Source organism: Haemophilus sp. C1 (genome assembly GCF_001276515.1).
Taxonomy (GTDB): domain Bacteria; phylum Pseudomonadota; class Gammaproteobacteria; order Enterobacterales; family Pasteurellaceae; genus Haemophilus.
Genome location: NZ_LDVZ01000005.1, coordinates 1 through 106,096 on the forward strand (window position 1 = coordinate 1; position 106,096 = coordinate 106,096).

At 37.8% G+C, this 106,096-nt stretch carries 111 protein-coding genes, 1 tRNA gene, 1 other RNA gene and 4 pseudogenes; 64 read left to right on the forward strand and 53 right to left on the reverse strand.

Annotation, left to right across the window (positions count from 1 at the left end):
• Positions 1-208: 208 nt before the first annotated feature.
• The 4 genes from pgi to pyk form a co-directional block, all read right to left on the reverse strand.
• Entirely contained in the window at positions 209-1,858 is a 1,650-nt protein-coding gene (gene pgi / locus ABW51_RS02905; protein WP_053465497.1) for a glucose-6-phosphate isomerase, read from the reverse strand.
• A 96-nt stretch (positions 1,859-1,954) separates the two neighbouring features.
• Complete coding sequence (gene alr, locus ABW51_RS02910; RefSeq protein WP_053465498.1) at positions 1,955-3,037, reverse strand: alanine racemase; 1,083 nt, start codon at positions 3,035-3,037, stop codon at positions 1,955-1,957.
• A gap of 9 nt (positions 3,038-3,046) precedes the next feature.
• A complete protein-coding gene (locus ABW51_RS02915; RefSeq protein WP_269432142.1) occupies positions 3,047-4,462 on the reverse strand; it encodes a replicative DNA helicase in 1,416 nt (471 codons plus the stop codon).
• Between the two features lie 131 nt (positions 4,463-4,593).
• On the reverse strand, positions 4,594-6,030 hold the full coding sequence (pyk, locus tag ABW51_RS02920; RefSeq protein WP_053465500.1) for a pyruvate kinase: 1,437 nt from the start codon (positions 6,028-6,030) through the stop codon (positions 4,594-4,596).
• 229 nt (positions 6,031-6,259) lie between these two features.
• Here pyk and ABW51_RS02925 point away from each other — a divergent pair.
• Positions 6,260-6,336 (forward strand) — tRNA-Val (locus ABW51_RS02925).
• 134 nt (positions 6,337-6,470) lie between these two features.
• Here the strand turns inward: ABW51_RS02925 and ABW51_RS02930 are convergent.
• Positions 6,471-6,875, reverse strand: a complete 405-nt coding sequence (locus tag ABW51_RS02930; RefSeq protein WP_053465501.1) for a YhcB family protein — start codon at positions 6,873-6,875, stop codon at positions 6,471-6,473.
• 29 nt (positions 6,876-6,904) lie between these two features.
• The gene (locus ABW51_RS02935; RefSeq protein WP_005629055.1) at positions 6,905-7,255 is read right to left on the reverse strand and encodes a RidA family protein; all 351 of its coding nucleotides are present in this window, start codon (positions 7,253-7,255) and stop codon (positions 6,905-6,907) included.
• 111 nt (positions 7,256-7,366) lie between these two features.
• On the opposite strand from ABW51_RS02935, the gene ABW51_RS02940 reads away from it, so the two are divergent.
• Complete coding sequence (locus tag ABW51_RS02940) at positions 7,367-8,083, forward strand: YwiC-like family protein (RefSeq protein WP_053465502.1); 717 nt, start codon at positions 7,367-7,369, stop codon at positions 8,081-8,083.
• Positions 8,084-8,626 carry a tetratricopeptide repeat protein gene (locus ABW51_RS02945; protein ID WP_053465503.1) on the forward strand — a complete coding sequence of 181 codons (543 nt, stop codon included), beginning with the start codon at positions 8,084-8,086 and terminating at the stop codon, positions 8,624-8,626.
• 13 nt (positions 8,627-8,639) lie between these two features.
• Here ABW51_RS02945 and ABW51_RS02950 read toward each other — a convergent pair whose 3' ends face one another.
• The gene (locus ABW51_RS02950) at positions 8,640-9,047 is read right to left on the reverse strand and encodes a Cd(II)/Pb(II)-responsive transcriptional regulator (protein WP_005633867.1); all 408 of its coding nucleotides are present in this window, start codon (positions 9,045-9,047) and stop codon (positions 8,640-8,642) included.
• Between the two features lie 95 nt (positions 9,048-9,142).
• Here ABW51_RS02950 and ABW51_RS02955 point away from each other — a divergent pair, with 95 nt between their 5' ends.
• From ABW51_RS02955 to hypE, 8 genes are all read left to right on the forward strand, one after another.
• Entirely contained in the window at positions 9,143-9,826 is a 684-nt protein-coding gene (locus ABW51_RS02955) for a DUF4198 domain-containing protein (RefSeq protein WP_046949690.1), read from the forward strand.
• Between the two features lie 12 nt (positions 9,827-9,838).
• The gene (locus tag ABW51_RS02960) at positions 9,839-10,324 is read left to right on the forward strand and encodes a hypothetical protein (protein ID WP_005632431.1); all 486 of its coding nucleotides are present in this window, start codon (positions 9,839-9,841) and stop codon (positions 10,322-10,324) included.
• Positions 10,324-10,944: a cobalt transporter CbiM gene (gene cbiM / locus ABW51_RS02965; protein WP_053465504.1), complete on the forward strand. Its 621-nt coding sequence runs from the start codon at positions 10,324-10,326 to the stop codon at positions 10,942-10,944. The genes ABW51_RS02960 and cbiM overlap by 1 nt, the downstream gene beginning before the upstream one ends.
• Entirely contained in the window at positions 10,944-11,576 is a 633-nt protein-coding gene (locus tag ABW51_RS02970; RefSeq protein WP_053465505.1) for an energy-coupling factor transporter transmembrane component T family protein, read from the forward strand. Before cbiM ends, ABW51_RS02970 begins: the two co-directional genes overlap by 1 nt.
• A 1-nt stretch (position 11,577) precedes the next feature.
• Complete coding sequence (locus tag ABW51_RS02975) at positions 11,578-12,195, forward strand: energy-coupling factor ABC transporter ATP-binding protein (protein ID WP_053465506.1); 618 nt, start codon at positions 11,578-11,580, stop codon at positions 12,193-12,195.
• A gap of 147 nt (positions 12,196-12,342) precedes the next feature.
• On the forward strand, positions 12,343-13,152 hold the full coding sequence (hypB, locus tag ABW51_RS02980; RefSeq protein WP_082318369.1) for a hydrogenase nickel incorporation protein HypB: 810 nt from the start codon (positions 12,343-12,345) through the stop codon (positions 13,150-13,152).
• 3 nt (positions 13,153-13,155) lie between these two features.
• Positions 13,156-14,268 carry a hydrogenase formation protein HypD gene (gene hypD, locus ABW51_RS02985; RefSeq protein WP_053465507.1) on the forward strand — a complete coding sequence of 371 codons (1,113 nt, stop codon included), beginning with the start codon at positions 13,156-13,158 and terminating at the stop codon, positions 14,266-14,268.
• 1 nt (position 14,269) lies between these two features.
• Entirely contained in the window at positions 14,270-15,283 is a 1,014-nt protein-coding gene (gene hypE / locus ABW51_RS02990; protein WP_053465508.1) for a hydrogenase expression/formation protein HypE, read from the forward strand.
• 50 nt (positions 15,284-15,333) lie between these two features.
• Here the strand turns inward: hypE and ssrA are convergent.
• Positions 15,334-15,698, reverse strand: a transfer-messenger RNA (tmRNA) gene (gene ssrA, locus ABW51_RS09725).
• A gap of 176 nt (positions 15,699-15,874) precedes the next feature.
• Here ssrA and dinB point away from each other — a divergent pair.
• From dinB to lolE, 13 genes are all read left to right on the forward strand, one after another.
• The gene (gene dinB, locus ABW51_RS02995) at positions 15,875-16,942 is read left to right on the forward strand and encodes a DNA polymerase IV (protein WP_053465509.1); all 1,068 of its coding nucleotides are present in this window, start codon (positions 15,875-15,877) and stop codon (positions 16,940-16,942) included.
• Positions 16,943-16,974: 32 nt separating this feature from the next.
• A complete protein-coding gene (locus ABW51_RS03000; RefSeq protein WP_053465510.1) occupies positions 16,975-17,511 on the forward strand; it encodes an elongation factor P hydroxylase in 537 nt (178 codons plus the stop codon).
• 200 nt (positions 17,512-17,711) lie between these two features.
• Entirely contained in the window at positions 17,712-18,803 is a 1,092-nt protein-coding gene (locus ABW51_RS10460) for an SEL1-like repeat protein (protein ID WP_053465511.1), read from the forward strand.
• Between the two features lie 20 nt (positions 18,804-18,823).
• Positions 18,824-19,117 carry a hypothetical protein gene (locus ABW51_RS03010; protein WP_053465512.1) on the forward strand — a complete coding sequence of 98 codons (294 nt, stop codon included), beginning with the start codon at positions 18,824-18,826 and terminating at the stop codon, positions 19,115-19,117.
• Positions 19,118-19,226: 109 nt separating this feature from the next.
• Complete coding sequence (prfA, locus tag ABW51_RS03015; protein ID WP_053465579.1) at positions 19,227-20,309, forward strand: peptide chain release factor 1; 1,083 nt, start codon at positions 19,227-19,229, stop codon at positions 20,307-20,309.
• Positions 20,310-20,361: 52 nt separating this feature from the next.
• Entirely contained in the window at positions 20,362-20,796 is a 435-nt protein-coding gene (locus ABW51_RS03020) for an RDD family protein (RefSeq protein WP_053465513.1), read from the forward strand.
• A complete protein-coding gene (gene prmC / locus ABW51_RS03025) occupies positions 20,793-21,671 on the forward strand; it encodes a peptide chain release factor N(5)-glutamine methyltransferase (protein WP_053465514.1) in 879 nt (292 codons plus the stop codon). Before ABW51_RS03020 ends, prmC begins: the two co-directional genes overlap by 4 nt.
• Positions 21,671-22,474, forward strand: coding sequence for a SirB1 family protein (locus ABW51_RS03030; protein WP_053465515.1), 804 nt, complete (start codon positions 21,671-21,673; stop codon positions 22,472-22,474). The genes prmC and ABW51_RS03030 overlap by 1 nt, the downstream gene beginning before the upstream one ends.
• 14 nt (positions 22,475-22,488) lie before the next feature.
• A complete protein-coding gene (gene kdsA, locus ABW51_RS03035) occupies positions 22,489-23,343 on the forward strand; it encodes a 3-deoxy-8-phosphooctulonate synthase (protein ID WP_005629022.1) in 855 nt (284 codons plus the stop codon).
• Between the two features lie 56 nt (positions 23,344-23,399).
• A complete protein-coding gene (locus tag ABW51_RS03040; protein WP_053465516.1) occupies positions 23,400-24,347 on the forward strand; it encodes a 2-hydroxyacid dehydrogenase in 948 nt (315 codons plus the stop codon).
• Complete coding sequence (locus tag ABW51_RS03045; protein WP_053465517.1) at positions 24,347-25,528, forward strand: lipoprotein-releasing ABC transporter permease subunit; 1,182 nt, start codon at positions 24,347-24,349, stop codon at positions 25,526-25,528. Before ABW51_RS03040 ends, ABW51_RS03045 begins: the two co-directional genes overlap by 1 nt.
• 50 nt (positions 25,529-25,578) lie before the next feature.
• On the forward strand, positions 25,579-26,262 hold the full coding sequence (gene lolD, locus ABW51_RS03050; RefSeq protein WP_053465518.1) for a lipoprotein-releasing ABC transporter ATP-binding protein LolD: 684 nt from the start codon (positions 25,579-25,581) through the stop codon (positions 26,260-26,262).
• Positions 26,262-27,512, forward strand: a complete 1,251-nt coding sequence (gene lolE, locus ABW51_RS03055; RefSeq protein ID WP_053465519.1) for a lipoprotein-releasing ABC transporter permease subunit LolE — start codon at positions 26,262-26,264, stop codon at positions 27,510-27,512. The genes lolD and lolE overlap by 1 nt, the downstream gene beginning before the upstream one ends.
• Before the next feature lie 139 nt (positions 27,513-27,651).
• Here the strand turns inward: lolE and ABW51_RS03060 are convergent.
• From ABW51_RS03060 to ABW51_RS03145, 19 genes and pseudogenes are all read right to left on the reverse strand, one after another.
• Positions 27,652-30,819: pseudogene (locus ABW51_RS03060) on the reverse strand (type I restriction endonuclease subunit R).
• A gap of 243 nt (positions 30,820-31,062) precedes the next feature.
• Positions 31,063-31,908: an FRG domain-containing protein gene (locus tag ABW51_RS03065; protein ID WP_053465520.1), complete on the reverse strand. Its 846-nt coding sequence runs from the start codon at positions 31,906-31,908 to the stop codon at positions 31,063-31,065.
• Positions 31,901-33,262, reverse strand: a complete 1,362-nt coding sequence (locus tag ABW51_RS03070; protein WP_053465521.1) for a restriction endonuclease subunit S — start codon at positions 33,260-33,262, stop codon at positions 31,901-31,903. The genes ABW51_RS03065 and ABW51_RS03070 overlap by 8 nt, the downstream gene beginning before the upstream one ends.
• Positions 33,252-33,413, reverse strand: a pseudogene (locus tag ABW51_RS10520) (DNA methyltransferase); the annotation flags it as partial. The pseudogene ABW51_RS10520 and the gene ABW51_RS03070, both read right to left, overlap by 11 nt.
• A 157-nt stretch (positions 33,414-33,570) precedes the next feature.
• A complete protein-coding gene (locus ABW51_RS03075; protein WP_012054909.1) occupies positions 33,571-33,861 on the reverse strand; it encodes a type II toxin-antitoxin system RelE family toxin in 291 nt (96 codons plus the stop codon).
• The gene (locus ABW51_RS03080; RefSeq protein ID WP_032823666.1) at positions 33,851-34,105 is read right to left on the reverse strand and encodes a type II toxin-antitoxin system Phd/YefM family antitoxin; all 255 of its coding nucleotides are present in this window, start codon (positions 34,103-34,105) and stop codon (positions 33,851-33,853) included. The genes ABW51_RS03075 and ABW51_RS03080 overlap by 11 nt, the downstream gene beginning before the upstream one ends.
• Before the next feature lie 505 nt (positions 34,106-34,610).
• A complete protein-coding gene (locus ABW51_RS10310; protein ID WP_231625697.1) occupies positions 34,611-35,141 on the reverse strand; it encodes a hypothetical protein in 531 nt (176 codons plus the stop codon).
• Positions 35,142-36,818, reverse strand: coding sequence for a DUF927 domain-containing protein (locus ABW51_RS03090; RefSeq protein ID WP_053465522.1), 1,677 nt, complete (start codon positions 36,816-36,818; stop codon positions 35,142-35,144). It lies immediately after the preceding gene.
• 8 nt (positions 36,819-36,826) lie between these two features.
• On the reverse strand, positions 36,827-37,105 hold the full coding sequence (locus ABW51_RS03095; RefSeq protein WP_053465523.1) for a hypothetical protein: 279 nt from the start codon (positions 37,103-37,105) through the stop codon (positions 36,827-36,829).
• A gap of 8 nt (positions 37,106-37,113) precedes the next feature.
• Positions 37,114-37,299, reverse strand: a complete 186-nt coding sequence (locus ABW51_RS03100) for a hypothetical protein (protein ID WP_053465524.1) — start codon at positions 37,297-37,299, stop codon at positions 37,114-37,116.
• Positions 37,286-37,543, reverse strand: coding sequence for a hypothetical protein (locus tag ABW51_RS03105; RefSeq protein ID WP_053465525.1), 258 nt, complete (start codon positions 37,541-37,543; stop codon positions 37,286-37,288). Before ABW51_RS03105 ends, ABW51_RS03100 begins: the two co-directional genes overlap by 14 nt.
• On the reverse strand, positions 37,536-38,129 hold the full coding sequence (locus ABW51_RS03110) for a host cell division inhibitor Icd-like protein (protein WP_082318372.1): 594 nt from the start codon (positions 38,127-38,129) through the stop codon (positions 37,536-37,538). The genes ABW51_RS03105 and ABW51_RS03110 overlap by 8 nt, the downstream gene beginning before the upstream one ends.
• Positions 38,130-38,188: 59 nt before the next feature.
• Positions 38,189-38,419 carry a hypothetical protein gene (locus tag ABW51_RS03115; RefSeq protein ID WP_053465526.1) on the reverse strand — a complete coding sequence of 77 codons (231 nt, stop codon included), beginning with the start codon at positions 38,417-38,419 and terminating at the stop codon, positions 38,189-38,191.
• Positions 38,400-38,615: a helix-turn-helix transcriptional regulator gene (locus ABW51_RS03120; RefSeq protein ID WP_053465527.1), complete on the reverse strand. Its 216-nt coding sequence runs from the start codon at positions 38,613-38,615 to the stop codon at positions 38,400-38,402. The genes ABW51_RS03115 and ABW51_RS03120 overlap by 20 nt, the downstream gene beginning before the upstream one ends.
• Positions 38,616-38,653: 38 nt before the next feature.
• The gene (locus ABW51_RS03125; protein WP_053465528.1) at positions 38,654-38,881 is read right to left on the reverse strand and encodes a hypothetical protein; all 228 of its coding nucleotides are present in this window, start codon (positions 38,879-38,881) and stop codon (positions 38,654-38,656) included.
• On the reverse strand, positions 38,874-39,872 hold the full coding sequence (locus tag ABW51_RS03130; protein WP_053465529.1) for a phage major capsid protein, P2 family: 999 nt from the start codon (positions 39,870-39,872) through the stop codon (positions 38,874-38,876). Before ABW51_RS03130 ends, ABW51_RS03125 begins: the two co-directional genes overlap by 8 nt.
• Positions 39,873-40,095: 223 nt before the next feature.
• A complete protein-coding gene (locus tag ABW51_RS03135; protein WP_156262541.1) occupies positions 40,096-41,040 on the reverse strand; it encodes a hypothetical protein in 945 nt (314 codons plus the stop codon).
• A gap of 165 nt (positions 41,041-41,205) precedes the next feature.
• Positions 41,206-41,907 carry a hypothetical protein gene (locus tag ABW51_RS03140; RefSeq protein WP_053465531.1) on the reverse strand — a complete coding sequence of 234 codons (702 nt, stop codon included), beginning with the start codon at positions 41,905-41,907 and terminating at the stop codon, positions 41,206-41,208.
• 1 nt (position 41,908) lies between these two features.
• Positions 41,909-42,124 (reverse strand): helix-turn-helix transcriptional regulator, encoded by a 216-nt coding sequence (locus ABW51_RS03145; RefSeq protein WP_012054921.1) that lies wholly within the window; start codon positions 42,122-42,124, stop codon positions 41,909-41,911.
• A gap of 474 nt (positions 42,125-42,598) precedes the next feature.
• Here ABW51_RS03145 and ABW51_RS03150 point away from each other — a divergent pair, with 474 nt between their 5' ends.
• Positions 42,599-42,844 carry an ogr/Delta-like zinc finger family protein gene (locus ABW51_RS03150; RefSeq protein ID WP_053465532.1) on the forward strand — a complete coding sequence of 82 codons (246 nt, stop codon included), beginning with the start codon at positions 42,599-42,601 and terminating at the stop codon, positions 42,842-42,844.
• On the opposite strand, the gene ABW51_RS03155 is transcribed toward ABW51_RS03150, so the two are convergent.
• From ABW51_RS03155 to ABW51_RS03160, 3 genes and pseudogenes are all read right to left on the reverse strand, one after another.
• Positions 42,833-43,723 carry a tyrosine-type recombinase/integrase gene (locus tag ABW51_RS03155; RefSeq protein ID WP_231625698.1) on the reverse strand — a complete coding sequence of 297 codons (891 nt, stop codon included), beginning with the start codon at positions 43,721-43,723 and terminating at the stop codon, positions 42,833-42,835. The genes ABW51_RS03150 and ABW51_RS03155 overlap by 12 nt on opposite strands.
• 64 nt (positions 43,724-43,787) lie before the next feature.
• Positions 43,788-44,036 (reverse strand): Arm DNA-binding domain-containing protein, encoded by a 249-nt coding sequence (locus ABW51_RS10315; protein ID WP_231625699.1) that lies wholly within the window; start codon positions 44,034-44,036, stop codon positions 43,788-43,790.
• Positions 44,037-44,245: 209 nt separating this feature from the next.
• Positions 44,246-45,820: pseudogene (locus ABW51_RS03160) on the reverse strand (type I restriction-modification system subunit M); the annotation flags it as partial.
• 442 nt (positions 45,821-46,262) lie between these two features.
• Between ABW51_RS03160 and aroG the strand changes: the two are divergent.
• Positions 46,263-47,351, forward strand: a complete 1,089-nt coding sequence (aroG, locus tag ABW51_RS03165) for a 3-deoxy-7-phosphoheptulonate synthase AroG (protein ID WP_053465533.1) — start codon at positions 46,263-46,265, stop codon at positions 47,349-47,351.
• Positions 47,352-47,429: 78 nt separating this feature from the next.
• Here aroG and ABW51_RS03170 read toward each other — a convergent pair whose 3' ends face one another.
• The gene (locus ABW51_RS03170; RefSeq protein WP_046950104.1) at positions 47,430-47,870 is read right to left on the reverse strand and encodes a LexA family protein; all 441 of its coding nucleotides are present in this window, start codon (positions 47,868-47,870) and stop codon (positions 47,430-47,432) included.
• A gap of 286 nt (positions 47,871-48,156) precedes the next feature.
• Here ABW51_RS03170 and sstT point away from each other — a divergent pair, with 286 nt between their 5' ends.
• The 3 genes from sstT (at position 48,157) to ABW51_RS03185 (ending at position 50,684) form a co-directional block, all read left to right on the forward strand.
• The gene (gene sstT / locus ABW51_RS03175) at positions 48,157-49,401 is read left to right on the forward strand and encodes a serine/threonine transporter SstT (RefSeq protein ID WP_053465534.1); all 1,245 of its coding nucleotides are present in this window, start codon (positions 48,157-48,159) and stop codon (positions 49,399-49,401) included.
• A 120-nt stretch (positions 49,402-49,521) separates the two neighbouring features.
• A complete protein-coding gene (locus ABW51_RS03180) occupies positions 49,522-50,130 on the forward strand; it encodes an NAD(P)H-dependent oxidoreductase (protein ID WP_053465535.1) in 609 nt (202 codons plus the stop codon).
• Positions 50,130-50,684, forward strand: a complete 555-nt coding sequence (locus tag ABW51_RS03185) for a TorD/DmsD family molecular chaperone (protein ID WP_053465536.1) — start codon at positions 50,130-50,132, stop codon at positions 50,682-50,684. The genes ABW51_RS03180 and ABW51_RS03185 overlap by 1 nt, the downstream gene beginning before the upstream one ends.
• Before the next feature lie 46 nt (positions 50,685-50,730).
• Here the strand turns inward: ABW51_RS03185 and ABW51_RS03190 are convergent, their stop codons facing one another.
• Positions 50,731-51,285, reverse strand: coding sequence for an NAD(P)H nitroreductase (locus ABW51_RS03190; RefSeq protein ID WP_053465537.1), 555 nt, complete (start codon positions 51,283-51,285; stop codon positions 50,731-50,733).
• Between the two features lie 98 nt (positions 51,286-51,383).
• Here ABW51_RS03190 and sppA point away from each other — a divergent pair, with 98 nt between their 5' ends.
• On the forward strand, positions 51,384-53,231 hold the full coding sequence (sppA, locus tag ABW51_RS03195; protein WP_053465538.1) for a signal peptide peptidase SppA: 1,848 nt from the start codon (positions 51,384-51,386) through the stop codon (positions 53,229-53,231).
• A gap of 36 nt (positions 53,232-53,267) precedes the next feature.
• On the opposite strand, the gene licD is transcribed toward sppA, so the two are convergent.
• The 5 genes from licD to mnmC form a co-directional block, all read right to left on the reverse strand.
• The gene (gene licD / locus ABW51_RS03200; RefSeq protein WP_053465539.1) at positions 53,268-54,065 is read right to left on the reverse strand and encodes a lipopolysaccharide cholinephosphotransferase LicD; all 798 of its coding nucleotides are present in this window, start codon (positions 54,063-54,065) and stop codon (positions 53,268-53,270) included.
• The gene (locus ABW51_RS03205) at positions 54,065-54,766 is read right to left on the reverse strand and encodes an NTP transferase domain-containing protein (protein ID WP_053465540.1); all 702 of its coding nucleotides are present in this window, start codon (positions 54,764-54,766) and stop codon (positions 54,065-54,067) included. Before ABW51_RS03205 ends, licD begins: the two co-directional genes overlap by 1 nt.
• Positions 54,763-55,641 (reverse strand): choline transport protein LicB, encoded by an 879-nt coding sequence (gene licB, locus ABW51_RS03210; protein WP_053465541.1) that lies wholly within the window; start codon positions 55,639-55,641, stop codon positions 54,763-54,765. The genes ABW51_RS03205 and licB overlap by 4 nt, the downstream gene beginning before the upstream one ends.
• Positions 55,641-56,600: a phosphorylcholine kinase LicA gene (licA, locus tag ABW51_RS03215; RefSeq protein ID WP_053465542.1), complete on the reverse strand. Its 960-nt coding sequence runs from the start codon at positions 56,598-56,600 to the stop codon at positions 55,641-55,643. Before licA ends, licB begins: the two co-directional genes overlap by 1 nt.
• 87 nt (positions 56,601-56,687) lie before the next feature.
• Complete coding sequence (gene mnmC / locus ABW51_RS03220; RefSeq protein ID WP_053465543.1) at positions 56,688-58,700, reverse strand: bifunctional tRNA (5-methylaminomethyl-2-thiouridine)(34)-methyltransferase MnmD/FAD-dependent 5-carboxymethylaminomethyl-2-thiouridine(34) oxidoreductase MnmC; 2,013 nt, start codon at positions 58,698-58,700, stop codon at positions 56,688-56,690.
• 144 nt (positions 58,701-58,844) lie between these two features.
• Here mnmC and fabB point away from each other — a divergent pair, with 144 nt between their 5' ends.
• Entirely contained in the window at positions 58,845-60,065 is a 1,221-nt protein-coding gene (fabB, locus tag ABW51_RS03225; RefSeq protein WP_005633515.1) for a beta-ketoacyl-ACP synthase I, read from the forward strand.
• A 66-nt stretch (positions 60,066-60,131) separates the two neighbouring features.
• Here the strand turns inward: fabB and ABW51_RS03230 are convergent, their stop codons facing one another.
• Complete coding sequence (locus ABW51_RS03230; RefSeq protein ID WP_005628952.1) at positions 60,132-60,395, reverse strand: GrxA family glutaredoxin; 264 nt, start codon at positions 60,393-60,395, stop codon at positions 60,132-60,134.
• A gap of 116 nt (positions 60,396-60,511) precedes the next feature.
• Between ABW51_RS03230 and ABW51_RS03235 the strand changes: the two genes are divergently transcribed.
• Together ABW51_RS03235 and fdhF are read left to right on the forward strand one after the other, a co-directional pair.
• On the forward strand, positions 60,512-61,426 hold the full coding sequence (locus ABW51_RS03235; protein WP_053465544.1) for a RimK family alpha-L-glutamate ligase: 915 nt from the start codon (positions 60,512-60,514) through the stop codon (positions 61,424-61,426).
• Between the two features lie 246 nt (positions 61,427-61,672).
• Positions 61,673-63,826: a formate dehydrogenase subunit alpha gene (gene fdhF / locus ABW51_RS03245; RefSeq protein ID WP_082318376.1), complete on the forward strand. Its 2,154-nt coding sequence runs from the start codon at positions 61,673-61,675 to the stop codon at positions 63,824-63,826.
• A 103-nt stretch (positions 63,827-63,929) separates the two neighbouring features.
• On the opposite strand, the gene hypA is transcribed toward fdhF, so the two are convergent.
• The 5 genes from hypA to htrB form a co-directional block, all read right to left on the reverse strand.
• Complete coding sequence (hypA, locus tag ABW51_RS03250) at positions 63,930-64,271, reverse strand: hydrogenase maturation nickel metallochaperone HypA (RefSeq protein WP_005633520.1); 342 nt, start codon at positions 64,269-64,271, stop codon at positions 63,930-63,932.
• A gap of 94 nt (positions 64,272-64,365) precedes the next feature.
• Positions 64,366-65,580, reverse strand: coding sequence for a sodium/glutamate symporter (gltS, locus tag ABW51_RS03255; RefSeq protein ID WP_053465546.1), 1,215 nt, complete (start codon positions 65,578-65,580; stop codon positions 64,366-64,368).
• Positions 65,581-65,609: 29 nt separating this feature from the next.
• Complete coding sequence (gene parC / locus ABW51_RS03260; RefSeq protein WP_053465547.1) at positions 65,610-67,865, reverse strand: DNA topoisomerase IV subunit A; 2,256 nt, start codon at positions 67,863-67,865, stop codon at positions 65,610-65,612.
• A 67-nt stretch (positions 67,866-67,932) separates the two neighbouring features.
• Positions 67,933-69,831, reverse strand: coding sequence for a DNA topoisomerase IV subunit B (gene parE, locus ABW51_RS03265; RefSeq protein ID WP_053465548.1), 1,899 nt, complete (start codon positions 69,829-69,831; stop codon positions 67,933-67,935).
• Positions 69,832-69,904: 73 nt separating this feature from the next.
• Entirely contained in the window at positions 69,905-70,840 is a 936-nt protein-coding gene (htrB, locus tag ABW51_RS03270) for a lipid A biosynthesis lauroyl acyltransferase HtrB (protein WP_053465549.1), read from the reverse strand.
• Positions 70,841-70,936: 96 nt separating this feature from the next.
• Between htrB and hldE the strand changes: the two genes are divergently transcribed.
• The 7 genes from hldE to rpsO all read left to right on the forward strand — a co-directional run bounded on the left by hldE (position 70,937) and on the right by rpsO (position 77,379).
• Positions 70,937-72,367 (forward strand): bifunctional D-glycero-beta-D-manno-heptose-7-phosphate kinase/D-glycero-beta-D-manno-heptose 1-phosphate adenylyltransferase HldE, encoded by a 1,431-nt coding sequence (gene hldE / locus ABW51_RS03275; protein WP_046942728.1) that lies wholly within the window; start codon positions 70,937-70,939, stop codon positions 72,365-72,367.
• Between the two features lie 124 nt (positions 72,368-72,491).
• Positions 72,492-73,337: a ModD protein gene (modD, locus tag ABW51_RS03280; RefSeq protein WP_053465550.1), complete on the forward strand. Its 846-nt coding sequence runs from the start codon at positions 72,492-72,494 to the stop codon at positions 73,335-73,337.
• A gap of 67 nt (positions 73,338-73,404) precedes the next feature.
• On the forward strand, positions 73,405-74,460 hold the full coding sequence (gene molA / locus ABW51_RS03285; RefSeq protein WP_053465551.1) for a molybdate ABC transporter substrate-binding protein MolA: 1,056 nt from the start codon (positions 73,405-73,407) through the stop codon (positions 74,458-74,460).
• Entirely contained in the window at positions 74,447-75,460 is a 1,014-nt protein-coding gene (gene molB / locus ABW51_RS03290; protein WP_053465552.1) for a molybdate ABC transporter permease MolB, read from the forward strand. The genes molA and molB overlap by 14 nt, the downstream gene beginning before the upstream one ends.
• A complete protein-coding gene (locus ABW51_RS03295) occupies positions 75,453-76,214 on the forward strand; it encodes an ABC transporter ATP-binding protein (protein ID WP_053465553.1) in 762 nt (253 codons plus the stop codon). The genes molB and ABW51_RS03295 overlap by 8 nt, the downstream gene beginning before the upstream one ends.
• Positions 76,215-76,223: 9 nt before the next feature.
• The gene (locus ABW51_RS03300; protein ID WP_053465554.1) at positions 76,224-77,003 is read left to right on the forward strand and encodes a substrate-binding domain-containing protein; all 780 of its coding nucleotides are present in this window, start codon (positions 76,224-76,226) and stop codon (positions 77,001-77,003) included.
• 106 nt (positions 77,004-77,109) lie between these two features.
• Complete coding sequence (gene rpsO / locus ABW51_RS03305) at positions 77,110-77,379, forward strand: 30S ribosomal protein S15 (protein WP_005628925.1); 270 nt, start codon at positions 77,110-77,112, stop codon at positions 77,377-77,379.
• A 140-nt stretch (positions 77,380-77,519) separates the two neighbouring features.
• On the opposite strand, the gene ABW51_RS10525 is transcribed toward rpsO, so the two are convergent.
• From ABW51_RS10525 to dacB, 3 genes and pseudogenes are all read right to left on the reverse strand, one after another.
• The gene (locus ABW51_RS10525) at positions 77,520-77,735 is read right to left on the reverse strand and encodes a p-loop containing nucleoside triphosphate hydrolase (RefSeq protein WP_442902633.1); all 216 of its coding nucleotides are present in this window, start codon (positions 77,733-77,735) and stop codon (positions 77,520-77,522) included.
• A gap of 44 nt (positions 77,736-77,779) precedes the next feature.
• Positions 77,780-78,061: pseudogene (locus tag ABW51_RS10530) on the reverse strand (ABC transporter ATP-binding protein/permease); the annotation flags it as partial.
• Positions 78,062-78,129: 68 nt separating this feature from the next.
• On the reverse strand, positions 78,130-79,569 hold the full coding sequence (dacB, locus tag ABW51_RS03315) for a serine-type D-Ala-D-Ala carboxypeptidase (protein WP_053465555.1): 1,440 nt from the start codon (positions 79,567-79,569) through the stop codon (positions 78,130-78,132).
• A 163-nt stretch (positions 79,570-79,732) separates the two neighbouring features.
• Here dacB and greA point away from each other — a divergent pair, with 163 nt between their 5' ends.
• On the forward strand, positions 79,733-80,209 hold the full coding sequence (gene greA, locus ABW51_RS03320) for a transcription elongation factor GreA (protein ID WP_005637913.1): 477 nt from the start codon (positions 79,733-79,735) through the stop codon (positions 80,207-80,209).
• Between the two features lie 38 nt (positions 80,210-80,247).
• Here the strand turns inward: greA and yhbY are convergent, their stop codons facing one another.
• A complete protein-coding gene (gene yhbY / locus ABW51_RS03325) occupies positions 80,248-80,547 on the reverse strand; it encodes a ribosome assembly RNA-binding protein YhbY (protein ID WP_053465556.1) in 300 nt (99 codons plus the stop codon).
• A gap of 126 nt (positions 80,548-80,673) precedes the next feature.
• On the opposite strand from yhbY, the gene rlmE reads away from it, so the two are divergent.
• From rlmE to bioD, 10 genes are all read left to right on the forward strand, one after another.
• Positions 80,674-81,303 carry a 23S rRNA (uridine(2552)-2'-O)-methyltransferase RlmE gene (gene rlmE / locus ABW51_RS03330; protein ID WP_005637911.1) on the forward strand — a complete coding sequence of 210 codons (630 nt, stop codon included), beginning with the start codon at positions 80,674-80,676 and terminating at the stop codon, positions 81,301-81,303.
• A gap of 89 nt (positions 81,304-81,392) precedes the next feature.
• Positions 81,393-83,300, forward strand: a complete 1,908-nt coding sequence (gene ftsH, locus ABW51_RS03335) for an ATP-dependent zinc metalloprotease FtsH (protein ID WP_053465557.1) — start codon at positions 81,393-81,395, stop codon at positions 83,298-83,300.
• Positions 83,301-83,434: 134 nt separating this feature from the next.
• Positions 83,435-84,367, forward strand: a complete 933-nt coding sequence (locus ABW51_RS03340) for a hypothetical protein (RefSeq protein ID WP_053465558.1) — start codon at positions 83,435-83,437, stop codon at positions 84,365-84,367.
• A complete protein-coding gene (locus ABW51_RS03345) occupies positions 84,331-86,958 on the forward strand; it encodes an autotransporter outer membrane beta-barrel domain-containing protein (RefSeq protein ID WP_053465559.1) in 2,628 nt (875 codons plus the stop codon). Before ABW51_RS03340 ends, ABW51_RS03345 begins: the two co-directional genes overlap by 37 nt.
• Before the next feature lie 145 nt (positions 86,959-87,103).
• Positions 87,104-87,931, forward strand: a complete 828-nt coding sequence (gene folP, locus ABW51_RS03350; protein ID WP_053465560.1) for a dihydropteroate synthase — start codon at positions 87,104-87,106, stop codon at positions 87,929-87,931.
• Positions 87,932-87,966: 35 nt separating this feature from the next.
• Positions 87,967-89,301: a phosphoglucosamine mutase gene (gene glmM / locus ABW51_RS03355; protein WP_053465561.1), complete on the forward strand. Its 1,335-nt coding sequence runs from the start codon at positions 87,967-87,969 to the stop codon at positions 89,299-89,301.
• A 62-nt stretch (positions 89,302-89,363) separates the two neighbouring features.
• Positions 89,364-89,861: a phosphohistidine phosphatase SixA gene (gene sixA, locus ABW51_RS03360; RefSeq protein ID WP_053465562.1), complete on the forward strand. Its 498-nt coding sequence runs from the start codon at positions 89,364-89,366 to the stop codon at positions 89,859-89,861.
• 86 nt (positions 89,862-89,947) lie between these two features.
• Positions 89,948-90,382, forward strand: coding sequence for a hypothetical protein (locus ABW51_RS03365; protein WP_053465563.1), 435 nt, complete (start codon positions 89,948-89,950; stop codon positions 90,380-90,382).
• A gap of 75 nt (positions 90,383-90,457) precedes the next feature.
• Positions 90,458-90,724: a YcgL domain-containing protein gene (locus ABW51_RS03370; protein WP_053465564.1), complete on the forward strand. Its 267-nt coding sequence runs from the start codon at positions 90,458-90,460 to the stop codon at positions 90,722-90,724.
• Positions 90,725-90,825: 101 nt separating this feature from the next.
• Positions 90,826-91,554, forward strand: a complete 729-nt coding sequence (bioD, locus tag ABW51_RS03375) for a dethiobiotin synthase (protein WP_005631588.1) — start codon at positions 90,826-90,828, stop codon at positions 91,552-91,554.
• Between the two features lie 85 nt (positions 91,555-91,639).
• On the opposite strand, the gene metF is transcribed toward bioD, so the two are convergent.
• A complete protein-coding gene (gene metF, locus ABW51_RS03380; protein ID WP_053465565.1) occupies positions 91,640-92,521 on the reverse strand; it encodes a methylenetetrahydrofolate reductase in 882 nt (293 codons plus the stop codon).
• Positions 92,522-92,831: 310 nt separating this feature from the next.
• Between metF and rplM the strand changes: the two genes are divergently transcribed.
• The 4 genes from rplM to ABW51_RS03400 all read left to right on the forward strand — a co-directional run bounded on the left by rplM (position 92,832) and on the right by ABW51_RS03400 (position 94,932).
• Positions 92,832-93,260 carry a 50S ribosomal protein L13 gene (gene rplM, locus ABW51_RS03385; protein WP_053465566.1) on the forward strand — a complete coding sequence of 143 codons (429 nt, stop codon included), beginning with the start codon at positions 92,832-92,834 and terminating at the stop codon, positions 93,258-93,260.
• 16 nt (positions 93,261-93,276) lie between these two features.
• The gene (rpsI, locus tag ABW51_RS03390; protein WP_005631594.1) at positions 93,277-93,669 is read left to right on the forward strand and encodes a 30S ribosomal protein S9; all 393 of its coding nucleotides are present in this window, start codon (positions 93,277-93,279) and stop codon (positions 93,667-93,669) included.
• Positions 93,670-93,841: 172 nt separating this feature from the next.
• Entirely contained in the window at positions 93,842-94,480 is a 639-nt protein-coding gene (sspA, locus tag ABW51_RS03395; protein ID WP_053465567.1) for a stringent starvation protein SspA, read from the forward strand.
• Positions 94,480-94,932: a ClpXP protease specificity-enhancing factor gene (locus ABW51_RS03400; protein ID WP_053465568.1), complete on the forward strand. Its 453-nt coding sequence runs from the start codon at positions 94,480-94,482 to the stop codon at positions 94,930-94,932. Before sspA ends, ABW51_RS03400 begins: the two co-directional genes overlap by 1 nt.
• 35 nt (positions 94,933-94,967) lie before the next feature.
• Here the strand turns inward: ABW51_RS03400 and dxs are convergent, their stop codons facing one another.
• Genes dxs through xseB form a run of 3 tightly spaced genes read right to left on the reverse strand, consistent with a single transcriptional unit; the run spans position 94,968 to position 98,029 of the window.
• Positions 94,968-96,845, reverse strand: coding sequence for a 1-deoxy-D-xylulose-5-phosphate synthase (dxs, locus tag ABW51_RS03405; protein WP_053465569.1), 1,878 nt, complete (start codon positions 96,843-96,845; stop codon positions 94,968-94,970).
• 54 nt (positions 96,846-96,899) lie between these two features.
• Positions 96,900-97,790: a (2E,6E)-farnesyl diphosphate synthase gene (gene ispA, locus ABW51_RS03410; RefSeq protein WP_053465570.1), complete on the reverse strand. Its 891-nt coding sequence runs from the start codon at positions 97,788-97,790 to the stop codon at positions 96,900-96,902.
• Positions 97,790-98,029, reverse strand: coding sequence for an exodeoxyribonuclease VII small subunit (xseB, locus tag ABW51_RS03415; RefSeq protein WP_005628882.1), 240 nt, complete (start codon positions 98,027-98,029; stop codon positions 97,790-97,792). The genes ispA and xseB overlap by 1 nt, the downstream gene beginning before the upstream one ends.
• A gap of 158 nt (positions 98,030-98,187) precedes the next feature.
• Between xseB and thiI the strand changes: the two genes are divergently transcribed.
• The 5 genes from thiI to cspD all read left to right on the forward strand — a co-directional run bounded on the left by thiI (position 98,188) and on the right by cspD (position 101,207).
• Complete coding sequence (gene thiI, locus ABW51_RS03420) at positions 98,188-99,645, forward strand: tRNA uracil 4-sulfurtransferase ThiI (protein WP_053465571.1); 1,458 nt, start codon at positions 98,188-98,190, stop codon at positions 99,643-99,645.
• Between the two features lie 14 nt (positions 99,646-99,659).
• Positions 99,660-99,980, forward strand: coding sequence for a YqcC family protein (locus ABW51_RS03425; protein ID WP_053465572.1), 321 nt, complete (start codon positions 99,660-99,662; stop codon positions 99,978-99,980).
• Complete coding sequence (gene truC, locus ABW51_RS03430) at positions 99,974-100,693, forward strand: tRNA pseudouridine(65) synthase TruC (protein WP_053465573.1); 720 nt, start codon at positions 99,974-99,976, stop codon at positions 100,691-100,693. The genes ABW51_RS03425 and truC overlap by 7 nt, the downstream gene beginning before the upstream one ends.
• Positions 100,686-100,844, forward strand: a complete 159-nt coding sequence (locus ABW51_RS09735; RefSeq protein WP_005628875.1) for a YoaH family protein — start codon at positions 100,686-100,688, stop codon at positions 100,842-100,844. Before truC ends, ABW51_RS09735 begins: the two co-directional genes overlap by 8 nt.
• A 144-nt stretch (positions 100,845-100,988) precedes the next feature.
• A complete protein-coding gene (gene cspD, locus ABW51_RS03435; protein ID WP_005628872.1) occupies positions 100,989-101,207 on the forward strand; it encodes a cold shock domain-containing protein CspD in 219 nt (72 codons plus the stop codon).
• A 68-nt stretch (positions 101,208-101,275) separates the two neighbouring features.
• Here the strand turns inward: cspD and matP are convergent, their stop codons facing one another.
• Positions 101,276-101,722: a macrodomain Ter protein MatP gene (matP, locus tag ABW51_RS03440; protein WP_053465574.1), complete on the reverse strand. Its 447-nt coding sequence runs from the start codon at positions 101,720-101,722 to the stop codon at positions 101,276-101,278.
• 125 nt (positions 101,723-101,847) lie between these two features.
• Here matP and ABW51_RS03445 point away from each other — a divergent pair, with 125 nt between their 5' ends.
• Both ABW51_RS03445 and fabA read left to right on the forward strand, forming a co-directional pair.
• On the forward strand, positions 101,848-103,623 hold the full coding sequence (locus tag ABW51_RS03445) for an AAA family ATPase (protein ID WP_053465575.1): 1,776 nt from the start codon (positions 101,848-101,850) through the stop codon (positions 103,621-103,623).
• A gap of 168 nt (positions 103,624-103,791) precedes the next feature.
• Entirely contained in the window at positions 103,792-104,325 is a 534-nt protein-coding gene (gene fabA / locus ABW51_RS03450) for a bifunctional 3-hydroxydecanoyl-ACP dehydratase/trans-2-decenoyl-ACP isomerase (protein ID WP_053465576.1), read from the forward strand.
• 111 nt (positions 104,326-104,436) lie between these two features.
• Here fabA and ABW51_RS03455 read toward each other — a convergent pair whose 3' ends face one another.
• Positions 104,437-105,000: a DUF1439 domain-containing protein gene (locus ABW51_RS03455; RefSeq protein WP_053465577.1), complete on the reverse strand. Its 564-nt coding sequence runs from the start codon at positions 104,998-105,000 to the stop codon at positions 104,437-104,439.
• A 79-nt stretch (positions 105,001-105,079) separates the two neighbouring features.
• Here ABW51_RS03455 and ABW51_RS03460 point away from each other — a divergent pair, with 79 nt between their 5' ends.
• The gene (locus ABW51_RS03460) at positions 105,080-105,802 is read left to right on the forward strand and encodes a hypothetical protein (RefSeq protein ID WP_053465578.1); all 723 of its coding nucleotides are present in this window, start codon (positions 105,080-105,082) and stop codon (positions 105,800-105,802) included.
• Positions 105,802-105,936, forward strand: coding sequence for a hypothetical protein (locus tag ABW51_RS10465; protein ID WP_269432143.1), 135 nt, complete (start codon positions 105,802-105,804; stop codon positions 105,934-105,936). Before ABW51_RS03460 ends, ABW51_RS10465 begins: the two co-directional genes overlap by 1 nt.
• The last annotated feature ends 160 nt before the right edge of the window (positions 105,937-106,096 follow it).

Sequence of the window (106,096 nt, forward strand, 5' to 3'; positions counted from 1 at the left end):
AACGCCTAATATATTATTAATCAGCGTCTTAATCAGTTAAGGCGCTGATTTTTTTATTATTAAAAATACAAAAAATTAATTAAAAGTTTTTACGTCTATTCATAACATCTTAAAGATAAATTTAAAAGACTAAACCCTATAATAAATATAGAATTTAGTCCTTGATATAAAATTATAATTGTTTAAATCTTTTATATTAAATAAACAATTAACGCCATGCTTTAAATTGATTAATTAACCCATTGGTTGAACTGTCATGACTTGCTACTTTTTCAGAATCTGTTAGTTCAGGAAGAATTCTGTTTGCAAGTTGTTTGCCTAGTTCTACACCCCATTGATCGAAACTAAAGATATTAAAAATCACACCTTGTACGAAGATTTTGTGTTCATACATAGCAATTAATACACCCAAGGTAAATGGCGTGATTTTTTGAACGAGAATGGAATTAGTTGGCTTATTACCCGTAAATACTTTAAATGGAACGATATTTTTTACATCATCCAAAGATTTACCCGCTTTTATAAATTCAGCCTCGACTTCCTCTTTTGTTTTTCCGAATGCTAATGCTTCTGTTTGTGCAAAGAAGTTTGAAAGCAATTTATTGTGATGATCCGCCAATGGATTGTGGGTTTGGGCTGGTGCGATAAAATCACAAGGAATTAAAGTGGTACCTTGATGAATTAATTGATAGAACGCATGTTGTCCGTTTGTACCAGGTTCTCCCCAAATAATAGGGCCAGTTTGGTAATTGTTAATGACATTGCCATCACGATCCACATATTTACCATTTGATTCCATATTACCTTGTTGGAAATAGGCTGCGAAGCGATGTAAATATTGATCATAAGGTAAGATTGCTTCTGTTTGGGCACCAAGGAAATTGGTATTCCATAAACCAACTAAGGCTAAAGTAGTTGGAATATTTTTTTCGATTGGAGCAGAGCGGAAATGTTTATCCATTTCATGTGCGCCACTTAATAACGCTTCAAAGTTTTCAAAGCCAATGGATAGTGCAATTGAAAGACCAATGGCTGACCATAAAGAGTAACGACCGCCAACCCAATCCCAAAATTCAAACATATTATTGGTATCAATACCAAATTTTTCTACATCTTTAGCATTGGTTGATAATGCTGCAAAATGTTTTGCAACCGCACTTTCATCTTTCGCTGCTTTCAGTAACCAATCACGTGCACTTTGCGAATTTGTCATGGTTTCTTGAGTTGTAAAGGTTTTCGATGCCACTAAGAAAAGAGTAGTTTCTGGATTGACTTTTTTTAAGGTCTCCGCAATATGTGTACCATCGACATTTGAAACAAAGTGCATATTTAGATGATTTTTATACGGGCGAAGTGCTTCGGTTACCATATAAGGGCCTAAATCAGAGCCACCAATACCAATATTTACTACATCAGTAATGGCTTTACCTGTATATCCTTTCCATTCGCCAGAAATAATACGCTGACAAAAATCTTTCATTTTAGCTAGCACAGCATTGACTTCAGGCATAACATCTTTACCATCAACAAGCACTGGCGTATTAGCACGATTGCGGAGTGCAGTATGTAGCACGGCACGATTTTCTGTACGATTGATTTTTTCGCCAGTAAACATCGCTTCTTTTGCACTATCAAGCGCGCATTCTTGAGCAAGTTGGCGAAGATGTGAAAGGGTTGTTTGATTGATGTTGTTTTTTGAAAAATCTACAAGAATTTGGTCATTGAATGTTAAAGAATAATCGTCAAAACGATTTTTTTCTTGTTTAAATAAATCTTGGATGGTGGTGTTTGACAATTCAGCTTTATGTGCTTCGAGAGCTTTCCACGCTTGGGTGTGAGTTGGGTTAATATTTTTCATAGTATTTCCTTTCATTAAAAATAATTGAAATTTTAACCGCACTTTCTGGGATTTTTATTAGGGAGAATGCCTCCCTTTGCTCAAAAAATGCAGTGATTAATCAACATATTCAGTTATAACACGAGGTGTTAATTTTGTAATTAGCTCGTAGCTTAAAATGCCTGTGAATTTAGCTACGGTTTCAATAGGTAATTCCTTACCCCATAGAATTACTTCATCGCCTACCAAATCTTGGCTATCTGCGCCTAAATCAACAGTGAGCATATCCATTGACACACGTCCAACAATTGGTACAAGACGGCCATTTAAATAAACAGGCGTACCTTCAGGCACATCGCGCGGATAACCATCGCCATAACCCATTGCGATCACGCCAATTTTTGTATCTCGTGGGCTTGTCCAAATACCGCCGTAACCTACAGGATCGCCTTGTTTATGATGGCGAACGGCAATTAATGACGAGGTTAAATTCATTACAGGCATTAAGCCAAACTCTTTACCGATAGTATCAGTTGGAGAAATGCCGTACATAATAATGCCCGGGCGGATACATTCTAAGTGAGATTTTGGCCAGAAAAGAATACCGCCAGAAGCAGCAATAGTACGTTCACCTTGTTTATCTTTTGTGGCAGATAAAAAACGATTGATTTGAAGTTGGGTGTAATCTGATTCTAGTTCATCGGCACGGCTGAAATGGCTGACAAAGCCTAAGTGCGGTTGAATTTGAGGGAGTTTTTTGAGTTCTTGATAAAAATAATCCACTTCATCAAGAGCAACGCCTAAGCGGTGCATGCCCGTATCTATTTTTAACCAAACCTTAATTGGACTTGGTAAATTCGCACGTTTTAAAGCTTCAAGCTGTTCGTGATTATGCACCACGGTTTCAATATTATTAACGGCTAGAATAGGCAAATCTTGTTCATTGAAAAAGCCTTCAAGCAATAAAATCGGTTTAGTGATGCCGTTTGAGCGTAATGCCAAAGCCTCTTCTAAACGAGCCACGCCAAAGCAATCGACGCTTTGTTCTAAGGTTGAAGCAACGAATACAACGCCGTGACCATAAGCGTTTGCTTTAACCACAGCAATAATTTTGCTATTTGGTGCTTTTTGTTTAATTATTTCTAAATTTTGTTTTAAGGCGTGCGAACTGATTTTCGCTGTCGCCGGTTTTACGTTCATTATTTTTCCTTAATAATCATCTCGATATTCACGTTGTTCGGCGAGATTGTCGAAGCGTGAAAATTGTCCATTAAATTTTAACCGCACTCGACCAATTGGACCGTTACGCTGCTTACCAATAATAATTTCTGCAACACCTTTATCTTCCGAGTTATCGTTATAGACTTCATCTCGGTAAATAAACATAATCAAGTCAGCATCTTGTTCAATGGAGCCTGATTCACGTAAATCTGAGTTTACAGGGCGTTTGTCTGCACGTTGTTCTAAAGTACGATTTAACTGAGAAAGGGCGACTACTGGCACTTGTAATTCTTTGGCGAGTGCTTTGAGGGAACGAGAAATTTCTGCGATTTCTAGTGTTCGGTTATCTGAAAATGCAGGTGCACGCATTAGTTGCAAATAATCCACCATAATCATACTTAATCCACCATTTTCACGATAAACTCGGCGTGCACGCGAACGAACGTCGGTAGGCGTTAGACCTGAAGAATCATCGATAAAAAGATTATTTTTTTGCTTAAACATTCCCACTACGCTAGCAATTTTATTCCACTCAATTTCATCTAAATTTTGTCCCGTGCGGATTTTAGTTTGATCAACTCGAGCAAGGGAAGCGATCATACGCATCATAATTTGTTCTGCAGGCATTTCTAAACTAAATACTAAAACAGGTTTTTCACTTGCCATTGCTGCATTTTCGCAAAGGTTCATGGCAAAAGTGGTTTTACCCATTGATGGACGTGCCGCAACGATAATTAAGTCAGAAGGTTGTAAACCTGCCGTTTTTTTATCAAGATCAGTGAAACCAGTCGTAACACCTGTTACACCTGAATGATTTTCAAGTTTGCTTAAAATATCGATTTTTTCAATGGTACTTTCTAGCACATTGATCACATTTTGCGGGCCTTCACTAGAAGTCGTTCGTTTTTCTGCAATCGCAAACACTTCACGTTCCGCTTCATCAAGAATTAATTTGATGTCTTGCCCTTTGGGAGAATAGCTATTTTCAGCAATACGATTTCCTACCGAAATAAGTTCTCGTAATATGGCTTTCTCACGCACAATATCCGCATAAGCCAAAATATTAATGGCGTTCGGAGTATTATTGGAAAGTTCTGCTAGATAGGCAAATCCACCCACTTCATCGCTTACACCACGACTTCTTAAGGCTTGATCTAGCGTAATTAAATCAATAGGCGATTGATTACGCATTAGATGTTCCATTTCTGTAAAAATTAGACGATGCTGAAAAGTATAAAAGTCGTCAGCAATCACACGTTCAGCAATGCCATCCCAATGTTGATTGCTCAGCATGATGCCACCCAACACGGCTTGTTCAGCCTCAAGTGAGTGTGGTGGAATACTTATTTGTGCCGTTTTTTTGTCAGAAGATTTGATTTGAGGTTGTGATGCCATAGGACTTATTTCGATACTAGAATATCGCCTATGATACCGCAAATATCTATTGGGTTTAAGTGAAAAGTGCGGCAGAGAAAGGAAATAAAAAACGGTGGAAAATCCACCGCTCTTTCATTTTAAAGTGTTCAGATTGTTGATTATTCAACAATTAATGTACGACATACATTGGTTTGTGTCGCACCTTGACCACCGTGAGTAACAAGCACTAAATCACCAGTAGATAAGTAACCTTTTTCTTTTAATGATTGAAGTGCTGCTTTTGCACTGGTTTCTGTGCGGCTATCTTCACCATGATAAACTGGAGTTACGCCACGGTATAGTGCACAAAGGTTTAAGGTTTCTTGATTACGAGATAAAGCAAAGATCGGTAAACCTGAGCTGATACGTGACATTAATAATGGAGTACGACCTGTGCTAGTTAAAGTGACGATTGCTGCAACACCTTTCATGTGGTTTGCTGCATACATTGCAGACATGGCAACAGATTCTTCAATAGTTTCAAATTCTTTATCCATACGGTGACGAGAAACGTTAATGCTTGGCATTTTTTCTGCACCTAAACATACGCCAGCCATTGCCGCTACTGTTTCAGAAGGATATTGACCAGCCGCTGTTTCTGCAGAAAGCATAACTGCATCAGTACCATCTAATACTGCGTTTGCAACGTCCATCACTTCAGCACGAGTCGGCATTGGATTGCTAATCATTGATTCCATCATTTGAGTTGCTGTAATTACTGCACGATTTAATTGACGTGAACGACGGATTAATTTTTTCTGTACACCGACTAATTCAGGATCGCCGATTTCTACACCTAAGTCACCACGAGCAACCATAATAACATCAGATGCTAAAATGATATCGTCCATTGCTTCATCATTAGCTACTGTTTCAGCACGTTCAACTTTAGCAACGATTTTTGCATTTAAACCAGCTTGTTGTGCAAGTTCACGCGCATAATTTAGGTCAGCGCTTGAACGAGGGAAAGAAACAGCTAAGAAATCAACGCCAATGCGTGCAGCGGTAATAATGTCTGCTTTATCTTTTTCTGTTAATGCTTCTGCAGATAAACCGCCACCTAACTTGTTGATACCTTTATTATTTGATAATGGACCACCAACGGTGACTTCAGTGAATACTTTTGCACCATCAGTTGATAATACTTTTAATTGAACACGGCCATCATCTAATAAAAGAATATCGCCAGGAACAACATCTTGAGGAAGTGTTTTATAGTCTAGACCAACAGATTCTTGTGTGCCTTCACCTTTTGGTAACTCTGCATCAAGAATGAATTTGTCACCAATGTTTAAGAAAATTTTACCATCTTTAAAGGTAGAAACACGAATTTTAGGACCTTGTAAATCACCTAAGATTGCCACAGTTTTACCTAATTTTTTCGCAATAGAACGTACACGCTCAGCACGTTCAATATGGTCATCAGGTGTGCCGTGAGAGAAGTTCATACGAACTACGTTTGCACCCGCTGCGATAATTTTTTCAAGATTGTTATCACGGTCAGTTGATGGGCCCATAGTACATACAATCTTCGTTCTTCTTAGTCTTCTAGACATTATTTACTCCGTCAATTATTACAAAATTTTAAAGATACTATTTTTACTTGGCTATATATTAGCCAGATGAAAAATCGGTGCGCATTATACGCTTAAAAATTTGGGAAATCAAAAACAGCCCGGTTATTTAAGGCAATACTGTTTACTTTTTTGCCAGTTATATCGGGTTTTAAGAAAAATACTTGTTTTCAGATTAAAAATATCTATAATTCCAAGCACTTTATACAGTGCGACTATAGCTCAGTTGGTTAGAGCACCACCTTGACATGGTGGGGGGCACTGGTTCGAGTCCAGCTAGTCGCACCACTTAACCCTTTCATAACCCCGCGAAACTAATCGCGGGGTTTTGTTTTATCTAGGTTTTATGAGTGATATAAGAGAACAATAAATTATTTCTATATAAAACGGCTAAAAACATTTCTATTTTTAGCCGCACTTTTTTAATTTTCTTCTTTCTTTTCTTTAAACAAACCCGATGCACCCTCGGAATAATCTCTTGGTTGTTCATTTTGAGATTTATCTGTTGCAGTAATTAACTGTTGGGTGAATAAACCTTTGTGATCTTTTTCGCCCAGTAAATTATTGGAAGAGGTTGCGTAGTGGCGATAAAGTTTTTGATAATCGTTAATTAAGGTTTTGAATAATTCAGCACTTTCTGCAAAATGTTTTTCGATTTGTGCTTTTTGTGTATCAAGTTGGTTTTTGACTGTTTTTAATTCAGCTTCTGTTTTAGCTTGATGTTTTACGGAGCCTTTGGTTAAACGCACAATAATGTAACCAATAAATAATCCAACAATAAAAGCGATACCAATCGCTAACCAAATTTCATTTGTCCAATTTTCCATAATATTCTCCTGTTTATTTGGCTTAAAAACTAACAAGTTGCAATAATAACAATTTCAACTTTCCAACGAGGATCCGCTAATTTAGCTTCGACTGTTGCTCGACTTGGTGGGCTAACATGATCGACCCATTCATCCCAAGCTTGATTTAATTGTGCATAATCTTGCATGTCAGCCAAGAAAATTTGCGCGGTTAAAATGTTGCTTTTATTAGAGCCAATTTCTGCTAACAATTTATCAATTAAACCTAATACTTCTTTGGTTTGTTCGTAGGCATTTTGCTCGATGGTTAATTCTGGAACTTGCCCTGCAAAATAGGCGAGGTTGTTATGAATTGAAACTTCACTTAAACGTGCACTGGGTAAAATGCGTTGAATTGTCATAGATTTCTCCTTTGGGGTGTTTTCTTCTATTCTAAATAGCGTTTACCACTTTGTAAAATCCTCTTTACTAGGCTAGAATACTCGATAATTATTCTCAATTATTTAATCATTATGAAACTACTTATCTCTAATCAGCATGGCGCTATTGTTATGGCATTGGTGCCTTTTATTTACGGCATGTTACTTGCCAATCCTGTATGGGCGCACGTATTTTTATTATTAGGATGGTTTTCGCTTTATTTGATGACTTATCCTTTTTTGAATTTATTTAAAGGTAAAAATCTTGAGTTATACAAAAAATGGTCTGTGATTTATTTTGCTGCCGCAGTGATTTTTGCGATTCCCGCATTAATTTATAATTGGCAAGTGCTGTATTTTATGTTTGCCATGCTGCCGTTTGTCGCGGTAAACATTTATTTCACCAAGAAAAAAGATGAGCGCAATTTATGGAATGACTTGGCGGGGATCTTAATTTTTGCTCTAGCTGGAATGGGATCTTATTACTTTTCTGACCGCACTTTTGATGAAAAAATACTTTGGGTGGCGATTTATCCAACATTATTTTTTATAGGAACAACACTTTATGTGAAATCCATGATGCGTGAGCGAAAAAATCCACGTTATTTTTGGGCATCAGTAATTTTTCACTTATTATGTGTGCTGATTTTTGTGGTTTCGCAACAATTTATTTTAGCATTAGCTTTTGTTCCAGGATTAGTGCGAGCGGTTTATTTGCCCACTAAAAAGCTTTCTGTTATGCAAGTTGGACTAACCGAATTTGCGATTACTGCTGTGTTTTTTATTTTACTTTTAATAGCAACTTTATAAATGAAACTGAAGTTATTTTTTCATACAGTATTACTTTCTTGTAGCTTGCCTATTTGTGCAATGAAAACCGTTGATATTACAGCGAGTTCGAAAATGGATGATCAAGCAAGAATGAATTTGGCACAAGAGTTTGCTAATAAACAGCAATGGATGTCTGTTTTCGATATTATTTATCCGATGGCGTTAGAAGGAAATATCACCGCTCAAAGTAATTTAGGTATGTTATATAACCTTGGGCGTGGCACGGTGAGAGACTACGAAAAGGCTTATTGGTGGTTTAGCGAAGCGGCAGAGAAGGGTAGCGTGAAAGGGTTAAATAACCTTGGCGTTATGTATCTGCGTGGCGATTACGTCAAACAAAGTACAGAGCAAGCCATTAAGCTTTTTGAACGTACAGCTCGGGCTAAAGATACGGATGGAATGATGATGCTAAGTAATATTTATCGCTCACAAAACCAACCTGAAAAATCATTGGAATGGCTGAAAAAAGCGGCTGACTTAGGTAATAAGGAAGCCAAACAACGTTTATCTAGCCAGCCATAGTCTAAAAGTGCGGTTATTTTAACCGCACAAATTTCACGCCACTATGTTGCAATAGCAATTTCATTGGATCTTCATCATTTGAGACTGTTTTTTCACGTAATTCAATTAATTTCATCCGCAAATGGGCGAGTTCGTGAATCCTTGTCGCCACCTCTTTAATATGTTTGTCTAACACACGATTAATTTCTTCTGCTTGTTGTTTTGAAGCATTTTCTAAATTGAGTAGGCTTTTTATTTCACTTAATGAAATATCTAAATTTCGGCAGTTACAAATAAATGATAAACGTTGCAAGTGTTCTTCATTATATTGCCTAAAATTGCCTGAAGTGCGTTTTGGGGGCGGGATTAAACCCTGTTGTTCATAATAACGAATGGTTTCTACGGTACAGCCTAAGGCTTTAGCAAGTGCTCCAATTTTCATCAATTTCCTTAAAAAATAACTTGACTCTGAAGTTACTTCATATTTTATCATGCGTTCAGATTTTCTTAAACAAAAACAAACAAGGAGCATCCAAAATGGAATTAAAAAAAATCGCAGTGGGATTAACCGCACTTTTAGGTATGTCTGTTGCTAACGCACACAATGTTTGGCTTGAACCTGCTTCAGCTAAAGGTGAATACGTGGTGAAATTTGGACATGAACAAACTGAAACCTATCCAGAATCTAAACTTAAATCTATCCAAGCCTTAAATGCGCAAGGAAAATTAACTGCAGTTGATTACCAATTCAGAAATGGCGAAGCCTATCTTATGCCTAAATCAGATTTAGTATTCGTTCATTTCGATAATGGTGTATGGTCAAAATTACCAAGCGGTAAATACGTTGAAAAAACAAAACGTGAAGAACCAACGGCAGAATTTAGTACCAATCCTGTTAAATTTGGTAAAGCGATTTTGAAATGGGATGCTGAGTCTTTCAAATCTCATCAACAAGCTTACGAATTGATTCCTCAAGAAAAAGCACAAGCGAACAAACCACTTTCTATCCTCGTTTTACATAATGGTAAACCAGTTCAAGGCATTAAAGTGGGCGTGAGTGAAGATGCACCGTTCAATTTAACCAATGAAAAAGGTATTGCTCAATTTACGCCAACTAAAGGCTTCAATAAAGTATGGGCAGAGTTTGAGGAAAAAGTAACTAATAATGCGGATTACGATCGTCGCTCTGTAGAATATATGTTAACTTTTGATGCGCAATAATATGGATTAGGGATGAAGAAAATTGTTTTTTTAACCGCACTTTTTGCGGCTTGCTATCTCCCGAATGCTTATGCCCATGCGCTTTACGTGTTTGCCCAATATGATGGGCAAACACTCTCTGGCAAATCCTATTATTCTGATATGACCCCAGCAGCTGAAACTTATTTAGAAGTTTTCCGCTCAGGCGTTTCTGATCCCGTTTTAACTGGAAAAACAGACCGCCAAGGCGCATTTAAGCTTTCTATTGCTGATGTACCACATACCACCTTAAAAGTTGTGGTGGAAGGCGATGAAGGACACCGTGCATCAGTTGTTGCCGCTCATACATCTGCCGAAAATCAAAGCGGTGCAGATTTAATGCTGCTTCGTGAAGATATTGCGCATTTAAAAGATAAAATTTATTTGCATGATATTTTAGGCGGAATTGGTTATATCGTTGGTATTGCTGGACTTATTGCTTTACGTAATGCGCGTAAAATTAAACAAGGACGTATTTAATGCATTTATCTGAAGGCGTGTTACATACGCCTATTTTATTAGCTGGCGCAGTGCTTGCTGTTGCGGGCATTGCTGTGGGGTTACGTCGTTTAGAATCAGAACGTTTACCGCTCACCGCACTTTTTGCGGCAGCATTTTTTGTGGCAGGAACCATTCATGTGCCCGTAGGAATTGGTAGCGTGCATTTAATTTTAAATGGCATGGCTGGTTTATTTCTAGGGTGGGCTGTATTTCCTGCGTTTCTCATCGCACTTTTATTGCAAGTTATCTTCTTTTCTTTTGGCGGATTTGCAGTGTTAGGCGTCAATCTTTGCGTGATGGCAACGCCAGCGGTGATCGCTCATTATCTTTTCCGTTCTCGTTTACAACCTCACATGGCTTTAAAAGATTGCTTATTAGTCGGTATTGGATCTGGCGTAATTGGCGTTGGCGGGGCAGGTGCGCTTGCTTCTTTTGTGCTGATGTTAGATGGCGGAAAAAGTTATCTGAATCTTGTTTGGCTCTTGCTAGTCTCTCATATTCCGGTATTTATTTTGGATAGTATTATCAGCGTAGGGGTGATTACCTTGCTTGGTAAAATGTATCCTGAAGTCATGAATCGTGCCGAGAATGTCTCTTAATGAAAATTCATCACTTATTTCAACCGCACTTTAGGTTGATTTATCTGTTTATCTGGGGGCTAATCATCAGTGGATTGAGTGATCTCACTTGGCTTATCCCCCTTAATGTGCTTGCAGTTTCTCTCTTTTTTATTTCACTGCAGTTCAGTCAAAAATCTTTTTTGCCTTATCTTAAACGTTGGTTTGCTTTAGTCATTTTTATTGCTTTAATGTGGGCGACATTAAGTTGGAAAATTGGAGAAAATGGCATTGAACTCAATTTTCAAGGCATAGAATTAGCAGAAAAATTGAGTTTACGGACTCATTTATTGTTGATTTCTCTTTGGCTTTTTTTGTGGAATATTAATGATGCGGTGCTTGTTCAAGCCATTGGTAAATTGCCTTTGCCAGAAAAATTAATTCAACTTTTTGTACTGACCGTACGTTACATTGCACTGCTTGGCGAATTGCGTCAAAAGATGGATATTGCCATGCGAGCTCGTGGATTTCGTCCTGGACTTAATCGCCGAACCCTTTATGTGACGGCTCAAAGTGTCGCTTTATTATTGATTCATGCCCTGCTAAAAGCCGAAACGGCGCAAATGGCTTTAAAATGTCGTAGTTTTCAGTTTGGCAAAAAGAGAGAAAAATAATATGTTAGCTGTAAATAATCTTTATATAGAACGCAATGGTAGAGCGATTATTCAAGATTTGAGTTTTACCTTAGAAGGTCAAAAACGCCTTTTCGTACAAGGGGAAATTGGATCAGGAAAAACGACGTTACTGCTTGCTTTGTTGGGATTTGTTCCTATAAGCAAGGGGGAAATTAAACTATTTGGCCAAGTTTGTCGTGAAGAAAAAGATTTTGCGCCGTTTCGTGGCACGATTGGCATTTGCTTTCAAAATGCCGATGATCAACTTTTTGGCCCAACAGTGTTGGATGATATTGCCTTTGGACCATTAAACCAAAATGTGCCTAGAGAGCAGGCGTATCATATCGCAGAGCAGCAATTAGAGCGTCTTGGTATCACACGTTTAAAAGATCGTATGGTACATACTTTATCTGGTGGTGAGAAAAATTTCACTGCACTTGCGGGTGTCTTAGCGATGCAACCAAAAATTTTATTATTAGATGAACCCACCAATGGATTAGATCGAAAAAATACTGAAAAATTGACCGCACTTTTGCGAGAACTTTCCTTACCCATTTTGATTTCATCCCATCATCATGGATTTATTAACGAATTAGCCACAGAAATTATCAGTTTATGATCTTCATCAAAAAGCCGAATTTTGATTGTGCTATGCTTGTTGCAAATTTGTTGACAAAGCTCAGGGCTTTGAGTGTTTTAAACATTATTTCTGTTGAAAGTCAGTTTGAAACCTCAGCCCAAATAAGCACATTAAAACGGAGGATTTATGTGTACAACCTGTGGCTGCGGACATCCAGAGCAAGTCCGTATTGGTGAATTGCCTCATACCCATGATGATCAAGGAAGTCATCAATTAGGTACGCCAAACTTTTCACATTCAACATTTCATTTCAATAAACCAGTCGATGCAGACGATACTCAAAAACGTTTGTTAAAAATCGAACAAGATGTTCTCGGAAAAAATAATCAACTAGCTGATCACAACCGAGCATTCTTTGCGAAACAACATATTTTAGCCTTAAATCTTGTATCGAGTCCGGGTTCAGGCAAAACCACCCTTTTAACGACGACGCTAAATGCCCTCAAAAATGACCGCACTTGTTATGTCATTGAAGGCGATCAACAAACTGAAAATGATGCAGATCGTATTCGTGCGACTGGCGTGCCGGCTATTCAAGTGAATACAGGCAAAGGCTGCCACTTAGATGCACAAATGATTAGCGAAGCTATGGTGAAATTAAGACCACAAGCTGACAGTATTATGTTTATCGAAAATGTGGGAAATTTAGTTTGTCCATCTGAATTTGATCTTGGCGAAAAAGCGAAAGTGGTGATTTTATCCGTGACAGAAGGCGAAGATAAACCGCTTAAATACCCACATATGTTTGCTGCATCAAGTTTGATGATTTTAAATAAAGTGGATTTATTACCTTATTTGAAATTTGATGTAGAACAATGTATTGCCAATGCAAAACGTGTGAATCCGAATATTGAAGTGATTCAACTTTCCGCTACCACTGAACAAGGTCTCAGTGAGTGGTTAAATTGGCTAGAACAGCAACGTAAACAAGGATAATCGATGCGATTTGTTGATGAATTTCGCGATCCTGAACTTGCCCGTAGTTTAGTGGCGCAACTTGAAAAATTGATGGAAAAAATGCCGCACTTTACGGCGCAGAATCCATTGTATTTAATGGAGGTATGTGGCGGGCATACCCATACGATTTTTAAATTTGGGTTGGATCGGCTATTGCCAAAAAGTATCGAATTTATTCATGGCCCGGGTTGCCCTGTCTGTGTGCTTCCTATGGGGCGTATTGATGTTTGTATTGAAATTGCGCTGAAACCAGATGTTATTTTCTGTACTTTTGGGGATGCAATGCGGGTGAAAGGTCGCAAAGGTTCGCTTTTAGAAGCAAAAGCGAAAGGCGCAGATGTTCGTATTGTGTATTCACCTTTGGATGCATTGAATATTGCACAAAATAATCCGAATAAAAAAGTCGTCTTTTTTTCCTTAGGATTTGAAACAACGATGCCGAGCACAGCAGTAACGCTTCAGCAAGCCAAAAAACTAGGAACAAAAAATTTCTGGATTGTTTGCCAAAACATCACGATTATTCCAACCTTACATAGCTTGCTGGCACAAGATCAAGTCAAAATTGATGGCTTTATTGCGCCAGGGCATGTGAGTATGGTGATTGGTTCATCGCCTTATCAAGGGATTGTCGATAAATACCACAAACCTTTCGTGATTACCGGTTTTGAACCTTTAGATATTTTGCAGGCGATTGTGATGTTAGTGCAGCAATTTGTTGATGGCCGTTGTGAAATCGAAAATCAATATAAACGCATTGTTGATGATCACGGAAATGCTTTAGCCCAACGTTCAATGCAAGAAGTATTCCAGCTTAAAGCAAGCAGTGAATGGCGTGGCTTAGGGGAAATTGAACAATCAGGTGTGGAATTGACGGAGGCTTATCGTGAATTTGATGCCGAAATTTATTTCCAAAGCCAAGCACAACAGGTGGCGGATGATCCTAATTCTCGTTGTGGCGATGTCTTGACTGGGCGTTGTAAACCATCTGATTGCCCATTATTTGGCACAGGTTGTAATCCTGATAATGCTTATGGTGCATTAATGGTTTCTTCCGAAGGCGCATGTGCAGCCTATTATCAATATCGGAGAGAATAAAATGAGCGAATTTATTACTATGGCGCACGGTAATGGCGGTGCAGCCATGCAAAAATTGATTCAAGATTATTTTGTTGAAGCCTTTTCTAATCCAATTTTGGCACAAGGGGAAGATCAGGCAAGAATTCCATTAACCGAATTAGCAAATCAAGGCGAAACACTGTCATTTAGTACGGATAGTTTTGTGATTGATCCCATTTTTTTCCCTGGTGGCAACATCGGGAAATTAGCGGTGTGCGGCACGGCAAATGATGTGGCGGTGTGCGGGGCGATACCAAAATATTTATCCTGTGGCTTTATTTTGGAAGAAGGATTGCCACTTGCGGATCTTAAAGCAATTATTCAATCAATGGCAGAAACCGCAAAAGCGGCAGGCATTCAGGTTGTTACTGGCGATACAAAAGTGGTACAAAAAGGTGCAGTGGATAAGATTTTTATCAATACCAGTGGGATTGGTGTTATTCCTCAAAATTTGGATTGGGGTGTTCATAACATTCAGGCTGGCGATAAAATCATTGTTAGCGGCACCATTGGGGATCATGGCGCAACAATCTTAAATTTACGTGAAAAACTGGGTATCCAAACGGATCTTCATAGTGATTGCGCCGTGCTTTATCCATTGATTGAAAATTTACGCGGAGTAGATGGCGTGAAAGCAGTTCGAGATGCGACTCGTGGGGGAGTCAATGCTGTTTTGCATGAATTTGCACAGGCGCAACAGCTAGGGGTTAATATTGATGAACAAGCCTTACCAATTCGCCAAGAAGTGCGCGGAATTTGTGAATTACTTGGTCTTGAAGCATTAAACTTCGCTAATGAAGGGAAATTGGTTATTGTTGCTTCCGCTGAAAAAACACCAGAAGTTTTGACCGCACTTCGTCGTCATCCATTAGGTGAAAATGCGGCCGTGATTGGTGAAGTAACAACCGATAAAAAAGTGCGTTTAGTGGGCGTTTTTGGACAAAGTCGATTATTAGATTTACCAACAAATGAACCGCTACCGAGAATTTGTTAATGATTAGATAAAACTAAAGCCTTGATAATCAAGGCTTTAGTTTTTTTGTTTGGTGGAGCTGGGGGGAGTTGAACCCCCGTCCGAAATTACTCTACCTTCAGCACTACACGTTTAGTCTCGTCTTTAATTTCACTCAAGCATGCGGACAGACACGCTAAACTTAAGCCAGTTTGATTCAATTTAGTGCTTCGATCCTCAAACGGTGGCTTCCACACGATCTCGTTTTGATTTGACTCCGCGTTATCCCCGTCTTACGAGCGGAAGCTGGGGCGCGAAGGCTAAATGCAGGTTATTAAGCTGCTAAAGCGTATTGTTCGTCGTTTGCGACTATTTTTTGCGGTTTATTTACGAGGCCTACCGCACCTCGACGTGCACCTTGGGCTTCGCTAATCCCGTCGAATCCAGAATCAGCCCCAAAATTGTGCCCTAGTCTAACAAAAAAAGAAAGGTAGGGAAAGTCGAGATTGATTGAATTGATACGTTAAAGGGCATTTATAAAAGATTAAATTGCTAGGCTATTAACTTTAATGTATATTTAAACAGCTATTTGCTATAATTAATATATAGAAAATATTTAACCGCACTTTTTTTATGCTACAAGATAAAAAAATTATTCACATTGATATGGATTGTTTTTACGCATCGATTGAGATTCGTGAAAATCCTAATTTGCAGGGAAAGCCTGTTGCTGTAGGTGGTTCTTCTCGTCAACGTGGTGTATTAACAACTTGTAATTATGAGGCGAGAAAATTTGGTTTGCATAGTGCAATGCCAACCGCTCAAGCCATAAAAAAGTGTCCTAATCTCATTCTTGTGCCTGTGAATATGACGTTGTATAAACAAGTTTCGGCACAAATTCATCAAATCTTCCAGCGTTACACCGATATTATTGAACCGCTTTCTTTAGATGAAGCTTATTTGGATGTTACGCACTGCCAAAAATGTTCAGGCTCTGCGACTTGGATCGCGCAAGAAATCCGCCAAGCAATTTTTGATGAGTTGAATTTAACAGCCTCGGCAGGTGTGGCGCCTTTGAAATTTCTTGCCAAAATCGCTTCGGATATGAATAAACCTAATGGGCAATTTGTGATTAAGCCTAATGAAGTCAGTGAATTCATTAAAACCTTATCTTTAAATAAAATCCCTGGTGTGGGTAAAGTGACATCACAACGATTACTTGATATGGGATTAGAAACTTGTGCTGACATTCAAAACTTTGATCAAATCGTCTTATTAAACCAATTTGGTAAAGCGGGTAAACGTATTTGGGATTTTAGCCACGGCATTGATGATCGTGAAGTACAAGCCCATCGTGAACGTAAATCAGTTGGCGTAGAACAAACTTTGGTTGAAAACATTCACACAATTGAGCAAGCTTCAGAATTATTGAATAATCTTTATCAAGAGCTAATTCACCGCCTTGAACGTGTTTCCCCTAATATATCGTTATCAGAATTTCGTAAAATTGGCATAAAGCTTAAATTTGAAGATTTTCAAGTAACTACTTTAGAGAAAACGGGTTTGTCACTTTCTTTGGAGAGTTTTCAGCAATTACTTCCTCAAATTTTTATGCGAGCAAAAGGGCGAGAGATTCGTTTAATTGGGTTACATGTCAATTTACCTGAAGAAAATAAACAAGAACAAATGAGCCTCTGGTGATATAATCACGCGGTTTTTTAGGAGTCGATACAATGGAACATAAATTAGAAGATATTATTGCAATTTTTAATCAATGTTTTGAAGAAGAATACAACACTCGCTTAGTCAAAGGCGGTGATGAACCGATTTATTTACCCGCAAATGATGACGTGCCTTATAACGCGATTTATTTTGCTAGAGGATTTTATAGCAGTGCATTGCACGAAATTGCCCATTGGTTAGTGGCAGGCAAAGAACGCCGTAAACTAGAAGATTTTGGTTATTGGTATGAGCCAGATGGACGTTCTGAAGAACGCCAGCGTGATTTTGAAAAAGTGGAAGTGAAGCCGCAAGCATTAGAATGGATTTTGGCAACAGCGGCAGGTTTTCGTTATTTTGCCAGTGCGGATAATTTAAATGGCAATCCGGGCGATACACAGCCTTTTAAACAAGCCGTGTATGAGCAAGTGAAAACGTATGTAGAAAAAGGTTTACCAAAACGAGCTGAAACGTTACGCCATGCTCTTGCTATGTTTTATGGCACAGAAGATGACATTAATTTGGCGAAGTTTGATGTCGCGCGTATTTAATAGCTGAAAGTGAGCAAGATTGCTCACTTTTTTCAGTCTTAATCCCCCCAATTCCCCCCTAATTAAATAGTTCAATTTTTAGTCATTTTACACCCAGTATACTGGGTGTTGTACTCTCTTTACAGAGAGTACAACAAAACATCTTGCTAAACAAAAAATGTTTGGTTATTTCAATTATTGATTAATAAATGGACGATTTTATGAAATTCTCAAAAACACTTATTACTACTGCTATTCTTGGCTTTTCACTTGCTTCTTTTCATTATACTGCTTGGGCAGATACGCCTGCGCAGCAATTCCAACAAGGTTTTGAAGCCACTACGAGGGGGGACTATCAAACAGCCTTTAAACTTTGGTTGCCTTTGGCTGAACAGGGACAAAAAAATGCTCAATATAATTTGGGCGTGATGTATGACAATGGACAAGGTGTGAAACAAGATTATTTCGAAGCGATGAAATGGTATCGCAAAGCGGCGGAGCAGGGGAATGCAATGGCTCAAGCTAATTTGGGCAGTATGTATTCCGAGGGAAGAGGTATCAAACAAGATGATTTTGAAGCCCAGAAATGGTATCGCAAAGCGGCGGAGCAGGGGAATGCAAAGGGTCAATTTAATTTGGGCGGTATGTATTACAAGGGGCGTGGAGTCAAACAAGATGATGTTGAAGCAATGAAATGGTTTAGCAAAGCGGCGGAGCAGGGGAATGCAATGGCTCAAGCTATTTTGGGGATTATGTATTCCGAGGGAAGAGGTATCAAACAAGATGATTTTGAAGCGGTGAAATGGTATCGCAAAGCGGCGGAGCAGGGGAATGCAACGGCTCAAGCTAATTTGGGCAGTATGTATTACAACGGGCGTGGTGTCAAACAAGATGATTTTGAAGCCGTGAAATGGGTTAGCAAAGCGGCGGAGCAGGGGAATGCAATGGCTCAAGCTAATTTGGGCAGTATGTATTACAACGGGCGTGGCGTCAAACAAGATGATTTTGAAGCCGTGAAATGGTTTAGCAAAGCGGCGGCTCAGGGGGATGCAATTGCTCAAGCTAGTTTGGGCAATATGTATTTCGAGGGGAGAGGCGTTAAACAAGATGATTTTGAAGCAATGAAATGGTTTATCAAAGCGGCGGAGCAAGGGAATGCAAAGGCTCAATTTATAGTGGGGGGACTATATTGGTTTGGAAAAGGAGTTCAAGTAAATAAATCTTTAGCTAAAGAATGGCTTGGCAAGGCTTGTGATAATGGCGATCAACAAGGTTGTGAGTTTTACGGTAAGTTGAATAGAGGGGAGATGTAATAACACGTTTACAGCTCATATTGGCGAGTAAAAATTGTGTTTTATTTAATTATAAGTCTAATAAGGATAAAAATAATAAAGAAAAAATTAACCTTAGCCGTTTTATTATTGGCGGTTATTGGTGGCGGAGCGGTGTATTTTACCCAATATTACCCAGAACAGGTAAAGATCTGAAAGTATTAATTAAGCTAGGCGAGTTGGAAAAAGATAAATCTAAAGCTAAAAAATACTTTGGCGATGCTTGCGATTTACGCAGTCAAGAAGGGTGTGATAAATATCGTGAGCTCAATCAAAAACAAGACACCAATAAATAGTGGGTAAATCACAAATAAAGCGTCTGAGATTCTTAATTTCCTTTTCGCTGTCAATTTTCCCTAAAATCGGCTAGAATACGCCGATTTTATTTTCGGTGACTTACAAATGATGAAAGATTCCATTATTGCAAAATTAGAAAGTTTAAAAGAACGTTATGAAGAGCTAGAAGCCTTATTGGGCGATGTTTCTGTAATTAGTGATCAGGATAAATTCCGTGCGTATTCTAAAGAATATTCGCAACTTGAAGAAGTGGTGAAATGTTTTAATCGTTGGACGCTATTAAATCAAAATATTGAAGAAGCTGAAATATTGCTCGATGATCCTGAAATGAAAGAAATGGCGCAAATGGAAATCGAAGAATCCAAAGCGGAAATTGAAGAAGTGGAACAACAACTTCAAATTCTTTTACTGCCGAAAGATCCTAATGATGAATATAACTGCTATTTAGAAATCCGTGCGGGAACTGGCGGTGATGAAGCGGGTATTTTTGCCGGTGATTTATTCCGTATGTACAGTCGTTATGCTGAAAGTAAACGCTGGCGTGTAGAAATGCTAAGTGCTAACGAAAGTGAGCAAGGCGGTTATAAAGAGGTGATTGTTAAAGTCACTGGCGAAGGTGTGTATGGTCAGTTAAAGTTTGAGTCTGGCGGTCATCGTGTGCAACGTGTACCAAAAACAGAATCACAAGGGCGTATCCACACTTCAGCTTGTACTGTTGCCGTGATGCCGGAATTACCAGAATCGGAAATGCCGGAAATTAATCCAGCAGATTTGCGTATTGATACTTATCGTTCATCGGGCGCAGGTGGTCAGCACGTAAATACAACGGATTCTGCGGTGCGTATTACTCACATTCCAACGGGTATTGTGGTGGAATGTCAGGATGAGCGTTCACAGCACAAAAATAAAGCGAAAGCAATGTCGGTATTAGCGTCACGTATTGTTCAAGCAGAGCAAGAACGCCAAGCCGCAGAACAAACAGATATGCGCCGTAACTTATTAGGTTCGGGCGATCGTTCTGATAAAATTCGTACATATAATTATCCGCAAGGTCGAGTTACAGATCACCGTATCAATCTCACTATTTATCGTTTGGATGAAGTGATGAATGGTAAAATTGATGAACTGATTCAGCCGATTATTACCGAATATCAGGCGGATCAGTTGGCGGCATTGTCTGAACAGAATTAATGATAGGGGCATCTGATTTCAGATGTCCTTTTTAACTTTACAGGGAAATAAAATGATCATTGAAAATCAAAAAGATGCTGAATTTTCTTCTGCTTTCAAGCCTTCTCAACCTGCTCAAGCAAGCCGTTTTAAACGTTGGCTTGCGAGTATGATTAATGGGCTTGTACTTTGGGTGATGGTTGGTCTCGGTTTTGCATTGGGGGATTTTGCTGGTGTGCTGGGAACGATTGTATATGTAGGTTTTCAGTTATATTTTATGAAAACTTATAGGCAAACCCTAGGAAAATATTGGTTAAATATTAGAGTATTAGATTATGCAACACATCAACCAGTTAGTTTTGGGAAGTATGTTGTTAGAGAAATTTTAGATTTTATTTTACAGCTGACAGGTTTGAGTTTAATTAGTGTGATTATCGTTTTTGTAAGCAGTGAACGCCGCTCTCTAACTGATGCTATAATGTCGACAATAGTTGTTAAAACTCAATGACTTATAATGAATGGCTACTTAAGGCTATTGAAGTCTTAAATCAAATAAATCCGACAGAGAATGGCAAAGTTGATGCGTTAGTGCTATTACAACACGCAACGGGCAAATCGCGTACGCAAATCCTTGCTTTTGATGATACTGAGATTGATGAAAAAGTGCGGTTAAAATTGACCGCACTTTTAGATCGTCGTCTAAAAGGTGAACCTATCGCTTATATTCTTGGTGAAAAAGAATTTTGGTCGTTGTCATTAAATGTTTCAAAAGGCACATTAATTCCTCGTCCAGATACTGAAATTCTCGTAGAGAAAGTATTACAAGTTGCGTTAGAAAAATTACAAGAAAATCCACCGCACTTTCGTATTCTTGATCTTGGCACAGGTACAGGTGCTATCGCGTTAGCATTAGCATCGGAGCTTTCCTCTATTTGTCAAAAACGACTAATTTCATTAGAAATAATTGGTGTTGATCTTATACCCGATGTTGTGGCGTTAGCTCAATCTAATGCAGAAAAAAATAAGTTAAATGTGCAATTTTTGCAGAGTCGTTGGTTTGAAAATATAACAGGGCAGTTTGATCTTATCATCAGCAACCCACCTTATATTGATGCTCAAGATGAACATTTGCATCAAGGCGATGTGCGTTTTGAACCACTTTCCGCATTAGTTGCCAATGATGCGGGGTATGCTGATTTACGTCATATAATTGAATCAGCACCGAGTTATTTGAATTCTAATGGCGCATTATTGCTTGAACACGGATGGCAACAAGGCGAAAAAGTGCGGTCAATTTTCCAAGAAAATCATTGGGAAATGGTTGAAACCGTGCGTGATTATGGCGACAATGAGCGCGTCACTTTAGGTTTTTGGAAGAAGTAATGAAATATTATCGACGTGCGTTATACGATCAATTTGTGCATTTTTATAATACCATCTCAGATGATGGCACATCAGAAGCGCAACTTCGGGGAAAAATCGGTGGGCTTGTGCGTCGAGCGCGTAAAGAAATTTCGCCTGATTGGCCGAAAGAAGAGCAGATTCATCAGTTACTACAGCTATTTTATGGTGATTGGGGCTTTCATTGCGATCCAGAAGATTATTTTTATGCTCGCAATTTATATTTGCCTTATGTGTTTCAAAATCGTCAAGGTATGCCAGTGACGCTTGGGGCGATAGTGCTTTATTTAGCTGACGTATTAGATTTACCAATTTATCCAGTTAATTTCCCAACACAGCTCATTTTACGTGCCGAAGTAAGAGATGAAGTGGCTTTTATTGATCCTTGGGATGGTACTTATATTTCACAAGAAAAGTTACAGCAACTTTATGAAGGTGCGTTTGGCTTTGGTATGCAAATTCAACCCGCAGAACTTGATAGAGCCGATCTTTTCTTGCTTTATTCTCGTTTTGAGCAACTGGCGAAGAATGCACTTATCCGCGAAGAACATAACGACATGGCATACCGTTATATTGAAAATTTATTGATTGGTAATGATGAAGATCCTTATCACATCCGTGATCGCGGTTTAGTTTTAGCTCAGATGGGTGCTTACCCTTCGGCATTAAAAGATTTAGAATTTTTTGTGGAACGTTGTCCGGAAGATCCAACTGCGGCTTTAATCCGAACTCAACTTTTAGAACTTAAGGGCGAGATTGATAAAGATCCTTTTCCCCTCCATTGATTTAAGGAAAATTTATGCAAAATAAAATTGTAAAAATTGGCAATATTGATGTTGCAAATGACAAACCTTTCGTACTTTTTGGTGGAATGAACGTACTTGAAAGCCGTGATATGGCAATGCAAGTCTGCGAAGCTTATGTGAAAGTGACGGAGAAACTTGGCGTGCCTTACGTATTTAAAGCTTCTTTTGACAAAGCGAATCGTTCGTCTATTCATTCTTACCGTGGCCCAGGTATGGAAGAAGGATTAAAAATTTTCCAAGAATTAAAAGATACGTTTGGTGTAAAAATTATTACTGATGTACACGAAATCTATCAATGTCAGCCTGTTGCAGATGTTGTCGATATTATTCAACTTCCAGCCTTTTTGGCGCGTCAAACAGATCTCGTTGAAGCAATGGCAAAAACAGGCGCAGTGATTAATGTGAAAAAACCACAATTCTTAAGCCCGGGTCAAATGGGTAATATCGTGGAAAAAATCGAGGAATGTGGTAACGATAAAATCATTCTTTGTGATCGTGGAACAAACTTTGGATACGATAATTTAATTGTGGATATGCTTGGCTTCAGCGTCATGAAAAAAGCATCTAAGGGTAGCCCAGTTATTTTTGATGTAACCCATTCGCTTCAATGCCGTGATCCATTTGGGGCAGCATCAGGTGGTCGTCGCGCACAAGTCACAGAATTAGCACGTTCAGGTTTAGCTGTAGGGATTGCAGGTTTATTCTTAGAAGCGCATCCAAATCCAAATCAAGCGAAATGTGATGGCCCTTCTGCATTGCCTCTTTCTGCTCTTGAAGGCTTTGTATCTCAAATGAAAGCCATTGACGATTTAGTAAAATCTTTCCCAGAATTGGATACTTCAATTTAAATTTCATCAAAAGTGCGGTTAATTTTGACCGCACTTTGTATATAAAAGGAGAAACAATGAATATCGTCTTTTTAGATAGTACGGCTATCCCGAAGCATATCTCTATCCCTCGTCCAAGTTTTTCGCATACTTGGACTGAATATGAGCATACTTCTTCTGCTGAAACGATTGAACGAGCGAAAGATGCTGATATTGTTATTACGAGCAAAGTCATTTTTGATCGAGAAATGTTAAAACAATTACCTAAGTTAAAGCTAATTGCGATTACTGCAACCGGTACAAATAATGTTGATCTTGTGGCTGCAGAAGAAATGGGCATCGCTGTTCGTAATGTGACAGGTTATTCCAGCACGACAGTACCAGAACATGTCATGGGATTAATTTTCGCTTTAAAACATAGTTTAGCTGGTTGGTTACGCGATCAAATGGAAGCAAAATGGTCGGAAAGTAAACAGTTTTGTTATTTTGATTACCCAATTACAGATGTGTTAGGTTCAACATTAGGTGTAGTTGGTAAAGGTTGCTTAGGGACAGTAGTGGGGCGTTTGGCTAATGCCGTGGGAATGAAAGTGCTTTATGCTGAACATAAAGACGCCACTGTTTGCCGTGAAGGTTATACACCCTTTGAGGAAGTATTAAAACAAGCGGATATTGTGACGTTGCATTGCCCATTAACTGAAACAACAAAGAATTTAATGAATGCAGAAACCTTATCCAAAATGAAAAAAGGTGCATTTTTGATTAATACAGGGCGTGGGCCTTTGATTGATGAACTTGCATTATTTGATGCGTTAAAAACGGGGTATTTAGGCGGAGCGGCTTTGGATGTAATGGTAAAAGAGCCGCCAGAAAAAGATAATCTGTTAATTTTAGCTGCAAAAACTATGCCTAATTTGATTATCACGCCGCATATTGCTTGGGCGAGCGATAGTGCAGTGACAACATTAGTTGGCAAAGTAATGCAAAATATCGAAGAATTTGTACAACAATTAAATCAAAAATAATGAATTTTCCTATTTCTCTTTATATTGCGCTACGTTATTGGCGTGCGAAAAGTGCGGATCGTTTTGGGCGATTAGTGACTAATCTTGCAAGCCTGGGGATTGTGCTAGGTGTGATGGCATTGATCATCGTGCTTTCTGTGATGAATGGATTAGAAGGTTATCAAAAACAACAGGTGCTATCTTCCATTCCTCACGCGATTGTGAGTGAAGAACAGCCTATTTCTACAGAAAAAACATTAGAAAATTTACCGCACTTTGTCCAAAAAGCGGTGCCGATCAATACAACCAATGTGATTTATCAAACGACAAAAGGTGTGAGTGCAGGACAAATTATTGGTATTCAATCATTTTCTGATGATCCTTTGGTTGAATCTTTTGATCAGACTAAATTTAATGAAATTTTACCGACAGGTGAATTTAAACTGGTTATTGGTGATCAACTTGCACAAAAACTGGGCGTGAATATTGGGGATAAAATCCGTTTGATGATTACGGAAAATAGCCAATATACACCATTCGGTCGGGTGCCAATGCAGCGTTTATTTACGGTTAGCGATATTTATTATGATTATGGCGAAGCATCGGGTTATGAAGCCTTTGCTAATATTACAGATATTGGTCGCTTAATGCGTATTCAACCGCAGCAAGCGCAGGGCTATCGTTTATTTTTGAATGATCCGTTCCAAATTACAGAGCTCCCACAACATTTCCCAACACAAAAAATCACGGATTGGCGCGTACAAAAAGGTGAGTTTTTCCAAGCGGTGAGAATGGAAAAAAATATGATGGGATTGCTGATTAGTTTGATCATTGTCGTGGCGATTTCCAATATCGTGACTTCATTAAGTTTGATGGTGGTGGATAAACAAGGGGAAATTGCGATTTTGCAAACTCAGGGCTTAACAAAATCTCAAGTGCGTTCAGTGTTTATTTATCAAGGATTACTGGTGGGATTTGTTGGCACATTGCTCGGTGCTATTTTGGGTGTTTTAGTTACCTTGAACTTAACGGACATTGTAAGTGCGGTAAATCCACAAGGTGTTTTTTTACCGACAGAATTATCCTTTGTTCAAATGATTTTTGTCATTGGATTTTCCTTGTTGCTTTCTTTACTTTCTACACTTTATCCCGCTTATCGAGCAGCGAAAGTAGAACCTGCCGCTGCCTTGCGATACGAATAAGTTTTTAATGAGATTATCTGCCGCTAAAGCGCGGTTAAAACGAGTAAAAAATGAATAACTATTTATTAAAATGCGAAAACATCAATAAATTTTATCAAGAAGGTGAAAATCAAACGCAAGTATTAAAAGGCGTTTCTTTTTCTATGGAACCTGCAGAGTTGGTTGCGATTGTGGGAAGTTCAGGTTCAGGGAAAAGTACTTTATTGCATACTTTAGGGGGACTTGATCAGCCAAGTAGTGGGGAAGTGTTTATTAATGGACAATCCTTGCAAAAAGCATCGGCTAATGAATTAGCTGCTTTGCGTAATCGTTATTTAGGATTCGTGTATCAATTCCATCATTTAATGGCGGATTTTACCGCACTTGAAAATGTGATGATGCCGATGTTGATTGGTCATCAAAATAAAACAGAAGCGAAAGATCGTGCTGAAAAAATGCTAAGTGCGGTGGGATTAAGTCATAGAATGACGCATCGTCCTTCTGCGCTTTCTGGTGGGGAACGTCAGCGTGTGGCGATTGCGCGGGCTTTAGTGAATGATCCATCATTAGTTTTAGCGGATGAGCCCACAGGGAATCTCGATCACAAGACCACAGAAAGCATTTTTGAACTCATTCAACAACTTAATCAAGAGCAAAATATCGCTTTTTTATTAGTCACTCACGATATGGGGCTTGCTGAAAAATTATCACGCCGTTTAGTGATGCAAGATGGCATTTTGAAGGAAGGTGCATAATGAATACGCCTTTTTTCATTAGTTGGCGTTATCAACGTGGCAAGCAGAAAAATCCTTTGGTTACATTAATTGCAAAATTTTCTGCAATTGGCATTGCGTTGGGTGTTGCAGTTTTAATTGTTGGCTTAAGTGCGATGAATGGTTTTGAGCGTGAGCTTAACCAAAGAATTCTTGCAGTGGTTCCCCATGCAGAAATTTTATCAGCGCCCAATACGACGGATCCAGCCATTCACCATTGGCAAAATTTGGAAAAACGCTTACAACAAAATGGCCAAATTAAAGGTATTTCCCCTTTTGTTAGTTTTACTGCATTGGTAGAAAATGGCTCAAAACTGAAAGTAGTTCAGGTGAAGGGCATTGAAAAACAAGCAGAAGATCGTGTGAGCTCTCTTGGTAATTTCGTACAAGAGCAAGGTTGGGATAAATTTGGTAAAGAAGGTGGATTAGTCCTGGGATCAGGTATTGCTAGAGAACTCGATGTAAAATCGGGTGATTGGGTTACCTTACTTATTTCTCAGCAAAACGGCGATGAACAACTTGCTCAACCCACTCGTGAACGCGTGCAAGTTACTGCAATTTTACGTTTAGATGGGCAACTTGATTACAGTTATGCCTTATTGCCGCTTGCTCAAGCACAAGAATTTTTAACTTATAAACCTGATCAAATAACAGGTGTTGAATTGAAATTAGATGATCCTTTTTCTGTGAAAAATCTGGATTTATCTATGCTTAACGACTATCCTCAGATGCTTTATATTCAAAACTGGATTGGTAAATTTGGTTATATGTATCGCGATATTCAACTTATTCGAACAGTGATGTACATCGCTATGGTGCTCGTGATTGGGGTGGCATGTTTTAATATTGTTTCTACGCTGATTATGGCGGTGAAAGATAAGCAGGGCGATATTGCCATTATGCGCACGCTTGGGACGAATAATGCTTTCATTAAACGTATTTTTATTTGGTATGGCTTACAGGCAGGAATGAAAGGTTGCTTAATTGGTATTGTGTTAGGTATTATACTTGCATTAAATCTTACAACTTTTATTCAAGGCATTGAGTGGGTTATTGGCAAGAAATTATTATCAGGCGATGTGTATTTTGTCGATTTTTTGCCAAGCGAGTTACATTGGTTGGATGTTTTGATGGTTTTAGTTGCAGCACTTGCATTGAGTTTAATTGCTAGTCTTTATCCAGCAAGTAGGGCCGCTAAATTACAACCAGCCCAAGTATTAAGTAGCCATTAATTTTGTGAATACCGCATGAAAGTGCGGTATTTTTTATTGGGGGATGAAGTAAGAGTGAAGTGGGCATAAGCCCACGAGGTTTTTGCTTGGTATTTAATCTAATATAATCTGTAAAAGCAAAGAGCAATCTAACAATTCACTATAAATAACTTAAATCCCCCGCAATCTCTTCCGCTTGTTTAATCACATAAGTTACGGCTTCTTCCTGTTTATCAGGCGGATATTTATATTTTTGTAAGGCACGTCGAACGAGTAATCTAATTCTTGCCCGCACCGCTTCTTTGTGTTGCCAATCAATACTAACTGAGCAGCGTAAAATATCTGTAATTTCTTTAGCGAGTTTAGAAAGCACTTCATCGTTCATCAACTCTTTTGCACTCTCGTTTTGAGAAAGTGCATCGTAAAATGCTAATTCTGCCGTGCTTAAACCGAGTTTTTCTCCCCGCGATAAGCGTTCGGAGAAATCCCGCCCCATCTGCACAAGTGCATCAAGAATTTCCACCACGCTTAAATTGTGATTGTGATATTGCGTAAGAGCCTCTTGCAAACGTTGCTCAAAATCTTTTTGTGCGGTGAGGTTACGGCTCGCTTTGGCTTTAATTTCCTGCTTCAAATAACGCTCCATCGCTAACACCCACAGGCTTTTGGTCTCGCTGTTTTTGATCGCTTGCAAAAATTCGTCGGAAAGCAAATTAATCTGCGTTTGTTCTTTGCCCAACAAATCAAATAAATCAATGGTACCTTCAGATACAATACTTTGATTGATTAAGGCTTTAAGCTGAATTAAGCGTTCCGTTGTCCCCTTTCCGTTTTGTTCACGTTTGGCAAGCACAGCACGTACAGCATCATAAAAAGCCACTTCTTGACTATATGGTTCGATTTCAGGTAATGCCCCACATAAAGCGTAACCTTTTTTCAAGCTTCCTGCCGTTTTCAAAAAGGCTTTTTTGCGTGGCTCAATATCGTCTGCATTGTGCCAATGTTGATCGTGTGCTTTGCCTTCGTTAGGCAGTTGGTCGAGCGTAGCAATATGGTTTGCCGCTGTCGTAATGGCTTTTAGCAATAATGCAGGTTCTTGTTCAGAAATTGCCATCCGAACATCAAATGCTTCTCCTTCAATTGGTGTCGCAAACAAAGTTCGGATAAATTCAAGCTGTTCTTTCATTTTAAAGAACACGCTTTGCACATCTTCCGCTAATTGCCCTTTGCCGGTAGAGTTGGTGTATTGTTGTGTGGCTGCTCGTAATTCTTCTGCCAAACCAACATAATCCACGATAAGTCCACCGTTTTCGCGACTTTTGTTAGCGAATACACGGTTTACTCGTGCGATGGCTTGCATTAGGTTATGTCCCTTCATTGGCTTATCAAGATACATAGTGTTACAGCACGGTGCATCAAAGCCTGTCAGCCACATATCACGCACAATTACTACTTTCAGCGGAGCGGTAGGATCTTTAAAACGGCGTTCTAATGTTTGCTTTTCCTGCTTACTGTAAATATGTTTTTGCATTTCAGGCGTATCGCTTGCCGAACCTGTCATCACAATTTTAATCGCACCCTCATTGATATTATCCGAATGCCATTCAGGGTGCAGAGCGATGATCTGATTATACAAATCTACGCAAATTTGACGGCTAGAAACGACTATCATCGCCTTGCCGTCTTGTTGCTGATTGCGTTTTGCAAAATGTTGCACAAAATCGACCGCTAAATCGTGCAATCGTGCTTCCGAACCAAGCAATTTTTCTCGCAAGCGTAATTTCAGGTTTGCTTCGCCTTCCAGCAGTTCATCAATTTCTGCAAATAATTCATCGTGATTAGCATTCTCCGCCAGCTTGATTTGGCGAGCTTCGTAAATAATCGGCACGGTTGCACCGTCTTCCACCGCATCTTGCAAATCGTAAATAGATACATACTGACCGAAAACATCTTGTGTATCGCGATCTTCAAGGCTAATTGGCGTACCCGTGAAGCCAATAAACGAAGCATTAGGTAGTGCATCACGCAAATGGCGAGCATAACCTGCTTGGAATTTGCCGTTATGCAATTTTTGTGTAAAACCGTATTGACTGCGGTGTGCTTCATCGCTGATTACAATAATATTGCTGCGTTCATTTAACACAGGGAAGCGACTTTCTTCCTCGTTTAAGGCGAATTTTTGAATGGTAGTAAAAAACACGCCACCGACTTCATTTTGTGCGAGCAGTTGGCGTAGTTGTTCTCGGTCTTCTACTTGTTGCGGCGTTTGTTTGACTAAATCTTTGCCTGAAGAAAAGGTTTGGAAAAGCTGACCGTCCAAATCGTTGCGGTCGGTAACTACCACAATCGTTGGATTTTTTAATTCAGGCTGTGTAAGCAATTTGCCAGCATAAAACAGCATGGAAATGGATTTCCCCGAACCCTGCGTGTGCCACATCACGCCAATGCGTTTATCGCCTTGCTCGCTTGTGGCAAAAATCGTGGATTCTACCGTTTCATTCATACCGTAATACTGATGATACGCCGCGATTTTCTTGATTAACGCTCCATTAGAACCGTGTTCAAACAGCACAAAATAACGTACATAATCCAGCAGTTTTTGCGGTGTCATCAAGCCGTTTAACAGATTTTGCAATTCATCGCCAAAATCCAACCGCTTACTTTTTGCCTTTTCGTCCACGACTTTCCAAGGTGTAAAGCGTTGGAAATCTGCTGAAAGCGAACCTAAACGGGCGGCAATGCCGTCTGAAATAATCAGGGTTTGGTTGTAAACAAACAGCTCGGCAATCTCATCTTTATAGGTTTCAAACTGATTAAACGCCTGCAACAAATCCGCCGATTCACGCAACGGATTTTTGAGCTCAAATACAACTAAGGGCAGACCATTTACAAATCCGATAATATCAGGAATCCGCTTGCCCCCTTTACGGCTGCGGATTTCCAGCTGATTGACGGCAACAAAACGGTTGTTTCCCTAATGCTCGAAATCTACCAAACGCACCATCTCGATTTTTTGCTCACCGTTTTGCGTATATTCCACCCGCACGCCATCACGCAACAGTTTATAAAATGCCTGATTACGCACCACTAAATCGCCAATATCACTTTTCGTCGCCGATTTGACCACAGAATCCACCGCACTTTCAGGCAGCTGCGGGTTGAGTTTACGCACCGCCTCACGCAGTTGTTCAATAAAGATTACACCGCCCAAATCGCCACGGGCAAACTCGCCTTCATGAACAGGCAAGTCTTTACCATAGCGATATTCCCAACCGAGGGATTGCAGGCGTTGAAGGGTAAGTTGTTCGATGTCGTTTTCGTTGAGCATAAAGTGTTCCTTTTGTGTATTTGCTGTCTTTGGGGAGCTTATGGATTAATTTCTTCGTTTATTGATACTGCCAAATCTACCCCTCTTTGCTAAAGAGGGGGAATGGTATTGAGCGTAGTTTTAGTTTAGGTGTTTTTCATTGGAAAAATTTTCTGTTAATCCGACCGCTTGCAGCTAACAAACCTCCCAAATAGTCCCCCTCTTTAGCAAAGAGGGGATAGGGGAGATTTGGCAGAAGTGAAATTAACCTCTTGGATAAGATTTCGCTCTTTCTATATCTTTCTTCAATCTCTCATTGGCTTCTAAAATTGCCCCTTGAATATCAGGATAAATTGTTTCAAATTTAATTCCGATATGTTTTAGATAAGCAAGAATTTCATCTCTCAATGTATTAGCAATATAGAATTTCGTACTGCATAAAACCTTTTCTAGGTGATCTTTTTCAGTACGCATTGCATTCTCTAATGTTGCAATGCCTTTTTGAGTGATAAATAAACCTTGTTGAGCAGATATTCTTCCTATTGGATCAGCATACGGGACAAAGCATTCAGAAACATAAAGTTTGCCTTTGTCGAATAAATCCATATTAGTTCGATAAATTGCTCGATATTTCACTTTTTTCTCTTTTTCAAAAGCAAAGAATAAGGCTACATAGAGGTTAGTCGTCCAATCCAACAATGGTGTTTTTAATCCTAAATGTTGTCCAACAGCCCATAACTCATTGATGTATTCAGTTTCTTGCGTTTTTTGTAGTAATGATTGTTCTGCTAATTTCCCTCTGGCAAGTTGTCTAAAATTTTCATAATGAGAGTATGGATCAACGCATTTCCCTTTTGTTTCTCGCTGGAATGTGCTTTCTAATTTCCAATTTGAATCTGATTGACCACGATAAATAAAGCCTTGATATTTTTTCTCATTCAAAAGAATTTCTTTCAAAAGGTATTCAAATTGTTTAAGTGTTTTAACTTTAATGCATTGATAATAACCAACAAGACCATCATCAAATATCTCAAGTTGAAAATTTTGATCTGATAACGGCTTTTTTCTATTGATGAAGTGCATTTCCTTTAGATTTGTTAATTTAGACATTGATTTCTCCATTTAACAATCTAGGTAACAACAAATCTCTGGTTGTTTCTAAGCTAATAATTTGATTTCTATTTGAAATTATTTTTAACAATGAGTTATCAAATAACTCAGTGAATTTTTCTAATAGAAAATTATCAGAAATAACCATCAGATAATTATTTACTCTGTTTTTATCTGTGTGCGGTATAGTTGTTCCTGTTGTATTAGCTTGAATATCAGCTTCCTTATGTTTAAGGAATTGATAAATAACAGCCCAAAGTTTGTTATTATCAAGGTTGATTTTGGCTAATGTTGATCCAATTACGCCATTATGACCAATAGCAATTCTTCCTGAATTGCTACCATCCATTAACATAATAATATTATGATATTCAATAGTTACAAGTTTATTACTTTCACAAAATTCATTGTATTTACCTTCTAACGATGAAGTAAGAATATGTGGCAACATATTTTCTTCTTGTTTTGGTGATACAGATTTTGGTTTTTTACCTTTCACAAAAGATATTAAATCTCCTAAGGGCTTAACCTCCCACCCCTTCGGCACATCAACCCCATCAACCTCCACCATCTCACACGGAAACGCTTTGGCGGTTTCGGCTAGTTCGGCGTAGCGGTCAGGCTGTGTTTGTGAAAGTGCGGTCAGTTCTTCGAGTGTTTTTCCGCTGATTGCCTGCATGGCTGCAAGTTCTGCTTGTTCAAGACTCATGCCGTCTGAAAGGGCTTGAACTTTGGCACGCACGGGCTCGAAATCAACAAACCAGCTTTTAAATAGGGCTTGGACGATTTGTTCCAAGGTTTGGTTAATTTGGGTGTTGAGTTGGATTTTTTTATGAAAAAATCTAGATGTATCGCTAATAAACTCTAAATTGTCTTTATCAGGAAGTGGAATAATTGCATCTTCAATTTCTTTTGGATTAAAAGCTGGATAAGCTCCACCATCAGCAATTTTTACCAAATATTCGGTAAATAAGTCTGATGTTATAAGTGAGTATAAATACCAAGCTAGTTTTGAATTATTAGAGCTAATTACACAAAAACCTGTTGAGGCAATTAGATTTTCTTGAGCTTCTTCTATAAAAGAAAACTGCTTTAGATTTGGGCGAACAGTAGAAATAATAAAATCATTATTTCGTAGAATTCTTTTAGCTCTTGAAGGAATTTCATCTTTCTTCAGTAATTTTGGAGTGTCAAATGCACCGGTTGATACAGATGAAATATCAATATATCTAATAAAATCAGGTTGAGATTTCTTCGTTAGCGATTTTTCATTTACTTTTGCTATATCACCCAAACGGACTAATTTCCAATTTTCAGGAAGTTTGAATGCTGTTTCTCTAATATCAAATGCCATACCCCAATCCCCCTAAATTCTTCTTAATCTCCGCTTCCAATTCCGCACTTTTCGCAAATTGTTCCTTCAAAAGAGCGGTCAGATTTTGCATTTTTTCTGCAAATGGTACGCCGTCGTCTTCTTGTTCTGCGGTGCCGACGTAGCGCCCTGGTGGTGAGAACGAACAACAATTTTTAACGCTTATGCCTTGATTTTACTGGGGTTTAGTCGTGATCGCTTATGTTTACTGGGATCTAAACAGGGATCAAAGATAGGGTGCAATGTAAATTAATTTGTGATTAATAACAAGTAATATCATTAAATATAGATTAATTTAATCTATCCCGTGCAGCGGTGTAAACTTCAGCGCGTTCACGCTTGCCAACGGCAAGAACATAAACGATAACTTTATCTTCAATAACTTCATAAACTAAACGATAACCTACCGAGCGAAGTTTTATTTTATAAAACACACCAGAAAAGCCAGAAAGCCGATCTGCGGGCACGTGTGGATTTTCTAAGCGTTCTAATAACTTTTTCTTAAATTGGTTTTTTATGGTATCGCCAAGTTTATCCCATTCTTTCTTTGCCTTTGGGCTAAATGTCAGTTTATAAGTCATTAATATCAACCTCAATAAAACCGCCCTCAGCTTTTCGCTCTTCTGCAATGCGTACTAGTTCTGCATCTTCGATTAACTCTTGCATATAAGCGAACATTTCAGGCGTAAGACAATAAAAGGCTGGTTGGTTACGATTTAATATCGCAATCACGCCATTTTCACTTTCTCGCATTACGCCCATAGGGTTTCGTTTTAGATCGGTAATGCTTGCAGCCTGCTCTGTTAGTATTTGATGAATAGCCATAAATATCCTCTTTTTGTTGTTAGTTCTTCTGAATCGTAACACTTTAAAAGAGTTTTTAAAAGATTTCTAGAATGCCTTTATTGATGGGTATTGGTTTCTTAAATTATTTTTTTCTGTTGGTGCGTTTTTTTTACAGGAATTACAGGAATTACAGGAATTACAGGAATTTTTTAATTTTTATGAAAAAAATCTTTATTTATTAATAGGTTGAATGTTTGAAAAAATTCCTGTGATTATTTTTTAAACAGGGGTTTTTTAGGAATTTTACAGGAATTTTTAAAGGCTGTTTTTTGTACAATAGGACAAAAAGAGCAAAAATAGGAATTTTTACCCAGTGAATAGGAATTTTTAGATAGGTAATAGGAAATTTTTATTATTGTAACTTATTGATTTATAAAGATATGTAATATTTTATTCCTGTAATTCCTATAAAAATCCTATCTTTTGGCAGAAAAATTCTTTTAAAACATAAAAAAAAGCAAGGTGGCGAACCTTGCTTTAATTTTTATTCGGTTTTTTCTGAATCACTTTCATCATCTGAAAATGGCATCACTTTATAAGCCCTTACCGTTTTGCCTATATACTTTTTCGATATTTTGAAAATGTATTCATTATAGCCATTCTCGGGCTTTTTCGGTTTTTTTAATAACCCTGATGAAAAAAGTATGCTATGCGCCATATTTTTAGGGAATTCCTCAATAATTTCATCAAAAATTTTAGGATAAATGAAATAATGCTCTTCTTCCTTTTTCGCTTCATTGGCCAACACTCTAACACCTGATACTTTAATCGGTGTTCTTGCATTAGGATCCGCTGGGTATTCAATGAAACTTGCTTCATTGACTAATAGCCAATCGGTCAAAATTCTGATTAAACTTGTTTCCTCTCGGCTATTTTCGCCAAACTCTTCTTTCCAGTTGAGAAAGTTTTTTAAAATGGCTTGTGCGCTTTCTTCTTCCGTCCATTGGGTTAAGTCTTTGGCTAAATAAAGTGCGGTTTCTAGCACGGCGAAACGGTCGCCCGCTACACGTTGCACTTATCCGCTCATATTATTAGATAAATCTAGCCATTTTTGGCGAATTATCTTATAGGTGCTTTTCACTGCATCCGCATTGTTAGAAAGAAAGGCTATCCATTCGCGCCCAATTACGCCAAAACATTCTTGCACTTTTTCGTTTAAATGGTCGGCGTGCGCCTTGTTATTAGGAAAATGGTGTAAATGGTTCGCTTCTTCGAGTGGTACATTTAAAAGCCGTACTAATTGTCCTGCGTGCACTTTTGCGCCCTGCAGTCTTAGCTGGGTTTCTAAATCTTTTTCCCCTGTCGAAAGTGCGGAGACTTTCCTGCGTTTTATTTGTCGGTTTCCGCCCTCTTTTTCGCCTCTGATTTTGTCTGTTTCATTAAACAAATCATAGGCGATAGTCTCTAGGTTCTTTCCGTCCTTGGCTTGTCCGATTTCGTCTAGAGTAATAAAGCCGTCATTGCGTGCAGCCGCTTCATTTTTTACGCCTGTTGCGGTGGTGCTCCAGCTTAATTTTATTTTTTCGGGGTTGCCGTAAATACTGTTGGCAATATTTAGGGTTGTGCTTTTTCCCTTTGAACTTTCCGCGAATAAATGCACGCCAAAAGATTCCCGCCCTAAAAGTGAAAGCATAGGTGCAGCTAACGCAACCGCTACGCCAATCATCATTGAGGCGTTACCACGTACATTTTGCGCAATTTCCCTTTGCCAATCTGCAAGTGTGCCGCTTGTCGTATAGCCCAGGCTTGAACTGCTTCGGTCGGTAAAATAAATTGGTTTAAGCGGCGTACCAATAATTTCCCCATTCGGTAATAAATACGCCCCATTTAGCCAACCTGTCACGTTAGTGATAGTCCACTGTGTGAAATGGTCGCCGTTAAAGTGAAAATGCTCGGTAAGGCGTTGTGTTAAGCCTGAACCTTGTGTCATTTTCAAGCCTTGCGCTTTTAGCATCTTCCAGCCTGAATCCGTGCCGAAATCTTCACGGGCGATAGCAACGGTGCGCGGCTTATTTTCATCTCGGTTTTGCCATTGGAAAAGATAGTAGTATTCCCCACCTTGCGTTTTCCCCTCGCCAACTAGTGCTAAATCATCACAAATCCACGTTTTTTCTTCGTATTGCACCTCTCCCGTTTTTTTATTAATTATCGGCTTAATTTGATGTAAACCTTTAATCTTGCCATTTTCTCGATACTCTACATAAGGCTCACGTTTTGGTGCTTCTGGCTTATCCATATATTCCACGCGCATTTCTGCTAAATTGCGCGATTCTGCACTATTGCGTAAATCTTCTAAACGGTGGCTTAATTCTTCCAAATTATCGCCGAGGCTATCCGCAAAAAAGACTTTTTTAGCCTTGCTGTGCGTTGCTAGTGCTAATAAAAGGGCGTTTTCTTGGTCGCTTGTCACTTCGCCAAAACGGTAAAACGTCACGGCGTGCACATCATCTTTTAAAATCTGATAATCGCCAGCATTTGCCAGTTTCTCCGCATCTAAAATTATCGGCTTATAATCACGCTCAAGCCCTAATTTATCGCGCAATAAACCCCATTCAAGGCCATTGCCTTTATCTTTACCAAATCCCCAAGCATTCCAGGCTTTATTGCCAATTAATGCGTGAATATGCTCAAAGGCTACGCGCCCTTGTTCATCAAAGTGCAGTGCTTTTGGTGGGTGTTTTTTATAACTCATCTTTTCCCCTATGCCTTATTCCGATTCTTAAAAAACTCGATAACATCGCCCGCGCGGTATTTTTTCGGCGAACGTGGGCGTGAATCGCCTAACGTTGTGGGAAAATCAGGCAATTTAATTAAGGTTTGAATCACATAACCATAAGATACTTTTGCATAAGCGGCTATATCGTGTGGCGTCCATATCTGATCTTCTTGCGCATATTGATTTTCTATTGCTTGCACACGGGCTTTCAGGCTCTCCAATTCATTTAATAAAAATTCGGTGGTTTTTGTTTGCTTTTCCATATTTCCCCCTAGCGTTGTTTCCGTCTTGCTTGTTTTTGATGGGTGCGGTGCTTTTTCTTGCGCTTTTGTGCTTTCGTTTTAATACATTCCGCTTGCTGTACTAATCGCTCGGCTTTTTGCCACATTGCTTTAGCCTCATCATTGAAAAACTCTATGATCGTGCCGTCTGGTAAGATAATTTTATGCGTTATCATTTTTTGCCTCCCGAGAATGGGAAAATGTAGGGCGTGATTTGGGGAAACACTGATCTAACTTCTCTTGAATTAGCTCAATCTGTAAATGTTGAAAGTGCGCAATATCTAGCATAAAGCCCTTTAATTCGCTCTCATCTTTCAAATAAAAAGTTGTGCCAACCATTTCTAAACAGGTGTTCAACGTATCAAATCGGGTCATTTCGCTTTGAATTTCATCAATTAAATGAAGGGAAAGATTACGCATAAATCCCCCCTTTCATCGCTAAAGTGCGGTTAAATTTCGGGTTGATTTTTGCAACGGTGACGAGGTGGCGAAAATCAGCGTTAAGGCTTAATCTTGCGCTTTCTTCGGTGTTGGCGTGAATAGTTTGAATGCACAAATTAAAGTGCGGGTGTGTGCGATTAACGCATAGAAATTTGTAGATCATTTCTGCGGTGTCCTGTAAATAATTTTTAGGAACTACCGCTAGACTTGTCACGGTCGGGCGGTAGCACGTAACGGGGTGACAAACTGCCTTTACAGGAAAACAGCCAACCGCTAAGGGTTGCCCATTACGCGCTACCATTGAGAATAGTCTATCAAAAGATAGATTATTTTGGATAGGTGCGTAAACGCTACGAACAAAAAAAGCACGGTTAAATGGCGTGCTATCGTTCGCCTGTAAAATGTTCAGCTTGTCACGGCTGACTCTCGATTTTGCGAGAGCGGAATTAATATAGTTTAATCTCGTTTTATCTGTCAAGCCATTTTGTAAAAATGGTTTATTTTTACGTGTAAAAAGGTTGCACGCTACCGCATTAAACGGTAGATTGTCGTTTAAATAGTTCATTGAATTATTCGCTTTAAATTGTCGTTATAGGGAACGGGCTTATCTTTCGAGGTAAGCCCTTATTTTTTGCTTTCTAGTTTGGGTGGGTGGTCTTGCGCCCATTGGTGTGGCTGTGCAATTGGCTGGAATCGTGCAAATTGCCCTTGTTCAAATCCTGCTTTATAAACGCCTTTCAATTCGCATTTGTCGCAATAAACATAAGCTATCGTTACCGTTGCGCACGGTCGCACAGAAGAGCGAATTTGTAACGCTTTACCACATTCAGGGCAATTAAGCCGTAAGCCCGCCATGCTGCGCCTCTTGTTTGCGGTTTGGGTTTTGTTTATCTAACCAGGCTTGTACATCTTCACGCGCCCATCGGTTGGTTCTGTCGTATTTTAACGGTTTCGGAAAATCGTCACGCTTCATCATGTAATAAATCTTTGTGCGCTTGGCAATGCCCATTTCTTCAAGCTCTTGAATCGTCAATAAGGTTTTTAATGTCATATTCTTTCCTTTTATTTAAGTGCGGAATTGACCGCACTTTATTTAATCAGGGTTTTGCCTACATCATCTTTTTCTATATATTCCATCAGAATAAAATAGAACGTTCTTTTTTCATTATGGTTGAGTTCGTCATATCTCGGTAAAATTGAGCTATGTAACGGAATTTTCTCTTGTAAAAGTTCACGCGCAATTTCATTAATAAAACGGCGTTGCGTTGAAATTGGCAAGCGGGATAATTCGGTCATTACAGATAAGGCTTTATTCATTTTCAAATACCACGTTTTTGTGCTCGATTGCCGCCATTAAATTAAGGTTTTCTACAACATAGCACTCTTGGCGATAGTAGGCGTTAATATAGTCACCTGTGTTTTCTTCGTTATAAATAGAGCGGTGACAGCTTGTTTTTTGTGTGTAAATACTTAAATTTTTAAGCGTGGTAACCACGGCGCATTTTTTCGGGAATTGCGGCGGAATAATGCTAGGCATACCGCCAAAATAATTTGATAAATAAAGATTATTCATGCCGTTATTTTCAGAATAAAGGTATGCCCCTTGAATGTTGGCATTGGCTTTAGAGGCTAATTCAGCCCCTACAAGAAATACAAGATCATTGCGTTCTTGATATTCTGCTGGCAATTTATTGCGCAATGCAGTCGCTAATTCATCTAAATTTTTGTAGTCGGCTTTTTCAGTAAATAAGACAATTTTGCCCGTACTTTTTCCGCCCGTAATGATATTCGCTGGGTTTTGTTCTTTCAGTTGTGCCAGCCAGCCTTTTGTAACATCTGATAAATCTTCGGCTTGTGTGTTTACCGCTTGGCTTTCACCATGCCAGCCTATTTTTAGCATGTCTAAAATAAATTGGTTTTCTGTCAACCGGGTGAAAAGCTCTTCAAAGTTTTCTTGAGTGACTTCAAGCTCATCAATTAAACGCCAGTTAATTTGCACGCCGCTATCTATCTCGCAAGTTTTGTAAGTTTCGCCATATTCCATAATAGAGCGATTTCGCCCCTCTTGTTTGCGTCCTGTTGTTGTGCCTTTTAGTGCACCAAGAAATTTTCCTCCCGCTGCATCTTTTACTGTGATCCAGTTAATTGAATTTAAGAGATCAGAGCGTGCTTTAAAATCTTTCATTAGATTTTGCAGAGCTTTCTCATTTAGTGTAATGGATAGAACAACGTCATGCTGTTTGCTTAGTTGGTCTTGATATTTTGTCGCAAGTTGGCTTGCATATTGCTTTATTTGAGAATCTTTCATTTTGTTTTCCTCTTGAATAAGTAAGTGTGCATATGTACTGAGCAATCTCCATTAACGTTCACCTTTGTCTATGTTTGATTGCGGAAAGTATTGTAGGAAGTTGAAAAAATGATCTAGAGGAAATTGGGAAAATTTACTTTTTTTTAGAAAAATTTTGTCTTTTTTAGAAAAAATTAGACGGTTGAATAGGGTAAAAAATAAAAGCCCCAATTAGGGGCTTGATTTAGTAGTATTGACTTCGGTCTAGAAATTTTTCTAGAAAAGGTGCTATGGTCTTCGCTTTTCTGACTTTTCCACTATATCCAACTTTACTTTGCATTTCTTCTAATATATCGCTAATAGCTTCAGAAATTGCATTAAATGATGGTCTGTTCTTGTCAGTTATGAAAAAGCTCTTTCTATTTACTTTTTGAAATTTTGGATGATGCAGAAATACTAAAGCATTAATAATGCTTTGATACATCTCATGATCTAAATCACCGTTTAATTGTGATTCTGACTTTTTATCATCTGTTTTTGTAAATAATTCAAAGTCTTTATTTAATATATCAATTTCTACTTTAGATAAATAAACCTCATTTAAATAATCAATAAAAATTTTATCATATTCGGTATCTATACTAATATCAGGGAATTCTGAAAGATCTTCATGTATCTCTAATTCAGCACAAATAAGCCTAGCTAATCCAGTGTTGGACAATCGTATAGATTTTCTTATATTATATAAATAACTATTAAGGTCTAACCCTATTTCATTAATAAATCCTTTATATATATTTATTCTAAACATCCCCTCAAAACAAAATTCATCTGATACTATTAAATTTCTTCTATTATTAAGCTTGTATTTTCCTTTCGTTATCAAATCGCACGATAAATAACTTAGTTCAAAATGAAAGTTGTTATTTTCTAAATTTATTTCTTCTCCACTTCTATATTCTTTTGCAACGCGATTAGTAACAAAGAGATTATCATTAGTATTGCCATATGTTTCTAACTGTGTTGAACAAAAATAGGATCTATCTGATATATATATTTCCTCTTGATTGCCTTTTATTTTTAAATAGAAATTAAGTTTTTCATCTACAAAAAGTTTTAGTAGGTAATCTATATCTATTTTTGTTTTATTGGTTTCATTTAAAGAATTAATAAAATCAGAAATAGTCATATAATCTTGTTCGATTAGACATAGCTCCATAGCAGCCCTCCTAAATACTGTATTTTTATATAGCAAAATAACACAAATATAACAGGTTGAACAGTCCAAAATCGTTCCAAATTATGCCAATTTATCCTAAAAATAAAAAAGCCCTGTTTTTAACAGGGCTACGACTTAGTATTGATTTAGTTTATTGTTCAGTTCTTCTAAATGTTTATTTCTCTGCAATAAACTGCAGCTAGGAATCGGGATAGATAGTTTAACTTCGGGTGATGAAAAACCTAAATCCCGCACATTTGCATCAGCTTTAATGTAAGGTTTCAATCGTTTTATCAATTCATCAATAAAAACATCGCGAATATTGCTATCCGTTGAATATCTTAAAACATCTGCATATCTTCCACCTTTATCAAAAATGGTAAGTATTCGGCTTAATTCTTCTGCTATACTGCCTGAAATAAATTCATTGAGTAACTCATCGCCAATAAGTGAATAACATTTGCGGGCGGATTCATTACATATTGTCAGGTTTTGTTCGTATTCCGTCATCAAAAGAATTTCTAATTGAATTTCGAATTTTTCAACCACTTTTCTAATTGTGTCGATTTTACGGGTGTTTTTACTGATTCGTTCTGAAAGTTCATCAAAGCCATCAAAATTAATCTCGCCAGTGTCGCTAACTTGAAGATTGTCTATTTCCTTCTGTGCTTCTTGGTTATCGCTTTCTAAGGCTTCAATGAGTTTTTTATTGCGCGATATGTTTTCTTTAATCGATAAGGCTTTATCTTGTATTTCGTAGAATACTTGATTGCTAACGTTTAAATTGCCGATCAGTTGTTCTAATTCGGCTTGCTTATCTTGGTTTTGTAGTTTCATTCTACTTCTCCTTTTGGTTACGTTTTTCTATCTGTGCTTGCATCCACGCATTTACTTCGCTTTCAAGCCATACAATATTATTTTTGTTTAGTTGAATGCTTCTGGGAAAATCGCCAGTATTCATTTTTCGATAAATACTTGATCGCCCTAGCCCCGTTTTATTCATCACTTCGGGTAATTTTATGAAGCGTTCTGCCTGTGGCATTTTTTCATTCATAAATATTTTCCTTATAAAAATTGGATTCCTAGGAATCTCAATACATCCCATTGGATAGGCAAAAAATAAAAGATTAGTGATAGATTGAATAGAAAGTTTGTTTGTGAAATTAGAATCCACAAAAAGAGGATAAAAAGTAACCATTTCAACCAGGGCCCACGGAAATTTTCCACGGAAAATTCAACGTCACGGAAAATCCACTTCCTCCCCCGCCGAATTTACGTTAAAAATTGAAGAAATTACAGTTAATTTTCAGTCTTTAAAATTGCGTAAAGCCTTTCTATATCTAGCTTTAGATGCTTATTTATTGAATTTTCTTAACTGTAAAAATTACACATTTTTTCAGTGTTTTTCAGTTAAGGAAAAAGTGATATATTAAGAAGTGAAATGTAAATATCTGATTTATAATATTTTTTTAAATTTTCCGTGAAAGGATTAATAAGAAAAGTATTTCAGTTAAGGAAGCGTGAAAAAATGATTTTTTGTAAAATCTGTGGTTATAAGGCAGTGATTAATAGAAGCAAAAGAGAACATAAAGAATATACTAAGCTTTATTGCACCTGTAAAAATAAGGATTGTGCACATAAATTCGTCATACACTTAACCTTTAGTCACACAACAAAGCCTAGTAAACTAGAAGAACAGAATTATTTTAAATATATCATTGCAAATCTGCCAGAAAATAAAAAACAAGAGCTTCGTTCAATGTTAAGTGCGTAACGCCTTTATTTTGCATTCCTCCACATAATCCCCCCACGTCTGCATAATATCTTGTCTAGAACGCCATTTTTTCGATTTATCGTAAGCCGCGCGCACTTTCCCCCGATTTTCGTGAGATAAACATAACTCAATGGCTTCAGAAGAAAAGCGATCTAATTCATGCAAATAAGTGCTTGCTATACTGCGTAAACCGTGCGCAACTAACAACCCCTTAAATCCCATACGCTTTAAAGCAACATTTGCCGCACCGCTATTCATCGGGCGATTATAAGGTGCAATGCGTGAACAAAACACATATTTACGATTGCCATTATAACGGCGCATTTGCTCTAATATATTCAAAGCCTGTCGAGAAAGTGGAACACTATGGGAACGTTTACCGCCTTTTATTCGTTCAGCGGGAATATGTAGAGCTTTCTCATCCCAATCAATATCTGCCCATTCAATACTAACCGCCTCAGAACTGCGTAAAATGCTTAATAATTGCCATTCGATTAAAAGTGCGGTTGGTTTTTCTAAATTTGCCCCTTGCATCACTTCAAACAAGCGGGGTAATTCTTCTGGTGCAAGTGTCGGATGATTTTTAGTTTCAATGTAAGTAAATTCATCATGAATTTTTCTAAATGGATTTTTAACAATTAAATCTTCATCCTCTGCCATTCTAAAAATCTGATTTATTGCAATGTTTATCTTATAAAGCGTATTTGAATTTTTAAGCGGAGACAATACAGGTTCAAGAGTCTTATAATTAGCTTGATCAATGAGTAAATCTGCTATTTTCGGGAATAAATGCAATTCTACGCGGCGGAAAGCATCATTGACGGTTTCAGGCTTAAGTTTTCCCAATTTTAAACGCTTATCACGCCATCTAATCGCCATTTCCGCAAAGGTTATTTTCTTTTCTTCTATATTAGAAGAGTTTCGATATTCTAGCGGGTCAATGTTACGTAAAATCAGTCCACAGATATTCTGTAGCTATTTCCCTGGCGTATGCAAGAGATAGATCAGGAAATGCACCAAGACTAATTTTTCTGTGCTTCTTATGCCATTTATAGGCAAAGTACCAAATTTTAGTGCCATTAGGTTTTATTCTTATATAAAGCCCGTTTCCATCAGATTTAATGTATTCTTTGGAAATCGGTTTAAGGTTTTGTAAAGTGGTATTTGTCAGTGGTTTAACAATCTTGCTCATAAGTCATCATCTCATAAAATAAAATGTATGACTTTTTAGATCCCTCGAAAAAAGCCCTAAACAGTGAGGGATCTAAACTGGGATCTAAAAAGTGCGGTTATAAGCAATCAGAAATAAACAGTAGTAAATATTTGTGAACGATAACTTATTGAAATATCAATAGTTTGTTATCGAATATGAACGTTGGTGAACGTTAATGAATTGGTTCGTGGCGTGAGAAAGAACTCGTTGCTGGCAATCTCTTCTAACGTAGCGGATTTGCAGAAAGCGGCTTGGTCTTCATAGCCGTCAGAAGTTTGCCAAGCGTGGAGGGTGTCGGCAATTTTGGCGATGTCGTCAGCGGTAAAATCACGCAATACGCGGTCTTTCATATAGCCGATTTGGCGGGCATCGATAAATAACACTTCGCCTTGACGCTTTTTGTTGCGGTTTAAAAACCAAATACAGGCGGGGATTTGGGTATTGGTGAAGAGCTGGCCGGGTAGGGCAACCATACATTCCACCAAGTCGGCATTGATGATGGCTTTGCGGATTTCGCCTTCGTTGTTGGTTTGGCTGCTCATAGAGCCGTTGGCAAGCAATAATGCCATTTTGCCGTTGGGCGAGAGGTGGTAAATCATGTGTTGCAGCCAAGCGAAGTTGGCGTTGCCTTTGGGCGGTGTGCCATATGCCCAACGTGGATCATCGGCAAGGGATTCGCTCCACCAATCGCTGATATTGAATGGCGGGTTTGCCATAATGAAATCCATCTTTTTGTCGATGTGTTGCGGTTGCGTGAAGCTGTCGGCGTTGTGTTTGCCGAAGTCGTAATCAATGCCACGAATCGCCATATTCATGGCGGCGAGCTTCCAGGTGGTGGGGTTGAATTCTTGCCCGTAGATGGAAACGTTATTGATGTTGCCTTGATGGGCGGAGATAAAGCGTTCGGTTTGCACGAAAAAGCCGCCGCTGCCCATGGCTGGGTCATACACTCGTCCTGAATAAGGTTCGAGCATTTCGACAATCAGGGAAACAATGGATTTTGGCGTGAAATATTGCCCGCCGCGTTTGCCTTCGGCTTGGGCAAAGCGACCTAGGAAGTATTCGTAAACATGACCGAGAATGTCTTTTGCGCCTAAATGTACGGGCTCGCCGTTGTAAGTCGGGCGGGTAAAGTTAGTATCGGAGAAGAGGATAATCAGCCCGCGCAGGGTGTCTTCGTTTACCGCATAGCCACTGATGCGTTGGAGTACGCCTTTGAGTTTTTCGTTATCTTTTTCAATTGCATCAAAAGCATCGTCAATCAAACGTGCCACGCCTGCGAATTTTCCACCCCAAGGCAATTCTGCCCCAGTGTTGAGAATAGAGACTTCTTGTAAGGCTTGCCAACGGGCTGAAGCTGGCACCCAAAATACGTTATCCGCGGTGTAATAATCACGGTTTTCTAGTTCTGCAGTTAAGGCTTCTTGATACTCTTCTTCAGTATCAAAAAAAGTGCGGTCAAGATAGAGTGGGTTTTCCGCATCGGAGAGTTCCGCCTGAATTTTTTCCTGTTGATGAGTGAAATTATCAGAAATGTATTTTAAAAAGATAAGACCAAGAACGATATGTTTATAGTTAGCGGCATCAAGTTGTTGGCGGAGTTTATCCGCAGATGACCAGAGTTTTTCATCTAATTCATTTAAAAATGCTTGTTGTAATGCGTGATTTTCATCGACAATCTTGGTCGTCTCGTCTCGTCTCGTCTCGCTTGCATAAATTATGCCCTCTGTAAAGTGATTTTTATCGGAAGTTTGAATATTCAAACAAATTATCAGGTGTCATTTTATCGAAAAACAGTATTAGGTTGAAAGGGATTTTTGGCAGTTTATTGTGTTATGGTATCGTCTTTTTGATTTTCCAATTTAACGATGACATTTTGCCTAGAGGGATAAATCACTCTGTGTTGGTAATAATCACATTTGTTTGACTTGAAAATGGACAAAGTATGGAAAAAATAAATGTGTTTTTAAGTATTTTATCTCCCCATTTCAACATAATTAAATCCGTAGGACTGTTATAATAGTATGTGTTAAAAGGCTTGATATTTTGTTTCATTCATCTTGCAAGCAGGTTGTAAAGATAGTTTAATAGGAAATTCTTAGGTTTTATTCTAAAAAACATGACGAACTAGTTTACTAGTACAAAAAATAGGTGTAGATTACCTACATAATTAAAACACAACATTTGAAAGTTTGAGAGTGATATATGGCTAAAGAGAAAATTGAAATTGTCGTGGCAAACGACGATACGCGAATTGAAAAAGTCGATCAGGTGTTACCACCCATTGCCTTATTAGAAAAATACCCAGCTAGTGAACATGCTGCGACATTAGTGAAGCAAACTCGTCATGAGGCACATAATATTATTCATGGTAAAGATGATCGTTTATTAGTGATTATCGGTCCTTGTTCTATTCATGATCCGAAAGCTGCGATTGAGTATGCAAACCGTTTAAAACCATTACGTGAAAAATATAAAGATAGCCTTGAAATTATTATGCGTGTGTATTTTGAAAAACCACGTACAACTGTGGGCTGGAAAGGTTTAATTAACGATCCGTATTTAAATGATACTTATCGTTTAAATGATGGTTTACGCATTGCACGCAAATTACTTTCAGACATTAATGATCTTGGTGTGCCTGCAGCGGGTGAATTTTTAGATATGATCACCCCTCAATATATGGCAGATTTTATGAGTTGGGGCGCAATTGGGGCGCGTACAACCGAATCACAAGTTCATCGTGAGTTGGCTTCAGGATTATCTTGTGCGGTTGGGTTTAAAAATGCCACTAATGGCGGAGTAAAAGTTGCTTTAGATGCAATTGGTGCAGCAGAATCCCCTCATTATTTCTTATCTGTAACTAAATTTGGTCATTCAGCTATTGTTTCTACAAAAGGGAATGAAGATTGCCATATTATTTTACGAGGTGGAGATAAAGGCCCTAACTATAGTGCTGAAGATGTAGAAAAAGTTTGTGCTGATATTGAAAAAACAGGGCGTATACCACACGTTATGGTTGATTTTAGCCATGCAAACAGCAGTAAACAATATAAAAAGCAAATGGAGGTTTGCCAAGATGTGTGTCATCAAATTGCATCTGGTTCTAAACAAATCTTTGGCGTAATGGTGGAAAGCCATTTAGTGGAAGGTCGTCAAGATTTAGTTGATGGCAAAGCACAGACTTATGGACAAAGTATTACGGATGCATGCATTGGATGGGAAGATTCTGAAAGATTATTGCAACAACTTTCTGATGCAGTGATTGCGAGACGTAAAGTAACGAGTAATTAATTGAAATATAATCTAGATACTAGATAGAAGTGCGGTTGATTTTCACCGCACTTTTTTATTTGCCTTTAACTATTCCAACTAAGCTGCCCATTTCATTTTATCGCGACGTTTCATTTGATGGATAGTGTTAGTTACTGTGCCGACAATAGGTAAATTCGACCAATCTTTTGTGTTTATATTTGGTGTTGTGGAATCCAATGCCATGAAAAGGTAATTGCCGTTATGAGCCATAAATTCATAGACATGAAATTCGTTATTTTCTTCAAGTACAACAAGATCACCTGAATAAAGATCGTCATTTTTTTCGACGACTAGCATATCTCCACTTTCAATTCCCCAAGCTAACATATTTGGATTGGTTACATGAATAAAACAGGTCTGCTTTGGACGTTTGATACAATAAAGATTTAAGTCTAGTTTTTTGTTGAATTTAAGGCTGTCATCCATATCACTGAAAAAAGGCAGTGGATTATAAGAAAAATCCATTTCATATTGTGCAGTCAAAGTTTGGTTGTTCATTCTCTTATCTCCTGTTAAATAATATGGATAAATAACCTTTCACCTTGTTTTTTTGTACAGTTAAAGTTTACTGGTATTTCATACAGGGTGTCAATAGGTTAAATAAAAAATTTTTTTATAAGTGTGTTTTTAGAAAATATCTAATAAATTTAGAAAAAAGTTCACTTATTGGATAAAAAATAACAAAAAACATTTTCTTTCGATAAGAATTTACGCTATCTTTAATTCCCTTGTAGGTGGATTGGTAACAATCTGAAGTTAAATTTACTAAAAGAAAGATAAAAGTATGAACACATCTCGTTTATTTCGTCTGTTATTCCAGGGCAATTTAGTAAAAAGAATTGCAACTGGTTTAGTTCTAGGGATCATTATTGCGCTTGTTGGACCTGCACTCGAAGGTGCTTTAGGTTTTAATATTGCGGAAAAAGTAGGCGTTTTAGGTACCATCTTTGTTAAAGCATTGCGTGCTGTTGCGCCAATTTTGATTTTCTTCCTTGTTATGGCTGCGCTTGCAAATCGTAAGATTGGTACGAAAAGCAATATGAAAGAAATTATTGTGCTTTACCTTTTAGGTACATTCTTAGCTGCATTTGTTGCTGTTATTGCTGGTTTCGTATTCCCAACAGAAGTGGTTCTTGCAACCAAAGAAGATGCAAGTTCAGCGCCGCAAGCTGTTGGCCAAGTTTTATTTACCCTTATCTTAAACGTGGTAGATAATCCATTAAATGCGATTTTCAAAGCAAACTTTATTGGTGTATTAGCATGGTCTATCGGTTTAGGTTTGGCGTTACGTCATGCATCTGATGCAACTAAGAACGTATTATCTGATTTCGCAGAAGGTGTATCAAAAATTGTTCACGTGATTATTTCTTTTGCGCCATTTGGTGTATTCGGTTTAGTGGCTGAAACCTTATCTGATAAAGGATTAGTCGCATTAGGCGGTTATGTGCAATTACTTGCAGTATTAATCGGTACGATGTTATTTACTGCTTTTGTTGTAAACCCTATTTTGGTTTACTGGAAAATCCGTCGTAATCCTTATCCATTAGTGTGGACTTGTGTACGAGAAAGTGGTGTAACTGCATTCTTCACACGTAGTTCTGCGGCAAATATCCCCGTGAACATCGAATTAGCAAAACGTTTAAACCTTGATGAAGAAACTTATTCTGTTTCGATTCCATTGGGTGCGAACATTAATATGGCGGGTGCAGCGATTACAATTACTATCTTAACTTTAGCTGCAGTTCATACACTTGGCTTAGAAGTTTCTTTCGTTAGTGCGCTTTTATTAAGTATTGTTGCCGCGCTTTGTGCTTGTGGTGCATCTGGCGTAGCGGGCGGTTCATTATTATTAATCCCATTAGCATGTAGCTTGTTTGGTATTTCTGATGATGTAGCAGCACAAATGATCGGTGTTGGTTTCATTATTGGTATTTTACAAGACTCAACTGAAACGGCATTAAACTCATCAACTGACGTATTATTTACTGCGGCAGTATGTATGGAAGAAGAACGTAAAAACGCAGCATAATGATGATGCAAATAAGAGAGCGGGCTATGCCCGCTTTTTTTATGTGATTTTATATGCAAAGTGCGGTCTATTTTGATAGACTTCTGCCACGTTTTATTTCCCTATAAATAGGTAAGAAAAATGAACCACTTAATTATTTTTGCTCATCCTAATTCAGCGCGTAGTTTTGGACGATCGATTGCCAATCGTATTGAGCAAATTAGTCAAGAACATGGTGTAAATGTATTTTTTCGTGATCTTTATGAAATGAATTTTAATCCAATTTTATCTCATGAAGAATTGCAGAATGCTAACAAAGGTATTATTCCAGAAGATATTCAGCAAGAGCATGATTTTATTCTTCAAGCAGATTTAATTACGTTGGTTTATCCCCTTTGGTGGATGGGATTTCCGTCAATTTTGAAAGGCTATTTAGATCGCGTATTAAGTCACGGCTTTGCCTATAAAACAGAAAACGGCGAATCAGTGGGATTGCTCAAAAATAAGCAAATGCAGCAATTTATTACTATTGGCAGTAATGTTGATAAATATAAAGAATTTGGTGTGGATAAATCTCTCAATCATTGTTTAATTAATGGATTGTTTAATTACTGTGGCATTGAAAATGTTGAGTTTGAATTATTTGGAGATATTCATTTAATTGATGATAAGGCTCGTAAAGCGATGATTGACCTTGCTGCTCAAAAAACTCAAGCAAAATTGATCGCACTTTTAAAGGAAAAAGCGTAATGTCTGAAAAACAAATTAATAATTTTTCATTAATTAGTCGATTATTCGGTAATCTTTTTTATCGTTCTCCTACCGATGAAGTTCTTTCAGGCGCGTTTACTTGGTTACAACAAAAAGGTTTGAGTCAAGTTTGGGCGTTAGATACTGATAAAGAAAGTGAATTAGCGCTGAATAGCTTACAAGCTAAAATTGATCTCGATTTATTGAACCAAGAGTATCAAAAATTGTTTGGTACAAATGGCAAAGTAGTGACCGCTATTTCAGCTTACGAGATTGATGTTGAAGAATTTATGAATTTTCGCCTTGTACGCAATATGCCAGAGGTGGAAAGTGCGGATCATTTTGCTTTGTTATTGCTTACAGCCTCTTGGCTTGAAGATAATTCTGATTCTTTAGTGGCTCAGCAAGAATTTTTTGAAACCTTTTTATTGCCTTGTGCAGCGAAGTTTTTAACTCAAGTAGTAAATCAAGCAACTTTGCCTTTTTATCGTGCATTAGCCAGCCTTACACGAGAAATATTGGCAGCGATGGCGGATGAATTGGAAGAAGAGTAGGCAATATTTTGCTTTCCTCTAAGTCTTGAGGAAAGCAAGAAATATTTTATAAATAGGTTACAAAATCTTTTGTATTGATAACACGGCATTCACGTTCTGCTTTTTCTATGCTTGTGCCAATCATGACTAACGCAATCACACGATCTTGTTCACGACATCCGAAAGCTTCTCGTAATGCACTTCCCTCAACCCATTTTCCTGAAATCCACACGTTATCAAATCCTTGTGCTTGAGCAGCCAGTTGTATTCCGTAAGTTGCACAGCCCGCACTTAACATTTGTTCCCATTCAGGCACTTTAGCGATAGTTGGATCGATTTTTGAGACCACGCCAATAACCATCGGTGCGCGATGTGCTAGGTTTTCGGCTTTCATCAATTTTTCTTCTCCAAGATCAAATTCTAAAACCGCAGCTTTAAGTAGTGTTTCTAATTTATTTAAGCTCTCGTTTTCCATTACAATAAAATGATAAGGATGTAATTTTCCGTGATCTGGCGCACGCATTGCTGCTTCGAAAATACGCTCAAGCTGTTCTGTATTAGGTGCAGGTGTGGTTAATTTTTTATTTGATTTTCTTGTGGTTAAAAGTGTAAGTGCATCCATTTTATTATTCCCTATGAATAAAAGTGCGGTAGATTATAGCATAGTTTTTGGCAAGGCTTTGTGATACGCTAGGGCAAATTTTTTTAAAGGTAATTTGTATGTTTCGAGTATTAAAATTTTGTTGGAAAGCACTTTGTTTCATTCGTGATCTTGTGATGAATGTCGTGTTTTTAGGCTTTGTACTATTGCTAGTGGCGGTAATTAGCTTTTCAAGCGGTGGAAAAAAATCTACAACATTAACAGGGGAAGGAGCATTATTAGTTAATTTAGATGGCTATCTAGCGGACAACCGTGATGAAACACTTCGTTGGCAAGATGCGTTAAGCGAATTGAATAGCGAGCACGTTCCTCGAAAAATTTCGACGTTTGATGTGGTATTTGCTATTCAACAAGCGGAAGATGATCCTAAAATTAAAGGATTAGTGCTCGATCTTAATTATTTTGAAGGGGCGGATTTACCCGCATTAGATTTTATTGGTGGGGCTATCAGCCAGTTTAAAAATGCAGGAAAACCAGTGATCGCCTATGCGGATAATTATTCCCAAGGACAATATTATTTAGCGAGTTTTGCGGATGAAATTTATTTAAATTCAATTGGAAGCGTGGATATTCACGGTTTATCGCAAGAGAATTTGTATTTTAAAGAGATGCTCGACAAATTAGCCGTTACACCACATATTTTCCGCGTAGGGACTTATAAATCAGCAGTAGAACCATTTTTACGCAACGATATGTCGGCTGAGGCAAAAGCAAATATGCAGCGTTGGTTAGGCGAAATGTGGAATAATTATGTTTTATCCGTCAGCGAAAATCGTAATATTAAGAAAGATAACGTTTTGCCGAATGCGAAACAATATTTATCGGATCTTAAAGCGTTAAAAGGCAATAGTACGGCATACGCACAACAACGTGGATTAGTAACCGATGTTGTAACTCGTTTGGATTTAGATAAAAAACTTACCGCACTTTTTGGCAAAGGAAGCGATGGAAAAGCGAATCTTATCGAATTTGATGATTATTTAGCTCAACAGCCTGATCGCTTAGAACATTACAACGTACCGAATAAAATTGCGGTTGTGAATGTGGAGGGAGCGATTATCGATGGAGAAAGTGATGATGAAAATTCAGGCGGTGATACTATTGCGCGAATTCTCCGTAAAGCTTACGATGACAACTCAGTAAAAGCCGTTGTTTTACGGGTTAATTCACCAGGCGGTAGTGCTTTTGCTTCTGAAATTATTCGTCAAGAAACAGAAAACTTACAGGAAATCGGTAAGCCTGTCATCGTATCTATGGGCGCAATGGCAGCGTCTGGCGGTTATTGGATTTCATCCACTGCAGATTATATTATTGCCGATGAAAACACTATTACAGGCTCTATCGGTATTTTCGCGATGTTCCCGACTTTTGAAAATAGCATAAAGAAAATCGGAGTGAGTTCAGATGGTGTTTCAACCACTGAATTAGCTAATACATCAGCGTTTTCTCCATTAGCAAAACCCGTGCAAGATATTTATCAAACAGAAATTGAGCATGGTTATGACCGATTTTTAGAAATTGTCAGCAAAGGTCGCCAGCTTTCTAAAACACAAGTAGATAAACTTGCTCAAGGTCAGGTTTGGTTAGGCAGTGATGCATTCCAAAATGGTTTGGTGGATGAGATCGGTTCTTTTAATGAAGCGGTCAATAAAGCAGAGCAATTAGTGAATCAACGCCAAGATACTGCCGTACAAGATTTTAGCGTGGAATGGTTTACTGATGATAATGTTAGTTTAATTAGCACTTTATTGCGCGATACTAAAAAAGGTGCGCAAGAACAGTTAGCTAAATGGCTTGGTCTGCCAGCTCCAATTCAAAAATTACAAAAAGAATTGAATGTATTAACTAAATTTAATGATCCTAAAGGTCAATATTTGTATTGTTTGAATTGTGGGATGGTTAAGTAATAATTGAAAAGGGCAGAATTAAATCTGCCCTTTCGCTTACAAAATATACGCTTCTTGAATATGATGTGGCTTTTGGTCTTCTTCAGGGGGAAGTTGCATATAGTCGCCGTAATATTGCGTTAAGTGTTCGTGATATCCATTCATTACTTGAAATTGTCGTCCTTCAAATTCTTTATAAATAATATGGTTAAAATATTCCTTCGGCATATAAGATTTTTGCCAACCACCGTAGTCAGATAATACAAGACCAATATAATCGCATTGTTTTATCGGATATTTTATTTGGAATTGTGCTAAATTTTTTTGCATTTTGGAAAATAAAAAGTGGCTTAATTTACCAAGTATCGTTTTTTGCAAAGTATTTTCTTTTGATCTTAACCATCTTTTCTTACAAGAAGAAAATCGAAGTTTAATTCTTCGATGCTTTTTCATCAGTGGGTAGATGATCTTTGGTTCATTCGGTACGCCATCATAGATAAATATATCCATAAACATTGGGCTTTTTCTTCCCTTAGCATCTGTTATTTGAGTGCGACAATCGAAAATTTTTGCCATTTCACCTGTATATTGAGCAAGTATATCCTCCGCTGTTTTCATATTGTAGTATTCGTGAGTTTCTTGAAACCAAACATCAACAAATTTTTGATATTCATCGCGGTGCATATAAATATCAATATCATCATCCCAAGGGATAAAGCCTTTATGGCGTATAGCACCGATTAATGTTCCACCACCAAGAGAATAGTGAATTTGGTGTTTCTCACATAGAGCGTGAAAATAATCTAAGATATCGAGACAAACGAGTTGTTGTTCTCTAAGTGTCAATTTTTTCATTATTTTTCCTTGTTTGGTGTCAATTTTTGTAAAATGTGGTGATAGTCATCAAGATTATCCATCTCAAATATATCATCACGGTTAAGTTGCTGTGTATGAACATTTAATTTATCTATATATTCCATCGGAATGGTGTCCCAATAAAGTGCGGGATTTTTTAATTGCACTTCACTTGTATATTCTTTGAGCAAATTTAGAATAATATTGCAATCCCGAGTTGTCCAATAAGATACCCCTGACAAGCTAGGCTGGTTTAATGATCCAATCTCAATACGTATTACTTGCCCATTACTATTTAAAATCGGTAGCCATTCATTGTACGTTTTAGAACGGATGACTGTGAAATATGTACTGTGTGGTGGCTTCGTTAGAAAAATATTACGATTAAGCACAACATCCGCATCAATAACATAACAATCACTAAAGAAGTCTCGAGCTAGAGAGAAGGAATAAATGCTGTTATATTCGCGATATTTTTCGTTGTAAATCAAGGTGCAGTCATATTTTTTCTTTAGATACTCGAATTGTTCGTGCAAATGCCCAGTAATAATGACAATTTTATCAATATTCGCTTGTTGTAAAAACGCCAGTGTTCGTTCTAAGTTAGGTGTGCCGTGAATATCTAATAGGGCTTTATGAGTGGTTTGTGTGATGTCTTTAAAACGACTGCCTAGGCCTGCAGCCAAAATAATTGCATTCATTTTTGTTCCCCTTTGTAATAAAGTGTAACGATCACTCCGGCACTTAATAATAAGGTGAGTAGTAAGGTAATGGGCTTAATTGGCTGTTTATAGAGCAGATAACCAAGTCCAATTGCCCATACAGAATATGTGATATTTAATGCCATTGCTTTGATTGGTTTTAACAGATAAATCGCTTGGTAATAGCAGACGTAAGATAATGCCCCAAAGATTATTACGCCAGCAATTTGTACATAATTAAAACTAAGTATATCTAGTGAGAAATCTTTCAAGGAAAGAATAAATAGAATCAATAAATAACCAATAGTTGAACCACATAGTCTTAAAAAATACACTTGAAGTCCAGAGAGAGAACGCATTGTATAGGAGGATATCACTATTTCAGATGACCACCCTAATATACAAATTATTAAAAAAATAAAACCGATAGAATTAAAGGTTATTTCTTGTTCTACTTCAATAGCAAGCAACGAAGAAGAAATAATAGCCAAGGCGAATCCGAATTGGGCTGTTTTGCTAATTTTTTCTTTTAGAATCCAATAAGACATTAACGCAGCGAAAACAGGAAAGAGAGATGAAAGCGGTGCAGTATAATAGATCGTTAAATAATGAATGCTTAATAAATAGGCAGACATTCCTATTGGTCCGCCTAATATGCCAGATAACGCTGGTTGCCAAAAAACGCCTTGAAAATCTACCACACTTTTTCTCCACAATGTGATGCCGATAACTAATAACGAGCAAAAATCAATTAAAAAAAGCAATGAAATTACTTTCCCTAACGCAGTATATTCACTTAATGGCAATTCATTATATAACAATCCAGATAATGCCCAAAATACAGCGGATAGTATGCCAAAGAGATAGCCACGCATTATGGCAATTCCTCTAATAGTTTAAATGCTGCGTCTAAGCGTTTTAACGCATAATCGCCAAAATTCTCGCCGTGTTCTTCTTTTACTTTTGTCCATAAAAACCACAATACATTTTGGCAAAAACGATGAATTTTTAATCGTTTGTGAGCGATTTGAAATTCTGTCTTGTGATATTTATTTGTCTGATTGCAATATGTTTCTAATAGAAAATCAGCAGCTTCCATTGACAAATTACCTTCCTCAATGATCGTCGCTATATCAAATAACGGATCATTTAAGCCTGAATATTCCCAGTCGATAAAAAATAACCGGTCGTCTTGCAATAGCATATTTTCAGGGACTAAATCATTATGACATGGACGTAAAATTAAGCCTTTATTGATATTTTCAAATTGCCAGAATACGGCTGAAAGTTTATCCATTCTAGGATCTGCTTGAAAAAAAGCGGATTTGTTTTCTAGCAATGAAAAATACTGGCGGAACTCATCGAATACGCTAAATACATTGCGAAAAACAAATTCACTGTTGTGTAAACGACATAAATTATTCGCAACTTGAGACAAACAACTTTGCTCGTTTAATTGTATCTGGCTTAACGGCTTACTATTTTCTAAATAACGAGTCAGTTTTACGCCACTTTTGGCATCTAATACGGGAGTTTCTACATTCAAACCAGTACGATATGCCTGTGCATTATTGAATGCCTCATATTCTCGATTTATAAGTGACAAATTTACGGCATTAGGGATCCGTAATACAAACTTAACTCCAGAAATATTAAGTAGAACATTTTGATTGGTCATTCCTCCAATGGAGGAAAAAGGAATGGAATGCTGATGAAGAAAATGAAATACTTCCTCAGGCTTGCAGCAAGTTTTAACAAATCCTACAATTTGATTGATTGATTGATTGATTGATTGATTGATTGATTGATTGATTGATTGATTGATTGATTGCATAGCATTTTTGTATTCATTTTTATATTTAAATTTTGTTTGATTTTAACACGTTAAAGTTATTTTTGTAAGGTTCTGAATCTTATGGATTTATTCAACTTTTGAACTTTTCAACCACTTTCTCGCCCAAGCTCGGTTAGCTGAAAGGTTATGTAATATGGCTTCGCTTATTGGTAATGGCTCGCCATAAATGATTGAAGCTAAGGTTTCGCCTAAGAGTGGAGCGGAGGTAAGCCCGCGAGAACCTAAGGCTGCGATTAAGAAAAGATTCTGAAAATTGGCCGCACTTTGAATATATTGTTTACGGCGGCGGAGGTTGAATAAATTGTAATAATCCGCTTGTTGCTGTTCAAAATTCGGGACGTTTCCCACCATTGGGGCAAGATCTCTTACAGAGCAGCGGATTCCTACACGCGCTAAATTACCTGATGTATCCACATCTTGCGTCCAAGGTTGGACGATATTTTGTTGAAGTTTTTGTTGATTTTCTTGTTGTTCTTGTTCGCTAAAATGGCGATCAATATTATCTCGAACATGGCTTGCGCCGATGCAATGTGAGGTTTTTAATTGATCTGCTGGAGTAAGATAGCCATCATAACAAAGCACAGATTTCAGTTTGAGTAAGTTTTCTGATGTTGGAATTTGGCTGACTTGCCCGCGGATAGGGTAGAGCGGTAGCTTTTCTGTTTGAACAAAATCAGTAATTTTATATCCGTTCGCAAGAATGATGACTTCATGGCAGTATTTTTGGTCTTGCGTATTTTCTAGTTCCCAACCTTTTTCTTGTTGAGAAAGTGCGGTAATTTTTTGTGAGGTTTTAATGATTACACCTTGCTTTTCAAGAAATGAAAAGGCATTTTGAACAAATTGTCTTGGTGCAAGCCAAGCACCTTGCTCAATCCAACCGCCTTCGCAATTAAGCGGTAATCCCACTTTTTCACTAAGTTGTTCAGCATTCAGCATTTGGAAGATTTCGTTCGGCAAACCAAGCTGAGAAATCTTTGCTAATTTGACCGCACTTTTTTCGTTGTAAGCACATAGTGCCACGCCACAAAATTCGTGTTCAAACGCTATGTTTTGTGCGATTGCCCAATCAAGTAATTGGCGACCGTAACTGAAAGCGTGTAGGTAAAAATCAACGGTGAGCGCATTATCATCGCTAAGTTGCGGATAAAATGCGCCTTGTTTATTGCCTGAGGCATTGAGAGCGAGCGCATCATCTTCACAATAAATAGTGACTTTTGCCCCGCGTTTTACTAAGGAAATGGCTGCACAAAGAGAAGCAATACCACCGCCGATAATAGCGACATCTTGTTTTTCCATTTTCGCAGGCTGAGCAAGATACCAAGGTGTGGAAAGTGCGGTAGATTTTGATTGTATTTTTAGCCCACTTAAACATTCCCGTTTTTTGCCGAAGCCTTTACGTTTTGTCACATTAAAGCCTGCGGATTCAAGTCCTTTTCTAACCGCACTTGCTGCGGTGAAAGTGGCAAAAGAACCATTGGGTTTTGTGAAACGAAACATTAAGTTATAGAGATCATCATTCCACATTTCAGGATTTTTGCTTGGCGCAAAGCCATCTAAAAACCAAGCATCAATACGTTCATTCATATAATCGCCAAGTTGTGGCAAGTTTTCTGATACATCGCCAAACCATAAATCTAAGGTTGTCTCTCCAAAATGAATACGATGACAACCTAGAATCAATGAAGGCCAATAACGTTGCAAATGAGTGCTTAAATCTGCAAACTGCGGATAGGCAAGGTGCGCTTGTGAAAGTGCGGTAATTTTTAGCGGATATTTTTCAAAGGAAATAAAATTTAGGCGTTTTAAAGGATGATTCTCGTGTTGCTGGCGAAATTCACGGAATAATTGGGTTGCCGCAAAGAAATTTAATCCTGTACCAAATCCTGTTTCTGTGATGATAAAATTAGCCTCGTTGTGCTTTATCCAACGTTCCCAAAGTTGATTACCTTGTAGAAAAACATAATTTGTTTCTGCCAATCCATTTTCGTTAGAAAAATAGACATCATCGAATTGATCTGAGATGGGAATATGGTTTTGATTGAAGTGAATCTCAGCATGTTGCACGCTAAAAGCCATTTTTTATTCCTTGCCTAATGAAATTTGCGTATAATAACGCGATTTTCTAAACTGGTCGAACAAATGAATTATTGCTTGAAATATTTTTATTTCGTAGTAATTTTGAGCCGTTATTTTTACATATAAAACAATAAGGAAGAAGCAATGAGAAGAGCTGTAATTACAGGCTTTGGGATTATTTCAAGTATCGGTAACAACAAAGAAGAAGTATTGGCTTCATTAAAAGCAGGAAAATCAGGTATTGAAGTTGTGCCTGAATTTGTGGAAATGAATATGCGTAGCCATGTTGCCGGAACAATCAAATTAAACCCAAGCGAGCACATTGATCGTAAAGTGTTCCGTTTTATGGGTGATGCAGCGGCTTATGCTTATCTTTCTATGCGTGAAGCGATTGAAGATTCAGGCTTAACAGAAGATCAAGTTTCTAATGATCGTACTGGTTTAGTGATTGGTGCGGGTACGGGTTCTGCACATAACCAGTTAGTGGCGTGTGATGCGGTACGTGGCCCTCGCGGTGTAAAAGCAATTGGCCCTTATGCGGTAACGAAAACTATGGCATCGAGTGTTTCAGCTTGTTTAGCAACACCTTATAAAATCCGTGGAGTGAACTATTCAATCAGCTCTGCTTGTGCAACTTCTGCACATTGTATCGGTCATGCGGTTGAGTTAATTCAATTAGGCAAACAAGATGTCGTTTTTGCGGGTGGTGCAGAAGAATTATCTTGGGAATGTGCTACTGAGTTTGATGCAATGGGTGCAGTTTCAACTAAATACAATGAAACGCCAGAAAAAGCATCTCGTGCTTATGATGCAAACCGTGACGGTTTCGTGATTGCTGGTGGTGGCGCAGTTGTAGTTGTAGAAGAATTAGAACACGCACTTGCTCGTGGTGCAAAAATCTACGCTGAAATCGTAGGTTATGGCGCAACTTCTGATGGTTACGATATGGTGGCACCAAGTGGTGAAGGTGCAGAGCGTTGTATGAAACAAGCAATGGCAACTGTCGATACCCCAATTGATTACATCAACGTACACGGTACATCTACACCAGTAGGTGACGTGAAAGAATTAGGTGCAATCAAAAATGTGTTTGGTGACAAGATCCCAGCGATTTCTTCAACCAAATCGATGACTGGTCACTCTTTAGGTGCGGCAGGTGCACATGAAGCAATTTACACATTATTAATGTTGGATAATGATTTTATTGCACCAAGTATTAATATCGAAACCTTAGATGAAGCTGCTGAAGGTTGCAATATCGTTACTGAGACGAAAGAAAATGCAGGATTACAAACTGTAATGTCAAATAGCTTTGGTTTTGGTGGTACAAATGCAACATTAATTTTTAAACGTTATAACGGTTAAAATTCTTCTATGAAAAAAGCCACTTTCAATTGAAAGTGGCTTTTTTGTATAAATTAAAAAGAAAAATTAAGCAACGATACCAAATTGTTCTTTCATTAATGCTTCAAAGTCAGTGCAACCACCAATTGGTTTTTCATCAATAAAGATTTGTGGTACGGTTTCTACTGGTTTACCAACTGATTTTGATAAATCTTCTTTAGTAATGCCTTCTGCATGAATATCCACATAACGATAGTCAAAATCAGCAACTTCGCCTTTTAATTTTTCAGCAAGGTTTTTTGCACGCACACAGTAAGGGCAGCCAGGACGACCAAAAATAACAACGAACATAAGATTTCCTTTTTTGAGTTAAAAATTCTAGGCAATTCTACCTGATTTTTATCGTCTACATAAAGTGTTTTTATTCGTGTAATATACGGAACATCGTAGACAATGAGTTAAATATTATGAAATTACTAATGCTTTGCCGCGAACCTCGTCTTTACAGTTGCCAACGCTTAAAAGAAGCGGCTAAACGTCAAGGGCATGAGATGGATATTTTAGATCCGAATCGATGTTTCTTAAAACTCTCACAAAATCCACCGCACTTTCAGATTTTTTATCAAGAAAATTCCGAGTCGAAACCTTATTTATTGCCTGATTATGATGCTGTTTTGCCTCGATTTGGCACAACAAGTACGCAAATGGGATGTTCAGTCTTACAGCATTTTGAAGGCAAAGGGATTTTTTGTTTAAATTCATCTCAGGCATTTTTAAATGCACGTGATAAGTGGAAAAGTTTACAACTGTTGCTGAAGGCTGGTGTTTCTGTTCCCAATTCACTTTTAAGTGGCGGTGAAGTGCAAGCTCAGGCGACGATAGCTCATATCAGTTCGCCGACAATTTTAAAAACGCTAAATGGTTCACAAGGAATTGGGGTGATTTTAGCTGAAAAGCCACAAAGTGCGGTGAGCATTATGGAAGCTTTTAAGCAAACCAATATATCTATGTTGCAGCAAGATTTTATCGAAGAAGCGGGCAATGCGGATATCCGTTGTTTTGTGATTGGTGATCAAGTTGTGGCAACAATGCAGAGAATTGGACAAGATGGTGAGTTTCGAGCGAATTGTCATCGTGGCGGAAAAACCGAAAAAATTATCCTAAGCGATGACGAGAAACAGATAGCCATTCTAGCAACAAAAGCTATCGGTTTAGATGTGGCTGGAGTAGATTTAATTTGTTCAAAAAATGGATTATTGGTTTTAGAAGTAAATGCAAGCCCAGGCTTAGAAATGATTGAAAAAACAAGCGGGGTTGATATTGCGTTACAGATGATAAATTATGTTGAAAAACAGATTCATTTGAATAAGAAAAATAAATAAAATTTGATATTTTTATAGCCTTATTATTCATACCAATTTTTATACACATCTTCTAATGACCTCACTATCAAAAGTGCGGTCATTTTTCTTTGAGTTTTTTAAGCGTATTAAAAAAACTAGCTAAAACCTGTTTTATATCAAAAAATCCACAGAATTTATAAGCCTATGTTCTTTATTTAGGCGTATTATACTACTCGGAATGAGTAATTCATTCTGGTTATCTAAAATAAGGACATTACTATGGCAATTAAAAAAGTGATTACTGTCTGTCCGTATTGCGCTTCAGGTTGTAAGATCAATCTATTGGTTGAAAACAACAAAATTGTGGGTGCTGAAGGTGCAAACGGTAAAACAAACGAACGGGAGCTTTGCCTGAAAGGATATTATGGCTGGGATTTCGTGCATGACACAAAAATCCTCACTCCTCGCCTAACTCAACCGATGATTCGCTACAAACGTGGTGAGCCGTTCACGCCAGTGAGCTGGGAAGAGGCTATTTCCTATTCTGCAAAACGTTTACAAGAAATTAGAGAAAAATATGGCAACGAGTCAATTATGGTAACGGGTTCTTCTCGTGGACCAGGTAACGAAGTGAATTTCGTTATGCAAAAATTTGCTCGTGCGGTATTAGGCAATAACAACATTGACTGTTGTGCACGTGTCTGACATGGCCCATCTGTAGCAGGTCTGCTCAAATCAGTGGGTAATGGCGCGATGTCCAACTCAATCGTTGAGATTGAAGACACTAAATGCGTATTTATCTTTGGCTATAATGCCTCAACGTCTCACCCTATTGTGGCGCGTCGTATTAACCACGCAAAAGCAAAAGGGGCTAAGGTTATTGTTTGTGACCCTCGTAAAATTGAAACCGCTCGAATTGCTGACATTTATGCGCCACTTGCCAATGGTAGTAACGTCGCATTTTTGAATGCAATGATGAACGTGATTCTTGAAGAAGGGTTACAAGATCAAAAATTTATTGATGAACATACCGAAAATTTCGATGCGTTCTATGAAACTATAAAAGCTTATACACCTGAATCAACTCAACATATCACTGGCGTTGAGCCTGAAATGTTGAGAGAAATTGCCCGCACTTATGCGAAAGCAGAAACAGCGACAATTCTCTGGGGTATGGGGGTATGTCAGTTCCGTCAAGGTGTAGAAACTGTACGTGCATTAGCAAGCTTGGCAATGCTTACTGGTAACTTAGGTAAACCAAATGTTGGTGTAAACCCTGTGCGTGGTCAAAACAACGTACAAGGCGCATGTGACATGGGGGCTTTATATAATACTTTACCTGGTTATCAAAGCTATGCGGATCCAGAAATCAACGCTAAATTTGCGAAAGCATGGGGCGTGCCGTCTATTCCAACCAAACCAGGCGTACCATTGAGTGAAGTGCCACATGCAGTGGCAGAAGGTAAACTCAAAGCATTCTATATTATGGGTGAAGATACTTTACAAACTGAACCTGATTTGAATGCCATGAAACAAACCTTTAAAGATCTTGAGTTCATTATTGTTCAAGATATCTTTATGACTCAAACGGCAGCGGAAGCGGATGTTATTTTACCAGCAACATCTTGTGCTGAACATGAAGGTGTTTATAGTGCGGCTGACCGTGGTTTCCAACGTTTCTATAAAGCGGTGGATCCTGTTGGTGATGTGAAAGACGACTGGGAAATCATTAGTCTTATGGCACAAGCTTTGGGTTATCCAATGCATTACAACAACACCAAAGAAATTTGGGATGAGTTGCGTGAGCTTTGCCCAATTTATAAAGGTGCAACTTACGAAAAAATGGAAGGCTTGGGTTATATTCAATGGCCATGTACAGATGAAGGCCCCGAAGATCAAGGCACTACATACTTGTATGAAGGTCAAATCTTCGACCGTCCAAATGGTAAAGCGGAATTCTTTGCTTGCGATTGGGAACCACCAATGGAAGAAGTCTCTGAAGAATATCCATTAGTGCTTTCTACAGTGCGTGAAGTTGGTCACTATTCTTGCCGTTCAATGACGGGTAACTGCCGTGCACTTGCTGCGTTGGCTGATGAACCAGGATTTGTTCAAATGAACGATCAAGATGCGAAAGCTTTAGGTATTAAGAATAATGAGCTTGTTTGGATTTCTTCATCTCGTGGTAAAGTTATATCTCGTGCTGATGTAAGTTCTCGTACTAACAAAGGTGCGTGTTATATGACTTACCAATGGTGGATCGGAAAATGTAACGAACTCACCGCTGAACATTTAAATCCGGGATCTCGTACTCCGGAATATAAATACAGCGCGGTGCGTATCGAAAAAATTGAAGATCAACGTTGGGCTGAGCACTATGTTGTAACTGAATATACTAAGCTCAAATCTCGTTTAAAAGAAACCGCACTTGTGGCTTAATTGTAATATTTATCATGATTAGGACAGGCTTTATGCCTGTCCTTTTTTATGCTTAATGAAATATGATATGAGTAAGAATATTGGAAATGTTAAAAAGTGCGGTCTATTCAAAGGCAATTTCTTTAATACGTAATTCATCACCGCTTTGTCGTTGCAAGTGTATGCTGCCACAATTTGGACAGGAATCATGATGAGCTTGTATCTCAACTAATTTTTGGCACTGCCAACACCAGGCTTGTGCTGCAATAGGAATGAGATGAAGTTTACAGCCTTCAGCAGCCGTACCTTGAAAGGTTATGTCAAAACAAAATTCTAATGCGTCAGGTTCTACACAAGATAGAGCACCAATTTCTAGCCAAAGATCCGTGACTTTTTTTATATCGTGGCTTTTACATTGTTGTTCTACTATTTCTAGCATATTTTGACAAAGAGATAATTCGTGCATAATTTTTCCTTTTGTTTTTCTTCCTTAAAATAAATGCCTTTATCAATTCAAGATAAAGGCATTTCTCTAAAACATTGTCAATTTCAACCGCACTTTACGCGAGCATATTTACAACTGCAAATGAGATTTTCAATAATGCTGCGTTAATTAGGTCGATAAAGAACGCACCTACCATTGGAACGATTAAAAATGCTTTGTGTGATGGCCCAAAACGGCTGGTGACAGCTTGCATATTTGCGACTGCAGTCGGAGTTGCCCCCAAACCGAAACCACAGTGACCTGCGCTTAATACGACAGCATCATAATCTTTACCCATTGCACGATAGGTGATGAAGATTGCAAAGGCAGCCATAAATGCAACTTGAATAGCAAGAACGACTAATACATCGACAGCTAAACCTGCAAGTTCCCAAAGTTTTAACGACATTAAAGCGATAGCTAAGAAAATAGATAAACCTACGCTACCTAATACATCAATAGCTGATTCAGCTACTTGGAAACGGAAAATGTTCGTTAGAATATTGCGGATAATAACACCAGTAAATAAACACCATACGAAAGTTGGTAATTGAAGTGCTGTACCTTTTGTTTGCGCATCTAAATATTGACCGATAAGTAAACAAATAGACATCATTGCAATAGTTTCAATTAAGGAACGTGAAGTAATTTTACGTTTGTAAGTTGGATGTTCAAAGGCTTCTTGAACATCATCAACTTCATCATTTTCAGGGTTTTCACCTTGTTTTTGACGATTTAATAAGAAACGTGCAACAGGGCCACCGATGATACCACCAAAGACTAAACCAAAGGTTGCACAAGCCATCGCTATTTCAGTTGCACCTTGTAGATTAAATTGATGAACGAAGGTATCAGCCCAAGCAGCTCCCGTACCGTGACCGCCAGTTAATGTTACCGAACCAGCCAATAATCCATATGCGGGATGAATACCTAATGCTAATGAACCCGCGATACCAATAATATTTTGACAAATAATCAGTAAACCAGCGACAAATAAAAATATGATAAGCGGTTTTCCGCCTTTAATTAAACGGGAAAAGTTTGCGCTTAAACCAATGGAAGTGAAGAACACTAACATCATGGTAGTTTGCAAATTTTTATCAAAGTTAAAGGATGTTCCATCGACTTTATGCCAAATTAAAAGACCAATGGCAACGATAAAGCCGCCAACAACTGGCTCTGGAATGTTAAATGCTTTTAATACATTAATTCGTTTAACTAAAAAATAGCCCAATAGCAAGACTAAACTCGCTAATGCAAGGGTTTCATACGTGCTAAAAGTATAGCTCATAAATTGGATCTCCCTATGTTGTGTTTAAATTATGTGTTGTGTTGCGGTTCGATTACTACTATTTCAACATTGGTATGTAATCCACGTGGTAATGTCGAACCTTTTCTGCCTCGTTCAGCACAGAATTTCTGCAGATCTTCCGGTTTTAATACAATTTTTCGTTTTCCGGAATGAAATTCAAGACTTGCTTGATCTGAAATGAGCAATAATCTCACCAACAATTCACTGCGTTCTTTTGCATTTGCTGCAGGAATTGTCACAATTTTATTGCCTTTGCCTTTTGATAATGCCGGTAAATCTTTTGCCGGGAAAATCAACATTCTGCCAGCGGATGTCATAGCGACAACAAGTGCGGTGGCATTCGCCAGCGTCTTAGGCTCCATCACTTTGGCATTTTCCGGTAAAGAAATCAAGGCTTTTCCTGCTTTATTACGCGCAATTAAATCTTCAAATTTACAAATAAAACCGTAACCCGCATCAGATGCCATCAATAATTCTTGTTGTTCGCCTGCCATTACAACATATTCAATGGTCGCACCAGCTGGTAAATTTAGTTTACCTGTGAGTGGTTCACCTTGCGAACGAGCTGAAGGCAATGAAAGCGGATCGAGTGCATAACTCCGCCCCGTACTATCAATAAATACAACGGCTTGATTACTCTTGCCACAAGCATGAGCTCGATAATTATCACCCGCTTTGTAGCTCAATGATTTAGGATCAATATCGTGTCCTTTAGCACAACGTACCCAGCCCATTTCTGATAAGATGACGGTGACAGGCTCTGCGGGTGTCATGTCACTTTCAGAGATCATTTTGGCTTCTTCACGTTCGACCAGTTGAGACATACGTGGACTGGCATATTTTTTCGCATCTTCTTGAATTTCTTTTTTGATAAGCGTATTCAAACGGCGTTCTGATCCTAAAATTGCTTCTAAATTTAACCGCTCTTTTTCAAGTTCATCTTGTTCAGCTTTGAGTTGGTTTTCTTCTAATTTCGCTAAATGACGTAAGCGTAAATTTAAAATTGCATCGGCTTGTTCATCGCTTAAATTAAAGCGTGCCATAAGCTCTGCTTTTGGATCATCTTCGTGACGTATAATTTCGATAACCTCATCAATATTTAAGAAGGCTATCATCAAACCTTCTAAAATATGTAAGCGAGAGAGCACTTTATCCAAACGATATTGAAGACGACGAGTCACGGTTGTACGGCGGAAGGCAAGCCATTCATTTAAGATTTCCAATAAGCCTTTTACCGCAGGTTTATGATCAAGCCCGATCATATTCATATTTACACGGTAGCTTTTTTCAAGATCTGTCGTAGCAAATAAATGTGCCATTAACGCATCAGTATCGACGCGATTTGAGCGAGGAACTAGCACAATGCGAATTGGATTTTCGTGATCGGCTTCATCTCGAATATCTTCTAGCATTGGCAGTTTTTTTGCTGTCATTTGTTCGGCTATTTGGGCAATAACTTTGGATGGCGAAGATTGATGCGGAAGTGCTGAGATAATAATTTCACCGTCTTCTTTTTTCCAAGTTGCACGCATTTTTATTGAGCCACGACCTTGCTCATAAATTTTACGAATTTCTGATTTTGGCGAAATAATTTCCGCTTCTGTTGGAAAATCTGGGCCTTGAACAATTTCAAGTATGTCATCTAATCCTGCTTTAGGATTATCTAGCAACATTACTGCCGCATCAGCAATTTCATTAATATTGTGTGGTGGAATATCTGTCGCCATACCCACTGCAATACCTGTTGTACCGTTCAATAAAATATGAGGTAAACGAGCAGGCAAATATTGCGGTTCAGCCAAGGTTCCATCAAAGTTTGGCTGATAATCTACTGTTCCTTGTCCGAGTTCACTCAGCAAGATTTCAGAGATTTTAGACAGGCGTGATTCCGTATAACGCATGGCTGCGAAGGATTTTGGATCATCTGGTGCCCCCCAGTTACCTTGACCATCAACCAGTGGATAACGATAAGAGAAGGGTTGTGCCATTAACACCATCGCTTCATAACAAGCGCTGTCACCATGTGGATGGAATTTACCGAGTACATCACCGACGGTACGGGCAGATTTTTTGTATTTTGCCGTAGCATTTAAGCCAAGTTCAGACATCGCATATACGATACGGCGTTGAACGGGTTTTAAACCATCGCCGATAAAAGGCAGCGCACGATCCATGATGACATACATGGAATAGTTGAGATAAGCCCTTTCGGTGAAGGTACGAAGAGGCATTTGTTCAATGCCTTCATAATTGATATTTGTCATTTTGGTTTCTGTTAATTGAATATATTCTTAATTTATTAAAATTCGGATTTGCTGAGATTAATTTAGTCTACACAGATAAATCAACCTGATCGCCTTTCGCTTGTAACCAATTTTTACGGTCTTCGGAACGTTTTTTCGCTAATAACATATCCATGAGTTCTAATGTATCCGCGCCTTGGTCTTCCTCTAAATCATAAGTTAATTGAACAAGGCGACGAGTGTTAGGATCCATTGTTGTTTCACGCAATTGAGATGGGTTCATTTCACCTAAACCTTTAAAACGTTGAACATTCGGTTTGCCTTTTTTATTTTTCAACCGATCTAAAATCGCCTCTTTTTCGTTTTCATCTAATGCGTAGAAGACTTCTTTATTTAAGTCAATGCGATAAAGTGGTGGCATTGCTACATAAACGTGACCGTCTTGTACCAATTTCGGAAAATGACGTAAGAACAGGGCGCAGAGTAGAGTGGCAATATGCAGACCATCGGAGTCAGCATCCGCGAGAATACATACTTTACCATAGCGAAGTTGTGATAAATCATTGCTGTCAGGATCGATCCCTAGAGCCACGGCTATGTCGTGAATTTCTGTTGAACCTAATACTTGATCTGGTGAAACTTCCCATGTATTTAAGATTTTTCCACGTAACGGCAAAATCGCTTGATATTCGCGATCACGCGCTTGTTTTGCTGAACCGCCCGCAGAGTCACCCTCTACTAAAAACAATTCCGTTTTTTCTAAATCCTGTGAGCCACAATCAGCTAATTTCCCTGGTAATGCTGGGCCACTAACAAGTTTTTTTCGTACGACTTTTTTGGCTGCGCGTAATCGGCGTTGTGCAGAACTGATTGCAATTTCTGCTAATTTTTCAGCGTCCTGTACATTTTGATTTAGCCATAGACTGAACGCATCTTTTAAAACACCGCTAACAAACACCGCACTTTGGCGTGATGATAAGCGTTCCTTAGTTTGCCCCGCGAATTGTGCATCCTGCATTTTAAGGGAAAGAATGTAAGAACAACGATCCCAAATATCATCAGCGGTAAGTTTTACGCCGCGTGGTAATAGATTTCTAAATTCGCAAAATTCTCGAATGGCATCTAACAAACCTTGGCGTAGGCCATTAACATGCGTTCCGCCTTGAATAGTCGGAATTAAGTTTACGTAGCTTTCGCCAATCAGTTCACCGCCTTCTGGCAACCAAAGTAATGCCCAGCTAACGGCTTCATTTGTTCCTTTAAATTCACCAACGAATGGTTTTTCCGGAAGGGTTTCAAAGCCATTAACTGCTTCGATAAGGTAATCGGAAAGCCCATCTTCATATAACCAAATATCTTGAGTGTTGTTTACTTTATCAATGAATTTGATTTCAAGCCCTGAGCAGAGGACTGCTTTCGCTCTTAATAAATGGCGTAGGCGGCTAACGGAAAATTTTGCGCTGTCAAAATATTTTGGATTTGGTTTGAAGTGAACGGTTGTTCCCGTTGTGCGTCTGCCACAAGTCCCAATAACTTCCAATTCTTCTACTTTATTGCCGTTTTCAAAGGCAATTTTATACACTTCACCATTACGTTTGACTTGAATATCCACGCGTTCAGAAAGTGCATTCACCACAGAAATCCCAACACCGTGTAAACCACCGGCAAATTCATAATTTTTATTGGAGAATTTACCACCCGCATGCAGTTTAGTTAGGATCACCTCTACGCCGGAAACGCCTTCCGTAGGATGAATATCCACAGGCATACCGCGACCATTGTCCGTGACTTCAATGGATTGATCGGGGTGTAAAATTACTTCAATTTTTGTGGCAAAATCCGCGAGGGCTTCATCTACGCTGTTATCAATAACTTCTTGTGCGAGGTGATTCGGACGAGTGGTGTCTGTATACATACCGGGGCGAATTTGCACCGGCTCGAGATCTTTAAGAACGGTAATTTCTTGAGCTGAATAATTGGTTGTCATGGTTAGATGAGTCGTTAATTTTTTAAATTTGAGAAAATTCTATCAAAAAGTGCGGCGATATTCGACCGCACTTTTAATCGTATAAACTAGGCGTCTTTTCATCGGGGCGTGTTTTAAAACGACGATGTAGCCACATATATTGTGATATGCCCCTCATGATTTCCTTTTCAACGATTTGATTCATTCGCGCAGCAATCGCCGTTTCATCTTGTAAATCTGTAAAATCAACAGGCGCTGAAATACTCACGGTATAGCCTGAACCATCTTTATTGCGTAATGGCGCAAATGGAATCACTTTACTGTTTTGTGAGGATTTCAATAAATAATAACTACCAGTGGTTGTGCAAGCATCGGGCATAGCAAAAAAGGGAACAAAAACGGCATTTTTTCTGCCGTAATCGTGATCAGGCGCATACCAAATGGTTTCTTCATTGCGTAGGGCTTTGATCATCCCGCGTAAATCTTTACGATCAAGCATATCTTTATTAGAGCGTAAACGGCCTTGCGTTTGTAGCCAATCAAACAAAGGATTATCATTTGGACGATAAACGCCAATACCAGGATGATGTAAACCAATGATACGCGCACCAAGTTCTAGTGTTAAGAAATGAACACCGACAAGAATAATTCCATCTTTCTGATTTTCTTTTAGATAATGTAAGCCATCAACTTTTGACCATTTTTTGATACGAGAATCTGACCAAAACCAAGCCATGCCAGTTTCGATAATTGCCATGCCTACTGAACGAAGATTTTCTTGCAAAATCGCCTCACGCTTGTTTTCAGGCATATCAGGGAAACAAAGTTCAAGATTACGGCGTGCAATGGCAGCTCGACGTTTACCCACTTTTAAATGTGAAAACAGCCAACCGAGACCATTACCAATATGGCGCAAAATAGGATAGGGAAGACATAAAATACTTCGCCAAATTGCCACGCCTAGCCAAAAAAGCCAGTATTTGGGGACTAAAAAGTGTGGTTGAAATTGAGGGAGTTTTTCGTTTTTCATTGTTCTTTCCACCTAAGTTAGGGGCGTAGTTTATCGTAAATTTGAGTTGTGGTAAAATCGCCACAATTTTGGTTATTCAAATAGAGAGATTTTAAAATGGCTCAATATTCAGCAGAATTTAAGCAAGCAAAAGTACTCGTATTAGGCGACGTGATGCTTGATCGTTATTGGTTCGGCGCAACCAACCGTATTTCACCAGAAGCTCCGGTGCCAGTGGTTCGTGTACAGGAAAATGAAGAACGCGCGGGTGGTGCTGCAAATGTGGCGATGAATATTGCTTCACTCAACGTACCAGTTCAGTTAATGGGGCTGATTGGACAAGATGAAACTGGTTCTGCGCTTTCTCATTTATTAGAAAAACAAAAAATCGATTGTAATTTTGTTGCATTAGAGACCCATCCAACCATTACTAAATTACGTATTTTATCCCGCCACCAACAGTTGCTTCGCCTTGATTTTGAAGAAGATTTCAATAATGTAGATTGCAAGGATTTATTAGCGAAGTTAGAAAGTGCGGTGAAAAATTACGGTGCTTTGATTCTTTCTGATTACGGCAAAGGCACACTTAAAGATGTTCAGAAAATGATTCAAATTGCACGCAAAGCGAATGTGCCTGTGTTAATCGATCCAAAGGGAACTGATTTTGAACGTTATCGTGGTGCGACATTATTGACACCAAATATGTCTGAATTTGAAGCCGTTGTGGGCAAATGCAATACGGAAGAAGAGATCATAGAGAAAGGTTTAAAATTAATTTCTGATATTGAATTAACCGCACTTTTGGTGACGCGTTCTGAAAAAGGCATGACATTATTACGCCCAAATCAAGAACCTTATCATTTGCCAACCGTTGCAAAAGAAGTGTTTGATGTGACGGGAGCAGGTGACACTGTCATTAGCGTATTAGCAACCGCATTAGCAGATGGACGTTCTTTCGAAGAATCTTGTTATTTAGCCAATGTTGCCGCAGGAATTGTGGTGGGTAAATTGGGGACTTCAACGGTTTCGACTGTGGAACTTGAAAATGCGATTCATGCTCGCCCTGACACTGGATTTGGTATTATGAGTGAAGCTGAATTAAAAGATGCTGTCGCACAAGCTAAAGCGCGCGGTGAAAAAATTGTGATGACTAATGGCTGTTTCGATATTTTGCATCCAGGGCATGTTTCTTATTTAGAAAATGCGCGCAAATTGGGCGATCGTTTAATTGTCGCGGTAAACAGCGATGATTCCGTTAAACGTTTAAAAGGTGATAGTCGCCCAATTAATAATCTTGAAACTCGTATGGCGGTATTGGCTGGTTTGGCATCCGTGGATTGGTTGGTGCCATTCACTGAAGATACACCACAGCGTTTAATCGGTGAAATTTTACCAGATCTTTTAGTCAAAGGCGGCGATTACAAACCTGAAGAGATTGCTGGAGCAAAAGAAGTTTGGGCAAACGGCGGTGATGTTAAAGTGCTAAACTTTGAAAATGGTTGTTCAACAACAAATGTGATTGAAAAAATTAAATTATTGAAAGATTAAGTGAAAGGTTGGGGCGCCCCAACCTTTTTTATTGCTTTAATATTCATATGAAATTATCAGAGAAAGTATCGTTTTGAAGTAACAGGTTTATTTATATCAAGGACAACTAATTTGAGGAGTTACGATGATTTATTTTTCAGATAAAGAATTGGATGATTTATTGCTTGAGGATATTTATCGTGGTGATTTAACCACTCATGCCCTTGGTATTGAAAATATTCCGGCGAAAATTCTTTTTAAGCGGAAAAATGCAGGGATTGTGGCGGGTGTTTCTGTTGCGGAAAAATTATTAAAAAAACTGGATATTCAACCGCACTTATATGTAAAAGAAGGGGAGTGGGTTGAATCAGGTGCTTTGTTGATCAGTGCGGAAGGAATGTCTGAACAATTACATCAAGCTTGGAAAGTGGTGCAATTGGTACTTGAATGGTCATGTGGGGTTGCCCAATATACGGCAGAAATGATAGCCAATGCCAAAGTGATTAACTCAAATGCTGTTGTGGCTTGTACGCGTAAAAGTATTCCTAATACGCGTAAACTTGCGACAAATGCTGTATTAGCAGCTGGTGGACATATTCATCGACAAGGCGTTAGCGAAACTCTTTTGGTTTTTACTAATCATCGAAATTTACTTTCTGATCCAAATGATTGGACGAAAATTGTGGATAGATTACGTCAAGAAGCACCTGAAAATAAAATAACTTTAGAAGCAGATAATTTTGCTCAATTTGAGCAAATGTATGTAGCAGAGCCTGATATTATTCAACTTGATAAATGGTCATTAGATGATGTGAAAAAGGCTTTAGATCTACTTCACTCAAAACAGAAAGATATTCTGCTTTCTGTCGCTGGAGGAGTAAATAAAAATAATGTATCAGATTACGCCAAATTAGGTATTCGTTTATTTATTACTTCTGCACCTTATTATGCACCACCAGAGGATATAAAAGTGGTGATTGAAAAGATATAAGTATAGAGTTTATCATTATATAAATAAGTGTATAATGATGCTTTCTTACTTAAAATAAGGATGTGCTATGAAACTTAAATCATTGTTAATTGCCGGCTTGCTCGGTTCCCTTTCTTTTTCAGCATTAGCTGATCGCATTATCACAGACCAACTCGATCGAAAAGTGACAATTCCCGATCACATTAATAGAGCTGTGGTGTTACAGCACCAAACTTTGAATATTGCTGTGCAGTTGGATGCCACAAAACAGATTGTGGGAGTGCTTTCCAACTGGAAGAAACAACTAGGCAAAAACTATGTTCGCCTTGCGCCGGAGCTGGAAAACATGGCGATGCCGGGCGATTTGAATTCCGTTAATATTGAAAGTTTGTTGGCGTTAAAACCAGATGTAGTGTTTGTGACTAACTATGCACCGCCCGAAATGATCAAGCAAATCAGTGACGTGAATATTCCTGTGGTAGCCATTTCCTTGCGTACCGGGGAAACGGGTGAGAAAGTCAAACTTAATCCAACCTTAACTGACGAAGATAAAGCTTATAATGACGGCTTAAAACAGGGCATTGAACTGATTGCCGAGGTATTTGAGAAAAAACAACAAGGCGATGAGTTAGTGAAAGCTGCCTTTGCCAATCGCAAGTTGTTGGCAGATCGCCTAAGCGATGTTCCTGCCGATAAACGTGTGCGCACTTATATGGCAAATCCGGATTTAGGCACTTATGGTTCCGGTAAATATACGGGGCTTATGATGGAACACGCAGGCTCTTATAACGTCGCGGCGGCAACCATTAAAGGTTTCAAACAGGTTTCTCTAGAAAATGTGTTGGAATGGAACCCCGCGGTGATTTTGGTGCAAGATCGTTATCTTGATGTGGTACCACAAATTTTGAATGATCAAGGTTGGGCAAATATTCAGGCGGTAAAAGATAAAAAAGTTTTGTTGATGCCGGAATATGCCAAAGCCTGGGGATACCCGATGCCGGAAGCTTTAGCGTTGGGCGAAGTATGGTTGGCGAAAGCGCTTTATCCACAACGTTTCCAAGATGTGGATTTGGATAAAATGGTGAACGATTATTACCAAAAATTCTACCGCACTTCTTACAAAGCCGACAATGCAGCTAAATAGTTACTCTAAAATTCTCTTTGGATTAACGCTGTTGCTTGTGATTACCGCCGTGATTTCTTTGGGAATCGGGCGGTATTCTTTGTCTGTACCGCAAATTGGGCAAATTCTGTGGGCAAAAGCGACCGCACTTGAGATCGATTCAGTGCAGCAACAGGTGATTTTTCAAGTGCGTTTACCTCGAATTTTAACCGCACTTTGCGTGGGTGCCGGTTTGGCATTGAGTGGTGTGGTATTACAAGGCATTTTTCGTAATCCGTTAGTGGATCCGCATATTATCGGCGTGACCTCCAGTTCAGCCTTCGGTGGCACCTTGGCAATTTTCTTTGGATTCAGTTTATACGGCTTATTTGCCAGCACTATTTTATTTGGCTTTGGCACGCTTGCCTTAGTTTTTCTGTTTAGCTTCAAATTTAATCAACGCAGCTTGTTGATGCTTATTCTTATCGGCATGATTTTAAGCGGGCTTTTTTCTGCCCTCGTCAGTCTATTGCAATACATTTCCGACACAGAAGAAAAATTGCCAAGCATTGTGTTTTGGTTGATGGGGAGTTTTGCCACCTCTAACTGGGAAAAATTCGCTTTTTTCTTTGCCCCGTTTTTGCTGTGTAGCTCGATTTTGCTCAGCTTAAGTTGGCGCTTGAATTTACTGTCTTTAGATGAGAAAGAAGCCAAGGCTTTGGGCGTGAAAGTGGCTCCATTACGTTGGTTAGCGATCTTTTTAAGCGGTTCGTTAGTGGCGTGTCAGGTGGCAATTAGCGGCAGTATCGGCTGGGTTGGGCTGATTATTCCTCATCTTAGTCGTATGCTGGTAGGCGCCAATCATCAACGTTTATTGCCTTGCACCATGCTTGTCGGTGCGACTTATATGTTGCTCGTGGACAACGTTGCGCGTTCCCTGTCCGATGCCGAAATTCCAATCAGTATTTTGACCGCACTTATTGGTGCGCCGTTGTTTGGTGTATTGGTATATAAACTAAAACGCGGAGGCATGAATGAATAAAGCGCTCTCCGTGGAAAATCTAGGTTTTTATTACCAAGCGGAAAACTTCCTGTTTCAGCAACTGAATTTTGATTTGAATAAAGGAGATATTCTAGCGATTTTAGGGCAAAACGGTTGCGGAAAAAGCACTTTGTTGGATTTGTTGCTTGGCATTCATAGCCCGATTCAGGGCAAGATTGAGGTGTATCAATCTATCGGTTTTGTGCCGCAATTCTTTTCTTCGCCTTTTGCTTATTCCGTATTGGATATCGTGTTGATGGGGCGCTCAACCCATATTAATACTTTCGCCAAACCGAAACCGCATGATTATCAAATCGCTATGCAGGCACTGGATTATTTGAATTTGACCCATTTGGCAAATCGTGAATTTGCTTCACTTTCGGGCGGACAGCGACAACTAATTTTAATTGCGAGAGCCATTGCTTCAGAATGCAAATTGATACTGTTGGATGAGCCTACTTCAGCATTAGATCTTGCAAATCAAGATATCGTATTGTCTTTACTGATGGATTTAGCACAATCACAGAAAATGACGGTCGCATTCACAACACATCAACCTAATCAAGCTGTAGCGATAACCAATAAAGCTTTATTGTTAAACAAACAAAATTATCAATTTGGTAAAACAAAGGACATTTTAACTTCAGAAAATTTGACCGCACTTTTTCATTTGCCGATGCTTGAACAACAAGCTCAATATAAAGCATCATTTTTTACGCATTTTGTTCCCTTATATAAAACACTATTAAAGTAAGGAAAACTTATGGAATCAATTACTGTTTTTAGTGCTGGGAGTTTTCAGTATGCATTGCAAGAATTGTCTGATATTTTTCGACAAATTCATCATGTAGAGATTAAAGCATTTTGTGGTCCTGCCGGAATCTTGCGTCAACAAATTGAGCAAGGGGAGAAATGTGATATTTTTATTAGTGCAAACCCTGAAAATGTATTTCAGTTAGCTGATTCTAAAACAATTTATCAAAAATTAACGATAGCGTTTAATCAATTAGCATTAACTACGCTGAATTTAGAACAATTTCGTCATAAATCTATTTTTGAATTGTTATTTGATTGCTCTTTACGCCTCGCAACATCAACACCACGTAGTGATCCTTGTGGAGATTATACTTGGCTGCTATTTGATAAAATTGAGCAATATTTCCCTAGTGAAGGGGAGTCATTGAAACGACGAGCTTTGAAATTGGTGGGCGGGACATCTTCAAACATAATTCCAAAAGGAAAAATTGCATCTCGCTATTTATTGTCAAATGGTTATGCAGATATGATGATTGGTTATTCGCACTATCAAGTAAGGTCAGAATTTGATTTAAGTGAGAGCTATGCATCTATGAATACTGACTTTAATATTGGTATAACGAATCAAGTATTCTTGACCTATATTTTCCCTGTTGAATTTGAGGTAAAAGCAGAATATGTCATGGCTTTATTAAGCAATGTTGAAAGTGCGGTTAAATTTTTTCAATTTTTAAGGTCTGATATAGCTAAACAAATCATTAAAAATCATGGCTTTTTGCTGGAATAAACCTTGCATTTGAGCTTATTCATCGCTAGAATGCAGGTTCCTTGTCATCGCTGAGTTAGAGATCGGCGAATGATGTATTAACAACACTACCTTTTAGGAGTAAAAAATGTCTCTAAGTACTGAAAAAAAAGCAGCAATCGTTGCTGAATTTGGTCGTGATGCGAAAGATACTGGTTCTTCTGAAGTTCAAATCGCATTATTAACTGCACAAATCAACCACTTACAAGCTCACTTTGCAGAGCACAAAAAAGACCACCATGGTCGTCGTGGTTTATTACGTATGGTTTCTCGTCGTCGTAAACTTTTAGACTACTTAAAACGTACTGATCTTGCTTTATACCAAAGCACTATCGCTCGTTTAGGTTTACGTCGCTAATTTTTATTACGATAGTAAAAAATCAAGCCCTCGAATCTCGAGGGCTTTTTTTATGATTTTATTTTAATTTTATAGGCGTTCTTTAGACTATCATCAAATAAACAAAATATTTGATTTATATATTCTTAACTTGCTATCTTCTAATTTTTACATAATAAATATACATCTAATTTTAGTTGTTTGTTATGAAATTGCTGTAATGTACTACGATGACCTACGCTGAGAATGATCATTTCGGGCAGACGCTCTTTAATTGTTTGGTAGAGTAAATGCTCTGTTGTTTCATCCAATGCTGAAGTCGTTTCATCAAGAAATACGACATCTGGTTTTGTGAGTAAAATACGAATAAACGCCACTCTTTGTAGTTCACTGGACGATAAAATCGCTTGCCAGTCATTAAATTCAGCTTAATTAGTGGGCGACCAATCCACACGGATATGAGTGTCGCAAAAATAATAAAAGCATAAATGAAGAAAACAACGCCTTTTTCGATATTAAATCCAAATAAAGTTAATACGCCAGAAAGTGACCATAAAATAATCGTAAATTCAATGGTCGTGAGCACCGAGTTAATCACACCTCGTACAATTTGTACGGTACTGGTAATAAATTCTCTCGCATCTTGTTCAATACGTTGATCGATATTATCTGGTAAATCTCGTTCATATTTTAGGTGATAGTATTTTTAAAAGGCTATAAAAAAACACCGCACTTTTGATGGCAAAGTGCGGTGTTTTTTAGAAGGCTTTATTAGTATTTATAGATTTCGTTATATAAGCCACTCTCAAATTGTACTAATGGGGCTCGTTTGGTTTTGCTTTCCAAATCGCCTGTTGAGTAGCCATTAATAAATTGTACAAAGGCTACTTTTTCCCCTCGAGCATTTGTCATAAAGCCGGCGAGGTTATAAACACCTTTCAAAGAACCAGTTTTAGCAATAACATTTTTTACTAATGGCGGGCTAATTAATCCACCTCGCCCACTGATCGTGCCATCTACACCTGCGATGGGGAAAGTTTCCATTAAATGTAATTTATCTTCGTTTTTGGCGATGTATTCTAAAACGGACAGCATCGTTTTTGGTGCTACAAGATTATGGCGAGACAGTCCAGAGCCATCGGCTAAGATACTGTTGCCAAAACGAACTCCCTGTTTTTGTAATATGGATTTAATCGCTAATGTGCCTAATTGAAAGGATGCTGGGCGTTTATAGTAATTGAATGCCACCGCTCGGAATAATGAATCGGCAATCTGGTTATCCGATTTTTTCATCATTTTTTTTAATAAATCGGGTAATGGTTTGGATAAATGTTTCGCTAATAGCTGACCTTGTTGTGGTTTCTGTGGCAACATGACTTTGCCATTAAACTCAATACCTAATTGTCTTAATTGTCGTTGAATAATCGCGGCTGCATAAGCATCCGTATCTTGCACAGCAAAGCTTAAGCCAAAAGGTTTAGATTGACGGGCTAAACATCCTTTTACTTGATAGCGATTATTATCGTGTACAACAACATCAAGCTGACAATAAGGCGCTTCATTGCTATCCGCTACATAAACTTGTCCGAATACTTGAATTGGAAATTGTGCAGGCACATTGATTTTTACGGTTTCACCAGGATTTTGATTGGCATCTAGTTCTGCATAAAAACAGTTGTTATCGATATTTGCCGCTGCTGGGGGAGAGTTGAAACACATGGTCAGATCGTTCCAAATCCAACCTAATCCTCGGTCGTGACTGGAAAAAACAGAGGTATCTAATACTAAATCGCCATTAATTTTTTTGATACCTTGTTTTTTTAATTCTGCAAGTAGGCTATAAAGCTGACCACTTGTGAGATCTGGATCGCCAGTGAAACGCACAATTAAGTGACCCTCTAAATTCCCATTTTGGATTTTTCCATTAGTTAAAAGTGCGGTCTCAAATTGGAATTGATCACCTAATGCAAGTTTAGCGGCAACGGCAGTAAAAACTTTTTGTGTGCTCGCAGGAAGCATAAAGGTTGAGCCATTATAATCCGCAATAATTTGATTTTGATTTATATTTTTTGCGATGAAACCTACGCTAGAGCCTTCAGGCAATTTTTGTGTTAAATCTGAAACATTAATATTGGCGAAAGTTGGCAGGCTAAAACTCACTGAAAGTAAAAAGGATCCAAGTGCGGTAGAAATTGAAGATAATTTTTTCATATTAGGTTTGTTATGGTTGCTATTTTTTTTTAGACGAACAATAATAAGCCCCGAATGAAATTGAGTAAATCATTTTCTCATTTCAAGTTTATTTTTAATAATACTGCGGCAAGATTTTAGTATTTTGCCGTGGTTTTTGTTTTATTTAGTAAAAGGAAAAACAATGCAACAAATTCCAATGACTGTGCGTGGCGCAGAACAATTACGTGAAGAATTGGATTTCTTAAAAAATGTACGTCGTCCTGAAATTATTAAAGCGATAGCAGAAGCCCGCGAGCACGGTGACTTAAAAGAAAATGCAGAATATCATGCAGCTCGTGAGCAACAAGGTTTTTGCGAAGGTCGTATTCAAGAGATTGAAGGTAAACTTGGTAATGCTCAAATTATTGATGTAACAAAAATGCCAAATAATGGTAAAGTGATTTTTGGTGCAACAGTTGTGCTTGTAAATACTGATACAGACGAAGAAGTCACTTATCGCATTGTGGGCGATGATGAAGCAGACATTAAATCGGGTTTGATTTCGGTTAATTCACCAATTGCGCGAGGTTTAATTGGTAAAGAATTAGATGATACCGTAAATATTACAACGCCTGGCGGTGTCGTTGAGTTTGATATCATTGAAGTGAATTATATTTAAATAAAAAAGTGCGGTTGAAAATAACCGCACTTTTGTTGTTATTTGCGTGGAAGCTGAATTTTTGCTTCTTCGCTTGGGCGATAAAGCACCAAAATATGCCCGATAGTTTGTACTTTTGCTGCTTTAGTTTCACGCACAATCGCATCGATAATTAGTTGTTTTGTTTCGCGATCTGCACCAGCAACTTTGACTTTGATGAGTTCGTGATAATTAAGTGCATTTTCAATTTCAGCAAGTACGCCTTCGGTTAAGCCATTTCCACCAAGCATAACGACTGGGTTAAGATGGTGCGCAAGACCTTTTAAAAATTGTTTTTGTTTGGTTGATAAGGTTGTCATAAGGATTCCTAATTAAAAAGAGCGGTTGATTTTCTCAATGTTTTTCACTGATTTCAATCAGCCTCGGCTTGAATTCGGCAGATTGTAACCAAATATAAGCAAAACTACTACCAAAAATAGAAGATTATGGGAAAGAAAAAACGTTCGGCGAGTTCTTCTCGCTGGCTAAATGAACATTTTAGTGATCAATTTGTGCAAAAAGCACATAAGCAAAAGTTGCGTTCACGCGCTTATTTTAAGATTGATGAAATTCAACAAACAGATAAATTATTTAAACAAGGAATGACTGTGGTCGATCTTGGCGCAGCACCTGGCGGATGGTCACAATATGTGGTGGGGCAAATCGGTGGCAAAGGTCGAGTGATTGCTTGTGATATTTTAGAAATGGATCCCATTGTAGGCGTTGATTTTCTGCAAGGTGATTTCCGTGATGAAAATGTTTTGAATGCTTTATTAGCGCGTGTAGGCGAAGATAAAGTTGATGTTGTGATGTCTGATATGGCACCCAATTTTAGTGGAATGCCATCAGTAGATATTCCACGCGCAATGTATTTGGTCGAGCTTGCTTTAGATATGTGTAAACAGGTCTTGGCAACCAAAGGAAGCTTTGTTGTTAAAGTTTTCCAAGGTGAAGGCTTTGATGAATATTTAAGAGAAATTCGTTCTTTATTTAATGTGGTGAAAGTGCGTAAGCCTGAAGCATCACGCGGACGCTCTCGTGAAGTATATATTGTGGCGACAGGCTATAAAGGCTAATTGCTTTGATAGCTTTTCATCGCTAATGATGTGTAGTATCTTGTAAAAAATTTTTTAACTTAGGAAAGGTAGGTTAGACTTTGAACGATATGGTCAAAAATCTGGTGCTTTGGGTGGTAGTAGCGGTCATTATGATGACAGCATACCAGAGTTTTAATTCATCTTCGGTAGATAATTCTACTGATTATACAACCTTTGTTTACGATGTAAGCAACGGACAAGTGACAGAAGCACGTTTTGATGCCAATGAAATTACGGTAACTAAAACGGATGGTTCTAAATACTCAACTGTAATGCCACCACTTGAAGACAAAAAATTGCTTGATGATTTGTTAAGTAAAAAAGTGAAAGTGGAAGGTACGCCATTTGAAAAACGTGGTTTCTTATCTCAGATTTTAATTTCTTGGTTCCCAATGTTATTCCTTGTTGGTGTATGGGTATTCTTTATGCGTCAAATGCAAGGCGGTGGCGGCAAGGCGATGAGTTTTGGTAAAAGCCGTGCCAAAATGCTGAATCAAGATCAGATTAAGGTTACTTTTGCGGATGTCGCTGGTTGCGATGAAGCAAAAGAAGAAGTGGGCGAAATCGTTGATTTCTTGCGTGATCCGAATAAATTCCAAAACTTGGGCGGTAAAATTCCAAAAGGTATTTTGATGGTAGGGCCTCCAGGTACTGGTAAAACCTTGCTTGCTCGTGCCATTGCAGGGGAGGCAAAAGTTCCATTCTTCACTATTTCTGGTTCTGATTTCGTAGAAATGTTTGTGGGTGTTGGTGCATCACGTGTACGTGATATGTTTGAACAGGCTAAGAAAAATGCACCTTGCTTAATCTTTATTGATGAAATCGATGCTGTGGGTCGCCAACGTGGTGCGGGCTTAGGCGGCGGACACGATGAACGTGAACAAACCTTAAACCAAATGCTGGTTGAAATGGATGGATTTAGCGGTAATGACGGCGTAATTGTTATTGCCGCAACTAACCGTCCAGATGTGCTTGATCCAGCCTTAACTCGTCCTGGTCGTTTTGACCGACAAGTGGTTGTTGGTTTGCCTGATGTAAAAGGTCGTGAGCAAATCTTAAAAGTGCATATGCGCAAAGTGCCTGTAGCACAAGATGTTGATGCAATGACATTAGCGCGTGGCACACCTGGCTATTCCGGTGCAGATTTAGCAAATTTAGTCAATGAAGCTGCCTTATTTGCTGCTCGAGTAAATAAACGTGCGGTAACTATGCTTGAGTTTGAAAAAGCAAAAGACAAAATCAATATGGGGCCAGAACGTCGCACTATGATTATGACGGATAAGCAAAAGGAATCAACCGCTTATCACGAAGCTGGTCACGCTATTGTGGGTTATTTAGTGCCTGAGCACGATCCTGTTCACAAAGTGACGATTATTCCTCGTGGCAGAGCGTTAGGTGTAACATTCTTCTTGCCTGAGGGCGATCAAATTAGTATTAGCCAAAAACAATTAGAAAGTAAGCTTTCTACCTTGTATGCGGGTCGTTTGGCAGAAGATTTGATTTACGGTGAAGAAAATATCTCAACGGGTGCATCAAATGATATTAAAGTAGCGACTAATATCGCGCGTAATATGGTGACGCAATGGGGATTCTCTGACAAATTAGGGCCAATTCTTTATACGGAAGATGAGGGCGAGGTTTTCTTAGGTCGTTCAATGGCAAAAGCGAAACATATGTCAGATGAAACGGCTCATGCAATTGATGAAGAAGTGCGTGCAATTGTAAATCGTAACTATGCGAGAGCAAGACAGATTTTGACTGATAATATGGATATTCTGCACGCAATGAAAGATGCGTTAGTCAAATATGAAACCATTGAAGAAGAACAAATCAAACAATTGATGAATCGTGAACCAGTCACACCGCCATCAGGTTGGGGAGAGCCGAAAACACAACAGGCTGCTTATGCAAATTCAACAACGAATGATGCAAAGCCTGAAAGTGCGGTAGAAAATACCGACGATTTTAATGTTTAACTTATCAAAGCCTTTCTTCGGAAAGGCTTTATTTTTATCAGAAATAGATAGATCTGTTCATTATTTAGGCATAGAATGATTATAACCAAACAGCAATGATTATTTTCAGGTAATGTAATTTATAAGGAGTTCACATGAAAAATAGAAGTCCATTATTTTTTTTATCGATGGTTACAATAGGGAGTCATGTTCAGGCGTTTGATGCAAATACGGATACTGTAAATAATTGGGATACTGTAGATATACATAGTCATGGTAAAAAAGTTGAGGATACATCTGATAAAATTAAGTATGAATTTAATTATAAGGACGGAGATATTATTGGTACAAAAAATTGGCAACCACATTCCGGTGGAAGTACAATAAATAAGATAATTGATGTTAGAAATAGAACATCATCAACAGATGACTTAAAAAAAGATATAACAGAAACAACAATAAAAACTCCGGGGACATTGAATATTATACATGTTGATGATGGCACTCCAATTAGCTGGCAAGATGGAGTACAGGTGTATAATTCTAATAATAAGAATGTTGAAAGATCTGAAACTATACTTAATTTTGATACAGAGCTTAATGTTGATATAACTACACATAGAAATTATTCTAGTCGTTATTATTCTATATTTAATGTTTTTGATGTTGATGGGCAAGGGAGTAGTTCTAAAGATGTAACAAAACCAGTTTCAATTGTCAATTTATTAAAGAAAACGACTGTAAAAACTACTGCACAATCTATACCAGATAATCCTAATTTAGAATTACAAGAAAGAAGGGTTAATGTATTTTTGGCTAAAAGTAATGGCGGTGGAGAATCGCATCTTACTTTTAAAGATGATTTAAAAATGGAGAGCGAATCTACTACAGATAATCTACAATTAACTGGATTCCGTTTGCAAAATGAAGGGGAGAATCGTTTTAAAACAGTTTCCACTAAAGATACTATTGATAAAGAAAATGGAGGTTCAACACTTACTTTTGAAGGAAATGTAGATAGTTTGATGACTGGAAATACGACAACACAACTATGGTTTTTATCAAACACTCAAATCGGGGGGGGGTAAAAGTTACAAGTAAAGCAGGAAAAACATTTACTTCAAAAATATTCAATACTTCTGATGATAAACAAGCCAATAGTCTTAATTTTTATTCGAGCACCACTAAAAATGGAGAGAGCAAGTTCTTATTTAATTCAAATATGAATTTAATTACTTCAAATAAGAATGGAAGTATTTGGGGTATGTTTCTTGATGCAGAAGAAAATGGTAAAAATATTTTAGAATTCAATGGAGATAAAAATGAAATAAAAACCAGTAATGATGGAACTAGTGCTTGGGTATATGGAATTAAAACTTCTTCTACAAATGGAGAAAATAATATCAAGTTAAAAAACACTAATATAACGACTAATTCTAATTATGTTGCAAGAAGTATTGAAATATCTGATGAAAATCTTGGTAAAAATAATTTTGAATTAGAGAATGCAAATATTAACACAGTAGGTAATTATTCTTATGGGATTAATATAGAAAGTAGTAATAAAAATAATGGTAGTGGAGAAAATACTATAAATTTTAAAGGAGAAAATACTTTTAATTCAACAGGAGGAAAAAGTGCTTGGGGATTTAGAATAGTAAAAAATAAAGTTAACAGAGGAGAAGGAACAAAAATAACGTCTGATCAAGATTCAACTTTAAATATAGTATCTAAGGGAAATACTGTTAGCCATGGTATTTATTTATCTCATGAAGAAGAAAATAATAAAGCCAATACTACATTTAATGGAAAAGTAAATATAGATGTTTCTACAAATGATCAAGGATATGGAGTATATCACAGCCATAAGAAACAAAATAATGTTACTAATACAGTGTTTAATAATGATACTGTTATTCGTATAAATGGTAATGGAAGAAAAATGGCAGTCTATAATGAAACTCCAGAAACTACACCAGATGATTCAAAAAGTATAATATCATTTAATAAGAAATTAACTATTGATGGAGAGCCAACAGATCCTGCATTAGTCTCTAGTGGAAAAAATGCTGAAATAACTGTTGCAGGTAAAGATGATGTAAATATATTAGGCAATATTTTTACATCAAATAAAGGGAAAGTTACTTTAAATTTATTAAATAAAAATTCTTATTTAGTAGGGCTTGCTAAGAATAATGATACTGGAATTATAGATATGAAGTTGGCTAATTCTAGTAATTGGTTAATGACTGATGATTCAAAAATAAATACATTGGATATTTCTTCTGAGGGAACAGTTCATTTTTCAAATACAGAAAATACGGCAACATTATCTGTTGATAATTTAAAAGGTAATGGTGGAATATTTAAAATGCAAGGAAATGTTCAGGCTGGAAAAACAGACTTGCTGTCTATAAAAACTAGTAGTGAAGGAAATCACTATATAGAGTTTAAAAATATGGCAGATTCCAAATCTACGGGAACGGAAGTGTTGCAATTAGTGGAAAGTTCAGGTAAGGCAAAAGACTACAAGGCGGTATTTTCATTACTTAATGAAGATAATCATGTATCGGTTCTTACAGATGATAAAAAGCCTAGCCATCCTAAAGCTGTCATAGAAAAAGGTGCATACCTATATACATTAGGTAGAGCCACTGACTCTAAAATTGTTTCTATTACTGATGCGAATGTAAATAACTGGTATCTATTCCCTTATGAGGACGATGGTAAGGGCAAATTGACGCCAGGGGCAGAAAGTAGCCTAAGTTTTAGTAACACAATCTATCAAATTAACTTATTAAATACAGAAACATTAGTTCAGCGACTTGGGGAAATCCATTTTGATAAAACAGATTTAAAACCTCATAATGCTTGGATTAAACATGTTAATGGAAAATATACAAGTTTTGCCAATGACACCATCGGTAGTTTTAGTACTCATTATTGGGGAATTAAAGCCGGTTTTGATTGGTTGAGTTTAAGAAATAATTGGGTTAATTATAATGGGATTTCGATTGAAAATCTAAATGCTTCCACATACCCTAAACGCTTTGAAGGTAAAACGAAAATATCCGGTAAAGGCATTGGTATTTATTCTACCTGGTTAAATAAAAATAATGATATTTACGTCGATTTAGTCGGTAAGATGATGCGGTATAAAGGAAAATACGACATTGTGAATTATTCTAATGAAAATATTAAATCAAATAATGCAAGTATTAATTCTTACTTATTATCTATTGAGACTGGAAAAAGATCTTATCTTTTACAGAAAAAAGAAAAAGCATTTTATATTCAACCTGAAATGCAATTGATTTATCAATTTGTAGATGATTATACACTTCATTCTTCAAATGGTTTGAAATCAATGACTAAAAATTCAAATAGTTTAATTGGACGTATTGGATTTAGAGCTGGATTAGATTTTTATGGCGATAGTGTGTTAAGCCCTTATATTAAGCTTATGTATAATAAGGAATTTTTGGGTTCTGTGGTGAATGATCTAAATACGGCTAGAATAGAAATGAATAATAAGGATGATTGGTTTAATTACGGGGTAGGTATCAGCCATGAGAATAAGAAAAAAGGAAGACAGATTTACTTGGATGTTCAGCGTTCTAATAAACATCTAATTAGACAAGATTGGCAAGTTAATTTAGGATTAAGATACAGCTTCTAATTTAACTAGTTGAGATAAATCATTCTACGTTCTATGTTAATAGCCTTTCTTCGGAAAGGCTTTATTTTTTCTTAATGATTTTTTTCTTGGGCGCATTTCGCTATAATTGCCCAACCAAAATCACTTTAAAAACTAACCGCACTTTATGAAACTTTACGCGAACAATAAATGCCTTGACTTGAGCGTGCCTAAAATTATGGGGATTCTTAATTTCACGCCTGATTCTTTTTCTGATAGCGGACAGTTTTTTAGTTTGGATAAAGCACTTTTTCAAGTTGAAAAAATGTTGGAAGAAGGGGCGACAATTATTGATATTGGTGGTGAATCTACGCGCCCTAATGCAGATGAAGTATCTGAACAAGAAGAATTACATCGTGTTGTGCCAGTAGTGGAGGCTTTGAGAAACCGTTTTGATTGCTGGATTTCTGTCGATTCCTCAAAAGCAGTTGTGATGCGTGAAGCGGCAAGTGTTGGAATGGATTTGATTAATGATATTCGTGCTTTGCAAGAGCCAAATGCGTTAGAAACGGCGGTAAAACTGGCTTTACCTGTTTGTATTATGCATATGCAAGGACAACCTCGCACAATGCAGGTAAATCCTTATTATGAAAATGTCGTGCAAGATGTATTGGCTTTTTTACAAAAACGTACTAATGAATGTCTTTCTGCTGGCATTAAAAAAGAAAACTTAATTTGGGATATGGGATTTGGTTTTGGCAAATCTGTACAGCATAATTATCAATTATTACAAAATTTGAATGAATTTTGTCAGAATGGCTATCCCATATTAGCAGGATTATCTCGCAAATCAATGATTGGTGCAGTGCTTGATAAACCTGTTGATCAAAGATTGATTGGTAGTGTGGCAGGTGCGCTTATTGCAGCACAAAAGGGTGCAAAAATTTTACGCGTACACGATGTTGCAGCAACATCAGATATGCTCAAAATTTGGCAGGCAACAGAAAATGCCTGATGGTTATAACGATAAAAAATTAAAGGATTTTTATTATGGCAAATCGTAAATATTTTGGAACAGATGGTGTGCGTGGAAAAGTAGGGTCTTATCCAATTACACCTGATTTCGCATTAAAATTAGGCTGGGCTGCGGGAAAAGTATTGGCTTCTCAAGGTTCTAAAATGGTTTTAATCGGTAAAGATACTCGTATTTCTGGATATATGTTGGAATCAGCCCTTGAAGCAGGTTTGGCTGCTGCGGGTTTATCTGCTGCATTTACTGGCCCTATGCCTACACCTGCTATTGCTTATTTAACTAGAACTTTCCGTGCTGAAGCAGGTATTGTGATCTCGGCTTCACATAATCCTTATTATGATAATGGCATTAAATTCTTTTCAGCAAAAGGGACTAAATTACCTGATGAAATTGAAGAAGCAATTGAAGCGATGTTAGAGCAACCTATGGATTGTGTGGAATCTGCCGAATTAGGTAAAGCAAGTCGTATTAATGATGCAGCAGGACGCTACATTGAGTTTTGTAAAGGCACATTCCCCGCTCATTTAGGCTTGGAAGGTTATAAGATCGTGGTAGATTGTGCAAATGGTGCAACCTATCATATCGCTCCTAACGTGTTGAGAGAGCTAGGTGCGGAAGTCATTGAAATTGGTACGGATCCAAATGGTTTAAACATTAATGAAAAATGTGGTGCAACTGATGTGACAGCATTGCAAGCCAAAGTAGTTGAAATGAAAGCTGACGTTGGCTTAGCTTATGATGGTGATGGTGACCGCATTATGATGGTCGATCATTTAGGAAATAAAGTTGATGGCGACCAAATTCTCTTTATTATTGCGCGTGAAGCATTGCGCTCAGGTCAATTAAAAGGCGGTGTCGTTGGCACATTAATGAGTAATATGAGCTTAGAGATTGCTTTGAAAATGCTTGGCGTTCCTTTCTTACGTGCAAATGTAGGCGACCGTTACGTATTGGAAAAAATGGTTGAAAATGATTGGACGCTTGGTGGTGAGAATTCAGGACATATTATCATTGCGGATAAAAATACAACTGGCGATGGCATTGTTGCGTCATTAGCTGTATTGGCGGCAATGGCACAGCATAAATTATCATTAAATGAATTAGCGAGTGCGGTTAAATTATTCCCACAAGTGTTAATCAATGTACGTTTTGCAGGTGGGAATAATCCACTTGAAAGTGACGCTGTAAAATCTGTTGCCGCAGACGTTGAAAAACGTTTAGAAGGTAAAGGGCGTATTTTATTACGTAAATCGGGTACGGAGCCACTTATTCGCGTTATGGTGGAATGCCAAGATGCAGCACTTGCACAACAATGTGCAGAAGAAATTGCAGAAGCTGTGAAGAAAAATTAATTAATTTTTGACCGCACTTAATAAAGTGCGGTTTATTTTTATAAAGTTTTTAGGAAAGCAAAATGAATATTTTTATTATGCGTCATGGCGAGGCTGAAGTAATGGCTAATAGTGATAAGGCTCGTCGCTTAACTGCTTATGGTATTAAACAAGCTTTTTCTCAAGGAGAATGGTTAAAACAGCATTTAAGCACGCTAGTAATTAATTCACTAGACCGTATTTTAGTGAGCCCTTATGTCAGAGCTCAAGAAACTTTTTATCAAGTTAATCAAGCTTTTGATTTTGCGTTAGAAAATAGCGTTGAAACTTGGGAGGGGATTACGCCTTATGGATATGCGCATTCCGTAATTGATTATTTAGAAGTACTAAAAGATGAAGGTGTTAAATCTGTATTGATTATTTCCCATTTGCCCTTAGTGGGAGAAATTGTTGCTGAATTGTATGGAAAACGAAATCCAATACCATTTTATCCTGCAACCATTGCTCAATTATTATGGGATGGTAATAAATCAGAAATATTGATGCATCAAGCATCTAGAGAAATTCATAAGATTGATTAAATCTAAAACATATTTCTTTTAATAAAATTTCCGTAAACTACGCCACATCAAAGCAATAGGGCTTTGCCGTAATCAAGATTTATTCTATGGAGAAAATTATGAAAAAATTAACACTAGCATTAGTTTTAGGTTCAGCTTTAGCGGTAACTGGTTGTTTCGATAAAGAAGAAGCTGCACAAAAAGTTGACGCAGCTAAACAAGCAGCAACATCAATGGTTTCTGAAGCAAAAGACGCAGCAACTAATGCTGTTGCTGATGTTAAAGATGCAGCTAAACAAGCTTCAACTGAAGTGAAAAACACTGCAGTAGAGAAAGCTGCTGAAGTTAAAGATGCAACAATGGCACAAGTTGAACAAGTAAAAGATGCTACAGCAGCTAAAGTTAGCGAAATGAAAGACGCTGCGTCATCAAAAATGGATGCGATGAAAGATGCTGCTACTTCTAAAATGACTGAAGTTAAAGATGCAATTTCTGAAAAAGCAACTCAAGCAGCTGATGCAGTAAAAGAAGCTGCAAAATAATGCTTTAATCAATTTAAATGATAAAATCCCTGTTAAAGAAATTTAATAGGGATTTTTTATTTAGGAAAACAAAATATGTTATGTGCAATTTATAAAAGTAAAAAGAAACCGGGATGCTATCTGTATATTGCGAAAAGAGAGGATTTTTCTCAAGTACCAGAAGTGTTACTGAGCCACTTTGGAAAACCAGAATTAGTCATGATGTTTAATTTACTTGGAAGCAAGTCGCTACATAATGTAGATAGTCATGAGGTATTGGAAAAAATTAAACAACAAGGATTTTATTTGCAAATACCAAAACAAGATGATGGTTTATTTAATAGCTTGAGTGAGATCAAATAAATTGTTTATTTTTGATACGAAAAAGAGAAAATTTGCGTTATCTCAAATTTTTAAAGGAAAAAGTCTTTTAAAATCCACTGCACTTTTTAAAGGAGAGAAAAATGAGTAGCTTTTTTGTTGCGGGGACAGATACAAATGTGGGAAAAACCACGGCAACCCGCGCGATTATTCAAGCCTTGCAAAAACAAGGTGTACAAGTGGTGGGTTATAAACCCATTGCTTGTTGCGGTGAGGAAAGTATTTACCCAGCGATGCAAGAAGAAAATACATCAGATTATGATAATTTATCAAATTCAGATGTATTAACATTAATGGATTCAACCAAAGAAAATGTGTCCTACAAGGATATTAATAGTTATACCTTTAGCCATAGCGCACCGATGCTGACACAAGATAGGACGCGTATTAAGTTAGATAAAATTAATCATGATTTAACTCGATTAAATCAAAATTATCAGTCTGTGGTGGTTGAGGGTTCCTTTGGTTTAATGACTCCAATGGCAGAAGGAAAAAGTTTTGCTGATTGGGTTGCACAACGAAAAATGCCTGTGGTTCTTGTGGTTGGTATTAAAGATGGTTGTGTGAATCACGCGTTGTTAACTGTGCAAGCAATTCAACAGCTAGGCGTGCCGCTATTGGGCTGGATAGCTAACCGTGTTAATCCATTATTAAGCCATTATGCAGAAATTGTTGATTTGCTTGTTGAGCATATTGATGCGCCGCTTTTAGGTAAAATTCCTTATTTGCATAAACCAGAAGAGCAAGAATTGGGACATTATTTGACGGATATTGATCGATTAATGTATATGCAAACAGAGTTAGTCAAATAATAAAGTGCGGTTAAAGTTTTTTATATTTAAATAAGGGCGTAAATAACGCCCTTATTTCATGGAAGAAAAATACCTTATCTTTAAGTTATTCAGGTCTTACACCTAACATATGACAAATTGCATAAGTTAGTTCACTACGATTTAGCGTATAGAAATGGAAGTCATTCACTCCTTCACGAGATAAAATTTTCACCATATCCATCGCAACACTTGCAGCTACAAGATTACGAGTAGTTTGATCATCGTCTAATCCTTCATAAGCGTTAACAAGCCATGCAGGAATTTTTACATTAGTGAAAGAAGCCATTTTTTGTAATTGCTTAAAGTTAGTTACAGGTAAAATGCCCGGCACGATTTCAGTATCAATACCAATTGATGCACAACGATCACGGAAGCGAAGGTAGTTTTCAATATCAAAGAAAAATTGAGTGATAACATGATTTGCACCCGCATCAATTTTACGTTTCAAATTGATTAAATCTGCTTGTGCTGATTTTGCTTCTGGATGAACTTCTGGATAAGCTGCTACAGAAATATCAAAATCAGCGACAGAGCGGAGTAATTCCACAAGATCTGACGCATAAAATGGTTTTTTAGCATATCCTTTAGGTTCGTCACCGCGTAACGCAACGATGCGACGAATACCACTGTCCCAGTAATCTTTAGCAATTTGTTTTAATTCTTCAGGTGTGGCATCAATACCAGTTAAATGCGGAGCCGCTTCTAATCCAGTTTCTTGTTTGATTGCTTTTACAATGCTATGAGTGCGGTCACGTTCTCCAGAGTTTGCGCCGTAAGTAACAGAAACGAATTTAGGTTTTAACACTTTTAAACGATGAATCGAATCCCATAAAAGCGTTTCCATTTTTTCATTTTTTGGTGGGAAAAATTCAAAAGAAACATTAATTTTTTTATTGAAGTCAGCGATGTGCTGGTTAAGCGTGTCAATTTCTTTAGCGTAGCTCATAAAAATTCCTATAGCTAGTATGATGATATTTGAGTTAACAATAAAATAACTTTATGTATGAGTCAATTTTAATAAATTCATTAAAAACATTAATTTAGTTAATGTAAATAGGTTTCATCAAAAATACTAAAATATTGCATAAAAAATTAGCATTCATGAAATAAATATGTATAATACACCGACCCTGTAAATGTGCGAATTCCCATCGTACATTATTTTATCGAGATCTCACTCGAAGGGGTGGCGATTAAGATCAATGGTTGTGTTCGTAAGAACACTGGGTATCAAACTAATTTTTGGTAATTAATTAATGAAAACTTTTGTAGCAAAACCAGAAACGGTTAAACGCGACTGGTACGTAGTAGATGCGACAGGTAAAACTTTAGGTCGTTTAGCGACTGAATTAGCACGTCGTCTTCGTGGTAAACACAAGGCTGAGTACACTCCATACGTAGATACTGGTGATTACATCATCGTTATCAACGCAGACAAAGTGGCAGTAACTGGTCGTAAAGAAACAGATAAACTTTACTACTGGCACACTGGCTATGTAGGTGGTATTAAACAAGCGACTTTCAAAGAAATGATCGCTCGCCGTCCTGAAGCAGTGATTGAAATTGCGGTTAAAGGTATGTTGCCAAAAGGTCCATTAGGCCGTGCAATGTTCCGTAAATTAAAAGTGTACGCGGGTGCTGAACACCAACACGCTGCACAACAACCACAAGTATTAGATATTTAATCACGAGGTTTAGAAAATGGCAGAGAATCAAAACTACGGCACAGGTCGCCGCAAAAGCTCTTCAGCTCGTGTATTTATCAAACCGGGCAGTGGTAAAATCACTATCAACCAACGTGAATTAGACGTTTACTTCGGCCGTGAAACTGCGCGCATGGTAGTACGTCAACCATTAGAATTGGTTGAGTTAACTGATAAATTAGACCTATACATCACTGTTAAAGGTGGTGGTATTTCTGGTCAAGCGGGTGCAATCCGTCACGGTATCACTCGTGCATTGATGGAATACGATGAAACATTACGCCCAGCACTTCGTGCAGCTGGTTTCGTTACTCGTGACGCACGTCGCGTTGAACGTAAAAAAGTGGGTTTACACAAAGCACGTCGTCGTCCACAATACTCAAAACGTTAATTTTTATTTTCGTTTTGAAAAAGAAAAGCAGAGAGAAATCTCTGCTTTTTTGTTATCTAACTTATTGATTATAAAACAATAAAAAAGAATTATTTGGCAAATGACTTACGCTTTGTGGTAGAATACACACCCTTATAAAATATAGAATATTTTTGGATCTTCGGAGGAATAAATGTCCAGCGCATCAAGTAAACGTTCAGTAATGACCCTTTTTTCAAATAAAGATGATATTTACTGTCATCAGGTAAAAATTGTTTTAGCTGAAAAAGGTGTACTTTATGAGAACGAAGAAGTTGATTTGCAAGCATTACCAGAAGATTTAATGGAATTAAATCCGTATGCTACGGTGCCTACGTTAGTTGATCGTGATCTTGCTTTGTTTAGTTCACGAATTATTATGGAATATCTTGACGAGCGTTTTCCGCATCCACCATTAATGCAAGTGTATCCAGTTTCTCGAGCAAAAGATCGTCTTTTGATGTTACGAATTGAACAAGATTGGTATCCAACTCTCAAGAAAGCAGAAAATGGTACAGAAAGTGAAAAAGCTGAAGCTCTTAAACAATTAAAAGAAGAACTTTTAGCGATTACACCAGTTTTCCAGCAAACACCTTATTTCATGAATGAAGAGTTTGGTTTAGTGGACTGTTATGTTGCGCCATTATTATGGAAATTAAAACATTTAGGCGTAGAATTTACAGGTCCAGGTAGTAAACCGATTAAGGGATATATGGATCGTGTATTTAGTCGAGATTCATTCTTGCAGTCTGTAGGTGAAGCTGCACCAAAAAATTTAATGGATGATAAATAATGGAATACAAAGCTTCTCCTAAGCGCCCTTATTTATTACGCGCCTATTATGATTGGCTAGTAGATAATAGTTTCACGCCTTATTTAGTTGTTGATGCGACTTACTTAGGTGTGAATGTTCCTGTCGAATATGTAAAAGATGGGCAGATTGTATTGAACTTGTCTGCCAATGCTACGGGCAATTTACAACTGACAAATGATTTCATCCAGTTTAATGCTCGATTTAAAGGTGTTTCTCGTGAACTGTATATTCCAATGGGCGCAGCGCTTGCGATCTATGCTCGTGAAAATGGTGATGGCGTGATGTTTGAGCCAGAAGAGGTTTACGATGAACTTAATTCTGAGCCAGATACTGAACAACCAACTGGTTTTCATGAGGCTGTAGATAGTCCTAGAAAACGAGAAGAAAAAAAGAAAACAAAATCAGCTTCTCATTTAAGAATTGTTGATTAAGAAAAAACGCGATGAAGTTATCATCGCGTTTATTTTTATAAATCACCTTGCTTTTCAATAAAGTGGAGAATTTTTTCTTCAATTCCTTTTGAATCTAATCCCAAATCTTTTAATGCCTCTTGCTGTGTTGCTTGTGGAATAAAATAATCGGGCAAACCAAGCTGTAAAAGTGCGGTTGATTTTCCAGATGAATTTAGTACTTCAGCAACCGCAGATCCTGCTCCACCTTGAATTGCATTTTCTTCTAATGTGACTAAATAATCATGAGTTTGTGTAAGCACATTAATCATTTCAATATCAATCGGTTTCACAAAACGCATATCGACAACTGTTGCATTGAGTTTTTCTGATGCCTCTAACGCAGATGGTAACAGAGTACCAAAATTTAAAATCGCAATTTTTTGACCTTCTCGGATTAAACGTGATTTACCGATAGGAAGCATTTCTAAAGGTGTTAGTTCAACACCAATGGCATTTCCACGAGGATAACGTACAGCCGCAGGTTTTCCACATTGATAACCGGTATAGAGCATTTGACGGCATTCATTTTCATCACTTGGTGTCATGATAATCATATTTGGAATACAACGCATAAAACTGAGATCAAATGCCCCTTGGTGTGTTGGGCCATCAGCGCCTACGATACCTGCGCGATCAATCGCAAATAGCACAGGAAGATTTTGAATGGCAACATCGTGAATTAATTGATCGTAAGCACGTTGTAGAAATGTCGAGTAAATCGCAACTACGGGTTTATATCCGCCAATCGCGAGTCCAGTGGCAAATGTGACGGCGTGTTGCTCTGCAATCGCCACATCAAAATATTGTTCTGGAAAACGCTGAGAAAACTCCACCATGCCAGAACCTTCACGCATTGCTGGTGTGATACCAATAATTTTGGAGTCTTTTTCTGCCATTTCACATAACCAATCACCAAAAATTTTCGAATAAGTTGGCTTGGTATTATGTTTAGGTAATTCTCCACTGATTGGGTCAAATTTGGGTACGCCGTGGAAACCAATTGGATCTTTTTCTGCTGGTGCGTATCCTTTACCTTTTTTCGTTTTTATATGTAAGAATTGTGGTCCCTTCAGATTACGCATATTCGTAAGTGTTGCCACTAATTCATCAATATTATGCCCATCCACCGGGCCAATATAATTAAAACCGAGTTCTTCAAATAATGTACTTTCTGGCGAGAACATCACTCCTTTCATATGTTCTTCGGTTTTTTTCATAAAGTTTTTTACAGGTGGAACTTTATCGAGAATTTTTTTACTTCCATCTCGTAATGTGGAGTAGATAGAACCAGAGAAAATACGAGCAAGGTGATTATTCAATGCGCCAACATTTTCTGAAATAGACATTTCATTGTCATTTAAAATAACCAACATATCAGTGTGAACAGAACCTGCGTGATTCAGCGCTTCAAAAGCCATTCCAGCAGTAATTGCGCCATCACCGATGACGCATACCGTTTTTCTACCTGCATTTTCTCGTTCTGCGGCGACAGCAATACCTAATCCAGCACTAATAGAAGTAGATGAGTGGCCAACGCTTAATACGTCAAATTCACTTTCTTCACGCCAAGGGAAAGGATGAATACCGTCTTTTTGGCGAATTGTGGACATTTGATCTCGACGACCCGTTAAAATTTTGTGTGGATAAGCTTGATGTCCAACATCCCAAATTAATTGATCAAATGGTGTTTTATACACGTAGTGTAGTGCAACGGTTAGCTCTACAGTGCCTAAACCTGATGCTAAATGCCCGCTAGTTTGACTAACTGATTCTAAAAGATAACCGCGTAATTCTTGGCAGAGTTGTGGTAGCTGATCTTTATTTAAAAGACGTAAATCTTCTGGTGAATTAATCAAAGATAATAAGGGGTAATTGTTCATATTGTTAGTCATTTTAAAAACGTTATAATTTTTGACCGCACTTTGTGAGCATTGATGCGGTCGGTATTAACTTTTTCTAGTAATAATGAATTCAGCTAATGCACGAAGTGCGGTCGTATCAAAAGGAATTTTTTCTAATTCAGACAAAGCACTTTGATATAGATCTTGCGCTTTTTGTTTTGCGCCGCTTAACCCAAGTAATTTTGGATATGTACTTTTATCTAAATCAAGATCGGCGCCGACTTGTTTGCCAATTTCTGCACTATCACCTTCAATATCTAAAATATCGTCTTGAACTTGAAAGGCTAAGCCAATAGCTTCCGCATATTGCGTTAAGGATTGTTCTAAGGTTTTGTCGCCAAAATGCGGAGAACAAATAAAACCTAATTTTAATGCAGCAATCAGCAATGCGCCCGTTTTGTTACGATGGATTAATTCTAATTCGCTTAAACTAATTTGTTTATGCTCAGAGATAAGATCTAAACTTTGCCCTAAGCACATTCCTTGTATACCAGAGCCTTGCGCTAAAATTTTAACTAAAGCCAGTTTTTGTTCAGAAGAAATATCCGGTGTTTTAGTTAACATTTCAAAAGCGAAACTTTGCAGCGCATCGCCTGCAAGAATAGCCGTGGCTTCATCAAATTGGATATGACAAGTAGGATGCCCACGACGTAGGTTGTCATCATCCATTGCAGGTAAATCATCGTGAATTAAGGAATAGGCATGAATGGCTTCAATAGCGGCAGCGGCGTAATCTAAGGTTTGTTTCTCAGCGCCAAGCATTTGACCCGTTGCGTAAACTAAGAAAGGTCGAACTCGCTTACCACCAAGTAATAATGCGTATTTCATTGCGTCAAGCAAAGGCGCATTATGACTTTCAATGCCCTCAAATTGAGCTTCTAAAAAGCGATTGATACGAGTTTGAACCTGTTGTAATTCTTCAGAAAAGTTACCCATTAAGCATTTCCTTCATAATCATTCAGTGGGGCATCTTCTGTTTTTTGCAATAAGATCTGAATGCGTTGTTCTGCTTGTTGTAAACGTTCTTGTCCTAACTTAGCGAGTTGCACACCTTGTTCAAATTCTTTTAACGCTTCTTCTAACGGTAGATCGCCATTTTCTAAATGTGTAACAATATTTTCTAACTGCGCTAATGTTGTTTCAAAATCTTGTGAAGATGCGGGTTTACGCGCCATGGAATTATCCTTTCTCACGGTAAAAATTGCTTGCCATTGTACTGTATTTTACTTGAGTTGTTAAAAAATTATTTCAAGCTAGGACCAGTGGACTTTTCACTATCTTTGCGTAAAATACTCGCCACTTTAAATACCCAAGAAATACCTAAGCTATTTATATGAAATTTATCGTTAAACTTTTTCCTGAAATCATGATTAAGAGCGAAACTGTTCGTAAACGTTTCGCAAAAATTTTAACCTCTAATATCCGCAATATTTTACAGAAATATGATGAAGAAACTGCAGTTGTACGTCACTGGGATTACATTGAAGTGCGGTCAAAAAATGAAGAAAATCGTGAAGAACTAATCGCCTTGTTACAACGTATTCCCGGTATTCATCATTTTTTAGAGGTTGAAGAAAAAACGTTTACCGATTTACATCATATTTTTGAATTGACGCTTGCTGATGTCTCGCAACAACTTCAAGGCAAAACTTTTTGTGTTCGAGTAAAACGTAAGGGAAAACATAAATTTAGTTCGATTGAAGCTGAACGTTATATCGGCGGTGGATTAAATCAACATATTGAAAGCGCAAAAGTGCGGTTGAAAAATCCAGATGTAACTGTTCGTATTGATATTGAAGATGACAAAATGATGTTAGTTAAAGCACGTCACGCAGGGATTGGCGGTTATCCGATTGGGACGCAAGAGGATGTGCTTTCTTTGATTTCTGGGGGATTTGATTCAGGCGTATCGAGTTACATGTTGATTCGTCGTGGTTCTCGAGTTCATTATTGTTTCTTTAATCTTGGCGGCGCAGCCCATGAAATTGGCGTAAAACAAATGGCTTATCATATTTGGCAACGCTATAGCTCTTCACATAAAGTACGCTTTATTGCGATTAACTTTGAAGGAGTTGTCGGTGAGATTTTAGAGAAAGTCGATAACGGCCAAATGGGTGTTGTATTAAAACGGATGATGGTGCGAGCCGCAAGTAAAGTCGCTCAACGTTTCAATATTGAAGCGATTGTGACAGGGGAGGCATTAGGACAAGTTTCTAGCCAAACTTTAACCAATTTACGCTTGATCGATGAAGCTGCAGATGCCTTAGTATTACGCCCATTAATTACGCATGATAAAGAACAAATTATCGCGATGGCGAAAGAAATTGGTACCGACGATATTGCAAAATCTATGCCTGAATTTTGTGGAGTGATTTCAAAAAATCCTACGATCAAAGCTGTTCGTGAAAAGATTTTAGAAGAAGAGGGGCATTTTAATTTTGAGATTCTTGAAAGTGCGGTACAAAATGCGAAATATTTAGATATTCGCCAGATCGCAGAAGAAACAGAAAAAGAAGTCGTAGAAGTCGAGGCTATTTCTGTATTAGGTGAAAATGAAGTGATTTTGGATATTCGTAGCCCAGAAGAAACGGATGAAAATCCATTTAAATCGGATACACATGAAGTCATTCAAATGCCGTTCTACAAACTTTCTTCTCAATTTGGTAGCCTTGATCAAAGTAAAAATTACGTGTTGTATTGTGAACGTGGTGTGATGAGCAAATTACAAGCCTTATATTTGAAAGAAAATGGTTTTTCAAATGTGCGTGTATTTGCAAAAAACATTCATTAATTAGGATATAAAATATGCGTAATCAAACTAAACAGCATCTTGAACAGCTTCAAATTACCATGCAGCAGCTTAATTTATGGCAAACGATGCCCCCTGCTGCAGAGGCCTTTTTAAGTGAGGAGCCTTTTTCTATTGATACGATGTCTGCCGAAGAGTGGCTACAGTGGGTATTTATTCCACGCATGCAGGCATTGTTAGAAAGCGGTGCTACTTTACCAAATAAAATTGCTATTTCTCCTTATATTGAAGAAGCAATGAAGGAATTTGATGAGTTACAAAAACTATTAACTCCTTTAGTTGCTTTAGAAGAACTTCTGAACAAGAAAGAATGTTAGAAATTTTATATCAAGATGAGTTTCTAGTTGCGGTGAATAAGCCTGCTGGTATGTTGGTTCATCGCAGTTGGTTAGATCCTCATGAAACTCAATTTGTGATGCAAACCTTGCGAGATCAGATCGGTCAGCACGTATTTCCTATTCATCGTTTAGATCGACCGACATCTGGCGTGTTGTTATTTGCATTGAACAGTGAAATTGCGAATTTAATGTGTGAACAGTTTGAACAAAAGTGCGTTCAGAAATCTTATTTGGCTGTAGTGCGAGGATATCTACAGGGAAAAGAGCGGATAGATTATCCACTAAAAATCCAATTGGATAAAATCGCAGATAAATTTTCTCAAGAAGATAAAGAGCCTCAAGAAGCCGTTACTGATTATGTGGGTTTAAAAATAGTCGAAATGCCTTATCCTGCTGGGCGTTATCAAACGGCGCGTTATTCTTTAGTGAAATTAATTCCTCATACAGGTAGAAAACACCAACTACGTCGCCATATGAAACATATTTTTCATCCGATTTTAGGGGATACGCAATATGGTGACTTACATCAAAATCGTGCATTAATGTCACATTTAGGTTGTTCTCGATTATTTTTACATTCTGATAGTTTGTCTTTTATTCATCCAATAACGAAAGAGCGAATAACAATTACAGCAGGGCTAGATGAACAATGGCAGCAATTAATGAATCAATTTGGATGGGAAAATGTTTGATATTAACTTAACACACGAACAGCAACAAAAAGCAGTTGAACAAATTCAAGAACTTATGGCAAAAGGAATTAGTAGTGGAGAAGCCATTCAAATAGTGGCGAAAGCACTACGAGAAATTCATAAAAATGATAAAAAAACTCCAGAAAATTAAATTTTTTGTGATCTACTTATCATTTTTGAATATTGCTCATTGCATAACCGATCAAAATATTTGAATATAACGTCCATACGAGGTGATAAGGCGAGAGTCTTATTGATTTATTGTTTTAGTAGGCGAAGCCTAGAGAGGTCTTTTATGGAAATTGGTGTTGTGAAATGGTTCAATAATGCAAAAGGATTTGGTTTCATTTCCGCAGAAGGCGTGGATGCCGATATTTTTGCACATTATTCAGTGATCGAAATGGACGGTTATCGTTCATTAAAAGCAGGTCAAAAGGTGCAATTTGAAGTTATCCACGGAGACAAAGGATCTCATGCCACGAAAATAATTCCACTTGTGGATAATCAAGAGTAATGCGAATACTCTAAATTTTTTCTCTATTAGTCCTAACTCAAAAAGACAAGAATTGCAGCTTGTCTTTTTTATTTTAATAAATTCTTTAAACTGGTTTTCATTGCCGCCATTTGATTTTCAAATTGTGCTTTGCTTTCTCTTTCGTCAATCATATACGTAATTGTTTCCGAAAGTGTCATCTTCATTTTTCGAGAATATTTAGAAAGACGTAGCCAAACCGCATATTCCAAATCAATGGATTTTTTCTTGGTATGTTGTTTTTCTCCATTAAAAAAGCGTTTACGGCGGGCACGAATGGCTTGATCAAGCTTAATTGGTAAGGACGGAGAAAGATGATTCTTAATCCATTCTTCAATTTTTTCTGGATAATTTTGGGATTCTAATAATTCTTGGGCTTTAGCTTCTTGCAAACTGCGTTCTTCATAACGCGTGATATTTTCCCCTTCACGATATTTACGAATTAGGTAAATCCATTTCCAATTAGCTTCTTGATTTTCGAGTTTTTGGTATTTCATTTTTATTATTGAGTGACGTGGTAACTGCATTAATATACGTGTTTTTATGCCGATTTTCTAGTGGATTTTCACAAGGCTATTAAATATGCGATAATGTGGCTAATTTTTCTAGAAAGAGACCAGCCGTGAGTTCATCATTTTCTCAACAACAAGCTATTGAGCAATCTTTAAATTGGCAGGCATTACAACCTGATTTGGCAATTCAAAATTTTCCTTTAGAACTAGTGGATTTCTGGGTATTACAACCGAATGCCACACAGGCTATCGATTTATTTTTACGCCATCCAACGCGTTCTTTATTGATGATGAAAGTCGGTGAGCCAGTTGAATATGCGGAGTTATTGCAAAATTTTATATCGCAAAACCATCATAAAGTGCGGTCAATTTTTGGTGTGAATTATGTGATAGAGCAGGGGGACTCTTTTTCTTTTCCGCATATTTATACTGAGCCTGCAAAATCTTTAGATGATAATTTTGCCAGTCAAGGAGATGTGTTAAGCGCATTGTATTGTGATCAATTCCAGCTTTTCGGTAGTTTTCGGATTCATCCAAGTTCACAAGATATTCAATTAGTGCCAGGATTAGTGCATAAAGCTAATGGCGGAGTTTTGATTTTAAGTGCGGCAACATTGTTATCTCAATTTGATTTGTGGGGGCGATTAAAACAAATTCTGCAAACCCAAACTTTTGATTGGTATTCAGCCCATCCGTTTAAAAATTTACCTTGTGATATACCAGGCTATGCGCTGAACTTAAAAGTGATTATACTTGGTAATCGTACTGAATTAGCCACTTTGGCTGAGCTAGAAGAAAACCTTTATTCTTTTGCCGATTATGCTGAAATTGAAAGCTATGTTTCTGTGGCTGAAGTGGAGGAACAAAAAACGTGGGCGGGTTATGTACAACAAATGGCTCAAGAGCAAAATATTGAGCTAGATTTTTCGGCGTTAAATAAACTCTATCAATTATTAGTTCGTGAAAGTGAAGATCGCTTTTTAATTAATGCATCTCCTCTAAAATTAAAAGAAATATTACAAGATGTTTCAACTTTTGCAGAAAAAACAGCATTAAGTGCTGAGGATTTTGAGGATATTTTTCAACAAAAATTGGCGCAATATGGTTTCCTAAAAGAACAAATTTATGCCGATATTTTAAATGAGCAAGTTTATGTTGAAACTCAAGGTGAAATTGTTGGGCAAATTAATGGCCTTTCGGTGATCGAATATCCAGGTACGCCCGTATGTTTTGGTGAACCTTCGCGTATTAGTTGCATTGTGCAATTTGGCGAAGGGGAAGTGATCGACGTTGAAAGAAAAAATGAACTAGCGGGAAATATTCATGGTAAAGGCATGATGATTGCACAAGCTTGCCTTTCCAATATATTAGACTTGCCATCGCAATTGCCATTTTCTGCCTCATTAGTGTTTGAACAGTCCTATGGTGAAATTGATGGTGATAGTGCATCTTTGGCTATTTTCTGTGTGCTAGCCAGCGCCTTGGCTGATTTGCCTTTGCCTCAAAATATCGCAATTACAGGATCGATTGATCAATTTGGACTTGTTCATTCTGTTGGTGGGGTAAATGATAAGATTGAAGGCTTTTTTACTATTTGCCAACGTCGTGGTTTGACAGGAAAACAAGGTGTAATTATTCCAATGACGACCATTCAGCAACTGAGTTTGTCTGATGAAGTGAAAAGTGCGGTAAAAAATGGTGAATTTTTTATTTATCCTGTAGAAGATATTTATCAAGCTTGCGAATTATTATTTAATCGTGATTTGCTAGATGAAAACAAAGATTATACAGAAAAAACGGAGCCTTTATCTCGTCTTATTCAACGTCGAATTGAGGGACGAGCGGATTCAGAAAGAAAAGGTTTTTGGAATTTCTTCCGTCCTTAATAGATAAAAGCGAACATTTGTTCGCTTTTATTTCTTCTATAATCTATCAAAGTGACTGCTCCGACAAGTTTTGCGAACAAGTGTTAGCTATTTACACTTTGCTATGTTCTCTTTAGAATGTTTTATATCAGTTTTAAACTGAATTTCTCATATATAAAGGAACCTAAAATGCAAAACACTTGTACACCTAATAAAAAAAGTAGCTATTCTTATGATGATTTGCTCGCGTCAGGTCGTGGCGAATTATTCGGTAAAGAAGGGCCACAATTACCCGCTCCGACCATGTTGATGATGGATCGCATTATTGAAATGAATGAGGAAACAGGTGCTTTTAGTAAAGGGTATATTGAAGCCGAACTTGATATTAAGCCTGAATTGTCATTTTTTGGTTGTCATTTCATTGGCGATCCAGTAATGCCTGGTTGTTTAGGATTGGATGCTATGTGGCAGCTTGTTGGGTTTTATTTAGGCTGGATTGGTGGCAAAGGAAAAGGCCGAGCATTAGGAGTTGGCGAAGTAAAATTCACAGGGCAAATTTTGCCGACGGCTAAAAAAGTGGTGTACCGAATCCATATGAAACGAGTTATTAATCGTAAACTAGTGATGGGAATGGCTGATGGTGAAGTTGAAGTAGATGGTCGCGTTATTTATACAGCAACAGACTTAAAAGTTGGACTATTTCAAGATACCTCAGCATTTTAATTTTTCTTTATGAATTCATACAAAAGAGCAGTGAAAATTTTTCTTAGATTTTCACCGCTCTTTTTATCCTTCTATCAATAAGCAACGTTCAATTACATCATATAAATATCATCAGAACATGTTCGTCTCTAAGGAAAGTTGTCCTTTTTCTATACGGATTTCTTTAGCAAATTTTTTTATAAGCATATCACGCATATTGTTTTTATCTAATGTATAAACAGGAATATTTTCCAGTAATTTAGCGACATTCTCATTTAAAAAAGGCATGATTGTTTGCATTTGTTGCATATATTGCTGTGGTTCTCCTGACCAACGTAAAATACGCATTTTCTTTAAATAAACCGCGCCTTCTTCAGGATTATAATAAGGAATTGTATCGAAGGTCAGATTTAATTTTCCTGGCAATTTTTTATTGCCAAATTGAAATAAACCCTCTAAAGTACCGCTGATTTCTACGCGTTTATCATTAGTTTGTCCAATTTTGGTACTCAAATTTCTTACTTGATAATCAAGAAAAAATAATCCTGGTAAGCCAAATTTATCCGCAATAGCGCCCTTCTCTTGTAGATATTGATTAATTTGAGATTCAGTTATTGAAAAAGGTGAGGCCGATATATTAGGGGATACCGCTAAAATAGACGTTAACGTAAGAAATAATAATTTAATTTTTTTCATATTTAATTTTTAATTAAGTTAAAAGCAAAATAAAAATGGTGGACAAATATACCACAAATACCGATGGAGTGATGTCGTAATGAGCCCTGAATTTAAAGAATATGTTAATCAATTAGTTATAGCACATCGTGATGAAAGAATTTATCCTTTTCAATATGAAGGCAAGAAATTTTGGTTGAAACAACCTGAAAAATTGAAAGGGATTTGGCTATTATTAAAACCTAGACCTAAGCAATCTTTTAAAAATGAATTACAAACTTTATTAAATCTTTCTGAAAAAAATGCGTTAGTTCCAACGGTCTTTTATTACGATGAGGATTTTTTTGTTTTGGAAGATGCGGGAGCCACTGTATCACAATTGCTATGTGATAAGAAGATAGATGATCAGCAAAAATTTTCGATTATTTATGACGCTTGTCTCGCTTTGATTGATTTACATGATAAAAATTTGGTACATGGTCGTCCTGCTATTCGAGATATTACTTGGGATAAAGGAAAAGTTACTTTTCTTGATTTTGAATCTCGTTCAAGTAGTCAAAATCAAAATTGGTTAATCGTTCGAGATATGCTATTTTTCTTTAATAGCTTATGTCGAGAAGAAGATATTTCGGATACTTTTATTCAAAAAGTTGCCTTGTATTATCAAGCACATTGTGAAGCGAAAAATTGGCAGAATATGATTATATACTTGCAGCGTTTTCGCTGGATTTACTATCTTTTGTTACCTTTTAAACCTATTGCAAAGACAGACTTAATTGCCGTTTATCGATTATTTGAAATTTTATTAATAAAGAAAAAATGATGAAGAAAACACTTTTTATTATTGCATTATCAAGCATATTAACTGCTTGTACTGTAGGTGGTGGCGTCAGCGCCGGTGGCGGAAGTAACGGCGTTGGATTAGGATTGGGGATTGGCTCTGGTATTCGGTTCTAGTGATGATGAAAAGTGCGGTAAGTTTTAGCAAAGTTTTTAAGGAACTTAGTAAAACTTCTTGCATTTTAAATTTTTATCACTATAATGCCCCCCATATTTCGGACGCGGGGTGGAGCAGCTTGGTAGCTCGTCGGGCTCATAACCCGAAGGCCGTCGGTTC

Coding starts and splice junctions, on each gene's coding strand:
- rplM (WP_053465566.1), top strand. CDS start 92,832: ATGAAAACTTTTGTAGCAAAACCAGAAACGGTTAAACGCGACTGGTAC.
- fabB (WP_005633515.1), top strand. CDS start 58,845: ATGAGAAGAGCTGTAATTACAGGCTTTGGGATTATTTCAAGTATCGGT.
- ABW51_RS03155 (WP_231625698.1), bottom strand. CDS start 43,723: ATGGCGATTAGATGGCGTGATAAGCGTTTAAAATTGGGAAAACTTAAG.
- ABW51_RS03340 (WP_053465558.1), top strand. CDS start 83,435: ATGAAAAATAGAAGTCCATTATTTTTTTTATCGATGGTTACAATAGGG.
- hypB (WP_082318369.1), top strand. CDS start 12,343: ATGTGTACAACCTGTGGCTGCGGACATCCAGAGCAAGTCCGTATTGGT.
- bioD (WP_005631588.1), top strand. CDS start 90,826: ATGAGTAGCTTTTTTGTTGCGGGGACAGATACAAATGTGGGAAAAACC.
- rpsO (WP_005628925.1), top strand. CDS start 77,110: ATGTCTCTAAGTACTGAAAAAAAAGCAGCAATCGTTGCTGAATTTGGT.
- ABW51_RS03150 (WP_053465532.1), top strand. CDS start 42,599: ATGATTTTTTGTAAAATCTGTGGTTATAAGGCAGTGATTAATAGAAGC.
- pyk (WP_053465500.1), bottom strand. CDS start 6,030: ATGTCTAGAAGACTAAGAAGAACGAAGATTGTATGTACTATGGGCCCA.
- thiI (WP_053465571.1), top strand. CDS start 98,188: ATGAAATTTATCGTTAAACTTTTTCCTGAAATCATGATTAAGAGCGAA.
- ABW51_RS09735 (WP_005628875.1), top strand. CDS start 100,686: ATGTTTGATATTAACTTAACACACGAACAGCAACAAAAAGCAGTTGAA.
- ABW51_RS03185 (WP_053465536.1), top strand. CDS start 50,130: ATGTCTGAAAAACAAATTAATAATTTTTCATTAATTAGTCGATTATTC.
- yhbY (WP_053465556.1), bottom strand. CDS start 80,547: ATGACAACCTTATCAACCAAACAAAAACAATTTTTAAAAGGTCTTGCG.
- ABW51_RS03125 (WP_053465528.1), bottom strand. CDS start 38,881: ATGAATAAAGCCTTATCTGTAATGACCGAATTATCCCGCTTGCCAATT.
- ispA (WP_053465570.1), bottom strand. CDS start 97,790: ATGGGTAACTTTTCTGAAGAATTACAACAGGTTCAAACTCGTATCAAT.
- sstT (WP_053465534.1), top strand. CDS start 48,157: ATGAACACATCTCGTTTATTTCGTCTGTTATTCCAGGGCAATTTAGTA.
- ftsH (WP_053465557.1), top strand. CDS start 81,393: ATGGTCAAAAATCTGGTGCTTTGGGTGGTAGTAGCGGTCATTATGATG.
- modD (WP_053465550.1), top strand. CDS start 72,492: ATGATTTATTTTTCAGATAAAGAATTGGATGATTTATTGCTTGAGGAT.
- ABW51_RS03460 (WP_053465578.1), top strand. CDS start 105,080: ATGAGCCCTGAATTTAAAGAATATGTTAATCAATTAGTTATAGCACAT.
- ABW51_RS03045 (WP_053465517.1), top strand. CDS start 24,347: ATGAATTTTCCTATTTCTCTTTATATTGCGCTACGTTATTGGCGTGCG.
- ABW51_RS03205 (WP_053465540.1), bottom strand. CDS start 54,766: ATGAATGCAATTATTTTGGCTGCAGGCCTAGGCAGTCGTTTTAAAGAC.
- ABW51_RS03370 (WP_053465564.1), top strand. CDS start 90,458: ATGTTATGTGCAATTTATAAAAGTAAAAAGAAACCGGGATGCTATCTG.
- glmM (WP_053465561.1), top strand. CDS start 87,967: ATGGCAAATCGTAAATATTTTGGAACAGATGGTGTGCGTGGAAAAGTA.
- greA (WP_005637913.1), top strand. CDS start 79,733: ATGCAACAAATTCCAATGACTGTGCGTGGCGCAGAACAATTACGTGAA.
- ABW51_RS02940 (WP_053465502.1), top strand. CDS start 7,367: ATGAAACTACTTATCTCTAATCAGCATGGCGCTATTGTTATGGCATTG.
- ABW51_RS03180 (WP_053465535.1), top strand. CDS start 49,522: ATGAACCACTTAATTATTTTTGCTCATCCTAATTCAGCGCGTAGTTTT.
- licB (WP_053465541.1), bottom strand. CDS start 55,641: ATGCGTGGCTATCTCTTTGGCATACTATCCGCTGTATTTTGGGCATTA.
- hypD (WP_053465507.1), top strand. CDS start 13,156: ATGCGATTTGTTGATGAATTTCGCGATCCTGAACTTGCCCGTAGTTTA.
- ABW51_RS03110 (WP_082318372.1), bottom strand. CDS start 38,129: ATGAACTATTTAAACGACAATCTACCGTTTAATGCGGTAGCGTGCAAC.
- sixA (WP_053465562.1), top strand. CDS start 89,364: ATGAATATTTTTATTATGCGTCATGGCGAGGCTGAAGTAATGGCTAAT.
- licD (WP_053465539.1), bottom strand. CDS start 54,065: ATGAAAAAATTGACACTTAGAGAACAACAACTCGTTTGTCTCGATATC.
- ABW51_RS10465 (WP_269432143.1), top strand. CDS start 105,802: ATGAAGAAAACACTTTTTATTATTGCATTATCAAGCATATTAACTGCT.
- ABW51_RS03425 (WP_053465572.1), top strand. CDS start 99,660: ATGCGTAATCAAACTAAACAGCATCTTGAACAGCTTCAAATTACCATG.
- ABW51_RS03170 (WP_046950104.1), bottom strand. CDS start 47,870: ATGAACAACCAAACTTTGACTGCACAATATGAAATGGATTTTTCTTAT.
- ABW51_RS03190 (WP_053465537.1), bottom strand. CDS start 51,285: ATGGATGCACTTACACTTTTAACCACAAGAAAATCAAATAAAAAATTA.
- ABW51_RS03040 (WP_053465516.1), top strand. CDS start 23,400: ATGAATATCGTCTTTTTAGATAGTACGGCTATCCCGAAGCATATCTCT.
- cspD (WP_005628872.1), top strand. CDS start 100,989: ATGGAAATTGGTGTTGTGAAATGGTTCAATAATGCAAAAGGATTTGGT.
- ABW51_RS03080 (WP_032823666.1), bottom strand. CDS start 34,105: ATGGCTATTCATCAAATACTAACAGAGCAGGCTGCAAGCATTACCGAT.
- ABW51_RS02955 (WP_046949690.1), top strand. CDS start 9,143: ATGGAATTAAAAAAAATCGCAGTGGGATTAACCGCACTTTTAGGTATG.
- ABW51_RS02950 (WP_005633867.1), bottom strand. CDS start 9,047: ATGAAAATTGGAGCACTTGCTAAAGCCTTAGGCTGTACCGTAGAAACC.
- ABW51_RS03070 (WP_053465521.1), bottom strand. CDS start 33,262: ATGGCATTTGATATTAGAGAAACAGCATTCAAACTTCCTGAAAATTGG.
- ABW51_RS03135 (WP_156262541.1), bottom strand. CDS start 41,040: ATGACTATTTCTGATTTTATTAATTCTTTAAATGAAACCAATAAAACA.
- cbiM (WP_053465504.1), top strand. CDS start 10,324: ATGCATTTATCTGAAGGCGTGTTACATACGCCTATTTTATTAGCTGGC.
- licA (WP_053465542.1), bottom strand. CDS start 56,600: ATGCAATCAATCAATCAATCAATCAATCAATCAATCAATCAATCAATC.
- alr (WP_053465498.1), bottom strand. CDS start 3,037: ATGAACGTAAAACCGGCGACAGCGAAAATCAGTTCGCACGCCTTAAAA.
- ABW51_RS03105 (WP_053465525.1), bottom strand. CDS start 37,543: ATGCGTAATCTTTCCCTTCATTTAATTGATGAAATTCAAAGCGAAATG.
- matP (WP_053465574.1), bottom strand. CDS start 101,722: ATGAAATACCAAAAACTCGAAAATCAAGAAGCTAATTGGAAATGGATT.
- ABW51_RS03090 (WP_053465522.1), bottom strand. CDS start 36,818: ATGAGTTATAAAAAACACCCACCAAAAGCACTGCACTTTGATGAACAA.
- hypA (WP_005633520.1), bottom strand. CDS start 64,271: ATGCACGAATTATCTCTTTGTCAAAATATGCTAGAAATAGTAGAACAA.
- ABW51_RS03235 (WP_053465544.1), top strand. CDS start 60,512: ATGAAATTACTAATGCTTTGCCGCGAACCTCGTCTTTACAGTTGCCAA.
- ABW51_RS03230 (WP_005628952.1), bottom strand. CDS start 60,395: ATGTTCGTTGTTATTTTTGGTCGTCCTGGCTGCCCTTACTGTGTGCGT.
- ABW51_RS03115 (WP_053465526.1), bottom strand. CDS start 38,419: ATGGCGGGCTTACGGCTTAATTGCCCTGAATGTGGTAAAGCGTTACAA.
- ABW51_RS03095 (WP_053465523.1), bottom strand. CDS start 37,105: ATGGAAAAGCAAACAAAAACCACCGAATTTTTATTAAATGAATTGGAG.
- ABW51_RS10460 (WP_053465511.1), top strand. CDS start 17,712: ATGAAATTCTCAAAAACACTTATTACTACTGCTATTCTTGGCTTTTCA.
- molA (WP_053465551.1), top strand. CDS start 73,405: ATGAAACTTAAATCATTGTTAATTGCCGGCTTGCTCGGTTCCCTTTCT.
- sspA (WP_053465567.1), top strand. CDS start 93,842: ATGTCCAGCGCATCAAGTAAACGTTCAGTAATGACCCTTTTTTCAAAT.
- ABW51_RS03000 (WP_053465510.1), top strand. CDS start 16,975: ATGGAACATAAATTAGAAGATATTATTGCAATTTTTAATCAATGTTTT.
- mnmC (WP_053465543.1), bottom strand. CDS start 58,700: ATGGCTTTTAGCGTGCAACATGCTGAGATTCACTTCAATCAAAACCAT.
- ABW51_RS03020 (WP_053465513.1), top strand. CDS start 20,362: ATGATCATTGAAAATCAAAAAGATGCTGAATTTTCTTCTGCTTTCAAG.
- ABW51_RS02930 (WP_053465501.1), bottom strand. CDS start 6,875: ATGGAAAATTGGACAAATGAAATTTGGTTAGCGATTGGTATCGCTTTT.
- dacB (WP_053465555.1), bottom strand. CDS start 79,569: ATGAAAAAATTATCTTCAATTTCTACCGCACTTGGATCCTTTTTACTT.
- gltS (WP_053465546.1), bottom strand. CDS start 65,580: ATGAGCTATACTTTTAGCACGTATGAAACCCTTGCATTAGCGAGTTTA.
- dxs (WP_053465569.1), bottom strand. CDS start 96,845: ATGACTAACAATATGAACAATTACCCCTTATTATCTTTGATTAATTCA.
- hldE (WP_046942728.1), top strand. CDS start 70,937: ATGGCTCAATATTCAGCAGAATTTAAGCAAGCAAAAGTACTCGTATTA.
- ABW51_RS02935 (WP_005629055.1), bottom strand. CDS start 7,255: ATGACAATTCAACGCATTTTACCCAGTGCACGTTTAAGTGAAGTTTCA.
- ABW51_RS03065 (WP_053465520.1), bottom strand. CDS start 31,908: ATGTCTAAATTAACAAATCTAAAGGAAATGCACTTCATCAATAGAAAA.
- ABW51_RS10315 (WP_231625699.1), bottom strand. CDS start 44,036: ATGAGCAAGATTGTTAAACCACTGACAAATACCACTTTACAAAACCTT.
- sppA (WP_053465538.1), top strand. CDS start 51,384: ATGTTTCGAGTATTAAAATTTTGTTGGAAAGCACTTTGTTTCATTCGT.
- ABW51_RS02975 (WP_053465506.1), top strand. CDS start 11,578: ATGTTAGCTGTAAATAATCTTTATATAGAACGCAATGGTAGAGCGATT.
- ABW51_RS03120 (WP_053465527.1), bottom strand. CDS start 38,615: ATGACATTAAAAACCTTATTGACGATTCAAGAGCTTGAAGAAATGGGC.
- ABW51_RS03140 (WP_053465531.1), bottom strand. CDS start 41,907: ATGAAACTACAAAACCAAGATAAGCAAGCCGAATTAGAACAACTGATC.
- ABW51_RS03030 (WP_053465515.1), top strand. CDS start 21,671: ATGAAATATTATCGACGTGCGTTATACGATCAATTTGTGCATTTTTAT.
- rpsI (WP_005631594.1), top strand. CDS start 93,277: ATGGCAGAGAATCAAAACTACGGCACAGGTCGCCGCAAAAGCTCTTCA.
- ABW51_RS03455 (WP_053465577.1), bottom strand. CDS start 105,000: ATGAAAAAAATTAAATTATTATTTCTTACGTTAACGTCTATTTTAGCG.
- ABW51_RS03365 (WP_053465563.1), top strand. CDS start 89,948: ATGGAGAAAATTATGAAAAAATTAACACTAGCATTAGTTTTAGGTTCA.
- kdsA (WP_005629022.1), top strand. CDS start 22,489: ATGCAAAATAAAATTGTAAAAATTGGCAATATTGATGTTGCAAATGAC.
- parC (WP_053465547.1), bottom strand. CDS start 67,865: ATGACAAATATCAATTATGAAGGCATTGAACAAATGCCTCTTCGTACC.
- ABW51_RS03295 (WP_053465553.1), top strand. CDS start 75,453: ATGAATAAAGCGCTCTCCGTGGAAAATCTAGGTTTTTATTACCAAGCG.
- dinB (WP_053465509.1), top strand. CDS start 15,875: ATGCTACAAGATAAAAAAATTATTCACATTGATATGGATTGTTTTTAC.
- ABW51_RS03345 (WP_053465559.1), top strand. CDS start 84,331: ATGGTTTTTATCAAACACTCAAATCGGGGGGGGGTAAAAGTTACAAGT.
- fabA (WP_053465576.1), top strand. CDS start 103,792: ATGCAAAACACTTGTACACCTAATAAAAAAAGTAGCTATTCTTATGAT.
- ABW51_RS03300 (WP_053465554.1), top strand. CDS start 76,224: ATGGAATCAATTACTGTTTTTAGTGCTGGGAGTTTTCAGTATGCATTG.
- metF (WP_053465565.1), bottom strand. CDS start 92,521: ATGAGCTACGCTAAAGAAATTGACACGCTTAACCAGCACATCGCTGAC.
- aroG (WP_053465533.1), top strand. CDS start 46,263: ATGGCTAAAGAGAAAATTGAAATTGTCGTGGCAAACGACGATACGCGA.
- truC (WP_053465573.1), top strand. CDS start 99,974: ATGTTAGAAATTTTATATCAAGATGAGTTTCTAGTTGCGGTGAATAAG.
- ABW51_RS03400 (WP_053465568.1), top strand. CDS start 94,480: ATGGAATACAAAGCTTCTCCTAAGCGCCCTTATTTATTACGCGCCTAT.
- htrB (WP_053465549.1), bottom strand. CDS start 70,840: ATGAAAAACGAAAAACTCCCTCAATTTCAACCACACTTTTTAGTCCCC.
- lolD (WP_053465518.1), top strand. CDS start 25,579: ATGAATAACTATTTATTAAAATGCGAAAACATCAATAAATTTTATCAA.
- ABW51_RS03100 (WP_053465524.1), bottom strand. CDS start 37,299: ATGATAACGCATAAAATTATCTTACCAGACGGCACGATCATAGAGTTT.
- ABW51_RS03145 (WP_012054921.1), bottom strand. CDS start 42,124: ATGAATGAAAAAATGCCACAGGCAGAACGCTTCATAAAATTACCCGAA.
- rlmE (WP_005637911.1), top strand. CDS start 80,674: ATGGGAAAGAAAAAACGTTCGGCGAGTTCTTCTCGCTGGCTAAATGAA.
- ABW51_RS02945 (WP_053465503.1), top strand. CDS start 8,084: ATGAAACTGAAGTTATTTTTTCATACAGTATTACTTTCTTGTAGCTTG.
- ABW51_RS02970 (WP_053465505.1), top strand. CDS start 10,944: ATGAAAATTCATCACTTATTTCAACCGCACTTTAGGTTGATTTATCTG.
- ABW51_RS03075 (WP_012054909.1), bottom strand. CDS start 33,861: ATGACTTATAAACTGACATTTAGCCCAAAGGCAAAGAAAGAATGGGAT.
- pgi (WP_053465497.1), bottom strand. CDS start 1,858: ATGAAAAATATTAACCCAACTCACACCCAAGCGTGGAAAGCTCTCGAA.
- folP (WP_053465560.1), top strand. CDS start 87,104: ATGAAACTTTACGCGAACAATAAATGCCTTGACTTGAGCGTGCCTAAA.
- molB (WP_053465552.1), top strand. CDS start 74,447: ATGCAGCTAAATAGTTACTCTAAAATTCTCTTTGGATTAACGCTGTTG.
- ABW51_RS03130 (WP_053465529.1), bottom strand. CDS start 39,872: ATGAAAGATTCTCAAATAAAGCAATATGCAAGCCAACTTGCGACAAAA.
- ABW51_RS02960 (WP_005632431.1), top strand. CDS start 9,839: ATGAAGAAAATTGTTTTTTTAACCGCACTTTTTGCGGCTTGCTATCTC.
- parE (WP_053465548.1), bottom strand. CDS start 69,831: ATGACAACCAATTATTCAGCTCAAGAAATTACCGTTCTTAAAGATCTC.
- xseB (WP_005628882.1), bottom strand. CDS start 98,029: ATGGCGCGTAAACCCGCATCTTCACAAGATTTTGAAACAACATTAGCG.
- prmC (WP_053465514.1), top strand. CDS start 20,793: ATGACTTATAATGAATGGCTACTTAAGGCTATTGAAGTCTTAAATCAA.
- lolE (WP_053465519.1), top strand. CDS start 26,262: ATGAATACGCCTTTTTTCATTAGTTGGCGTTATCAACGTGGCAAGCAG.
- hypE (WP_053465508.1), top strand. CDS start 14,270: ATGAGCGAATTTATTACTATGGCGCACGGTAATGGCGGTGCAGCCATG.
- prfA (WP_053465579.1), top strand. CDS start 19,227: ATGAAAGATTCCATTATTGCAAAATTAGAAAGTTTAAAAGAACGTTAT.